At 65.4% G+C, this 115343-nt stretch carries 100 protein-coding genes, 1 pseudogene and 1 riboswitch (2 of these 102 only partly in view); of the genes and pseudogenes, 45 read left to right on the forward strand and 56 right to left on the reverse strand.

The genetic code is table 11. The features are described 5' to 3' along the window. A protein-coding gene (locus EAH75_RS11630) for a hypothetical protein (RefSeq protein ID WP_140649157.1) crosses the window boundary here: on the forward strand, positions 1–178 show its 3' portion. The gene continues 230 nt to the left of window position 1, outside the view; the window shows 178 of its 408 coding nt (coding positions 231–408); its start codon lies off the left edge, out of view; its stop codon occupies positions 176–178. Between the two features lie 71 nt (positions 179–249). Here EAH75_RS11630 and EAH75_RS11635 read toward each other — a convergent pair whose 3' ends face one another. Continuing rightward, entirely contained in the window at positions 250–468 is a 219-nt protein-coding gene (locus EAH75_RS11635; protein WP_140649155.1) for a hypothetical protein, read from the reverse strand. A gap of 56 nt (positions 469–524) precedes the next feature. On the opposite strand from EAH75_RS11635, the gene EAH75_RS11640 reads away from it, so the two are divergent. Both EAH75_RS11640 and EAH75_RS11645 read left to right on the forward strand, forming a co-directional pair. Beyond that, entirely contained in the window at positions 525–1874 is a 1350-nt protein-coding gene (locus tag EAH75_RS11640) for a DNA polymerase Y family protein (protein WP_140649153.1), read from the forward strand. A gap of 192 nt (positions 1875–2066) precedes the next feature. Continuing rightward, the gene (locus EAH75_RS11645; protein ID WP_161596185.1) at positions 2067–3047 is read left to right on the forward strand and encodes a DUF4238 domain-containing protein; all 981 of its coding nucleotides are present in this window, start codon (positions 2067–2069) and stop codon (positions 3045–3047) included. Between the two features lie 68 nt (positions 3048–3115). Here EAH75_RS11645 and EAH75_RS11650 read toward each other — a convergent pair whose 3' ends face one another. Beyond that, positions 3116–5254, reverse strand: a complete 2139-nt coding sequence (locus EAH75_RS11650) for a beta-agarase (protein ID WP_140649149.1) — start codon at positions 5252–5254, stop codon at positions 3116–3118. 274 nt (positions 5255–5528) lie between these two features. Beyond that, a complete protein-coding gene (locus EAH75_RS11655) occupies positions 5529–6857 on the reverse strand; it encodes an APC family permease (RefSeq protein ID WP_140649146.1) in 1329 nt (442 codons plus the stop codon). Between the two features lie 183 nt (positions 6858–7040). Next, positions 7041–7116, forward strand: a riboswitch (S-adenosyl-L-homocysteine riboswitch). Positions 7117–7133: 17 nt separating this feature from the next. Between EAH75_RS11655 and EAH75_RS11660 the strand changes: the two genes are divergently transcribed. Continuing rightward, entirely contained in the window at positions 7134–8057 is a 924-nt protein-coding gene (locus EAH75_RS11660) for an ATP-grasp domain-containing protein (RefSeq protein ID WP_140649144.1), read from the forward strand. A 1-nt stretch (position 8058) separates the two neighbouring features. Further along, the gene (locus EAH75_RS11665) at positions 8059–9042 is read left to right on the forward strand and encodes a UPF0104 family protein (protein WP_140649142.1); all 984 of its coding nucleotides are present in this window, start codon (positions 8059–8061) and stop codon (positions 9040–9042) included. Here EAH75_RS11665 and EAH75_RS11670 read toward each other — a convergent pair. The 3 genes from EAH75_RS11670 to gntA are packed head-to-tail and all read right to left on the reverse strand — an operon-like array spanning position 9024 to position 11411. Then, a complete protein-coding gene (locus tag EAH75_RS11670; protein WP_140649140.1) occupies positions 9024–10118 on the reverse strand; it encodes a hypothetical protein in 1095 nt (364 codons plus the stop codon). The genes EAH75_RS11665 and EAH75_RS11670 overlap by 19 nt on opposite strands. Then, positions 10111–10701 (reverse strand): DUF1989 domain-containing protein, encoded by a 591-nt coding sequence (locus EAH75_RS11675; protein WP_140649138.1) that lies wholly within the window; start codon positions 10699–10701, stop codon positions 10111–10113. The genes EAH75_RS11670 and EAH75_RS11675 overlap by 8 nt, the downstream gene beginning before the upstream one ends. Continuing rightward, the gene (gene gntA, locus EAH75_RS11680) at positions 10698–11411 is read right to left on the reverse strand and encodes a guanitoxin biosynthesis heme-dependent pre-guanitoxin N-hydroxylase GntA (protein WP_205043155.1); all 714 of its coding nucleotides are present in this window, start codon (positions 11409–11411) and stop codon (positions 10698–10700) included. The genes EAH75_RS11675 and gntA overlap by 4 nt, the downstream gene beginning before the upstream one ends. A gap of 162 nt (positions 11412–11573) precedes the next feature. Here gntA and dinB point away from each other — a divergent pair, with 162 nt between their 5' ends. Continuing rightward, positions 11574–12665: a DNA polymerase IV gene (gene dinB, locus EAH75_RS11685; protein ID WP_140649136.1), complete on the forward strand. Its 1092-nt coding sequence runs from the start codon at positions 11574–11576 to the stop codon at positions 12663–12665. Positions 12666–12677: 12 nt separating this feature from the next. Here dinB and EAH75_RS11690 read toward each other — a convergent pair whose 3' ends face one another. The 3 genes from EAH75_RS11690 to EAH75_RS11700 form a co-directional block, all read right to left on the reverse strand. Continuing rightward, a complete protein-coding gene (locus EAH75_RS11690) occupies positions 12678–13082 on the reverse strand; it encodes a DUF3224 domain-containing protein (protein ID WP_140649133.1) in 405 nt (134 codons plus the stop codon). Between the two features lie 68 nt (positions 13083–13150). Then, on the reverse strand, positions 13151–13777 hold the full coding sequence (locus EAH75_RS11695) for a trimeric intracellular cation channel family protein (RefSeq protein ID WP_140805529.1): 627 nt from the start codon (positions 13775–13777) through the stop codon (positions 13151–13153). Between the two features lie 59 nt (positions 13778–13836). Next, positions 13837–14163: a hypothetical protein gene (locus EAH75_RS11700; protein ID WP_140649129.1), complete on the reverse strand. Its 327-nt coding sequence runs from the start codon at positions 14161–14163 to the stop codon at positions 13837–13839. 122 nt (positions 14164–14285) lie between these two features. On the opposite strand from EAH75_RS11700, the gene EAH75_RS11705 reads away from it, so the two are divergent. Then, the gene (locus EAH75_RS11705; protein ID WP_140649127.1) at positions 14286–14867 is read left to right on the forward strand and encodes an RNA polymerase sigma factor; all 582 of its coding nucleotides are present in this window, start codon (positions 14286–14288) and stop codon (positions 14865–14867) included. Next, entirely contained in the window at positions 14864–15322 is a 459-nt protein-coding gene (locus tag EAH75_RS11710; protein ID WP_140805531.1) for a hypothetical protein, read from the forward strand. The genes EAH75_RS11705 and EAH75_RS11710 overlap by 4 nt, the downstream gene beginning before the upstream one ends. 16 nt (positions 15323–15338) lie before the next feature. On the opposite strand, the gene dapB is transcribed toward EAH75_RS11710, so the two are convergent. Continuing rightward, complete coding sequence (dapB, locus tag EAH75_RS11715; protein ID WP_140805533.1) at positions 15339–16139, reverse strand: 4-hydroxy-tetrahydrodipicolinate reductase; 801 nt, start codon at positions 16137–16139, stop codon at positions 15339–15341. A 110-nt stretch (positions 16140–16249) separates the two neighbouring features. After that, positions 16250–16591: a glycine zipper 2TM domain-containing protein gene (locus EAH75_RS11720; RefSeq protein WP_140649121.1), complete on the reverse strand. Its 342-nt coding sequence runs from the start codon at positions 16589–16591 to the stop codon at positions 16250–16252. A gap of 133 nt (positions 16592–16724) precedes the next feature. On the opposite strand from EAH75_RS11720, the gene EAH75_RS11725 reads away from it, so the two are divergent. Continuing rightward, a complete protein-coding gene (locus EAH75_RS11725; RefSeq protein WP_140649119.1) occupies positions 16725–17405 on the forward strand; it encodes a hypothetical protein in 681 nt (226 codons plus the stop codon). A 92-nt stretch (positions 17406–17497) separates the two neighbouring features. On the opposite strand, the gene lpdA is transcribed toward EAH75_RS11725, so the two are convergent. Further along, positions 17498–19279, reverse strand: a complete 1782-nt coding sequence (gene lpdA / locus EAH75_RS11730; RefSeq protein WP_140805535.1) for a dihydrolipoyl dehydrogenase — start codon at positions 19277–19279, stop codon at positions 17498–17500. A 15-nt stretch (positions 19280–19294) separates the two neighbouring features. Continuing rightward, positions 19295–20647, reverse strand: a complete 1353-nt coding sequence (gene aceF / locus EAH75_RS11735; RefSeq protein ID WP_140805537.1) for a dihydrolipoyllysine-residue acetyltransferase — start codon at positions 20645–20647, stop codon at positions 19295–19297. Positions 20648–20878: 231 nt separating this feature from the next. Between aceF and EAH75_RS11740 the strand changes: the two genes are divergently transcribed. Beyond that, entirely contained in the window at positions 20879–21763 is an 885-nt protein-coding gene (locus tag EAH75_RS11740) for an ABC transporter ATP-binding protein (RefSeq protein WP_140649112.1), read from the forward strand. Between the two features lie 11 nt (positions 21764–21774). Next, positions 21775–25377 carry an ABC transporter permease/M1 family aminopeptidase gene (locus EAH75_RS11745; protein WP_140805540.1) on the forward strand — a complete coding sequence of 1201 codons (3603 nt, stop codon included), beginning with the start codon at positions 21775–21777 and terminating at the stop codon, positions 25375–25377. Between the two features lie 33 nt (positions 25378–25410). On the opposite strand, the gene EAH75_RS11750 is transcribed toward EAH75_RS11745, so the two are convergent. The 12 genes from EAH75_RS11750 to EAH75_RS11805 all read right to left on the reverse strand — a co-directional run bounded on the left by EAH75_RS11750 (position 25411) and on the right by EAH75_RS11805 (position 34124). Continuing rightward, a complete protein-coding gene (locus EAH75_RS11750; RefSeq protein ID WP_140649108.1) occupies positions 25411–26286 on the reverse strand; it encodes a mechanosensitive ion channel family protein in 876 nt (291 codons plus the stop codon). A 102-nt stretch (positions 26287–26388) separates the two neighbouring features. Continuing rightward, a complete protein-coding gene (locus tag EAH75_RS11755) occupies positions 26389–27207 on the reverse strand; it encodes a DUF2884 family protein (RefSeq protein ID WP_161596300.1) in 819 nt (272 codons plus the stop codon). 123 nt (positions 27208–27330) lie between these two features. Continuing rightward, positions 27331–27639, reverse strand: a complete 309-nt coding sequence (locus EAH75_RS11760) for a DUF2845 domain-containing protein (RefSeq protein WP_140649103.1) — start codon at positions 27637–27639, stop codon at positions 27331–27333. 56 nt (positions 27640–27695) lie between these two features. Next, entirely contained in the window at positions 27696–27980 is a 285-nt protein-coding gene (locus tag EAH75_RS11765) for a DUF2845 domain-containing protein (protein WP_140649101.1), read from the reverse strand. Between the two features lie 18 nt (positions 27981–27998). Beyond that, on the reverse strand, positions 27999–28574 hold the full coding sequence (locus tag EAH75_RS11770; protein ID WP_140649099.1) for a DUF924 family protein: 576 nt from the start codon (positions 28572–28574) through the stop codon (positions 27999–28001). Between the two features lie 9 nt (positions 28575–28583). Beyond that, entirely contained in the window at positions 28584–29024 is a 441-nt protein-coding gene (locus EAH75_RS11775; protein ID WP_140649096.1) for a DUF2383 domain-containing protein, read from the reverse strand. Positions 29025–29159: 135 nt separating this feature from the next. Next, positions 29160–29912, reverse strand: a complete 753-nt coding sequence (locus EAH75_RS11780) for a DUF2884 family protein (protein WP_140649093.1) — start codon at positions 29910–29912, stop codon at positions 29160–29162. A 69-nt stretch (positions 29913–29981) separates the two neighbouring features. Continuing rightward, positions 29982–30455: a hypothetical protein gene (locus EAH75_RS11785; protein ID WP_140649091.1), complete on the reverse strand. Its 474-nt coding sequence runs from the start codon at positions 30453–30455 to the stop codon at positions 29982–29984. Beyond that, positions 30455–30985: a peroxiredoxin gene (locus EAH75_RS11790; RefSeq protein ID WP_140649088.1), complete on the reverse strand. Its 531-nt coding sequence runs from the start codon at positions 30983–30985 to the stop codon at positions 30455–30457. The genes EAH75_RS11785 and EAH75_RS11790 overlap by 1 nt, the downstream gene beginning before the upstream one ends. 391 nt (positions 30986–31376) lie before the next feature. Then, complete coding sequence (locus tag EAH75_RS11795; RefSeq protein ID WP_205043163.1) at positions 31377–32201, reverse strand: alpha/beta fold hydrolase; 825 nt, start codon at positions 32199–32201, stop codon at positions 31377–31379. A gap of 275 nt (positions 32202–32476) precedes the next feature. Continuing rightward, the gene (locus tag EAH75_RS11800; RefSeq protein ID WP_140805544.1) at positions 32477–33769 is read right to left on the reverse strand and encodes a cytochrome b; all 1293 of its coding nucleotides are present in this window, start codon (positions 33767–33769) and stop codon (positions 32477–32479) included. Positions 33770–33812: 43 nt separating this feature from the next. Then, positions 33813–34124: an antitoxin Xre/MbcA/ParS toxin-binding domain-containing protein gene (locus EAH75_RS11805; RefSeq protein ID WP_140805546.1), complete on the reverse strand. Its 312-nt coding sequence runs from the start codon at positions 34122–34124 to the stop codon at positions 33813–33815. Between the two features lie 626 nt (positions 34125–34750). Between EAH75_RS11805 and EAH75_RS11810 the strand changes: the two genes are divergently transcribed. After that, positions 34751–35515, forward strand: coding sequence for an SDR family oxidoreductase (locus tag EAH75_RS11810; RefSeq protein ID WP_140649080.1), 765 nt, complete (start codon positions 34751–34753; stop codon positions 35513–35515). Positions 35516–35655: 140 nt separating this feature from the next. On the opposite strand, the gene EAH75_RS11815 is transcribed toward EAH75_RS11810, so the two are convergent. After that, positions 35656–36114 carry a hypothetical protein gene (locus EAH75_RS11815; RefSeq protein WP_140649078.1) on the reverse strand — a complete coding sequence of 153 codons (459 nt, stop codon included), beginning with the start codon at positions 36112–36114 and terminating at the stop codon, positions 35656–35658. Positions 36115–36429: 315 nt separating this feature from the next. Between EAH75_RS11815 and EAH75_RS11820 the strand changes: the two genes are divergently transcribed. Further along, on the forward strand, positions 36430–36846 hold the full coding sequence (locus EAH75_RS11820; RefSeq protein WP_140649076.1) for a universal stress protein: 417 nt from the start codon (positions 36430–36432) through the stop codon (positions 36844–36846). Positions 36847–36998: 152 nt separating this feature from the next. Beyond that, a complete protein-coding gene (locus EAH75_RS11825) occupies positions 36999–37820 on the forward strand; it encodes a ferritin-like domain-containing protein (protein WP_140649074.1) in 822 nt (273 codons plus the stop codon). 33 nt (positions 37821–37853) lie between these two features. Here EAH75_RS11825 and EAH75_RS11830 read toward each other — a convergent pair whose 3' ends face one another. The 3 genes from EAH75_RS11830 to EAH75_RS11840 all read right to left on the reverse strand — a co-directional run bounded on the left by EAH75_RS11830 (position 37854) and on the right by EAH75_RS11840 (position 40050). Next, positions 37854–38309, reverse strand: a complete 456-nt coding sequence (locus tag EAH75_RS11830) for a DUF6491 family protein (RefSeq protein ID WP_140649072.1) — start codon at positions 38307–38309, stop codon at positions 37854–37856. A gap of 63 nt (positions 38310–38372) precedes the next feature. Next, entirely contained in the window at positions 38373–39113 is a 741-nt protein-coding gene (locus EAH75_RS11835; RefSeq protein ID WP_428993509.1) for a hypothetical protein, read from the reverse strand. Between the two features lie 70 nt (positions 39114–39183). Then, the gene (locus EAH75_RS11840; RefSeq protein ID WP_140805548.1) at positions 39184–40050 is read right to left on the reverse strand and encodes a LytTR family DNA-binding domain-containing protein; all 867 of its coding nucleotides are present in this window, start codon (positions 40048–40050) and stop codon (positions 39184–39186) included. 180 nt (positions 40051–40230) lie between these two features. Between EAH75_RS11840 and EAH75_RS11845 the strand changes: the two genes are divergently transcribed. The 5 genes from EAH75_RS11845 (at position 40231) to EAH75_RS11865 (ending at position 45486) form a co-directional block, all read left to right on the forward strand. Continuing rightward, positions 40231–42054, forward strand: coding sequence for an FAD-dependent oxidoreductase (locus EAH75_RS11845; protein WP_140805550.1), 1824 nt, complete (start codon positions 40231–40233; stop codon positions 42052–42054). 76 nt (positions 42055–42130) lie between these two features. Then, positions 42131–43384, forward strand: coding sequence for an MFS transporter (locus EAH75_RS11850; protein ID WP_193557769.1), 1254 nt, complete (start codon positions 42131–42133; stop codon positions 43382–43384). Between the two features lie 49 nt (positions 43385–43433). After that, on the forward strand, positions 43434–44351 hold the full coding sequence (locus EAH75_RS11855) for an arginine deiminase-related protein (protein WP_140649066.1): 918 nt from the start codon (positions 43434–43436) through the stop codon (positions 44349–44351). 46 nt (positions 44352–44397) lie between these two features. Beyond that, on the forward strand, positions 44398–45066 hold the full coding sequence (locus EAH75_RS11860) for a glutathione S-transferase family protein (protein ID WP_140649064.1): 669 nt from the start codon (positions 44398–44400) through the stop codon (positions 45064–45066). Positions 45067–45153: 87 nt separating this feature from the next. After that, positions 45154–45486, forward strand: a complete 333-nt coding sequence (locus EAH75_RS11865; RefSeq protein WP_140649062.1) for a hypothetical protein — start codon at positions 45154–45156, stop codon at positions 45484–45486. A 99-nt stretch (positions 45487–45585) separates the two neighbouring features. Here EAH75_RS11865 and EAH75_RS11870 read toward each other — a convergent pair whose 3' ends face one another. From EAH75_RS11870 to rsgA, 6 genes are all read right to left on the reverse strand, one after another. Then, positions 45586–46434, reverse strand: coding sequence for an OmpA family protein (locus EAH75_RS11870; RefSeq protein ID WP_140649059.1), 849 nt, complete (start codon positions 46432–46434; stop codon positions 45586–45588). 207 nt (positions 46435–46641) lie between these two features. Next, positions 46642–49335: a pyruvate dehydrogenase (acetyl-transferring), homodimeric type gene (gene aceE / locus EAH75_RS11875; protein ID WP_140649057.1), complete on the reverse strand. Its 2694-nt coding sequence runs from the start codon at positions 49333–49335 to the stop codon at positions 46642–46644. A gap of 166 nt (positions 49336–49501) precedes the next feature. Beyond that, positions 49502–51793, reverse strand: a complete 2292-nt coding sequence (locus EAH75_RS11880) for an NADP-dependent malic enzyme (RefSeq protein WP_140649055.1) — start codon at positions 51791–51793, stop codon at positions 49502–49504. Between the two features lie 124 nt (positions 51794–51917). Further along, positions 51918–53210, reverse strand: a complete 1293-nt coding sequence (locus EAH75_RS11885) for a flavohemoglobin expression-modulating QEGLA motif protein (RefSeq protein ID WP_140649052.1) — start codon at positions 53208–53210, stop codon at positions 51918–51920. Further along, the gene (locus tag EAH75_RS11890; protein WP_140805552.1) at positions 53207–53695 is read right to left on the reverse strand and encodes a hypothetical protein; all 489 of its coding nucleotides are present in this window, start codon (positions 53693–53695) and stop codon (positions 53207–53209) included. Before EAH75_RS11890 ends, EAH75_RS11885 begins: the two co-directional genes overlap by 4 nt. A 79-nt stretch (positions 53696–53774) precedes the next feature. Beyond that, positions 53775–54830, reverse strand: coding sequence for a ribosome small subunit-dependent GTPase A (rsgA, locus tag EAH75_RS11895; protein WP_140649047.1), 1056 nt, complete (start codon positions 54828–54830; stop codon positions 53775–53777). 157 nt (positions 54831–54987) lie between these two features. Between rsgA and EAH75_RS11900 the strand changes: the two genes are divergently transcribed. From EAH75_RS11900 to EAH75_RS11920, 5 genes are all read left to right on the forward strand, one after another. Then, positions 54988–56244, forward strand: coding sequence for an aminotransferase class I/II-fold pyridoxal phosphate-dependent enzyme (locus EAH75_RS11900; protein WP_240046134.1), 1257 nt, complete (start codon positions 54988–54990; stop codon positions 56242–56244). Between the two features lie 11 nt (positions 56245–56255). Further along, complete coding sequence (locus EAH75_RS11905) at positions 56256–56867, forward strand: SGNH/GDSL hydrolase family protein (RefSeq protein WP_140649042.1); 612 nt, start codon at positions 56256–56258, stop codon at positions 56865–56867. A 102-nt stretch (positions 56868–56969) separates the two neighbouring features. Beyond that, positions 56970–57827, forward strand: a complete 858-nt coding sequence (locus EAH75_RS11910) for a UDP-2,3-diacylglucosamine diphosphatase (RefSeq protein ID WP_140649040.1) — start codon at positions 56970–56972, stop codon at positions 57825–57827. Between the two features lie 77 nt (positions 57828–57904). After that, complete coding sequence (gene grxD, locus EAH75_RS11915) at positions 57905–58828, forward strand: Grx4 family monothiol glutaredoxin (RefSeq protein ID WP_140649036.1); 924 nt, start codon at positions 57905–57907, stop codon at positions 58826–58828. Between the two features lie 539 nt (positions 58829–59367). Then, positions 59368–62490 carry a TonB-dependent receptor gene (locus EAH75_RS11920; protein WP_140649034.1) on the forward strand — a complete coding sequence of 1041 codons (3123 nt, stop codon included), beginning with the start codon at positions 59368–59370 and terminating at the stop codon, positions 62488–62490. A 163-nt stretch (positions 62491–62653) separates the two neighbouring features. Here EAH75_RS11920 and EAH75_RS11925 read toward each other — a convergent pair whose 3' ends face one another. Further along, positions 62654–63445, reverse strand: a complete 792-nt coding sequence (locus EAH75_RS11925; protein ID WP_140805554.1) for an AMP nucleosidase — start codon at positions 63443–63445, stop codon at positions 62654–62656. A gap of 198 nt (positions 63446–63643) precedes the next feature. On the opposite strand from EAH75_RS11925, the gene EAH75_RS11930 reads away from it, so the two are divergent. Continuing rightward, positions 63644–64588 (forward strand): DegV family protein, encoded by a 945-nt coding sequence (locus EAH75_RS11930; protein ID WP_193557768.1) that lies wholly within the window; start codon positions 63644–63646, stop codon positions 64586–64588. 15 nt (positions 64589–64603) lie between these two features. Next, positions 64604–65248 (forward strand): DUF4124 domain-containing protein, encoded by a 645-nt coding sequence (locus EAH75_RS11935; RefSeq protein WP_140649029.1) that lies wholly within the window; start codon positions 64604–64606, stop codon positions 65246–65248. 6 nt (positions 65249–65254) lie between these two features. Here EAH75_RS11935 and EAH75_RS11940 read toward each other — a convergent pair whose 3' ends face one another. Then, complete coding sequence (locus EAH75_RS11940; protein ID WP_140649027.1) at positions 65255–66037, reverse strand: SDR family oxidoreductase; 783 nt, start codon at positions 66035–66037, stop codon at positions 65255–65257. 123 nt (positions 66038–66160) lie between these two features. Between EAH75_RS11940 and EAH75_RS11945 the strand changes: the two genes are divergently transcribed. Further along, complete coding sequence (locus EAH75_RS11945) at positions 66161–66364, forward strand: hypothetical protein (protein ID WP_140649025.1); 204 nt, start codon at positions 66161–66163, stop codon at positions 66362–66364. 56 nt (positions 66365–66420) lie between these two features. On the opposite strand, the gene sppA is transcribed toward EAH75_RS11945, so the two are convergent. Both sppA and EAH75_RS11955 read right to left on the reverse strand, forming a co-directional pair. Then, complete coding sequence (gene sppA / locus EAH75_RS11950) at positions 66421–68295, reverse strand: signal peptide peptidase SppA (RefSeq protein ID WP_140649023.1); 1875 nt, start codon at positions 68293–68295, stop codon at positions 66421–66423. A gap of 39 nt (positions 68296–68334) precedes the next feature. Beyond that, a complete protein-coding gene (locus EAH75_RS11955; protein ID WP_140649021.1) occupies positions 68335–69717 on the reverse strand; it encodes an MATE family efflux transporter in 1383 nt (460 codons plus the stop codon). Positions 69718–69823: 106 nt separating this feature from the next. Between EAH75_RS11955 and EAH75_RS11960 the strand changes: the two genes are divergently transcribed. Then, on the forward strand, positions 69824–71029 hold the full coding sequence (locus EAH75_RS11960; RefSeq protein ID WP_140649019.1) for a DUF3667 domain-containing protein: 1206 nt from the start codon (positions 69824–69826) through the stop codon (positions 71027–71029). 398 nt (positions 71030–71427) lie between these two features. Beyond that, positions 71428–73602 (forward strand): primosomal protein N', encoded by a 2175-nt coding sequence (locus tag EAH75_RS11965; protein WP_140649017.1) that lies wholly within the window; start codon positions 71428–71430, stop codon positions 73600–73602. 37 nt (positions 73603–73639) lie between these two features. On the opposite strand, the gene tatC is transcribed toward EAH75_RS11965, so the two are convergent. From tatC to EAH75_RS11985, 4 genes and pseudogenes are all read right to left on the reverse strand, one after another. Next, entirely contained in the window at positions 73640–74422 is a 783-nt protein-coding gene (gene tatC, locus EAH75_RS11970; protein WP_140649015.1) for a twin-arginine translocase subunit TatC, read from the reverse strand. After that, the gene (gene tatB, locus EAH75_RS11975; RefSeq protein ID WP_140649013.1) at positions 74409–74852 is read right to left on the reverse strand and encodes a Sec-independent protein translocase protein TatB; all 444 of its coding nucleotides are present in this window, start codon (positions 74850–74852) and stop codon (positions 74409–74411) included. Before tatB ends, tatC begins: the two co-directional genes overlap by 14 nt. Before the next feature lie 24 nt (positions 74853–74876). Continuing rightward, a complete protein-coding gene (locus tag EAH75_RS11980) occupies positions 74877–75137 on the reverse strand; it encodes a Sec-independent protein translocase subunit TatA (protein WP_140649011.1) in 261 nt (86 codons plus the stop codon). Between the two features lie 69 nt (positions 75138–75206). Continuing rightward, positions 75207–75833, reverse strand: a pseudogene (locus EAH75_RS11985) (lipid-binding SYLF domain-containing protein); the annotation flags it as partial. Positions 75834–75997: 164 nt separating this feature from the next. Between EAH75_RS11985 and hemH the strand changes: the two are divergent. After that, positions 75998–77134, forward strand: coding sequence for a ferrochelatase (gene hemH / locus EAH75_RS11990; RefSeq protein ID WP_140805556.1), 1137 nt, complete (start codon positions 75998–76000; stop codon positions 77132–77134). Beyond that, entirely contained in the window at positions 77118–77963 is an 846-nt protein-coding gene (locus tag EAH75_RS11995) for an alpha/beta fold hydrolase (RefSeq protein ID WP_140805558.1), read from the forward strand. Before hemH ends, EAH75_RS11995 begins: the two co-directional genes overlap by 17 nt. A 9-nt stretch (positions 77964–77972) precedes the next feature. Here EAH75_RS11995 and EAH75_RS12000 read toward each other — a convergent pair whose 3' ends face one another. Further along, a complete protein-coding gene (locus EAH75_RS12000) occupies positions 77973–79706 on the reverse strand; it encodes a dipeptidyl-peptidase 3 family protein (RefSeq protein WP_140805560.1) in 1734 nt (577 codons plus the stop codon). Positions 79707–79844: 138 nt separating this feature from the next. Here EAH75_RS12000 and EAH75_RS12005 point away from each other — a divergent pair, with 138 nt between their 5' ends. From EAH75_RS12005 to EAH75_RS12025, 5 genes are all read left to right on the forward strand, one after another. Beyond that, complete coding sequence (locus tag EAH75_RS12005; RefSeq protein ID WP_140649654.1) at positions 79845–81182, forward strand: TCR/Tet family MFS transporter; 1338 nt, start codon at positions 79845–79847, stop codon at positions 81180–81182. Beyond that, positions 81179–81685 carry a DUF1993 domain-containing protein gene (locus EAH75_RS12010; protein ID WP_140649001.1) on the forward strand — a complete coding sequence of 169 codons (507 nt, stop codon included), beginning with the start codon at positions 81179–81181 and terminating at the stop codon, positions 81683–81685. The genes EAH75_RS12005 and EAH75_RS12010 overlap by 4 nt, the downstream gene beginning before the upstream one ends. A gap of 183 nt (positions 81686–81868) precedes the next feature. After that, the gene (locus EAH75_RS12015; RefSeq protein WP_140648999.1) at positions 81869–82093 is read left to right on the forward strand and encodes a hypothetical protein; all 225 of its coding nucleotides are present in this window, start codon (positions 81869–81871) and stop codon (positions 82091–82093) included. A gap of 178 nt (positions 82094–82271) precedes the next feature. Continuing rightward, a complete protein-coding gene (locus EAH75_RS12020; RefSeq protein WP_140648997.1) occupies positions 82272–83933 on the forward strand; it encodes an NAD(P)/FAD-dependent oxidoreductase in 1662 nt (553 codons plus the stop codon). Positions 83934–84024: 91 nt separating this feature from the next. Then, a complete protein-coding gene (locus EAH75_RS12025) occupies positions 84025–84687 on the forward strand; it encodes a DsbA family oxidoreductase (protein ID WP_140648995.1) in 663 nt (220 codons plus the stop codon). Positions 84688–84693: 6 nt separating this feature from the next. On the opposite strand, the gene EAH75_RS12030 is transcribed toward EAH75_RS12025, so the two are convergent. Then, on the reverse strand, positions 84694–87651 hold the full coding sequence (locus EAH75_RS12030; RefSeq protein WP_140805562.1) for a bifunctional diguanylate cyclase/phosphodiesterase: 2958 nt from the start codon (positions 87649–87651) through the stop codon (positions 84694–84696). 267 nt (positions 87652–87918) lie between these two features. On the opposite strand from EAH75_RS12030, the gene dinG reads away from it, so the two are divergent. The 6 genes from dinG (at position 87919) to EAH75_RS12060 (ending at position 92589) form a co-directional block, all read left to right on the forward strand. Next, entirely contained in the window at positions 87919–90039 is a 2121-nt protein-coding gene (gene dinG / locus EAH75_RS12035; RefSeq protein ID WP_140648990.1) for an ATP-dependent DNA helicase DinG, read from the forward strand. Continuing rightward, positions 90036–90584, forward strand: a complete 549-nt coding sequence (locus EAH75_RS12040; protein WP_140648988.1) for a HutD/Ves family protein — start codon at positions 90036–90038, stop codon at positions 90582–90584. Before dinG ends, EAH75_RS12040 begins: the two co-directional genes overlap by 4 nt. A gap of 70 nt (positions 90585–90654) precedes the next feature. Then, positions 90655–91233 (forward strand): NnrU family protein, encoded by a 579-nt coding sequence (locus EAH75_RS12045; protein ID WP_140648985.1) that lies wholly within the window; start codon positions 90655–90657, stop codon positions 91231–91233. Positions 91234–91311: 78 nt separating this feature from the next. Beyond that, positions 91312–91509 carry a hypothetical protein gene (locus EAH75_RS12050; protein WP_140805564.1) on the forward strand — a complete coding sequence of 66 codons (198 nt, stop codon included), beginning with the start codon at positions 91312–91314 and terminating at the stop codon, positions 91507–91509. A 25-nt stretch (positions 91510–91534) separates the two neighbouring features. Further along, positions 91535–92131 (forward strand): DUF938 domain-containing protein, encoded by a 597-nt coding sequence (locus EAH75_RS12055; RefSeq protein ID WP_140648980.1) that lies wholly within the window; start codon positions 91535–91537, stop codon positions 92129–92131. Positions 92132–92187: 56 nt separating this feature from the next. Beyond that, positions 92188–92589, forward strand: coding sequence for a YchJ family protein (locus EAH75_RS12060; RefSeq protein WP_140648978.1), 402 nt, complete (start codon positions 92188–92190; stop codon positions 92587–92589). A 184-nt stretch (positions 92590–92773) separates the two neighbouring features. Here the strand turns inward: EAH75_RS12060 and ligB are convergent, their stop codons facing one another. From ligB to EAH75_RS12090, 6 genes are all read right to left on the reverse strand, one after another. Further along, positions 92774–94465, reverse strand: coding sequence for an NAD-dependent DNA ligase LigB (ligB, locus tag EAH75_RS12065; protein WP_140648977.1), 1692 nt, complete (start codon positions 94463–94465; stop codon positions 92774–92776). A 106-nt stretch (positions 94466–94571) separates the two neighbouring features. Then, a complete protein-coding gene (locus EAH75_RS12070; RefSeq protein ID WP_140805566.1) occupies positions 94572–95345 on the reverse strand; it encodes an NRDE family protein in 774 nt (257 codons plus the stop codon). A 136-nt stretch (positions 95346–95481) separates the two neighbouring features. Continuing rightward, positions 95482–97593, reverse strand: coding sequence for a TonB-dependent receptor family protein (locus EAH75_RS12075; RefSeq protein WP_240046133.1), 2112 nt, complete (start codon positions 97591–97593; stop codon positions 95482–95484). An 83-nt stretch (positions 97594–97676) separates the two neighbouring features. Then, the gene (locus EAH75_RS12080) at positions 97677–99122 is read right to left on the reverse strand and encodes an FAD-dependent oxidoreductase (protein ID WP_140648975.1); all 1446 of its coding nucleotides are present in this window, start codon (positions 99120–99122) and stop codon (positions 97677–97679) included. Then, on the reverse strand, positions 99119–103573 hold the full coding sequence (gltB, locus tag EAH75_RS12085) for a glutamate synthase large subunit (protein WP_140805569.1): 4455 nt from the start codon (positions 103571–103573) through the stop codon (positions 99119–99121). The genes EAH75_RS12080 and gltB overlap by 4 nt, the downstream gene beginning before the upstream one ends. Positions 103574–103826: 253 nt before the next feature. Continuing rightward, positions 103827–106637, reverse strand: a complete 2811-nt coding sequence (locus tag EAH75_RS12090) for a TonB-dependent receptor plug domain-containing protein (RefSeq protein WP_140648971.1) — start codon at positions 106635–106637, stop codon at positions 103827–103829. Between the two features lie 408 nt (positions 106638–107045). Between EAH75_RS12090 and EAH75_RS12095 the strand changes: the two genes are divergently transcribed. From EAH75_RS12095 to EAH75_RS12105, 3 genes are all read left to right on the forward strand, one after another. Next, entirely contained in the window at positions 107046–108278 is a 1233-nt protein-coding gene (locus tag EAH75_RS12095; protein WP_140648969.1) for a murein hydrolase activator EnvC family protein, read from the forward strand. Between the two features lie 127 nt (positions 108279–108405). After that, positions 108406–109812 (forward strand): S41 family peptidase, encoded by a 1407-nt coding sequence (locus tag EAH75_RS12100; protein WP_140648967.1) that lies wholly within the window; start codon positions 108406–108408, stop codon positions 109810–109812. A 45-nt stretch (positions 109813–109857) separates the two neighbouring features. Further along, positions 109858–111159: an NAD(P)/FAD-dependent oxidoreductase gene (locus tag EAH75_RS12105; RefSeq protein ID WP_140805571.1), complete on the forward strand. Its 1302-nt coding sequence runs from the start codon at positions 109858–109860 to the stop codon at positions 111157–111159. 100 nt (positions 111160–111259) lie between these two features. On the opposite strand, the gene rpoH is transcribed toward EAH75_RS12105, so the two are convergent. The 5 genes from rpoH to ftsE all read right to left on the reverse strand — a co-directional run. Beyond that, positions 111260–112123, reverse strand: coding sequence for an RNA polymerase sigma factor RpoH (rpoH, locus tag EAH75_RS12110; RefSeq protein WP_140648962.1), 864 nt, complete (start codon positions 112121–112123; stop codon positions 111260–111262). Between the two features lie 173 nt (positions 112124–112296). Further along, complete coding sequence (gene ung / locus EAH75_RS12115) at positions 112297–113031, reverse strand: uracil-DNA glycosylase (RefSeq protein ID WP_140805573.1); 735 nt, start codon at positions 113029–113031, stop codon at positions 112297–112299. After that, the gene (locus EAH75_RS12120; protein ID WP_140805575.1) at positions 113028–113870 is read right to left on the reverse strand and encodes a response regulator; all 843 of its coding nucleotides are present in this window, start codon (positions 113868–113870) and stop codon (positions 113028–113030) included. The genes ung and EAH75_RS12120 overlap by 4 nt, the downstream gene beginning before the upstream one ends. Positions 113871–114009: 139 nt before the next feature. Next, positions 114010–114999, reverse strand: a complete 990-nt coding sequence (ftsX, locus tag EAH75_RS12125; RefSeq protein ID WP_428993510.1) for a permease-like cell division protein FtsX — start codon at positions 114997–114999, stop codon at positions 114010–114012. Continuing rightward, positions 114996–115343, reverse strand: the 3' portion of a protein-coding gene (gene ftsE, locus EAH75_RS12130; protein WP_140648955.1) for a cell division ATP-binding protein FtsE. Its footprint extends 330 nt past the window's final position; 348 of the gene's 678 nt are visible here — the last part of the coding sequence; its start codon lies beyond the right edge, outside the window; the stop codon is at positions 114996–114998. Before ftsE ends, ftsX begins: the two co-directional genes overlap by 4 nt.

Consider the following 115343-nt stretch of genomic DNA (forward strand, 5'->3'; position numbering starts at 1 on the left):
GCTGCTGAGTTCCGGCCTGCTGCGCTGCGTGCTGGTGCTGGACATGCTGATCGGCACCGTCTTGCTGTGGCGGCTCACGCCGCGCATCGACGCGCATCGCATCCGCCCCGGCAGCGCCTGCATGGCGGTGGCCGTGATCATGGCGATCAGCTTCGGGATCGCCACCAGCCTGGCGTGATCCGGTCGCGACTGCACACAGAAAAGGGCGGAGTTCATCCGCCCTTTTCTGTGTCTGAACCAGCACAGGTGTCAGTGCATACCGAGCATCGCGATGCCGAATACCATCGCAAGAATCACGCCGATGATCAGTACCAGTACAAAGAAAATCACCATGTAAACCAGCTGCACCAGGCAGGCCTTGCCGAAACCGATGATGTCGAAGAAAACCGTCGCCCGGCACTCCCCATGCCAGCCCTCCCCACGGTGGCGCCAGCCTAGCCGATTCCAGCGCCAGATGGGTGGCGGCACTGTCTCCCGCCGCGAGACGGAGGCAAGCTATACAACCCGCTCGCTTGAGAGATCCCATGAGCCTGCGCAGCCTGTTCGTCGACTTCAACAGTTACTTTGCCTCGGTCGAACAGCACGAGGATCCGACCCTGCGCGGGCGGCCGGTCGGCGTGGTGCCGGTCGCCGCCGAAACCACCAGCCTGATCGCCGCCAGCTATGAGGCGAAGGCGTTCGGCGTCAGCACCGGCACGATGGTGCGCGAGGCGCGACGGCTATGCCCCGGTATCGAAATCCGCGTGGCTCGACCAGAGCGTTATGTGTACTGGCACCATCGCCTGATCGAGGCGATCGACCACGCGATCCCGATCGCCCGCGTCGGCTCGATCGACGAAGTCGCCTGCGAACTGGTCGGCCGCCAGCGCCGGCGCGACGTCGCCGAAGCCATCGCGCAGCAGGTAAAAGACGAAGTGGCGCTGGCCGCACCCGGCGGCGCGATCCGCTGCTCGATCGGCATCGCGCCGAACGACTTCCTCGCCAAGACCGCCTCGGACATGCGCAAGCCCGACGGCCTCACCGTGATCGAGCAGGTCGACCTGCCGCGCGCCTTGCACAGTCTGGAATTGCGTGACCTGTGCGGCATCGGCCGTTCGATGGAAATGCGCCTGCACGAAGCCGGCATCACCACCGTGGCCCAGCTCACCACCGCCGACAAGCACCGGCTGCGGCATGCCTGGGGTGGCATCGAAGGCGAGCGCATGTGGGGCCTGCTGCGCGGCGCGTGGCTGCCGACCGCACCCACCGAACGCGGCTCGATCGGCCACTCGCACGTACTGGGCCCGGAACTGCGCAGCGCCATCGGTGCGCGCGCCGTGCTGAAGAAACTGCTGGTGAAGGCGGCGATGCGCATGCGCCGCGAAGAGATGCTCAGCGGCGCCATGGCCGTGCGCATCCGCTTCATCGGCCACGACCAGCGCTGGGAACGCGACCTCGCCTTCGACCCCACCGACGACAGCCGCGAACTGCTGCGCCTGTTGAACGGCATGCTGGACAGCGGTAACCGCCGCCGCCCATTGCCCGGGCCGGTGAATGCCACGCCGCTATCGGTCAGCGTGACCCTCATGCGACTGGTGCCACGCACGCAAAGCACCGGCTCGCTGTTCGCGCCGACGCACGATAGCGGCCGTGTCGACGCATTGGTCGACCGCATCAACGCGAAGTTCGGCTACAACAAGCTCTACTTCGGCAGCATGCAACTCGCGCTTGAACACGACGCCGCACCGATGCGCATCCCGTTCAGCCGCGTTCCCGATACCGACAGCGAGAACGAAGCCAGCCACGATCCCCTGTGGCTGCAGACGATGAATCGCTTCAAGGCGATCGCTGAGGGCGAGCATCGGCGGCGGGAGGGGAAGGATAGGAAGGAGTGAGTTTGCAATGGCAACCATACTGCGCGAGTCCATCTGCGTGACCGTCTGTTGGCTCTCGCGGCAACAACCGCGAAATCGTTGCTGCAACTCAGGCAAACGCCGCTGGACGTTGATCGCATAAAGCACCGAGGATCGGTGCATATGCCAACTTGGGGTCTAATAAGCGTTAGGCCTAATCCCAGAGTCGACCGCATGACCGAAGCAAAGATCCAACACTATGTTCCCAAGTTCCACCTGCGGAACTTTGGTCTCGGAAAGAAGGATCAACTTTGGGTGTACGACAAGCAAACTGCGCGTTCCTTTCAGACAAATGCGAAAAATGTAGCGAGCGAAAACCGGTTCTACGACTTCGAGATTGAAGGAGAAACCTATTCGCTTGAGTCGAGCCTTTCTCAGATTGAATCGAAAACAAAGCCCGTAATTGAACGGATACTCCACGAAGACTCAGTTTCTGGCCTAGGAGCACAGGAGCGCGCCACACTCGGCTCATTCTTGGCGAGTCAATTCGTCCGAACAAAAGCGTTCCGGATGCAATGGGCAGACTTGCCTCGAATACTTCGGGATAAGGTTGCATCAATGGGATCCAGTGTCTCTCCTGGCTCGCAAGCCGAAGCGTTGATTCAAGACCCATCAGAGAACCAGATAAAAGTCGACACAACTCGCATGCTATTGGATGCGCCTTTAAACTTCGGGCCGCGCTTCTTAGACAAGATATGGTTCGTAGCAAAAACCACAAACAGTAACCCGTTCATCTTGGGCGACAATCCCGTCAGTTTGCAAAACCAAGTTGACATGACACTGTATGGAAATCTGGGGCTAGCGGTCAGAGGCATTGAAATTTATCTTCCCCTCTCCTCCACCCGCGCTCTTGCTATGTGGTGTCCTTCGCTAGCGCATCAGGTTGGAGAGGCCGCGAAAACTATCAACCGCCTTCCGCCGGCCATCGTATCCGGGCAATTGAAGAATCCTGACGGGATCATTGGTCTCGACTCGGCCCCTAGAAATGGATCTTCGTTTTCCTACGAACCTACGCACGTAATGAACTTCAACTCATTGCAAGTTGCACGCAGCGAGCGATATCTCTTCTCATCCAAGAACGATTTTTCCTTGGCGCAGAAGATGATCGATGACCATCCAGACATCAGGTCTGGGCAGCGGCTTAATGCCGGCTAGCCAAGGCTAGTCAATTCATTCGAGCCGAAGATATCGCTCCGACACATATTGCAGGCCAAGCGCCACATTCAATGCGACCCAACATCGTCCACACGCTGATTCGCCGCGCGCACCGCTTCAACAAAACCGCCAAACGGAATATCCGTAATCCCCACCAGCCCGATATGGCTGTTCTCGCCATCGAGCAACCGACCAGTCACCGGCTGATCGGTGTACTGGAACCAGTGCGCGCCGACGATATCCGGGTCGGCCGCGGCGGCGGTGACGAACTTCGCGTAGGCCTCGCCGCGTTGCTGCTCGTTCCATACCGACACCACGCCCTTGCCGAACGGGCCGCGGTCGTCGGAGCCGAAATGGAATTCGCCGATCAGCACTGGCCTGTCGAGCGCGTGCATCGCGGCGGTGTCGAAGCCGTGCTGCGGCAGGTCGGTGTAGACGTTGAAGCTGACCACATCGCAGTACTGCGCGCAGGCAGCGACGGCTTCGGGCGTGTTCACCGCAAAGCGGCCGCCGAGGAACAAATGGTGCGGATCGTGACGGCGGATGGCCTCGGCCACGGTGCGGAAATAGGTGTCGGCGTAGCGGCGCAGCCACGCGCTGTAATCGGCAGCGATCGCCGGGTGCGCCTCGTTCGGTGGGGGCGCGACGAAGCCGGTGACGTTCAGTGCATCCCATGAACCCAGCGCGATGCCCCACGCGGCAGACAGTGTTTCCGGTGCCACGTACTTCTTGCGCAGCATCGCGATGAACGCCTGCTTGGCCAGACTCTTCGCATCGCCGGCCAGCGTGCCGATGGCCAGACCCCAGCGGCCTTGCGGGCCGCTGCCGGCCCAGGCCAGCTCGTTGTCGGCGAAATAGCCGAGCAGGTACGGATCGTCGCGCACGTCGGCGTTCGCCTTCACCACCGCCCGCTCGGTGGCCTGTACGAAGCGCGGATCGAACGGATCGGGCATGCGACCCCAGTAGTCGTAGCCGCTGGAGACATTGGCGTAGTTGCCGTCGATATTGATCGAGCGCGTATACGGCAACCGATGCGCGCGACCCAGTGCATCGTCGCTCCAGTTGCCGATGGTGTTGAAGCCCCAGGCCTGCAGGCGATCCAGCGTGCGCGTGCGCCACGCATCCAGCCAATTCCTGTCGTCGATGCGATACAGGTTCGCCGCGTAGAAATCGAACCAGCGGCCATGGTTGTAGCCGATGCCCTGGCTGGCACCCTGATCCTTGTTGCGGTTGTCGCTGCTGCCGTAGAACGCCGCCCACTCACCTCTGGCTGGCGGCAAGTCGCGGAACATGAACTCACGGCCCTCGACATAGCTGCGGCCACCGTCGGTAATCACCGCGTTGACGCCGAGCGAGAAGAACGCGTGGCCATCGGGCGTCACCAGTCGCCAGCGGCCGGCGGCTTTCTGCGTGTGGAACCAGCCGGTCCTGTTCAAGCCATGGACGTCCGGACGTCCACCGTAGGCATCCAGCCCGCTGGCCGGCGCTCCGGTTACGGGCGCCTTCCCGGCTGTACGCAAGGCAGCATCGGAATCGATCTTCTCCGGCCACCGACCACGCGCGAATTGTCCGTAGCGGTCGACGACGCCGGCATAGGCATCGTGCAGCGTGGCGTCGCCCGGCGCGGTGTCGAGGCGACCGAACAGCAGCGTCTGCACGGCCTGCGGCGCGGGCACGCCGAGGCGGATGGCGCTGATCTTGTGCAGATCCAGCGCGCCCTGCACAGAAGTTGCCAGCAGGGTCGGCCGGCCGTGATCGTCGAACGGCATCGGCGGCCCCACCTGCATGCCCTCGCCACGCGGCGACGTGGCGTGCAGCGGAATCACCAGCGTCTGCGCCGGCCCGGCCGGCACGCCCACGGTCGCCTGCAGATGCTGGCCGGCGGCATCGTCGATATCGACGGTCAGCGTCACCGCCCAGGCCATCGCGTTCTGCAGGCGCAGATGAAGTTCACTCTGCTTCGACCAGTCCCACGCCCCATGGGCAGGGGTCAGCACGATTTGTGGATGTGTCGCGGACTGGAACGCGTAACGCTGCTGCGCCACGCCGTCGGCGGCGTGTTCGACGGTACCCGTGCGCTGCACCTGATCGAGCGTTACTTGCGCGATGGCATCGGGGCTGGCGAGATCTGCGACGGCGGGGATGCTCGCCGCATGACAGGCGCTCAGGCAGCACAAGTACAGCCAGATCGATAGTCGACGATTCATGCGCAACAGACCTCGCGATGAGATGCCCGGGCATTATGCGGCGGCTGCGTGAAGTGCAACGTGCAACGTGCAGAGATTGGCGTCTGCGTTGGACTGGAAGGGCGCGAAGTGCGATTACCAGCTTCGCTGTTGTGAAGCTACTCCGGCCTGCGCCGGAATGACGAGATGGCATTGCAGGAGCGGCCTCAGCCGCGATGCCTTTGTAGAATCATCGAGTCAGAGCATCGCGGCTGAAGCCGCTCCCACGACCGAAGGAAGTCCCCTGTGGACAGAATCAGGAACGCCGGCGCGACCACCACTGCCAGCCGTAATACACCGGCACACCCAGCGCGATGATCAGCAGGCTCATGCCGGCGTCGCCCGGCGCGTGGATCGCGCTGGCCACGATCACGCCGAACACGGTGATCACGAAGATCAGCGGCAGCAGCGGATAGAACGGCACCCGGTACGGCGCCGGATCGTCGATGAAATGCTTGCGGTACCAGAACAGCGTGCCGATGCCGAACACATGGCCCAGCCATTCGCCCACCGTGGTGTAGTTGAGCAGCTGATTGAAGCTGCCCGACACGGTCAGCACGATCGCCCACAAGCCGAGCACCGCCAGCGCGATCTGCGGCGCGCGTGTGCGTGGATCGACGCGCCCGGTGGCGCGGAAGAACACGCCGTCCGCGCCCATCGTCTGCAGCACGCGGGCACCGCCGGCGATCGCGATGCTGCAGTAGCCGAAGGTGGAACAGGCAATGCCGACCTCGATCACGGTGGCGCCGTGCGCGCCGAACAGCTTCTGCATCAGGTCCGCCGCCGGCGCAATGCTGGTCGCCAGACCGGCATGGCCGAGCCCGGCCAGGTACGCGAAGTTGACCAGCACGTAGCAGACCACCACGCCGACCATGCCCATGCCCAGCGCACGCGGCAGGGTGCGCTGCGGGTTGCGCACTTCGCCGGCCAGATCGTTGAGGTAGTGGAAGCCGCCATAGGCGAACAGCACCGGCAGCAAGGCGCCGGCAAAGGCCCACGACGACACCGGCCGCGTGGTGTCCACCGCCAGCACCAGCCCCAAGTGCCCATGCGCCAGCATCATGCCGGCGATCACCAGCAAGGCGATCGCCATCACCTTCAGCACCGTGAAGATGTTCTGCATCCATGCACCGGCACGGATGCCGAACAGGTTGATGCCCACGATGAACACGATCGCGCCGACCGCGACCGGCAGTTCGTAGAGCCGGCTCACGCCCAGCGCCCTGCAGAAATAGACGGCGAATTTGGTCACCACCGCGGCCACGCTGCCGGGGTAGTTGATCAGCGCCATGGTCCAGCCGAACAGGAACGCCGGCAGCAGGCCGAACGCCTCGCGCAGGTACACGTAGATGCCGCCCGCCTGCGGTCGCCGTGCGCCCAGCTCGGCGTAACACAGCACGCCGGCCAGGGTCAGCAGGCCGCCGATCGCCCACAGGATGAGCACCTGCAGGCCGGACGACGTGTTCTGCGCCACCGTGGCCGGCGTGATGAAGATGCCTGCACCGATCACGCCGCCGATGACGATCATCGCGGCGTCCCAGGTGTTCAGGCGACGGGCATAGGCATTGGCGGGTTCGGTCAGCATGGCGGCTACCTTGCCATTGTCCGTACCGGTTCGGCCAGTCCCGTGTGGCACAGCAGGTTGCGCTGGTAGCATGCCCGCCCCCATCCGACAAATTGACAAGCGCCGGCGGCCTCGGAACACTGTCGCCGGCATCGCGACACGCGTTGCCGGTTCATGGCGCCGCGGAAACGCCGCGACGTCATCGCCACCGAGGGGTGCTGCAGCGGATCGATGTCCGCCACGCTCGGCCGGCGAATCCGTTCAAGGGCGCCCTTTCCGGTTACTGGAGATGTCGCCATGTCTGTCCACACCGCCGCTCGCCGGCTCGCCCTCGCCACCTCCTTGGATCACCCGTCGATCCAGCCGGACGATGCGTATCTGGCCACCTCGCTGGAGCGCCTCGGCATCCAGCCCATCGTTTGCGTGTGGAACGACCCCGCAGTTGACTGGTCGACGTTCGATGCGGTGTTAATCCGTACCATCTGGGATTACTTCAAGCACCACGCGGCGTTCCTTGACTGGCTGGACCGGCTCGACCGGCTGGGCGTGCCCACCATCAACGACAGCGCCCTGCTGCGCTGGAACAGCGACAAGAGCTACCTGCTCGAACTGGCCCGGCACGATGTCGCGATCATCCCGACGCGGCTGGCCCGCGCGGCCGAACTGCCCGACGTGCTGGCGACGATGCCGGGGCAACAGGTGGTGATCAAGCCGACCATCAGCGGCGGCGCCTGGCATACGTTGCGCGGCAGCGTCGGTGACGCGACGTTTGCCCAGGCAGTGACGCAACTGCCACGCGACTACGATTATCTGGTGCAGCCGTTCGTGCCGGAGATCCTCAGCGCCGGCGAATGGTCGCTGCTGTATTTCGCCGGCGAGTTCAGTCACGCCGTGATCAAGCGGCCGGCCGCCGGCGACTATCGCGTGCAGGGCGAACATGGCGGCAGCGCCGAACCGGCCCGGCCCGACGACGCGACCCTGGCCGCCGCCGAACGCGCGCTGGCTGCCGTGGCCGCCATCGGCCATGGCGACCACGCCTACGTGCGCGTCGACGGCGTGATCAGCAAGGGCCGCTTCCTGATCATGGAGCTGGAGCTGATCGAGCCGTTCCTGCATCTGGCCGATCACCCGGCAGCGGCCGAGCGGCTGGCGCAGGATGTGCTCGGGCGCCTCGCCCGCGCCCACCGCGAGTCTCCGGCGGCACTGGCGAGTGCGCCCTGAGATGTCGCCCGTTCCGGGCCAGCTCGCCTCCGCTTCGACGGTTGCCGCAACGTCGTCGCGCTGGCCGCGCCTGCTGTCGTGGGGCGCGTCGCTGGCCGTGTTCGGTGCCGCGGCGTGGATTCTGCATCGCTACCTGGGCCACATCGCCTGGCGCGACGTGGCGGCTGCCTGGTCGCGCATGCCGGCCCAGCGCATCGCGTATTCCATCGCGGCCGCCGCGGTGAGTCTTGCGATGCTGGCGATGTTCGACGTGCTCGCGGCGCGCGTGGTGGTGCGCGAGCGCGTATCCGCGGGGCTGGCCGCGTTCGCCGGCGCGGTTACTCAGGGCATCTCGAACACGCTCGGCTTCCACGCAATCACCGGCACCGCGTTGCGCTATCGCATCTACGCGTCGGCCGGCCTCGGCGCCGGCGACATCGCGTGTATCGTGGGCGTGGCCGGGCTCGGCGTGGGGCTGGGCTTTGCGGTGGTGATCACCGGCGCGCTGTGCTGGCAACCGGCGATCACGCACGGCTGGGGGCGCCTGCCAGGCATCGTGCTGGTCGTGTTGCTGGCTGCGTTGCTGATCTGGCTCGCGCGTCGGCCGCGCACGCTCACGCTGACGCGCTGGACGCTGGCGTTTCCCAGCGCGGGCATCGCGGCCATGCAGATGCTGATCGGTGGCGTCGAAATGGTGGCCGCGATCAGCGCGCTGTACGTGCTGCTGCCGGCCAACGTGGCGCCACCGTTCGTGGATTTCCTGCCGATCTACGTCGGCGCCGTGCTGGCCGGCATCGTCAGCCATTCACCGGGCGGGCTGGGTGTGTTCGAGACGATCATGCTGGCGGCGTTTCCGGCTGAGGCGCGAGCCGAGCTGCTGGTGGCGATGGTGTGCTACCGGCTGACCTACAGCCTGCTGCCGTTCGTGCTGGCCAGCACCGCGCTGGCGGTATTCGAGATCCGCTTGCGCCGGCGCAACCGCCGCGCTCAGTTCGACGGCGGGTAGCGACGGATCAACCGCTGCTGGTGCAGGTGATGCCGTGCCAGCGCCAGCATGCCGATCGGCCGATGCCCGCGCGCACGGTTGGCAGCCCCCATCGCGAACAGCAGACGCTGCTTGGCGAACACCATGCGGTAGACCTGCCATACCGAATATTTCGGATCCCACGCATGCACCGCCTCGGAGCCGGCACCGTTCACCTCCATGATGGTGAAGCGGCCGCAGCGCAGATCCTGCAAGGTGCGGTAACGCACGTCGAAACGCCCAGCGTGGAATTGCGGCATGTCGCGCGCGATCGCCTCGATGGCGGCCAGCAGCGCCTCGCTGGCGAGCGCGGAGCCGTCCTCGTAACGGCCGCCGACCCGGGTCGAACCGATCAGCGACAGCCGCACGGTGTCGCCCGGCGCTGGCACCTCGTCGGGGTCGTATTGGCATTCGTGTTCGCGCTGGTTGCGCATGGCGCGTTGCAGGCGCGCGTCCGCCCGGATCAACTGCGCCACGTTGCGCACGCCATCGCCGACCACCTGCGGGTAATGGCGCAGCAGGATGCCCAGCAGCCAGCCGCGCGGCTGGTCCGGGTGGCGCACGTAGAAGATGCCCGCCTCGCCCGGCTCGTCGAGGTAGCGTTGCAGCATCAGCGATTCGCCAGCGGGATATTGCCGCAGGTAGTCGGCCAGCTCCGGCGCATCATCGAGCCGACGCACGCCGAAACCGCACCAGCCAAGATCCGGCTTGGCCACCACCGGAAACGCCAGGCCGGCCTCATTCATGGCAGACAGTGCGGCCGCCAGCATGTCGCCGCCCTCAACCCCCAACATCACGTAAGGCGCCACCCTGGAGCGCGCATGCGCACCCATGCCGGCGAAATATTCCGACTTGGTATCGCCCACCAGACCGCCGGCGGTGATCTGCGGATTGACCGCCGAGGGCAGCGTGAGGCTGCCATGGCGCAGCCCCAGCCAGCACCATTGCAGCACCATCGGCACCAGGTTGAGCCACTTGGGAATCCGCTCGATCGTACCCGGCCGCGGCGCAGCCCGTGATGGACGGACGCCCAGCGTGGTGGTCAGCGGCTCAGTCATGCCCGTTCACCTCGTAGTGGATCGGCTTGTACGTGAAATTGTTCGACTGTCCGGCCGAACACGCCGTGAGCCCGATCAGCAGATCGATCTGCGCCTCGAACACGATGTAGTCGCCAGCCCGGCTCAGCGGCGGCTCCACGCGGATGGCGCCGGTCGCCGCATCCACCGGCACGTTCATGAACACGTTGAACGCAGTGGGGATCGCGTCCGGCGCGATGCCGTACGGCGCCAGCGCCGCCGCAAGATTGCCGAAGCAGCCTTGATGCGGCACGGCGTCGCCGTAGATGATGCGGAACATCTCCGCCGAGCACGGCGACACCAGAAAATCATGGCGGCCGACGGTGTCCTCGACGATGCGCAGCAGCACGCTGCTGCGGTTCGAGTAGATCGGGTCGCCGGTAGTCAGATAGATCTTGCTGGCGTAGTCGATGCTGCGCCCGGAGGAGATCGCCTCGCTGGTGTCGCGCCGGTTGAACGCGACCAGATCGGCCACCTGTTCGCCTTGCGGATCGATCACCCTCAGGCATTCGCCGCGCTTCAACTCGAACGCCACGCCACTGCGCGGGGCAATGATCCGGATCATCGGCACTCGCTCCCGTCCATCGCGCGGAACGGGCACACCCAATCCGCGCCCACCTGACGCCCGCTGTACTGGCGTGCCTCGGGAGCCTTGCCGTGCACCGCGAGCATCGGGTTGGCCGAGCCGGCATAGGCGATGTCACGCTGGACGATCGCCTGGCGCAGCTTCTCGTAACGTCCGTCGGCGCGCAGCCGCTCGAACTGGCTATGCAGGTTGAACACCAGCACCGGGCAGCGGAAGCGGCGCGCGCGTCGGCTGGCAGCGGGATGCAGGCCCACCACATAGAACGCCTTGCCACCGACGCTCATGCTGAAGTTCGCCGAGGCCGGATCGTCGCTGACGCTGTCGTCCCAGCCGTGACAGGTGCGATCGATCGCGTGGATCGAGCGCAGGCGTTGCCACAGTGCCGCCTCGAAATCGCACTCGGACAGGCGTGCCGAGCAGGGAAACAGCACGGCGAGACTGACGAACAGGCTGTGCTCACCCTGTTGGGTGGCAAAATCCTGCAGGCACATGGTGATGCGGCGGTCATCGCGCGCGCTGGCGATGTCGTGCACGCAAAGGTATTGCAGGGTGCGCTGCGCCTGCGACGCCTTTGCACCCAGGCAGGGAAAGTCCTGCGCGCCGACGAACGCCTCGAACGCGCGCTCGGTCGCCGCGGCCATCGTCGACCACGCCGAAACCTCGTCCTCACGAACTTCACTTGCCAACATCTGCCTCACCGTCCTGTCGCGCCGCCGACGCCAGGCCGACCGGGCCCGATCCGTTTCAATGGACGTTACGAGCCGCGCCGGTTAGCGCGCGTGAAGGCGGCTTTCGGCACAGCGCCTTTCGATCGCTAGAATGGCCGGGCTCCCCTCTGCACGGCATCGCGCTTGTCCTCCACCCCACGCAAGATTCTCCACGTCGACATGGACGCGTTCTACGCGTCGGTGGAGCAGCGCGACGACCCGTCGCTGCGTGGCAGGCCGGTGGCGGTGGCGTGGCGCGGTGCACGCTCGGTGGTGTGCGCGGCCAGCTACGAGGCCCGCGTGTTCGGCGTGCGCTCGGCGATGCCGGCCATCCGCGCCGAGCGGCTGTGCCCGCAGCTGGTTTTCGTGCCGCCGGATTTCGTGCGCTACAAGGCGGTGTCGCGGCAGATCCGCGAGATCTTCGCGCGGCATACCGAACTGATCGAGCCGCTGTCGCTGGACGAGGCCTATCTCGATGTCACCAGCACGCTGAGCGGGTTGCCCTCGGCCACCGCCACCGCCGAAGCGATCCGCGCCGCGATCCGCGAAGAGACGCAGCTGACCGCATCGGCCGGTGTGGCACCCAACAAGTTCCTGGCCAAGATCGCCTCGGACTGGAACAAGCCCGACGGCCAGTATGTGATCCGTCCGCATCAGGTCGAGGCATTCCTCACCCCGCTGCCGGTCGGCCGCCTGCCCGGCGTCGGCAAGGTGATGGAGGCGAAGCTGGCCGTGCTCGGCATCGCCACCGTGGGCGAGCTGCGCACGTTCGCGCTGACGGAACTGGAGCAGCGCTTCGGCCGCTGGGGCCGGCGTCTGTACGAGCTGGCCCGCGGCATCGACGACCATGCGGTGCAGCCCGAACGGCCGACCCTGCAGATTTCCGCCGAGGACACCTTCGAGCACGACCTGTTGCTGGACGAGCTCGAACCGCATATCCGCCGGCTCGCCGAAAAGGCCTGGACCGGCTACCAGCGCGAACTCGACGCAAAAGATCGCAGCCGCGTGGCGCGCACCATCGTGCTGAAGCTGAAGACCTCGGACTTCCACACGCTGACGCGCAGCCTCACGCCGGCACAGCGACCGCTGTCGGCGAACGAACTGGCCGACATCGCCTGTGCGCTGCGCGAGCGCGTCGAGCGTCCCGCCGACAGCCGCTACCGCCTGGTCGGCGTGGGCCTGGCCGGCTTCGTCGAGCAGGACAGCTATCAGGCACAAACCGACCTGTTCGCGTAACCGTGCGAGTGATCAGGACGCGTCGGGCAACGTGTACTCGAAGTCGTACGAGTGCTTGCCATCAGCGATCGTGATCGCCAGCTTTCCCGCCAGCCCCAGCAGTTCACCGGTAGCGGAATCGGGCACCACGGTGATGCTCAGTTGCGGCGCGCCGCGCGTCATCGTGCCGCTGTGCTGCAAGGCGAACGTGCCGCGGCGACCATGCAGGGTGCCGCTGACCCGCTCCAGCGCCACATAGCCGGCCGAGCCCGGCACGTCGGTACCGGCGGCCAGCATCTGGCCCTTGCCGGTCGCGTCGAGATCGCCGTGGAACTGCTTGTCCAGCGCCATCCGCCCGATACCGGGATCACCGATGCCGTCCTGAACCGGCTGCGGGGCCATCTTCACTTCGAACGTGCCGCTGGCGTGCATGGTCATGGCGTTGCCTTCGATGGCGATTCGCGCAGCCTAGCTGATGACTGCTTGGTTGATGACTGCTGGGTCGATCACGACTCCTGCTTGCGACCGAAGCGCGGCAGGTTCCAGTGATAGTGCAGCGACAGGAAACGCAGCCCGAAGCAGAACAGGATCGGCAGCCAGGTCGCCCACACCGCCGGCCAGCGGTAATACTCGCCGATCACTGCCAGCGCGGCACCGGCAAACGCCGCCAGCGCGTAGATCTCCTTCTGCAGCACGATCGACACGCGCGCCAGCAGCACATCGCGCGCCATGCCGCCGCCGACCGCGGTAATCATGCCGAGCAGGATCGCCACCTCCGCGTTGTGGCCGAACAGTAGCGCCTTGTGCGCGCCGTACACCGCGAACAGGCCCAGCCCCATCGCATCGAACAGACGCACCGGATAGGTCAGTCGCTCCACCCACGGATACGCGACGATAGTGAGCAGCGCAGCCACGATCGCGGTGAACAGGTAGCGCCAGTCGGACAGTCCCGCCGGCGGGATCGCGCCGATGCACAGGTCGCGCGCGATGCCGCCACCGCACGCCGTGATGAAGGCGATCGCCAGAATGCCGAACAGGTCGAGGTTGCAGCGCCGCGCGGCCGTCGCGCCGCTGATCGCGAACGCGAACGTGCCGGTCAGATCCACCAGGTTGAACAGCAGTTGCTCATTCATGCGGCCGGTTGCTTCGCGGGCATGCCGACGACGCGGCGATACCCGCTATTGAACCAGCTTTAGCTGATCCGCCGCGAGATCGCGAAGAACACCAGGTTGCCCAGGCCAGTCGCACCAGCCAGCACGGCGATCAGGCCGGGCGTGACTTCCTGCCAGCCGAACCCCTGGATCAGGCCGAAGCCGAGCGCCACCGACAGCAGCACGATGCCCCAGCGCAAGGAAGAGTGACGCCGGCGCAGGTCTTCATCGCGCAGGACCGAGTTCACCAGTTCTTCCGAACCGCCGGCGTTGACCATGTGCCGGCGCACCATGGCGTCGACGCACACCTTGATCGAGTAGGCAATACAGATAAACAGGCTGATCGGAATGAGGTCGCCGAAATTCATGGGGCTCTCCTTGGGAGTAGTTGCGGGATGACTGACTGTCGGGACCAGAGATACAGCCAACCGCACGGCGGTTGCAGCAACCCGCTTGCAACCATTGTCACGATGCGCGTATCCCTTGCAGCATGGATGACATCCGCAGCAACCCGGACCGCGAACTGGTCGACGCCGTGCTGGCCAACCGGCCGGGGGCGTTCGAGCGCCTGATCCGCGAGTACCAGGGGCTGTGCTGGCACATCATCCAGCGCATGGTGCGCAACCCCGAGGACGCGCGCGAGTTGTGCCAGGACACCTTCCTGCGCGTGCACCAGTGCCTGCATCAGTACCGTTACGAGAGCGCGCTGAAATCGTGGATCGGGCGCGTGGCCTACACCATCGCGCTGCGCCACCTGCAGCACAAACGCATCCCGCTGGTCGAGCACGGCGACGACAGCGACGGCTACGCGCTGGTGGAGAACATCGGCGACGGCTTCGATCTGGAAGCGGCCTGCGCGGATGAGGAAACCGCGCAGCACCTGCACGCGGCGATCGAGACGCTGCCGCCGTTGCAACGCACCCTGCTGACGCTGTATTACCTCGAAGAAACCTCGATCCCGGAAATCGCCCGCATCACCGGGCTGGCCAGCGGTACCATCAAGAGTCACTTGTTCCGCTCACGACTGCGCCTGCGCGGCGAACTCGAAACGCGGACAGGAGTTGCAGCATGAACCAGCACATCGACGACGACATCCCTCCCTTCGACGACGCAGCCAGCGAACGCGAATGGCTGGCGCAGGAGAGCGCGATGCGGTGCGAACGCCTGCATCTCGATTCCGCCGGCGACGATGCGCGCAGCCGGCGCTATCGCCTGCTTGCGCGCGCCTTGTGCGAGCCATTGCGGGACGGCTTGCCGGCCGATTTCGCCACACGCGTGGCCGCGCGCGTCGTGGCCGCGCGCGTGACCACCCTGAGTTTCGAATTCGTGTTGATGACTGTGCTCGCCATCGCGCTGGTGATCGCCGCAGCTGCCGTCACTGCCATGTACGGCAGCGAATGGCTGCCGTCCTTCAGCGCGATTCTGCCCGCGCCACAGGCGCCGGCAAGTCGCTGGCTGCTGGCGCTTGCCGGCTGCCTCGGCGCGTCATGGCTGCTGGGACAATGGCAACGGCATGGACACGGTTGACCGCCGATCGGGCGACCTATAGCTCGAGCACGGCATCCAGTCCGCGATGCAGGCCGACCAGACCGGACACCTTGCGGATCGCCAGCAGCGCGCCGTCCACATACGGCTTCGCGCTGCTGCCTGCATTATGGCGCAGGGTCAGCGTCTGGTCCGGCATGCCGAAGATCGTTTCGACACCGATCACGAAACCCGGCAAGCGCACCGCATGCACCTGGCTGCCGGCCAACGTGCCGCCGCGCGTCTCGCGCAGACCGACAGTCTGCTCCAGCGGTACCTCCAACCGTGGCTGGCGCACCTTGCCCAGTCGCCCGGCCAGTTCTCGCACCGTGCCGCTGGGCGCATCCGGCTTGCCGGCGGAGGCGTAGTCGATGATCTCCCACTGCGGGATGAGCTTCGCCGCCATCTCGGCAAACTTGATCAGCAGCACCGCGGTCAGCGCGAAGTTGCCGCAGGCCAGAACGCCGAGCTGGCGTTCGTGCGCGACGGCGTCGATCTGCACATAGTCCGCGTCGGTGAGGCCCGACGTGCCGACCACCACATGCGCGCCATGCTCCAGCGCAGCGAGGATGTTCGCCTTCGCACTGTCCGGCTTGGTGTACTCCATGAAGACATCGCAAGGCTGCGCCAGGGCTTCGGCGGCGCTGGCAAAGATCGGCGCATCGAGCCTGCTCTCGCCCAGCACATCGCCGAGTTTCTGCCCGGTGCGCCGCCGCGCCACCGCGGCGACCAGGTTGAGATCACCGGCAGCGGCGATGCCGCGGGCCAGTTCGGAGCCGGCCCAGCCGGTGGCACCGGCGAGGCATATCTTCAAGGTCATCGGATGAGCCTGGATTCATCGACAGAGGAATGGTGCAGCGTACGGCGAACTGGCTGCATCATCCACACATCGAAAACCTGCGATCGACCAAGTCGATCAGGCTTGGTCGATCAATCGTAGGCGTCGTGGCAGCGACGCTCGGTCGTGTAGTAGGTTTTCTTGTTCTGTGCGTTTTTCTGCACCCGATTGCCGACATAGCCACCGGCCACCGCACCGCCTACCGTGGCCAGGGTCTTGCCCTTGCCGCCACCAACCTGATGGCCCAGCAGCCCGCCCGCCACGGCGCCGATGCCGGTGCCGATGATGCGGTGATTATCCTTCGAGCCGTTGTGCTTGACCCGCACGTTCTCGCAAACCACGCGATGATGACGCCCCTGCGCCTGCGCCGGCATCGTGGTGAGCGCAGGCACGGCCAAGGCAAGTGAGGCCATCAGAATCAATGATTTGTTCATGGGCTTTCTCCGTCTCGATGATGAACATGCATAGCCGGATGGACGTGACGACCCGGTCAAGCCGTCCGCGACCTCACATGAATCGGGATCGGGTAAGCTCCGCGTTCGCGAATCCACTGCCCGGAGCGATTCCATGCATTTCGAAGTGCCGAAGCTGCCCACCCGCGGTTTCAAGGATTTCGCCAAGCACTACCTGATGATCGTGCTCAGCATCCTCACCGCGCTGGGGCTGGAGGCGTGGATCGAGCATGCCCACCACGCACACGCCGCCGAGCTGGCCAGCCATCAGATCAAGGCGGAGCTGCGGGCAAACCTGGACGGCGTGCGCAACTCCTATCAGAGCAATCAGCAGCGCCTTGTCTCGCTGCAGCAGCTCGATGACGCCATCGCGAAGGACATCCGCGACGGCAAGCCCGATGCCGCGATCAACCAGCACATCCAGGCGCTCAAGAACGAGTTCAACCTCAGCCTCGACTGGCCGATCTTCGCCAACCAGGCATGGGACGTCGCCGTGGCGAACCAGTCCGCCACCTGGATGGACCGCGCCGCGCTGAGCGAATATTCCGCCGTCTACAGCAAGCAGCGCGATGCGGCGAGCTGGATGACCCAGGACAGCACGCTGTTCCTCGACGCGCCGAAGATGGCGACGCTGCGCACCCGGATCGATCTGGGGCGCGAGGTCGATCCCATCGAATTCCTGTCCGTGCTGCGCCAGATGATCATCACCTCGAGCGAAACCCAGTCGCAGCTGAAGCAGGTAGAGTCGCAGCTGAAACAGGTCCCAACGGACGAATCGGGCCGCAACAAGAGCTGAGCACCAGGCGTTTTCGCCCACGCCACCCGGAAAGCGGGATAAAAAAAGCCCGGACCATGTCCGGGCTTTTTGTTTGGTCCTTCCAGCGCCGCTTATTTTTTCTTCGGCATGTACAGGTCGGTGATCGTGCCTTCGTACACTTCGGCTGCCATGCCGATCGACTCGCTGAGCGTGGGATGGGGGTGAATGGTGAGGCCGATGTCGGCGGCCTCGCTGCCCATCTCGATCGCCAGCGCGAGTTCGGAGATCAGCTCGCCCGCGTGCACGCCCACGATGCCGCCGCCGACGATGCGATGGGTTTCCTCGTCGAAGATCAGCTTGGTGAAGCCCTCGGTACGGTCGATGCCGATCGCACGGCCACTGGCGGCCCACGGAAACTTGCCTACTCCGACCTTCAGGCCCTTCTCCTTCGCCTCGCGCTCGGTCACGCCGACCCAGGCGATTTCCGGATCGGTATAGGCAACCGAGGGGATCACCCGCGCATCGAAGTGGCTCTTCTTTCCGGCAACGACTTCCGCAGCGACCTTCGCCTCATGCGAGGCCTTGTGCGCCAGCATCGGCTGGCCGACCAGGTCGCCGATCGCGAAGATGTGCGGCACGTTGGTGCGCATCTGCGAGTCGACGTTGATGAAACCGCGCTCGGTGACGGCAACGCCAGCCTTGTCCGCGCCGATCTTGCCGCCGTTCGGTGAGCGTCCGACCGACACCAGCACGCGGTCGAACAACGTGGTCGCGGGAATGCTGTCGCCTTCGTAGCTGACCTCGATGCCCTTCGCCGTCGCCTTGGCCTCGACTACCTTGGTCTTCAGGTGCACGCCCTTGAGCTTGCCGGCGATGCGCTTGGCCAGCGGCTTGATCAGGTCGGCATCGGCGCCGGGAATGAGCTGGTCCATGAACTCGACCACGGTCACTTCGCTGCCGAGCGCGGAATACACGGTGGCCATTTCCAGGCCGATGATGCCGCCGCCCACGACCAGCAGCTTCTTCGGTATGTCCTTCAGTTCGAGTGCGCCGGTGGAGTCGACGATGCGCTCGTCGTCCCACGGGAACGAGGGCAGCTTCACCGATTGCGAACCGGCGGCGATGATCGCGTGCTCGAAGCGGATCAGCTTCACGCCGTCCTTCGTCTGGACTTCCATTTCATTCGGCGACACGAACGCACCGTTGCCTTCGACCGTGCGCACCTTGCGCTGCTTCGCCATGCTGGCGAGACCGCCGGTGAGCTGGGCGACCACCTTGCCCTTGAAGCTGCGCAGCTTGTCGATGTCGATCGCAGGCTTGCCGAAGGTGACACCGTGCGCCGAAATGGCCTCGGCCTCGTCGATCACCGCGGCCGCATGCAGCAGCGCCTTGGAAGGAATGCAACCCACGTTGAGGCAGACGCCGCCGAGCGTGGCATAGCGTTCCACCAGCACGGTGTCGACACCGAGGTCGGCGGCGCGGAACGCGGCGGTGTAGCCGCCGGGGCCGGAGCCGAGCACGACCAGCTTGCATTCGATGTCGGCCTTGCGACCCGAAGCGCTCACCGCTTGCGGAGCTGGAGCAGCGGCCGGTGCACTCGCAGCAGGTGCCGGCGCAGCCGGCTTGGCTGCCTCGGCTTGCGGTGCTTCGGCCTTGGCTGCGGCAGCATCGCCAGCGACTTCGAGCACGGCGATCACCGCGCCCTCGGAAACCTCATCGCCGACCTTGAGCCTCAGCTCCTTGATCACGCCGGCGGCACTGGAGGGAATCTCCATCGTCGCCTTGTCCGATTCCAGTGTGATCAGGCTTTGTTCCTTCGCCACGGTGTCGCCGGCTTTCACCAGCACTTCGATCACCGGCACGCCGCCATGGCCACCGATGTCGGGAACCTTGATTTCGATCGTGTTCGCCATCGTCGTCTCCTTCCGTCAGAGCAGCAGCCGGCGGATGTCGCCGAGCTGGGTGGCGAGGAAACTGGCGAAGCGCGCGGCAAGCGCGCCGTCGATGACGCGATGGTCGTAGGACAACGACAGGGGCAGGATCAGCCGCGGTGCGAATTCCTTGCCGTTCCATACCGGCTTCATCACCGACTTGGAGACCCCGAGGATCGCCACTTCCGGGGCGTTGACGATCGGCGTGAAATAGGTGCCGCCGATGCCGCCCAGCGAACTGATCGAGAAGCAGCCGCCGCTCATTTCCGCCGGGCCGAGTTTCTTGTCGCGCGCCTTCTTCGAGATCTCGCCCAGCTCGCGCGCCAGGTCGAGCAGGCCTTTTTTGTCGCAGTCGCGCAGTACCGGCACCACCAGGCCGTCGGGCGTATCCACCGCGATGCCGATGTGGAAATACTTTTTCAGGATCAGCTTCTCGCCCGACTCGTCGAGCGAGGCGTTGAACTGCGGGAACGCCTTCAGCGCGGCGACCACGGCCTTGATCTGGAATACCAGCGGGCTGACTTTCAGGTCCTTGTTCTCTTCGCCGAGTTTCTTGCGGAAGGCCTCCTGCTCGGTGATGTCGGCGTCCTCGTGCTGGGTGACATGCGGAATCATCGCCCAGTTGCGCGCGAGGTTGGCGCCGGAAATCTTCTGGATCCGCGTGAGCGGTTTCTCCTCGATCTCGCCGAACTTGGCGAAGTCGACCTTCGGCCACGGCAGCAGGCCGAGCCCGCCCACCGAGGCGGACGCGCCGCCGGTGGGGCGCGCGCCGGAAGCGAGTGCGTGTTTCACGTAGGCACTGACGTCGTCACGCTGGATGCGGCCACTGCGGCCGCTGCCCTTCACTTGCTGGATGTCCACACCCAGCTCGCGCGCGAACGCGCGGATCGCCGGACTGGCGTAAGGCGCGTCGCCGGTCATCACGATACTGGCATCCAGCGGCGGGCGCGCGGTCGGCGGCGCATCGCCTTCCGGTGCGTTGCCTGGCTGCACGCCCTGGCCGACGATCGGCGCGGGCTTTTCCTCGACCGGTGCGGGTGCGGGCGCAGGTGCGGGGGCCGGCGCGGGAGCAGCGGCCGGCTTCGCGGCGGCGGGTGCAGCGGCCGCCTCGCCATCGACCTCGATGATGGCGATCATCGCGCCCTCGGACACCTCATCGCCCACCTTCAGCTTCATTTCCTTCACCGTGCCGGCAAACGGCGCGGGCACTTCCATGGTGGCCTTGTCCGATTCCAGCGTGATCAGGCTCTGTTCCTTCTCCACCCGATCGCCGGCCTTGACCAGCACTTCGATGACGGGGACGCCAGCGTGGCCGATATCGGGAACGCGGGCTTCTTTGAGATCGGCCATGGATGACTCCTGCAGATGGCGATGGCGTACCGCTCGGGGATGGCGGTCGCGGACAAGGCCTCAATGATAGCGAAGGCACGCCCGATCCGTATGCCCGGAACGGGCAGCTACCTGATTCGACGCCAACCATGCGCGTGCGTATGCATGACCTTGAGCGCACGCGCGGCCCCGACCCATGCCGTAACCTGATTCGCGACACCTTGCCGCGCGGGCGATCCAGGAACGCACCCCATGCTGACGATTCGTGACCTGTCGAAAACCTACGCCAACGGGGTAAAGGCGCTGCGCGGCGTGTCGCTGGACATTCCCAACGGCATGTTCGGGCTGCTCGGGCCCAACGGCGCGGGCAAGTCATCGCTGATGCGCACGATCGCCACGCTGCAGGATCCGGACACGGGAACGATCAAGCTCGACGAGATGGATCTGCTCGCCGACAAGCAGGCCACCCGCCGCCTGCTCGGCTACCTGCCGCAGGAGTTCGGCGTGTATCCGAAGGTGTCGGCCGAGGCGATGCTGGAGCATTTCGCCGTGCTCAAGGGCGTCACCGTGAAGGCCGAGCGGCGCGAGCTGGTCGAATCGCTGCTGCGCCAGGTGAACCTGTGGGACGTGCGCAGGCGCAAGCTCGGCACCTATTCCGGCGGCATGCGCCAGCGCTTCGGCATCGCGCAGGCGCTGATCGGCGACCCGCGGCTGGTGATCGTGGACGAGCCGACCGCAGGGCTCGACCCGGAGGAGCGCAACCGTTTCCTCAACCTGCTGGCCGAGATCGGCGAGCGGGTGGTGGTGATCCTGTCCACGCACATCGTGGAAGACGTCACCGACCTGTGCTCGCACATGGCGATCATCGGCCAGGGCCAGGTGCTGCTGAGCGGCGAGCCGGTCGAGGCGATCCGTTCGCTGGAAGGCCGCGTGTGGCGGCGTACGATCGACAAGGCCGAGCTGGACGGCTATCGCGCCCGCATGAACATCCTGTCCACCCGCCTCGCCGGCGGCCGCACCCTGCTGCATGTGCTGGCCGATTCGCTGCCCGAGGCCGGCTTCGAACCCGTCGTGCCAGATCTGGAAGACGTCTACTTCGGCCGCCTGCGTGCGCAGGCCATCGCCAAGGCCGCCTGACGGGACTGCCGATGTTTTTCGCGCCCACGTTTTTCGAGATCTGCCGCTTCGAACTGCGCCAGCAGCTGAAGGCCCCGCTGTTCTGGATTGTTGCCGCGGTGTTCGGTGCGATCGCATTTGCGCTGGCCAGCACCGATGCCGTGATCGTCGGCGGTGCCAGCGGCAACGTGCTGCGCAACGCGCCGCTGGTGATCGTGCGGCTGCTCAGCGTGCTCACCGTTCTCAGCATCTTTCTGGTGACGATCTTCGTCGCCGGTGCGGCGCTGCGCGATTTCGACCAGCGCACGTCGGAACTGCTGTTCACCACACCGATGAGCCGTGGCGCCTATCTCGGCGGCCGCTTTGTCGCCGGTTACCTGGCGGCGCTGGCGATCATGCTGACCTGCGCGCTGGGCCTGGCGATCGGCGGCATGATGCCGTGGATCGATGCGACCCGGCTGGGCCCGGCCAGCTGGCATGGTTACGCCTGGGCGTTCGGCGTGATGGTGGTGCCGGACATGCTGTTCATGGCCGCGCTGCTGTTTCTGATCGCGTCCACCACACGCTCGCTGCTGGCCACCTACATCGGCCTGATCGTCTACGTCGTGTTGAACTTCATCGTCGGCCTGCTGACCCGGGACGTCAACAATCACTTCGTCGCCGCCATGCTCGATCCGTTCGGCGGCCGCACCGTGGGCCTGGTCACGCGCTACTGGTCGGCCGATCAAGCCAATCACGAGCTGCCGACGCTGTCCGGCGTGCTGCTGTTCAACCGGCTGCTGTGGAGCGCCGTCAGCGTGGTCATGCTCGGGGTGACGGTCGCACTGTTCCGGCCGAATCGCGAAGGCCTGCAACTGCCGCGACGCAAGCCGCGGACGGAACCACCGATACTGCGCCCGCAGGCCAGCGCCGCCACGCTGACCCTGCCCCGGGTGCTGCTGGCCAGCAACCTGCGCGCCCACCTGCTGCAGCTGCGCACGCAGTTCGCGTTCGACACGCTCGGCGTGCTGCGCGGCGTACCGTTCCTGATCATGCTGGCGCTGGGCCTGCTGAATCTGTTTTTCACGCTGGCGCTGTCCAGCCAGATCTACGGCACCGCCACCTGGCCAGTGACACACCAGGTGCTGGAAGGTGTGAGTGGCAGCTTCCAGTGGCTGCTGTACATCATCATCACGTTCTACGCCGGCGAGCTGATATGGCGCGAACGCAGTCTTGGCTCAGCCGAAGTCACTGACGCGTTTCCGGTACCAGACTGGGTGCCGCTGATCGCCAAGCTGGGTGCGCTGCTGGCGGTGATCGCAACGTTCCTGCTGATTGGCGCGATCGTGGGCATCGGCTGGCAGTTGAGCCACGGCTATACCCATCTGGAGCCGGGCCTGTATCTGGCGACGCTGGCACTGGATGCGATTCCGTTCGTGCTGCTGGCGGTGCTGGCGCTGTTTCTGCAGGTGCTGTCGAACAACAAGTTCCTCGGCTACCTGCTGACCATCGTGTGGCTGGTGCTGAGCACGATCGGTTTCGGCCTGCTGCACTGGGAACAGAATCTGTACAACTACGGCAGTGCGCCGGAGGTGCCGTACTCCGACATGAATGGTTTCGGGCATTTCCTGAAAGGCGCGCTGTGGTTCGACTTCTACTGGGCCAGCTGCGCCGTGGTGCTGCTGGTGCTGGCCGCGCTGTTCTGGGTTCGCGGCACTGGCCACACCTGGCATGACCGGCTGCGCGAGGCGCACGCGCGCCTGCACGCACCGGCGAAGATCGCGCTGGCGCTCGGCCTGCTGGCCTTCATCGGCAGCGGCATCTGGATCTACTACAACACCAACGTGCTCAACCACTACCAGAGCAGCGCCACGCAGACGAAACAGCGTGCCGACTACGAGAAGAAATACGCGAAGTACAAGGATCTTCCGCAGCCGCGCATCACCGCCGTGCAAGCGGACGTCGACATCCACCCGTACCAGCGCAGGCTGGATATCCGCGGCCACTACACTCTGGTCAACAAGCACGACACGCCGATCAGCGAGCTGCATGTGAACTTCACCGACGGCTTCACGCTGAAGTCGCTGGTGTTCGCGCCACACGACACGGTCAGCACGGACAAGGATCTCGGCTACACCATCTACCGCCTGAAGGCGCCACTGGCACCGGGTGCGTCGATGAATTTCGCGTTCACGCTGGAATACGCGCCGAAGGGTTTCACCAACAGCCCGGACGGCAGCTTCCTTGCCGACAACGGCACCTTCTTCAACAACACCGTGATGCCGCAGTTCGGCTACCAGACGCAGACGCAGATCACCGACCGCAACGACCGCCGCAAGTACGGTCTCAGTGCCGAGGTACCGCGGATGCCCAGGCTCGGCGACGAGCAGGCGCGTGCGAACACTTACATCAGCAACGATGCAGACTGGATCAGCTTCGACACCACCGTCTCCACCGCCGCCGACCAGATCGCGGTGGCTCCGGGCTATCTGCAGAAGGAATGGACGGCGAACGGTCGGCACTATTTCCATTACACGATGGACCAGCCGATGCTGCCGTTCTTCTCTTACCTGTCGGCGCGTTATGCCGTCAAGCACGTGCCGTGGAAAGGCGTGGACATCTCGGTGTACTACAACCCGGCGCACGCGTGGAACGTGGATCGGATGATCCAGGGCACCAAGGACGCGCTGGACTACTACGATGCCAATTACACGCCGTACCAGTTCCACCAGCTGCACATCCTGGAGTTCCCGAACTACACGAGCGCCGCGCAGTCGTTCGCCAACACCATCCCGTTCTCCGAGTCGATCGGCTTCATCGCCGACCTGCGCGACAAGACAAAGATCGACTATCCCTACTACGTCACTGCCCACGAAGTGGCGCATCAATGGTGGGCGCACCGGGTGATCGGCGCCAACATGCAGGGCTCGACCATGCTCAGCGAATCGCTGTCGCAGTATTCCGCACTGATGGTGATGAAGCAGAAGTACGGCGCCGATCAGATGCATAAATTCCTGAAGTACGAGCTGGACGGCTATCTGGCCGGACGCGCCACCGAGAAGCTGGCCGAGGAGCCGCTGGCGAAGGTGGAGAACCAGCAGTACATCCATTACAAGAAAGGTTCGCTGGTGTTCTATGCGCTGCAGGATTACCTCGGCGAGAACAGGCTGAACGCGATGCTGAAGCAGTTCCTGCTCGACAAGGGCTTCCAGCAGCCGCCGTACACCACATCGCAGGAATTCATGGACGCGCTGGCGAAAGCCGTCGATCCGAAATGGAAGGGACTGCTCGACGACTTCTTCTGGAAGATCACCCTGTTCGACAACCGCATCACCGATGCCACCGCGAAGAAGCTGCCGAACGGCAAGTACGAAGTCACCATGAAAGTGCACGCCAGCAAGGTCTACGTCGACGGCACCGGCAAGGAAACCGCAGCGAAGCCGGACATCCCGATCGACATCGGCGTGTTCGCCGCCTCAGCCGACGCCGGCAAGGACGGCAAGCCGCTGTATCTGGAAAAGCGCCTGCTGCCGGACGGCGACAGCACGATCAGCGTAACCGTCGACAGCCTGCCGGCGCTGGCCGGCATCGACCCCTACAACGAGCTGATCGACAAGGTATCCAGCGACAACCGCCGTGCGGTGACGGTGCAGTAGGCGCGCCCCCGGCGGCCTGCACGCCAGATCGGCTCAGCCCTGACCGGGTGCCGCTGCGGGCAAGCCGCCATGGATCACCGTCAGCTCGCGCTGCGGGATCGGGATGCTGATGCCGGCCGCGTCGAAATGCTCCTTGATCGCACGCAGCAGATCGGTTTGCGCGCCCCACGTGTCGGCGGTGCGTGTCCACGCGCGTATCACCAGATTGACCGAGCTGTCGCCGAGTCCGGACGTCCATACGCCCGGTGCCGGATTCTGCAGGATGCGCGCATCGGCCTCGAACAGTTGCCTGATCCCGGCCATCGCGGCGCCGATGTCGTCCTTGTAGCCGATGCCCATCGTGAGCTCGAATCGACGCGTGCCACGGCGGTTGTGATTGGTGATGGCGTCACTGCCGATCTTGCCGTTCGGCACGATGGCCTCGCGGCCGTCCGGCATCACCAGCAGGGTATGCATCAGGTTGAGGCTCTCCACCGTGCCCTCGACGCCGCCGGCGGTGACATAGTCGCCGACCCGGAATGGCCGGAACACCGCCAGCAGCACGCCCCAGGCCAGATTGCTGAGCGAACCCTGCAGGGCGAGCCCGATCGCCAGTCCGGCGGTGCCGAGCGCGGCTACCAGCGGTGCCGAGGGCACGCCCAGCACACCCAGCGCAGTGACCACGAGCAAGGCGATCAGCAGGCCATAGATCAGGTTGCGCAGGAAGCCGCTGAGCGTGGAATCGAAGCTGGCGCGACCCAGCGCGCCATGCACGAAGTTGGCAAGCCGACGCGCGGCCCACAGGCCGACCAGCAGCACCAGCAATGCGGCGACCAGATGCAGCCCGATCTGCACAGCCTGGTCGGTGTAGGCGGAAACGTCGTGAGTCGTCGCAGTGGCTGCCGCGGGCTTGACGGACAGTTCGAGCATGGTTTCGCCTCGTGGAAAATCGGAGGCCAGCCTAGCAGGACGGATACGAAAACCTTGCCATCGCCATCGATGCCGCACGTACGACGTGATCGCCGTTGAAACTCAGCGGCCGGCGACCTTGTCCGTGGCCAGCCCGGCCTTGTCATCGTGCTCGCTCTCGCGGCTCAGCAGCTGCAGACGCGAACCATCGCCGAGCCGGAACTGGAACTGCTGCTGCAGCCGCTCCAGTTCGGTCAGCTTTGGACATAGCGCCTGCGCGCGCTCGCCGAGCCGGTCCGCCCGCGCATCGACTTCGCGGTCGATGGTCTTGTCCAGCGAATCGGCGCGCGCCTCCAGTGCTGCCACCTTGGCCTCGTCGCCACTGAGCGCGGCCTTCACCGCGTTGGCGGTGACCGTGCCGGCCATTTCGGACACAGCGCTCTGCACGCCATCCTCGATCACCCCGGTCACGTCGTGCTGTTTCCACACGCCGCTACCGATGCCCTGATCGACCTGCCTCAGTGCCGCTGCATGCTTGCGGTTGAGCCGATCGAGCAGTTGCTCGCGCTCTTCGCCGTTCTCGGCGAAGGTGGTGGCCACCGTGGTCATGGCGGAAAAGCCGATGTCCAGCCCCTCGCGCACGATCCCGGCCACTTCCGGCAGCAATGCACGCACCTGGTTCTCGTACTGACGCAGACGATCGGCATCGGCGCCGGACAGGGCGAGCTGCCTGCCGTCCACGCGCAGGTGGCCGTTGTGCATGAAGACGCTGGCCGGCTGGTCGCCCTCGTGATCGAACGCAATGCCATCGGCGTTCACCCGTACGTCGTAACGGGTGGTGAAGCCGCACTGGTCGTTGTCGAAGTGCAGGCCGCGGGCCTGCGCTTGCACAGCAAAGGCCATGCCGACGGCCAGCGTGAGCAGCGAAAGTGTCTTGCGCATGAGCGTATCCCCGTGGCGACGGCCGCTACCCGATGCTCGGCCTACGCTGTCACGATGCGCCCGACGCCAGCGCCACGGCATGGGCCAGCCGTCATGCCCTGCCATCAGTCACGGGGCCACCGATCAGAGCCGATGATCCTCGATGTCACTGACCCGGCCGTCGACCAGGGTCACCACGGTGACATGGTCGCCGCGACGGTAACGCCATTGTTCACCGCCTTGATCGTTGCTCACTACGCGCACGCCGCCGCGACGCCCCTTAGGACTGTGCGAACCGTGCTTGTGCGATTTTGACGACGGCTTGCCCAGCAATTTGGTGACCCGCTCACGGCTGTCGCCCGCGGTGAGCACCTGATTGCCGACGCGCAAAGTGCTGGTCGCCTGCACGGCGGCGCTGAACGCGAACAAGATAACGATGAAACGAATACGCATGACCTGCTCCTTGTCAGATGAAAACCGGAAATCCTTTCCGCTGCGTCGGCGTCGACTCAGCCGTGATGCTCCTCGATGTGATCCTCGATCGCCGCAACCTTGCCGGCGATGATCGTCACCACCACGACATGGCCCTTGTCGCGCCTGAATTGCCAGCGCTCGCCCAGATACGCACCAAATTTGTTCTGCACCGGCTCCTTGTAGGCGGGCGTGCCGAGCAGGTCGATCGCGTGCACCGCGGTATCACCCACCGACAGCACCTGCTGGCCGATGCGCAAGGTGTTGCCGGCGAAGGCATTCAGGCTGAGGCTAAGCAATGCCAGAACAAGCAGACGGCGCATGTCGTTCTCCTGGTGGTGTCAGAAACCGGCACCCGGCTGGGCCAGATAGATCATTTCCTGCGACGTGCTGGTTCGACCGAGCACAGCATTGCGATGCGGGAAGCGACCGAAGCGTGCAATGACATCGCGATGACGTCGAGCATAGTCCAGAAATTCCTCGAACTGCTCGTGCTGTTCCGGCGGTACTTCCGCGCATAGCGCCTCGAACATGGCCACGGAACGATGCTGCAACGCGTTGTCTTCGGCGTGCTCCAGCGGCAGGTAAGCGAACACGCGCTGCAGCGCGGGCAATTGCCGGTCGTCCGCACGGGCAATGCCTGACAATGCGACGCGTTGCGCCTTAACATCCTGTGCCCATGCACGCGAATCGCCCCGATGGAGATTGCGCGGGAACTGATCCAGCACAATCAGCAAGGCCAGCCAGCCGGATGGCGTGCCCGTCCAGTTGTTCAGCATTCCCGCAGCAGCGGCTTGCGCGGTCTCGCCGAAGCGTTCGCGGATCTGCGCATCGAAGTCGGCATTGTCGGCAAACCAGTAGGCGACATGTGCCGGCGCAAACCAGAAATCCAGAATGTCCTGCGCAGCTGCGGTCATCAACACACCTCAGTTATGCGCGATACCGGTCAGGCTGTGCATGTCGAGGTGGATCCCGCGCAGACGCGGCAATTGCCGTTGCAAGGTCAGCGCCGAGGCCGGCGGTGCGGCGGCAATCGCCTGCTCGAACGCATGCAACAAGGCGCTTTCGTGATGGGCCAGTGCACGGATCCAGACGCTGTCGCGACGCGCGCCGGCGTGTGCCAGCCAGCCCGCCAGATGACGACGGGCAGCACCGCGCAAGCTGCCATGCTTGCTCGGCGTGCCGCCACCGGCCCGCCACTGCGCCTGCAGGTCGGCGATCAGCAGATCCAGCGTCTGAGCGTTTTCGCTCAGCACCACGCGCAAACCCGGCTCGCAGGCCGCGGCGGCATGCCGATAGAGCCGGCGCAAGTCGATGCTGCGCCGGATCAGTGCATTGCAGGTGGAGGATGGAACGTGGAGCGGCATGGGCCGCCTCCTGCCAGATCGGCGAATGGAACCTGGGTCATCGTCACCCCCGTCCACTTAGCGGAACATAAACCCGCCTGGCTTCGACGACAGGCAGTCAGCTGGCGGTGGGGATCACGATGCAGCCGGCCACGTTCACTGACCCACCTGCACCAGGTTCAGCGGCTTGCCGTCGCTGCCGCGCACACCTTGCTGCAGCTCGGCCAGACGCTGGATCGACGGGCACAACGCCTGGACCTGCGGACGCAGTGCCTGCATGCGCTGCTGCAGCCTGGGTTGCAGTTCGGTGGCGAGGTCAGCGGCACGGTCGCGCAGGCTGGCCGCGGCCTGCAAATCGCCGCCCAGGGCAGCATTGATCGCCTGCTGGCCTAGGTCGGCCGCCAGCAGCGGCAGCAGATCGGCGGCAATCTGGTTCATGTACTGGTTGGCGGCGTCGCCCTGCCAGTCGTGGCTGCTGCGGCTGGCCGCAATGCGCCGCTTCAGTTCGCTGGCGTGCTCACCCAGTCGACGGTCGAACTCGGTGCGGCTGCCGGAATCCAGACCCATGCCGTCGGCTTCGACGCGCATTGCCTGCGCCGCCATGTCCACTCCGTTCTGCGCCACCGAACGCACTCGCGGCGCCAGCGCGCGCAGTTCGCGTTCGAACAGCGCCAGCCGGTCCTGATCTTCCGCATTCAGACGCGCCGCCGCGCCATCGGTACGCAACGCACCCTGTTGCAGTTCGACATGAAACGGCGCCGGCGCCGCCCGATCGAACAGCACGCTGTCGGTTTTCAGGGTGACGTCATAGCTGCTGCTGGCATGGCAGGTCGCTGCCAGATCCTGCGCATGCAGTGCAGGGCCGACAAACGATAAGGTGAGCAAAACCAGCAGTCGCTGCAGGCGCATGGCGGTTCCTTTGAGAATGGTCGCCCAGCGATAGCCGACTGCGCCGCAACCGCGGCTGAACTGCTTCGCTCAGCGGCGACGCGAGCGAAACTGCGCTCGCACTGCCGGCCGTCCCAATTGCCAGGCCAGCCACAACAGCAGTGGCATCGCGAGGGCCTTCAACGCCAGCGCGACCTGCCAGGTGCGTTGCGCGCGCGCGATCATCCACAACGCGACCTCGCCGAGCTGGGGTTGTGCCATCGCATGCTGCCGGGCGATGGAGAAATCACCCCACTGTCGCAACATGAGCGCGCCGGTAAGCAGCACCCACAGCGCGAGCACCACGGCAAGCACCTGCATGGCGGGCCGGGCCCAGGCCTGTCGCAGGATGCAGCCGCCGCATACCACGATGACCAGCAACGCGGCTGTCAGATAAGCGTATTCGCCGTGCTGCAGATACTGCACCGAGCCCATTGCGGCAAACAGCAGCAGGATCCACAAGCCGATCGCCCATGCCGAAAAACGCCGTGTCGACGGCGTGCCGGCACGGACTACCCATGGCATCAGGGCGCCGCCTTCAACGCGGCCAGATCACTCATTACCTGGGCCGAGTTCTTCTCCGGGTCGACATCCACATAGACCTTGGCGATCTTGCCCTGCGGGTCGATCAGAAAGGTGGTGCGCCTGGCGTAGTGCATGCCCTTGTGCTCGGTGAGTACGCCGTAGCTGGTGGCCACCGTGCGGTCGGCGTCGGCCAGCAGCGGGAATGGCACGTGATATTTCGCGGCGAATTCAGCGTGCGACTTCACGTCGTCGAGGCTCACGCCCACTACTTCAGCACCGGCCTTGCGCAGCTTGGCGATGTCATCGCGGAACGTGCAGACCTCGGTGGTGCAGCCGGGCGTGAAATCCTTCGGGTAGAAATACATCACCAGCCACTGGCCATGAAAATCGGCCGGGGTGCGCCAGTGACCGTTCTGGTCCTGCAGGCGGAACGCCGGGGCAGCTTCTCCCACCTGCGGGCTGGCAGCAAACACCGGGGCAACCAGCGCGCACAACAGGGTCAACATGAGCAAACAGAAAAGACGGCGCATGACGAGATCTCCAACCGGGAAAAGGCGACTACCACATCCCAGTTTACGCCCGCACACGCCGTGAAGGGCTGGTGCCGAAAGACTTCAGCAGGGCCATGACGATTTACACATCACAGTTTTTGATGGGTGGGGGCGCTCGCCAGCGACCGGGACTTCCCACGCTGAGTGGCAGAACCCCATCCTACCCAAGCCCGGACGGACATAATTCCGCTGATTTGCGCCATGGCATTGCGCGCGCCATGCAGCAGACGGCGTCCGGCTGACGCCGGCTGTCTCGAAAGACCTTCGGCGACACGTCATCCCGGCTGTTGCCTGGATGACGTGTTTACAGGATGGGGCGATGACTGCCGCAGCCGTACAGAGCGGACGTCATTTGCCGACGCGGGCATGCTCAGCTGCGGAAGAACGCCAGCATGTCCCGATTGATGACATCGGCATTGACGGTCAGCATGCCATGCGGATAGCCCTTGTAGATCTTGAGCGTGGCATGCTTCAGCAGCTTGGCCGAAAGCGGCGCCGAGTCGGCGATCGGCACGATCTGGTCGTCGTCGCCGTGCATCACCAGCGTCGGCACGTCGATGGCCTTGAGATCGTCCGTGAAGTCGGTCTCCGAGAACGCCTTGATGCCGTCGTAATGCGCGTTGGCGGCGCCCATCATGCCCTGGCGCCACCAGTTGTCGACGACACTCGGCACGGCCTTGGCATCGGGTCGGTTGAAGCCGTAGAACGGCCCCGACGACAGGTCGCGATAAAATTTGGCGCGGTTGGCAGCCAGTGCGTCGCGCAGGCCGTCGAACACCTCGATCGGCAGCCCGCCGGGATTGCCCGGCGTTTTCACCATTAACGGCGGTACCGCGCTCATCAGCACCAACTTGGCGACACGGCCCACCCCGTGACGTGCGACATAACGCGTCGCTTCGCCGCCGCCGGTGGAGTGGCCAACGTGGATGGCGTCGCGCAGATCCAGATGCGCGGCCAACGCCGCGACATCGGCGGCATAGTGGTCCATGTCGTGGCCGCCGCTGACCTGAGAAGACCGGCCATGACCACGGCGATCGTGAGCGATGACGCGGTATCCATGATGGAGGAAGAACAGCATCTGCGCGTCCCAGTCGTCGCCGGAAAGCGGCCAGCCGTGGTGGAACACGATGGGCTGACCCGAGCCCCAGTCCTTGTAGAAGATTTCGGTGCCGTCTTTCGTGATGATCGAATTCATGTCTTGGTTTCTCTGCTTGGGGGAGGAAGGGAAGCGCCCGGCAGCTGCCCGAGCGGGCAGCGACAGTGGCAAGGCAACTGCGACCGCGGTGGTCAGGCCCATGGCGAGGAGCTGTCGGCGGCGTGGATCGGTTGGAGCTACATCGCTTGAGTGTCGCATCGTCATGCTCGTCTCCATTGGATACAGTGAAGGACGCGTTATCCATCCGTCATCGTCGCTATCGCGTCGGTGGCTGCGGGCTGCGTCTGGCTGAACACCAACGGCGCGAGGCAGCCTCACGCATGGGCTTTCACGCGCTCCGGGACCGGCCTTGGCCGCTCGAGGCCAAGGCGTGTGTATAGCCATAGGAAGATGAAGAACCCGAAGTACCCCGTCACCATCGAGCGGCCGAAGACGTTCTCCAAGGTCGTGACGTCCGCACCGGGAAACCAGGCTGGAATCACTTCCGCCGTGACGCCGGCACCCACCAGTCCCAGGCCGAGGAACGAGCAGACCAGGACGCCCAGCGCAACGCGGAAGCCGACACCGCGATAGCGCACCGAGCGGACCTCGCCCCGGTCGATCCACGGCAGCAGGGCCAGCAGCAGGATCGCGCCGAACATGGCCAGCACGCCCCAGATCGTGGTGCCCAGGAAGGACGGGAACGTGCGCAAGATGGCGTAGAACGGCGTGAAGTACCACACCGGCTTGATATGCAAAGGCGTGACGAGGTTGTTCGCCGGGATGAAGTTGTCGTGCTCCAGGAACCAGCCGCCAAAAGTCGGCGCGAAGAACACGATGAACGCCGCAACCGTCAGGAAGAACGCCGCAGCGAAGATATCGTGGACGGTGTAATACGGGTGAAACGGGATGCCGTCGGCGGGCTTCAGCGCGTCCCAGCGGTTGCCCTTGGGACCCTTCTTGATCTCCACGCCGTCCGGGTTGTTCGAGCCCACCTCGTGCAACGCGAGGATGTGCAGCACAACCAGCAGCAACAGCGCCAGCGGCATCGCGATCACGTGCAACGCGAAGAAGCGGTTCAGCGTGGCGTTGGCGGGAAGATAGTCACCCATGATCCATTCCACCAGGGCATGGCCAATCACCGGAATCGTGCCGAACAGCGAGATGATCACCTTGGCGCCCCAGAATGACATCTGGCCCCGTGGCAGCACGTAGCCCATGAAGGCCTCGGCCATCAGCACCACGAAAATCAACACGCCGAGGATCCACACCAGCTCGCGCGGACGCTTGAACGAGCCATACATGATGCCGCGGAACATGTGCAGGAACACCGTTACGAAAAACAGCGACGCGCCGGTCGAATGCATGTAGCGGATCAGCCAGCCCCATTCCACGTCGCGCATGATGTATTCGACCGAATCGAACGCGCCCGCCGCGGTCGGGCTGTAGTTCATGGCGAGGAAGATGCCGGTGACGATCTGGTTGGCCAGCACCAGCAGGTTGCACGTGCCGAAGTAATACCAGAGGTTGAAGTTCTTCGGCGCGTAGTACTCGGTCAGGTGCTTCCGCGCCATGCCGTTCAGCCCAGGCGCACGCTCGAGTATCCAGTTGTAAAAACGTGTGAGCATGGTTGCCTCGAATCACTCCGTGCAGGATGGCGGCGTAGACGCTTCAGCAGGCCAGTTGGAGGTCGGAAGGGCGGCGCGGCACGTCCGCTTCGCCAAATCCCTCCCACAGGTCCCACACACGGTCTTCGTCACCTTCGGCCAATTGATCACAAGGGGATTTTCCGCCGCAGGCACGACTGGGGGCGCATAGCCAGTGAGCGGCGCGTCTCTTGCTCCCGGCATCTTCGAGCAGAGCCCGGGCAAGCGATGGCCAGCGACTCTCGACCGCATCGAAGGCAGTCAATGCAAGCGCTTCGCGGCGGGCCGCGATGGTTGCGATTTCCCTGGCTATGTTGCCGAACTTGTTTTTTCGCATGACGAGCCACTTGGTGAATGGAAGCGGAGGCATGAGTCATCGGCGTGTGACATCCATGGCTCACGCCGTCACGGATGGGGCGCAGAAACGCAATGACTACCTCTGTGCGACCCAGCGTCACCCGCTGTTCTGCGGGAAAGATTTCCGGCTCACTGATCAGTTCGTTGGCGCTCCGTGATGGCGACCGGCGGACTCCTGGAGTTCGGTGGAATCGGCTTTTCCGGCGTGGAAAGCAGCGTAGGTCCCGATGCCCGGGCGCGGTAGATCGGCGCAGGTGCTCGCCGTGTTGTCTCGCGCGCACCAATCGGCGCCGGCCGTGTTGGCAGGCGCCGATTGCCATGCGGGGTGAGCACGGCGCCTTGCTGCCGCCACGCACTCGCCTGCCGAATCCCGGGGCTCGATACAGCCGTCATTGAGAATCGGGACGGAAAGCACGGTGTGCACCACCGGAACTCGAACCTGCCCGCCAGCCGGCTTTGTGCGTTCGGCATTGATGCATTTGAGGAAGCGCTGTCGTTCCCGTTCCGGATCTACCCGGCCGCGACAGAGCCTCCTAGCATCGGCAGCGCAAGCCGGGGATGTGGATACTCCGACGCGCCAGCCGGATCATGAATCACGAGGCAGACATGAACATCGTCGTCATCGGCGGAAGAGGCCTGGTAGGACGGAATGTCGTCGAGAGACTTCGTTCGCAAGGCTACCGGGTGTCGGCTGCGTCCCGGTCGACCGGCGTCGATCTGATCTCCGGACGTGGGTTGGCGGAAAGTCTGGTCGGGGCCGACGTCGTTGTCGATGTCAGCAATTCGCCGACCTTCGACGACATGGCCGCCTTCGAATTCTTCAAGACCGCCACCTTCAATCTCCTCGATGCCGAGAAGCACGCCGGCGTGAAGCATCACGTGTCGCTTTCGGTGGTCGGAACCGGCCGTCTCGAGGCAAGCCCCTACCTCCATGGAAAGGCGCTGCAGGAACGCCTGATCGCCTCGTCCGGCATCCCGTTCACCATCGTGCACGCGACGCAGTTCTACGAATTTCTTCTCGACATCATCACCTACGCCGTCGGTGGCCAGACCATCCATCTGTCGCCTGCCTATATCGAGCCCGTTGCTTCGGATGACGTTGCCGCGACGATCGCACGGGTTGCCGCCAAGGCACCTCTCAATGGCTCGATCGAGATTGCCGGCCCGGAGCGGGGACGAATGTCCGAGCTCATCCAGCGATTCGTCAGGGATATGGAAGCGCCGTACGAGGTGCGAACCGATGTTCGCGCGCCCTATTTTGGTGCCATGCTCGACGAGTTCGTACTGCTTCCGCGCAAAGACGCCGAGCGCGGCGAACTGGGGTTTCAGGCCTGGTTCGAACAGTCGGAATATGCGCGCGCCGACTGGTGACTCATCACCGCCGCTCATGCCACCGCCAGCTGTCGTGCATCCAGCCGTTACCTTCGCGTCAAAAGGCACCTGCTCGCTCATGGCGCACACAAACGAAGGGCGCCATGCGGCGCCCTTCGTTTGTGCTATTTCAGCGGGTATCAGCGTTTGCTGATGGTGAACTTGCCCACCGAGACACCCAGGTTGACGCCTTCGCCGGTACCGGCCAGTGCCAGCGAGGTGGTGCCCTTGGTCAGCACCTGCGCAGTGGAACTCTTGACCACGCCAGCCTCGGCGCCGGCCTGGGCGTAACTGCCGTACACGTCATCGATGCTGTGCACGTTGCTGATCTCGCCCTTGCCGTGGTCGATGTGGTACTTGCCGGCGGTGAGGCCACCGCCCACCACCACGATCTTCACGTTCGAACGCTGGCCGTTGTCACAGGTAATCGTGCCATTGCCTTCGGCGTGCTTGTAGATGAGCGACCAGCCGGACAGGTTGAACGCGAGATCACATTTCACGCTGGCTTCGGCAGCCTGGGCGTTGCCTGTCGGCAAAGCGGTCATCGCACCTGCGCAGGCCAGCACCAGGGCAGCCATTCCAAAAGTACGCTTGATCATCAGTCATCTCCTTGGGTTAGTGCGGATCGGATTCGGGCGGATCTAATTCATTAGCCGCCGCAAGGTCGGGCTGCCCCTCGAAAGGTCGGCAGACCGCTGCGTGGTGGTCGAATCGTGTGCATGCCAGCGTGATAGCCGCGTGCAGGAACGTGACTACCTGTTCAGGCTGCGGCCTTGATGGTTCGGTAACAAACTGCCGCGCAGACTGCAATCGCACGCGCGCCGCTCACCTCGCAATGAAACCGGGGTTGTGACATCGCTGGCACCGTGCATAGACTCGACCCGGCCTGGAGCCGATCGCCACAAGGGAGAACCATGGTCAAGTATTCACTGGTGGGTTACGACGGCTCCGATGCCTCGCGCCGCGCGTTCCAGTTCGCCATCGAGCTGGCCCGCTGCGCGCATGGCCGGGTGCGCGTGGTGTCGGTGCTGCAGGTCACCGAGGGTGGCGCCGATGCCTGCGCGCTGATGATGGCCGACTCCGGCACCCGGCGCGCGCAGGAACTGCTGGAGGAACTCCAGGCGATGGTGCCGGACGCCGCCAGTCTGGTAGATGTGGAACTGATCCATGGCAGCCCCGGCGATGTCCTGCTCAGTCAGATCGAACAGCACGGCATTGACCACATCGTGATCGGCCACACCGAGCGCGGCGCCCTGGCGCGCTGGCTGCTCGGCTCGGTATCCGGCAACGTGCTGGCACGCGCCCACGTACCGGTGACGGTGGTGCGCTGAGACAGCGGTGGCGACGGGTGTTGCTGAACGGCAAGTCGGGTCGCGTTAATCCAGTACGGTGGGCAGGCCGTATGCTGCGTCATCCCTTTGTCATGTGAGGACGGGCCACGTCGACCCCGCCGCCATGCCGAGCTGACACACAGGAAATCCGCTTGAGTTATTCCTCCGCCCTGCCCTGGACCCTGGAAAGTCTCAATCTCGACTGCATCGAGGTCGCCCGCGTGCGCCACGACGAGGATCTGTTCTTTCTGCTGTGCAGTTCGTCGTTCGTCGAGAGCGGCTCGGACCTGTACACGCAGAACCTGATCAACCATTTCGCCGGCGATCAGGAATTACAAACCTGGCTCAGCCAGCATTGGGAACACGAGGAACTGCAACACGGCCGCGCGCTGGCTGCCTATGTGAAAAAGGTCTGGCCCGAGTTCGACTGGGACAAGGGCTTTCAGGCGTTCTGGCACGAGTACGGCGCCGTGTGCACGGCCGAGCAGCTCGAACCCGTCCGCGGCCTGGAGCTGGCTGCGCGCTGCGTGGTGGAAACCGGCACCGCCAGCCTTTACCGCGCGCTCAATGAAATCACCGACGAGCCCGTGCTGAAGCAACTGACCAGCCACATCAAGAGCGACGAAGTGCGCCACTACAAGCACTTCTACCAGCACTACCGGCTGTATCGGGAACGCGAGGGCTTCGGCCGCTACAAGGTGTTTCGCGCGATCCTGCGCCGGGTCAACGAGATCAAGAGCGAGGACAGCGACATCGCGCTGCGCCACGTGTTCAACCAGTGCTATCCGCAGCACCTGGGCAACGAAGCCGAGTTCCGCCGTATCAGCGATCGGGCACAGGGCCTGTTGCGCCGGCATATCCCGGCCGCGATGACGGTGAAGATGCTGCTCAAGCCACTGGACTTGCCGGCACGGCTGCAGAGCGCGCTGGAAAGACCGCTGGCGCGGATCACCGAGAAGCTGTTCCTGCACTGAGCGCATCCGCGGCTATGCCGCGAATGCTTTTGATCATTGTGCTGCCGCGGGCTTGTCCGCGCTGCGCGGCTCGCTCCTGATCTGCCGCTGCCGCAGCTGGGCTGCCTTGAGGCTTTTCACGTCGACCGGGCGGATCTGCGAGATCGTGCAGGGAAAATTGTTCCGGCCGGTGAGCACCTTGTCGAACCCCACCATGACCTGGTTGAGGTTGGAGGTGAGGCCAATGGTGTTGACGAATGAAATCTCCGGGCAGCCGCCGCCGAGATCCAGCAGCCAGGCTTCATTGCCCCGGGTATAGATCACCACCTGGCGGTCGCTCAATGGCTCCCACGAATACAGGGTGAAGAAACGGAAGTTGCGCACCGGTGCGCCGGCCGCCGCCGCATACGCCGCCTGACGTTCGCTGGTGCGCTGTGCATACGGCGCGCTGGCGCAGGCGCAGAGCAGGGCCAGCAGCGTCGTGGCGAGCAGGATACGGATCGTTGACATGGCATCAAATTCCATCGACGGGATATATCAGAACGCTCGAATGGTCCGGGCGGTATACCCGAGCTATTTCTTTTTCGGCTTGCCGACGCTGACCCATTTGGCCGGGTCGAAACCACCAACTTCGTAGACCAGGGTCTGCTTTTTCTCGCCATCGGCCAGGGTCACGTCCATGGTGATCTTCTTCGCCTTCTGCAGCATCGTGAGGAACGCCTTGTCATCGCGGATCATCAGCGCCGGCTCGCCAGTGGATGGTGCGAACGCCATGATGCGAACCGATTTGCCGTCGACCGTGCTGGCGATGACGCAGTTGCCGCGGCACACAAAGCCGGGCTTGCTGCCATACAGGAACACGCTCTGGCCCCAGCTGTTGTGCCGGCGCAAGACCAGCTGCACCCGATCATTGCCGGACGGCTGGCTGCTCTGGATGGTGGCGGTGGACTGCGTGCCACCGGCCATCGGCGACAGCTGGTACAGCCACAGGCTGGCCAAACGATACTTCTCGCTCGCTTCGGCATAACGCTGCTCGATCCCGGGAAGGGTTTTCTGCACTTCCTTCGCGGCATCGCTGTCGGGGAATCGCGTGACGATGTCCTTGCCCATCGATACCGCCATCTCGTCGTTATGGATGCGCAGCAATTGACGGTAGGTGTCGAGGTTGCGTGCCGCATCGGCGTTGCGACGTTGCGCCTGCTGCTGCGCCGCGTCCGGCGCGGGCGCCCCGCCCTGCGGCGAGCAGGCGGCGAGCATCAGGGCAGCGCCCAGCAGGGCGACGGCGGATGGAAGGCGAACAGACGGGTTCATCATGGGCGGCGCATCGCTCGGGGAACAGGTAGCTAGCTTGAGACGATCCGCCGTTGCCGCGCAACCGGCATGGTCAATCCTGCTGGCCGAAACGCTCGCGCAGCGCGGCCCGGTAGCGCCGGCTGCAGGGGATCTTTGCGCCGTCATGCATCTGCAGGCGGGCATCGCCGGTCTCCAGCGGCTCGATCTCGGCGAGGTAGTCGAGGTTGATGAAATGGCTGCGATGCACGCGCACGAAGCGCGCCGGGTCCAGCCGCCCCTCGATCCCGGCCATGGTGGCGCGCAACGGATAGTCGCGACCGCGCACATGCAGGTTCACGTAATTGCCCGAGGCCTGCAGCCACTCGATCTCGCTGGCATTGATCAGGAACTCCCGACCCAGCTTGCGCACCAGGAAGCGCTCTGGCCGATCCACGGGCTCGACCGGCGGACCTTCCTCCGGCGCGACCAGCAACCTTGCCTCGCCCTGCCAGCGCATCAGCCACAAGCGCGACAGGCAGGTCAGTGCAATGATGATGAAATAGGTGCGGATGTCCTTGAGATACTCGTAGCCGAAATTGGGCCACCATGCGCCGAAGCGGTAATGCCCGCCGGTCAGGTCATAAGCCAGCTTGCGCAACCCGACCATGCCGCCGACATGCAGCAGGCTGAATGGCACGGTGGCCAGCAAGTGCCATGGCAGGCTGCGGCGCCAGGTGTCGAAGCGGAACGGCCAGCGCCGCTCGACCGCCAGCACCGCCGGGATCAGGGCGAGGATCAGGATCGCACTGCTCCACTCCCATACCCACGGCTCCCAGGCCGCCGTCCGGGCATGGTCGATCTGCGCGACCAGGCTGTTGAACACGGTATTGAAAATGGTCAGCAGGACCCAGAAGGCGACTTCGGCCGGGTGTCGCCAGCGCTGGAAGTCGCGATATTCGAAATCCGTCGGTTCGGTCATGCCGGTCATTCTACGTGGCGGCCGGAACCCCCACACGCTTCGTCCCGCGGGGCCACCGCTCGTCCCCGTTCAACTACGAACCATCACTGGCGGATCGACAACCGATGCCAGCGGGGCATCATGGGTGGGCCGCCGCGGCCTGTCGGGGTGACGCCTCACGAGCCGATCTGGAGCAGCCGGATGAAAAGACGCGAATTGTTGAGAGCCATGGCTACGCTGCCGCTGTTGCCGCTGCTGATGCGCAACGGCGCGGCTTCGGCCCGGGACGCCGCCAACGTCATGATGGCGAAATTCCATTCGCGGGTACGGCCAGGCGCCCCCGGCTGGCCGCTGGCAGCGCAGTGGGAACAGCTCAAGCGCGACGTCGGCGGCCGGCTGCTGAAGCTCGAATCCCCCTTCGCACATTGCGCCACGTCGCCCTCCGACAGCGCTTGCGCCGAGGCGCTGAAACATCTCGACAACCCTTTCGCACTGGGCGACAACCCCGCGCTGACCCAGACCAGCGGCTGGGCCGATGCGTGGACGTCGCAGCCCAGCGCCTACGCGGTAGCGGCGGAGAACACCACCGACGTGGTGGCTGCGGTGAACTTCGCGCGACAGCACCATCTGCGGCTGGTGGTGAAGGGCGGCGGCCACAGTTATCAGGGCACTTCGGACGCGCCGGATTCACTATTGATATGGCCGCGGCACATGAACAAGGTGACCTTGCACGATGATTTTGTCGCACAGGGTTGCGTCGAGGCACCGCAGCACGCGGTGACGATCGAAGCCGGCGCGATGTGGAGCGATGCCTACGACGCGGTCACCACCCGGGGCGGCCGCTACGTGCAGGGCGGCGGCTGCACCACGGTGGGCGTCGCCGGCCTGGTGCAGAGCGGTGGCTTCGGCAGTTTCTCGAAGCACTGGGGCACGGCGGCAGCCAACCTGCTGCAGGCGGAAATCGTCACCGCCGACGGCAAGGTGCGCATCGCCAACGCCAGCACCCATCCCGACCTGTTCTGGGGCATCAAGGGCGGCGGTGGCGGCAGTCTGGGCGTGATCACCCGCCTCACCCTGCGCACGTTCGAGTTGCCGACCATGTTCGGCGGGGTGTCCGGCGCCATCAAGGCGTCGTCCGACGGCGCATTTCGCGCGCTGATCGCCAAGGCGATGGAGTTCTATCGCAGCGCGTTGTTCAACCCGCACTGGGGTGAACAGATGTCGTTCCGCAGCAACAACACGTTGAACCTGTCGATGGTGTTCCAGGGTCTGACCCAGCCGCAGGCCGAACAGGTGTGGGCACCGTTCCTCGACTGGGTCCGCGCCGACAGCGCCTACCGGTTCGCCAAGCCGGTGCAAGTGCTGGCCCTGCCGGCCCGGCATCTCTGGGACGCGGAATTTTTCCGCGCCCATGCGCCGCAGCTCGTGGTGGCGGACGACCGGACCGGCGCGCCGACCCACCATGTCCTCTGGGCCGGCGACCAGGATCAGGTTGGCTGGTTCATCCACAGCTATCAGTCGGCATGGCTGCCGGCAGCCTTGCTGCAGCCGGGGCAGCAGTCACGCCTGGTGGATGCCCTGTTCGCCGCGTCGCGGCAGTGGGGTTTTGCGCTGCACTTCAACAAGGGACTGGCGGGCGGTTCCGCCGATGCGATCGAGCGCGCCCGCGACACCGCGACCCACCCGCAGGTGCTGGACGCGTTTGCGCTGGCCATCTGCGCCAGCAGCGGCGACCCCGCCTTCCCCGGCATGCCGAACGCCCGCCCCGAACTGGCCAGGGCGCGCCGCGAGGCGGCGGCCATCGACAAGGCGATGGATACGCTGCGCGCCGTGGCGCCCGGTGCTGGTTCGTACCTCTCGGAAAGCGACTACTTCCTGCACGACTGGCAGCAGGGGTTCTGGGGGCCCCACTACCCGAAGCTCGCGGCGGTAAAGCACAAGTACGATCCGGACGGCCTGTTTTTTGTCCATCACGGCGTGGGCAGCGAAGCATGGAGCGCCGACGGCTTCACTCGCCTCGCATGAATTGACAGACTTCTGGCGCATCGAGTCAGCGCGCAACTGGCCGGCTAGACTATCGGTTTTCCAGCTGCGCCGATTCATGTCCGCACGCGCCGATTCCCTGCTCCGCCACCCGGCCTTCGTCGCGTTCTGGTTCGCCCGGATCGCGTCGGGCTTCGGCTTCCAGATGCTGTCGGTGGCAGTCGGCTGGCAAATCTACGCTATCACCGGCCGCGCGTTCGACCTGGGCCTGATCGGCCTGGTGCAGTTCGTGCCATCGGTGCTGCTGGCATTGCCGGCCGGGCATGTCGCCGACCAGTTCGAGCGCCGCCGCATCGTGCTGCTCGGGCAGATCGTGGAATGGATTGCGATCGCCGTGCTGGCCGGCCTGAGTCTGGCGCATGGCATCCACGAGGTCGGCATCCTGCTGTTGGTGTTCGTGATCGGCATTGCCAAGGCGTTCGAGTTTCCGGCACTGCAGTCGATGCTGCCGGCGCTGGTGCCGGCGGAGGTCCTGCCGCGCGCGATGGCCGTGAACGCGTCGGCTGGCCAGGCGGCGATGATCATGGGTCCGGCGCTGGGCGGCTTCCTGTACGTCGCCGGGCCGGGTGTGGTGTATACGGTGTGCGGCGCGCTGTATGTGGTCTCGGTGATCCTGATGGGTCGGCTGCGCTACGAGCAGGCACCGCCGAGGCGCGAGCCGGCCACGCTGAAGACGCTGTTCGCCGGCGTGCATTTCATCCGCGCGCGCAAGGACGTACTCGGCGTGATCTCGCTGGATCTGTTTGCCGTATTGCTGGGCGGTGCCACCGCGCTGCTGCCGATCTTCGCGAAAGACATCCTGCACACCGGCCCGTGGGGACTGGGTCTGCTGCGGGCGGCACCGGCGGTGGGTGCGCTGCTGATGTCGGTATGGCTGGCGCGGCACAACCTGCAGCGCCGGGTCGGCGCGATCATGTTCGCGTCGGTAGCCGGCTTCGGCGTGGCCACCCTGATATTTGCGTTGTCGACCACGCTGTGGCTGTCGCTGCTCGCGCTGTTTGCGCTGGGCGCGTTCGACATGGTCAGCATGGTGATCCGCGGCGCCCTGGTGCAGCTGGATACGCCGGACGACATGCGCGGCCGGGTCAGTGCGGTGAACGCGATTTTCATCAATACCTCCAACCAGCTGGGCGAGTTCGAGTCGGGCATGCTCGCCGCCTGGATGGGCGCGGTGAACGCCACGGTGCTGGGCGGCGTCGGCACCTTGCTGGTGGTCGGGCTGTGGCTGGCGATGTTTCCGACCCTGCGCCGGCGCCAGCGGCTGCACGTCGAGGCCGCCGCATCGGACGGGCCGGTTGCGGATATTCTGTAGCACTGTGGGCGCACGCCAATCGGATGACCCGTCCACCCGGAGCCGCACCATGATCGTCACGTCGCCGAACGAATTCCTGCAGGCCTATGCCGCGCTGGCACCGTTGCCGCACGCCGCGGCCACCGCGCGGGCGGCGTACCTGATCGCGCCGGCGGATTTCATGCTGGCGGCGGAATCAGCGCGCGACAACCGCTACATGGACATGAGCCTCACGGTCGATCCGCTCAAGGCACTGGCCCAGCACAGCGCGCTGGCACAGGCACTGCGCGCGGATTGTCCGGTGATCACGTTCCCCGGCGACCCCGCCACGCCCGACGCGGTTTTCCCGAACAACGTATTCGCCACCGCACCCGGTCGGCTCATCGTGGGCCGCATGCGTCACTCCGTGCGTCAGCGCGAGGCCGCGCGCACCGACATCCGCGAGTTCTTCGGCGATGTGTTGGGTTACGACGAGATCGACCTGTCCGGCTGCAACGACCTGGTCGCCGAGCTGACCGGTTCGCTGATCATCGACCGCGCGCGCGGGGTCGGCTACTGCGGCCTCAGCGAACGCTGCGACATGGCCGGCGCGCAGGCGATGTACAAGGCGTTCGAACTGCGCCTGATGTTCTGCTTCGAGCTGGCCGAATCCGAATACCACACCAACGTGGTGCTGACCCTGCTGGCCAGCCGCGCCGCGATCATCGCCGCCGACGGTTTTCGCGATCCGGCCGTGCCGCAGGCGATCGCCCAGGCATGCGGCAACCGCGCGATCTGGCTGACCCCGACCCAGAAACAGGCGTTTGCCGGCAATGCAATCACCCTGTCCGACGAGCGCGTATGGATGAGCGCGCGCGCTGCCGCTTCACTGACTGACGACCAGGTCGAGGCGCTGGGCGGCTTCGGTTTTGCGGTCGGCGCGGTGGACCTGAGCGAGATCGAAAAAGCCGGTGGCAGCCTGCGCTGCTGTGTGGGCGAGATCTACTGAACGCGTCACCGCCGCGCCACCCTGCCCAATACATCCGGAGCGCTGCATGATCACCGTTCACCACCTCAACAACTCGCGCTCGCAGCGCATCCTGTGGCTGCTGGAAGAACTCGGCGTGCCCTACGGGATCAAGCGCTACCAGCGCGATCCGAAGACCATGCTGGCGCCGCCGGAGCTGCGCGCGGTGCATCCGCTGGGCAAGTCGCCGGTGATCACCGATGGCGAGCTCACCCTGGCCGAATCCGGCTCGATCATCGAATACCTCGCCGACCGCTACGGCGCCGACAAGCTGATCCCCGCGCATGGCACGCCGGAGCGGCTGCACTGCAATTACTGGCTGCATTACGCCGAGGGCTCGGCGATGCCACCGCTGCTGCTGAAGCTGGTGTTCCGTCGGGTCGAGACCGCGCCGGCGCCGTTCTTCGTGAAACCGATTGCCAGGGGCATCGCGCACAAGGTGCAGCGCGATTTTGTCGATCCGCAACTGAAGCTGCATCTGGATTATCTGGAAGGCGAGCTGGGCAAAAGCGAATGGTTTGCTGGCGACGCGTTCAGCGCGGCCGACATCCAGCTGAGCTTTCCGCTGGAAGCCTTCGCGGCACGCGGCGGGCTGGACGCCGGCTACCCGCGCCTGTCGGCATTCCTGCAACGCATCCATGCACGACCGGCGTATCAGCGTGCCTTGCAGCAGGGCGGCGAATACCGGCTTGGCTGAACCGGATCGACACCGCAGGCAGTGTTGTTTACGCATCGCTCACGACGCCACTGGCAGCCTGTGACATCTGAGCCAATGGAGAACGCCATGCGTAACCGTGATATCGAACGCCAGATCCGCGACACCGCCGAGCGCGCCGGCGAGCGTGCGCATCACTACGCTGACGGCGCCGCCAGCACCGCGCAGAGCCTGCTCGAGCGTGGCCGTCGCCGCATCAACGAGCGCTTCGGCAAGGGCAGCAGGCAATACGGCCAGCAGTTGACCCAGGCCGCCGAGGATTTTGCCGACGAGGCGAATTACCACTATCGCCGGCTGCGTCGCCAGGTCAACCGTCACCCCGCAGCCACGGTGGCGATCGTCGCCGGCACCATCGGTGCATTCCTGCTGTTGCGCCGCGCGTTCCGCAGCGACGACGAGTAGACGCCATGCACCACGCAGAAGGGCCGGACGATCGCTCGTCCGGCCCTTCTGTTTTCGACAGCGAAACGGCGCGGTTGATCGCCGAGGGCACGCGAGAGCTCAGTGACCGAGGTGCAGCTTCTGGCTTACCACATGGTCGAGCACCCAGACCACGAACGGGCCGTTGGCGTTGGAGAACACGTAGCGGGAGGCTGGATCCTTGGACCGGTCCTCCAGTTTTACATCCGAGCGGTACGCCTTGACGACCAGCTCGTAGTCGTAACCTTCGACATAATCGAAGTCCTGGATACGACCATGCCAGTTCTGCCACGGGCCGTTCTCGCTCTCGCGCACGCGGTAGCAGCGACCCGAATTGTCGGCGTCGCAGGGCGCCGTGTGCGGACCGATCCACACCGTGCGGGTCACGCTGCGTTTGCCCTGCACGATCGCGGCAGGCGTTTCGCTGCCGGCATCGCTCACGGTGGTGTTGATGACGACGCGGCGGTTCGGCGCCAGGCAGGCGATCAGCTTCCTGCCCTTCTGGTCCGGGCAGTCGGCCACCGGATCGGCCGCCCCGCGACCTTCGGTCTGGATCACTCCGGCCGGCACGCCATGCGCCGCCAGGTAGTCGCGTACTGCCTCGGCGCGCTGCGCGGAAAGCTTCTGGTTGGCCTGCTCGCTGCCGATCCGGTCGGTGTAGCCCAGCACCTGTACCGAGTCGATCTGCGATGCGGCCTTCAGCTTGTCGACCAGCGCGTCCAGCTCGGCATTGTCGGTGGATTTCAGCTGCGCCTTGCCGAAGGCGAACAGTGCATCAGCCGACAGGCTCTGCTGTGCCGGAATGGCGGGTGCCGCCTGCGGCTCTGGTGCGGGTAGCGGGGTCGGCTGGATGGCCTCCCGGTGGCAACCGGCCAGCACCAGTGTGACGGCGCCGCCGAGGAGATAAACGTACGGACGTATGGTTTGCATGGCCCATTCCCATGTGTCGAGTGACTGTCGGACAGCGCCCCGCGGCGGGTATCACCGAAGCAGTCGCCGCCCATCACCGGTTTCCCCGTACCCCGCAGGATATAGTGGCTGGGCACTTCGCCGGGTGCAGCGGAGGTGAAGAAGACCGTTCGCGCGCATAAAAAAACCCCGCCGAAGCGGGGTTCTCGTTGCATTTGACCGACCTGCTCACTGACCCAGCGGGTTGGGTCGATCCGGATCGAGCTTGTATTCCTTGATCGCGCGGCTGACGTCCTTCGCATTCATCTTGCCGTCCTTCGCCAGTGCCGCCAGCGCCGCATGCGCGATCCAGTAGCGATCCACCTCGAAGAAGTCACGCAGATGCGCACGCGTGTCCGAACGGCCAAAACCGTCAGTGCCGAGCACGGTGTAGCGCATGCCGTCGGGCATGAACGCGCGGACCTGGTCGGCGTATTCGCGCACGTAGTCGGTCGCAGCGATCGCCGGACCCTGGCGACCGTCGAGCAGACCAGTGACGTACGGCACGCGCTGCTCCGCTTCCGGATGCAGGCGATTCCAGCGCTCGGCATCGAAACCGTCGCGACGCAGCTCGATGAAGCTGGGGCAGGACCAGATATCGGACTTCACGCCGAAGTCCTTCTCCAGCAGCTCGGCCGCCGCAATCACCTCGCGCAGGATCGTGCCCGAGCCCAGCAGCTGCACCCGCGGCTCGCCCTTCTTCGGCTTGCCGCCATCCTTGAACAGGTACATGCCCTTGATGATGCCTTCCTCGCTGCCCACGGGCAGATCGGGATGGCTGTAGTTCTCGTTCATCACGGTGATGTAGTAGTAGATGTCCTCCTGCTCCTGCATCATCCGGCGCACGCCGTCCTGCAGGACCACCGCCACTTCGTACGAGAAGGTGGGGTCGTACGACTTCACGTTCGGGATCGCGCCGGCCATCAGATGCGAATGGCCGTCCTCGTGCTGCAGGCCTTCGCCGTTGAGCGTGGTGCGCCCCGCCGTGCCGCCGACCAGGAAGCCGCGCGAGCGCATGTCGCCAGCGGCCCAACACAGGTCGCCGATGCGCTGGAAGCCGAACATCGAGTAGTAGATGAAGAACGGCAGCATCGCCTGGTTGCTGACCGAGTAGCTGGTTGCCGCCGCCATCCACGAGGCCATGCCGCCGGCCTCGCTGATGCCCTGCTGCAGCACCTGGCCCTTCTGGTCTTCGCGGTAGTACAGCAGCTGGTCGGAATCCTGCGGCTTGTACTTCTGGCCGAACGGCGCGTAGATGCCGATCTGGCGGAACATGCCTTCCATGCCGAACGTACGTGCCTCGTCGGCGACGATCGGCACCACGCGCTCGCCCAGCTGCTTGTCGCGCAGCAGCAGGTTGATGCCGCGCACCAGCGCCATCGTGGTGGAGATCTCGCGCTCGCCGGTGCCCTTGGTGATCTGCTCGAACGCAGCCAGCTCCGGTGTCTTCAGCTTCGCCTCGGCCTTGCGCCGGCGCTGCGGCAGGAAGCCGCCCAGCGCCTTGCGTCGCTCCAGCATGTACTGCACTTCCGGCGAGTCCACGCCCGGGTGGTAGTACGGCACGTCCTTGAGCTTGTCGTCGGCGATCGGGATCTGGAAACGGTCGCGAAAATGCCGCACCGCCTCCTCGTCCAGCTTCTTCTGCTGATGGGTCGGGTTCTGCGATTCACCGGCCGCACCCATGCCGTAACCCTTGACCGTCTTGGCCAGGATCACCGTGGGCATGCCCTTGGTGTTGGACGCCGCGTGATACGCCGCGTAGACCTTGTGCGGATCGTGGCCGCCGCGGTTCAACCGCCAGATGTCGTCGTCGGACAGGTTGGCGACCATCTCGCGCGTCTCCGGATACTTGCCGAAGAAATGCTCGCGCGTATACGCGCCGCCGAACGCCTTGCAGGCCTGGTACTCGCCATCCAGCGTTTCCATCATCAGCTTGCGCAGCACGCCCTTGCTGTCGCGCGCCAGCAACGGATCCCAGTAGCTGCCCCAGACCAGCTTGATCGCGTTCCAGCCCGAACCGCGGAAGCTGCCTTCCAGCTCCTGGATGATCTTGCCGTTGCCGCGTACCGGACCGTCCAGCCGCTGCAGGTTGCAGTTGATCACGAAGATCAGGTTGTCGAGTCCTTCACGGCCGGCCAGCGAGATCGCGCCGAGCGACTCCGGCTCGTCGCACTCGCCGTCGCCCATGAAGCACCAGATCTTGCGGTCGCTCTTCGGGATCAGCCCGCGGTGTTCCAGATATTTGAAGAACTGCGCCTGATAGATCGCCTGGATCGGGCCCAGCCCCATCGAGACCGTCGGCACCTGCCAGTAATCCGGCATCAGCCACGGATGCGGATACGACGACAGCGCGCGACCCTTGCCGACCACTTCCATGCGGAACAGGTCGAGCTGGTCCTCGGCCAGGCGGCCTTCAAGGAACGAGCGCGCGTAGATGCCGGGGCTGGAGTGGCCCTGATGCAGGATCAGGTCGCCCGGGTGGTCGGCACTGGGAGCGCGCCAGAAATGATTGAAGCCGACGTCGTACAGCGTGGCGCTGGAAGCGAAGCTGGCGATGTGCCCGCCCAGCTCGCCCGGCTTGCGGTTCGCGCGCACCACCATCGCCATCGCGTTCCAGCGGATCAGCGAACGGATCCGCCATTCCATCGCGGCGTCGCCGGGCATCTTCGCCTCGTTCGCCGGCGCGATGGTGTTGACGTAGGCGGTGGTCGGATCGAACGGCAGGTAGCCACCCGAGCGGCGGGTCGAATCGACCATGCGCTCCAGCAGGAAATGCGCGCGTTCGGTGCCGTCGTGATGGATCACCGCGTCGAGCGAGTCCATCCACTCCCTGGTTTCGGTGGGGTCGATGTCCTGATTGAGGATATCGTCGAGCTGATCCATGAAGATTCTCCGCGGCGCCGTTGCAGCGCCAAGCTTGAGGGGGAATACCCGCCGCCGGGGATTGCGGCGGGATCAACGTCCAAGTCTAGCCGTTGGGCCGGATGCCCGCCAATTCAGCCATCCATGCGGCGGCGCATGGCGAGCGGCCGGTCGGCCGCCGCCTCGCTCAGCCCTGCTGGCGGTTGGCCGCGCGGATCTGCGCCTCGACGCAGGCCACCGCGCTCATGTTCACCACGCGGCGCACGGTCGACTGCGGCATCAGGATGTGTGCCGGCTTGGCCACGCCCATCAGGATCGGCCCGATCACCACGCCGTCGCTGAGCATGCGGGTCATGTTGTAGGCGATGTTGGCCGCGTCCAGGTTCGGGAACACGAATACGTTCGCCTTGCCTTCCAGCCGCGAGTTCGGGAACAGCTTCTCGCGCAGCGCTGGCGTCAGCGCCACGTCGGCCTGCATCTCGCCCTCCACTTCCAGCCGCGGCGCGCGGGCACGGATCAGCTCCAGTGCTTTGCGCATCTTCTTCGCGCCACAAGTGTCACGGCTACCGAAGTTGCCGCCGGACAGCAGCGCGATCTTCGGCACGATGCCGAACAGCTTCAGCCGGATCGCCGCCTGCAGGGTCGCCTCGGCGATCTGCTCGGGGCACGGATCGTCCTGCACATGGGTGTCGAGGTAAAAGAACGTGCCCTTGTCGGTCGACACCGCGGCCATCGCCGACGGCTCGACCACGCCTTCGTCCAGTCCGATGATGTCGCGGATGTAGCGCAGCTTGCCCTGGTACTGGCCAACCAGGCCGCAGATCAGCGCGTCCGCTTCGCCGCGTTCGACCATCAGCGAGGCGATCGCGGTGGGACGCGAGCGGATCACCGCCTTGGCCATCGACGGGGTCACGCCGCGACGCTCCATCAAGCGGTGATAGTGCTGCCAGTAATCGTCGAAGCGCGGGTCGCAGTTGATGTTGCAGATCTCGATATCCACGCCCGGCTTGATGCGCAGGCCGGCGCGCTTGATGCGCTTCTCGATCACTTCCGGACGGCCGATCAGAATGGGCTTCGCCAGGCCTTCGTCGACCACCGCCTGCACCGCGCGCAGCACGGTTTCCTCTTCACCCTCGGCGTACACCAGCCGGCACGGCGCGGACTTGGCGCGCTCGAACACCGGCTTCATCAGCAGGCCGGTGCGGAACACGAAGCTGGTCAGCTGATCGTTGTAGGCGGCGAAATCCGCCATCGGCCGCGTCGCCACGCCCGAGTCCATCGCCGCCTGTGCCACCGCCGGCGGCAGCTGCAGCAGCAGGCGCGGATCGAACGGCTGCGGGATCAGGTATTCCGGGCCGAAGCTCGGCGGCTTGCCGCCGTAGGCTCGCGCGCTGACGTCGGACGATTCGCGCCGCGCCAGCGCCGCGATCGCCTTGACGCAGGCGATCTTCATCGGCTCATTGATCACCGTGGCGCCCACGTCCAACGCGCCGCGGAACAGGTACGGGAAGCACAGCGCGTTGTTGACCTGGTTCGGGTAATCCGAGCGGCCGGTGGCCATGATGCAGTCCGGCCGCACTGCCTTCGCCTCTTCCGGGGTGATCTCCGGGTTCGGGTTGGCCAGCGCAAAGATGACCGGCCGCGCGGCCATCGTGGCGACCATCTCCGGCTTCAGGATGCCGCCGGCGGACAGGCCGAGGAACACGTCTGCGCCCTCGACGATCTCGGCCAGCGTGCGTGCCTTGGTGTCGCGCGCGTAGCGCTGCTTGTCGGGGTCTAGGTCGGTACGCTCGCTGTGCAGCACGCCGTGGCGATCGAACGCCAGGATGTGCTCCGGCTTCACGCCCAGCGCCACCAGCATGTCGAGGCAGGCGATGCCCGCGGCGCCGGCGCCGGTGGTGGCCACGCGGATGTCCTCGATCTTCTTGCCGACCACCACCAGCGCGTTGACCAGCGCCGCGCCGACGATGATCGAGGTGCCGTGCTGGTCGTCATGGAACACCGGGATCTTCATCCGCTCGCGCAGCTTGCGCTCGACGATGAAGCACTCCGGCGCCTTGATGTCTTCCAGGTTGATGCCGCCGAAGGTGGGCTCCAGGCTGGCGATGATGTCGACCAGCTTGTCCGGGTCGTTCTCGTCGATCTCGATGTCGAACACGTCGATGCCGGCGAACTTCTGGAACAGCACGCCCTTGCCCTCCATCACCGGCTTGGCCGCCAGCGGCCCGATGTTGCCCAAGCCGAGCACCGCGGTGCCATTGGTGATCACCGCGACCAGGTTGGAGCGCGCGGTGTACTCGGCGGCCGAGGTCGGGTCTTCCACGATCGCATCGCAGGCCGCGGCAACGCCGGGCGAATAGGCCAGCGACAGGTCGCGCTGGGTCAGCAGCGAGGTGGTCGGGGTGACCTTGATCTTGCCGGGGCGCGGCAGGCGGTGATATTCGAGTGCGGCGAGACGCAGTTCTTCGGGAAGGCTCATCGGATGTGTTTTTTTCGGTAGGGGAGCGCCAGCCGCGACGGCGGCCGACTGCCTGTGATGTTAGCACCGGCGCGCTCGGGACCGGCCCGTTCCTGCGGCGCCACGACGCGGCTGCGGGGATGCGCTAGACGCTCGACAACAGCTCGTCGCCCTGCACCCGGTTCATGTGGATGCCGTTGATGAACACCGAGAACGCCAGCTTGCCGGCCAGCCCATGCACATGCTGCATCCATGGCGGTAACCAGCGCGGCGGCAGGATCGCGCCGGACGCGAAATGCGGCTGCAGCGCGATCACGTCATGCAGGGTCAGCTTGCCGGCAAACAGGTGGCGCAGCAGATCCATCCGCTGCTGCTTGAACGCCCAGCGGAAGAACGTGTGCACGGTGAGCAGGCCGGACAGATACACATTGTCCTTGGCGAACGCGGCGCCGCCGCTCAACGGCACACCGCGGAACACCCGTTGGGCCGAATGGAAGCTGTCCGCCGCGCTCTGCCCGCAGGCGCTGAAATAGCGGTAGACCTCGACGAAGTCGGCGCCACTCAGCGCCATGTCGATCGCCAGGATGCGCAGGCTGATGCGCTTGAGCCGGGCGATGTCGATCGCGCCGGACATCAGCTCGGCGAACACAGCCAGCCCTTCCTGGGTCGCGGTGACTCGCGGCGAAGTGCGCGCCAGCGAGGCCAGCAAGGGCTGCTGGCGGCCGTTCAGTGCGGTCAGCGAGTGCACGAACGCCTCGTGCGCCAGCAGCTGATGACGATCGTATTCGCTGAAGCAGGTGTCGCCGCGCAGGCGGATGCGGGTAGCACCGGCCGCTGCCTTCGCGGTCAGCTCGGCATCCACTTCCACCTTGATCATGCCGGCACCGAAGAAATCGTCCAGCGTCTTCGCCAGCTCGTCGCGCAGCTCGGCGGCCGGCATGTCCACGCTGCTGTCGTCGGCCAGCAGATCCGCACCCAGCTCGTCGGACAGCTCGACGAAGTAGTGCGCCGCGTCCAGGTTGCTGCGCTGGCTGCCGGGGATCAGATCGCCCGGCTTGCCATACAGCGCAATCGACGGTGCGGTGAAGCCGGCCGTACCGACCGATTCCAGCATCTCGGCGGCAATCCGCCAGGACTCGGCGGTGCGCCGCAGGTAATCGCCAAGCGGGTCGATGTCGTGCGGATCGTTGCCACCGGCGGCGGCTTCGATCGCCGCCAGCTCGGCACGTGCCACGGCCAGATCCGGTCGCGTGTAAGTCACCTCGGGCAACGCAAATTGACCCTTGCCGTAGGCCTCGATCATGCGGCTTTCCAGCGATGCCGGCCACGCCACCGTCGGCAGGATATGGATGCCGCGCACCGCCGCCAGCAGGCGCTGGTCGAGCGCCGCGTAGCGCTGCAGCGCGGGTGCGATGGTGGTATCGGGCATACCGTTCATCGGGCGACTCCACGCAGCGCATCGACGCGCTCGATCAACTCATTGGCGATCGGGTCGGGGTTGAACCCGCTCAGAAACCTGCGTGGACTGGCCGGCATGAAAGTGAGATTGCGGCCAAAGCGCGAATCCGTTCGCAGCATCACGGTGACACGACGCGGATTGGTCATGGTGGTGGCGTTGACGTTCATCACATCGCGCAACGCCACACGGATCTTCTCGCCGCGGTTCTTCACCACCAGCCAGTCGCCGTCCAGCCAGACCTCGTCCAGCAGGTCCTGCAGCAGCTTGCGGTAGAGCAGAAACATGACACCGACCACGAACAGCGGCATCAGCACCAGCGGGAAAAGTGACCCCGATCGTGCGTCCGCACGAGCGTGTTGCACCGCCCAGAACTGCACGCCGGAGATGATCAGCACAAAGCCGACCCACAGCAGCGGAAAGACCCGCTTGTAGAAGAACGTGGTGGACGACGACAACCGACGCATGCCTGCGCTCCGCTGCAACGATGCCGCGATACTAGATGTTTTGCGCCGCGCGGTGCAGCAGGAGCACTGCGCACGGAGTTCAGTCGCGCTCGCGCTGCCCGCGATGCCCGTGCGGCCGCTCGATCGGGCGGCCGCCGCGCTGACGACGCAGGCGTGCCTCCAGCGTCGCAGCCTGCTCCTCGCGCTCGTCGTGCAACTTGAGATAATTGCGCCAGCGCCCCGCTGTCAGCTCACCGCTGTCCAGCGCCACCTGCACGGCGCAACCCGGCTCGCTGCCATGGCCGCAATCGGCGAAACGGCATTGCTCGGCGAGCACCTCGATATCGGCGAACAGGTCGAGGTTTTCCTCGCCGGTAAGCTTGAGCTCGCGCATGCCCGGCGTGTCGATCAGGCAGCCGCCGCTGGGCAACTGCAACAGCGCGCGATGGGTGGTGGTATGGCGGCCGCGGCTGTCGTGGCTGCGCACTTCGGCAGTGGCCATTGTCGCCGTACCGAGCAAGGTGTTCGTAAGCGTGGATTTGCCGGCGCCGGAAGAACCCACCAGCACGGCACTGTCGCCCGGCTGCAGGTATTGCGCCAGCAGCGCCACACTGGCCGGGTCCTTGCAGTTCAGCGCGTGGATCGGCGTGCTGTCGGGCAGCCGCTCACGCAATGCCGCGATCTGTGCGGCCGCGTCTTCACGCGTGTCCAGCTTGCTCAGCAATACCACCGGCTGGGCGCCGGAATCCTCGGTCAGCGACAGATAGCGTTCGATGCGCGCCGGGTTGAAATCGCCGTCCAGTCCGGTCAGCACCAGCACGTAGTCGATATTGGTGGCGATCAATTGACGTTCGTAACGCTCACCGGCGGCCGCCCGTGACATCACCGTGCGCCGCGGCGCCACTGTGACGATGTGCGGCGGCGTGCCACTGGCCACCTCGACGAAATCACCGACTACCGGCCGTTCGCCGGGATCGATGCCGCGCTTGAGGAAGTGCCCGTCCGGCTGCGCGCCAAACAGGGTCTCGCCATCGTGCAGCTCGTAACCGGCGCGGTGCTGGGCAACCACTCGCGCGAGACGCAAGCCGGTTGCAGGCAATACGTCGCCGCGCCAGCCGATATGCCGCAGTCGCTCGATCGTTTCGGCGTCACTCATGGCGAAAGTCTGTCTGCACGGTCTGGCGATTATGCCTTGCCCGGAGATTGCCCGCCGATGAACCGGAATCCGGCTCGGCCGGCTCTCGCGCTGCACTGCATCACGCTGCTAGCATCGCCCTGTCGGCGGTGGCGCCGGCTCTTGGACAACATTAAGGATGCCGGCGTTGGCTTCGATCACACCCAGTGCGCACCTGGCGGGCGTGCGCTACGAAATTCGCGGCGCGCTGACCCGGCGCGCCCGCGAGCTGGAGGCCGCCGGCCTCGACATCATCAAGCTCAACATCGGCAACCCGGGCCGCTACGGCTTCGAAGCACCCGCGCATCTGCGCGAGGCGATCGCCAGCCACCTGCACGACAGCGAGGCCTATGGTCACGAACAAGGCCTGGATCCCGCTCGCGAAGCGATCGCGGCGCAGCAACGCGCGCGCGGCGCACAGGCGGTTGAGCCGGAGCGCATCTTCATCGGTAACGGCGTCAGCGAGCTGATCGATCTCAGCCTGCGCGCGCTGCTGCATCCGGGCGAGGAAGTGTTGCTGCCCAGTCCGGACTACCCGTTGTGGAGTGCGGCGACGATCCTCAACGGCGGTCAGCCCCGCTATTACCGCTGTCTTGCCAGCAACAACCATCTGCCCGATCCGGACGAGATCGAGGCCCTGATCACGCCACGCACCCGCGCGCTGGTACTGATCAATCCAAACAACCCGACCGGCGCCGTGTATCCACGCGCGTTGCTGCAACAGCTGGTGGCAATCGCGGCGCGGCACCGGCTGCTGCTGCTCGCCGACGAGATCTACGACGAGATCCTGTACGACGGTGCCACCTTCCAGCCGCTGGCCGAAGTGGCCGGCGAGCTGCCCTGCCTCAGCTTCGGCGGCCTGTCAAAGGTGCATCGTGCCTGTGGTTACCGGGTCGGCTGGATGAGCCTGTCCGGCGATCCCGCGCGCACGGCGGCCTATCGGGATGCGCTGCAACTGCTTGCCGCGTTGCGCTTGTGCGCCAACGTGACCGCGCAATGGGCCGTGCCGCCGGCATTGCAGAGCGCGCCCACGATCGGCGCACTAACCGTGCCCGGCGGCCGCCTGCATGAGGCGCGACGCATTGTGCTGGAAGCGGTAGCAGCCAGCGAATACCTGCAACTGGTTGCGCCGGATGGTGCGCTTTACGCGTTTCCACAGGTGCGTGCCGACCGCATCGCCGGTTTCGACGACGAGGCGTTTGCCCTGCGCCTGCTGGAAGAGGAATCGGTGCTGGTGGTGCCCGGCAGCAGTTTCAACGTGCCGCTCAGCCACCACTTCCGGCTGACCCTGCTGCCGCCGCCGGCACAGCTGCATGAGGTCTTCGTGCGGATCGAGCGGGTGCTGGCACGGATGGCACGCGAACAAACCCAAGCCCCCGCTGCCGCCCTGGCCTGAGCCATTCAACGATGCCTGCCGCGCCCGCGCTGCACTATCTCGCCCTCGGCGACTCCTACACCATCGGTGAGGCGGTAGCCGCGCACCAATGCTGGCCGGCCGAACTGGTGCGGCGACTGCGCAAGGTCGGCGTGGTGATCGACGATCCGCGCATCATCGCCACCACCGGCTGGACCACCGACGAGCTGGCGCAGGGCATGGACACGGTGTCACTGGCAGCGGTGTACGACCTGGTCACCCTGCAGATTGGCGTCAACAACCAGTACCGCGGCCGCACGGCCGACGACTACCGCGGTCAGTTTGCGAGCCTGCTGGCTCGCGCAACCATGCTGGCCGGTGGCCATGCGGCACACGTGGTGGTGGTGTCGATCCCCGACTGGGGCGTCACCCGCTTCGCACTTGAACAGGGCCGCGATCCCGCCACCATCGCCGCCGAACTCGACGCCTACAACATGATTGCCCGTGACGAGACTCATCGCGCGGGCGCCCGCTATGTCGATATCACCGGTATCTCGCGCGCGCAACCGGAACTCGTTGCCGACGATGGCCTGCATCCTTCGGCGGCGCAATACGCATTGTGGGTGGAAGCGATCGAGCCGATGGTTCGCGCAGTACTCCACTGACACGGGCAATTCGGCGGCAACGCGGCTGCAACCTGTTCGCCATGGCACGGTGACGTAGCGATCGCAAACTGGCGCCCCGGGCAACTACCGGGGATCCGCGCCATGACTACCTTCTATTGCCGCAGCGCATTCATCTCCGACGTGCACCTGGGCACGCCCGACTGCAAGGCCGCTTATCTGCTCGATTTCCTGCGCCAGCTGCGCTGCGAAAAGCTCTATCTGGTCGGCGACATCATCGATATGGAGGCGCTGGCGAAACGGCGCTGGTGGCATGCCGGACATAGCGCCGTGATCGACGAGATTTTCGCGCTTGCACGATGCGGGGTCGAGGTAGTCTATATCCCCGGCAATCACGATGCTCCCATGCGCGGCCTGCATGGCCAGAACTTCGGCGGCGTGCGGATCGCACTGGATGCCGTGCATGTCGGCGCCGATGGCCGTCGCTATCGGGTCAGCCACGGCGACGAATTCGATCCCGAGCACGTCGGCCGACGCTGGATGCTGCAGTTCGGCGAAGCGATGCATCGCTTCATCTGCTGGAGCAATCGCCGCCTGCATGCGATGCGGCAACGACTGGAACTGCCCTATTTGCCGCTGTCGATCATCGTCAAATCGCATATAGGCAAGGCGCTGGCGTACATCCGTGCCTATGAAGCGCGCGTAGCCGCCGATGCGCGCGAGTGCGGTTTCGATGGCCATATCTGCGGACATATCCACTTCGGTCATGTGCGCGAACTGGACGGCGTGCTCTATCTCAACGACGGCGACTGGGTGGAGCACTGCACGGCGCTGATCGAGGATCACACCGGCGCGATGGAACTGATTCACTGGAGCGAGCAGCTCACTGCGCTGGGTCGCGCCAGCCGCGAACTGGTATGGCCGTCATCCGCCGCCGCCCTGGCCCTGGCGCCGCTTGGAGCCTGCGCGAGAGGCCTGGGCGAGCTGCACCGCGCCGCCTGAGCCCGCGGCCTTGAAGGCCGGGCGAGATCACCGCATATCGGGGCGGCGTATCATTGTCTTCTTTGCCGGAGTCTCCCATGTCCCTCGACACCACCACCCGCGAACGTATCGAAACCCTGCTCAAGGACCACCGCGTGGTGCTGTTCATGAAAGGCAATCGCCAGCAGCCCATGTGCGGCTTCTCCGCCGCAGCCACCAACACGCTCAACGAGCTGCTGCCCGAATACCACACGGTCAACGTGCTGGACGACCCGGAGATCCGCGAAGGCATCAAGGCCTACGGCGAATGGCCGACGATCCCGCAGCTGTACGTTGAAGGCGAGCTTGTCGGTGGCGCCGACATCATCCGCCAGATGTATGGCAGCGGCGAACTGCACACGCTGTTCGGCGCGACCGCACCGGACCGCACGCCGCCGCAAATCACCATCACCGACGCGGCCGCCGAGGCGATCCGCCAGGGCACCGCGAATGCGCAAGGGGTGGCCCTGCACCTGGAGATCGGCCCCGATCACAGCGCCGGCTTTCAGCTGGCCCCGGCTGGCGAGCACGACATCGTGGCGCACGCCAATGGCCTGGACGTCCATTTCGATCCAGCCAGTGCCCAGCGCGCCAAGGGCATCGTGATCGACTGGGTCTCCACCGTGCAGGGCGAAGGACTGAGCCTGAAGTTTCCCGGCGCGCAGGAGATCAGATCGCTCAGCGTGCAGGAGCTGCAAGCGCGGCTTGCCGCGAACGACATCACCCTGATCGACGTGCGCCCCGCCCATGGTCGCGCCCAGGCCGCGCCGCTGGCGCAGGCGCGCGTGCTGGAAGATGAGGGTTACGAAAGCCTCGCCGGCCTGCCAAAAGACACCCCGCTCGCGTTCATCTGCCATCACGGCGTATCCAGCCGCGCCATGGCCGAACGCTTCGCCGCCCACGGCTTCAGCAACCTGCACAACGTGGAAGGCGGCATGGACGCTTGGGCGCGCGAAATGGACCCTGGCGTACCGCGCTATTGATCGGCCCTTCGCCACAACATTCAAGACGCCCGCTTTACGGGCGTTTTTTTATGGTCGCCGCGCGCGCGGCGTTCACGGAACATTAATAATAAAATAGCGATGTCGATTTTTCTTACGTAATCACGTAATTTTTTTCGGCATACGCTGGTGAAAATTCTCATGTACAGCAAATTCTTTCGCCAAATCTCGCAGACGCCGACCGTGAAATGCGTAATTCACAATTTATTGCGTTAAAGCAAAAGTTACGCCACCCAGCTCATAAGCGTTTTATTGCTGATTTCATAACTATTGCGTAACGTTTTTGAGCGTCGTAACTTGTCCGGACGAAGATTGACGATCCCCTTCGTGCGTTGCCGTGCTAACGGGCAGACCAAAACGTTGGCCCGAGGTGCGGGCGCGGAGCTGAAATATCCACGTCCACGGATAAACAGACGTCTTCGGAAACAAGCGAATAAATCAGTTTGCAGCCTTTTCATTTGCTGCGTATTTGGGGAGGTGCCGTGCACGCGGCACCCAACCACTCAACGGAGGGTGAGTTAATGAAGTCCACTTTACAAAAACCTGTCTCCAGCAAGGCACTGGGGCGTCGTACGACGATGGCATTTGCCATTGCCATTGGATTCGGCATGACCGGAGCGGTCTACGCTCAGGCCACTACTGGCAGCATCTTCGGACAGGCAAAGGCCGGTGATTCCGTGCTGGTCAAGAGCACCTCCGGCGTCAGCCGTCAGGTCGAGGTGGATTCGACCGGTCACTACACAGTGAACTCGCTCCCCCTAGGCGACTACACCGTGACTCTGCAGCAGGGCGGTCAGACCGTCGATTCGCGCTCGAACGTCACCCTGCGTGTGGGTTCTGGTACCGAGGTTTCCTTCGGTGCCCAGAACGCCCAGAACTTGTCCGCGGTGACGGTGCAGGCTAATGCTCTACCGACCATCGACGTCAGTGCGGTCGATTCCCGTACGGTTATCACGTCTGAACAGCTGGCGAAGCTGCCGATTGCCCGCAGTGCGGAAGCGATTGCATTGCTGGCACCGGGTGTGGTTTCGGGCTCGGGCCTGTTCACCAATGCCAAGGGTCAGGCAGTGATTTCGTTTGGCGGCTCCTCAGTAACGGAGAATGCCTATTACCTCAATGGGTTCAACACCACCGATCCGATCAGCGGGTTCGGCGGTCTGACACTGCCCTACGGCGCCATTGACCAGCAGGAAATTCTGACCGGCGGTTACGATGCAGCCTACGGTCGTTCCGATGGCGGTGTGATCAGTCAAATCGGTAAGCGCGGTACCAACGAATGGCATTTCGGTGCCGCTATTCAGTGGACCCCGACCGACCTGCAGAGTGACCCGCGCAACTTCTACTACGTGAACTCACGTGCCGACTTGAATCCGGACAAGGCAGGTTCCCAGGGCAAGCTCCGTCAGTACCGTAAGGACAACAAGTCGTGGACGACCACGGTCGATGCTTACGTCGGCGGCCCGTTGATCAAAGACAAGCTGTTCCTTTTCGCTGCGGTTGAGGCGGAACGCGTGGAAGGCCATGGCGGCTTCAATTCCCCACTTGGCGGTGTGGCTACCACGAACAAGGACACCCATGCGCGCTATGACAACCCGAAGTGGTACGGCAAGCTGGACTGGAACATCACCGACAGCAATATCCTCGAGCTGACCGGCGCCTCCGATAAATCGTCATTTCAGGGCAAGATCAACTCATGGAGTCCGGTCACACACCAGGACACCGGTTTCAACAGCTATGCCACCTCGACCAAGGTCGCTCAAGACCTGTTTTCGGGTAAGTTCACGAGCTACATCACTGATGACCTGACCCTGACGGCCATGTACGGCAAGATGACGGGTACGTTGTACAGCAACACGCCGGGTTACGATCCGACCAATCCGTACCTATTCACGCCCGAAAATCAAGATCCGGCGATCGTTGGCGGGACGCCCATCCGGAACAATCAGACCGTCATCCAGATCGCCGATCCGAAACACCAGACGCACACGACTAACCTGCGAATCGATCTGAGCTACAAGCTGGGCGATCACACCATCACCGGTGGTATTGACAACCAGAATGTGGCGGATACGGACGACGGCGTGGTAATGGGCGGTCCGGGCTACGCTTGGGAATATGACAAGGGTTCAGCCAATACCTACATCATCGGTGGCCCGTCCACTGGTGCCGATTGGCAGTTGAGTCCTTGGGTGCAGGCGCCGGGCCCCGCCTCGAACGGCCGTTACGTGGCACGCTATATCCAGAGTGCCAGCGCGTCGGTGCGCGTCAATCAGCACGCGCAGTACATCCAGGACACGTGGCAGATCAACGATCGCTGGGTGGTCAAGGCCGGCCTGCGCAACGACCAATTCACCAACTACAATGGCGTCGGTGTGCCTTACCTGCGTCTGACCAGTCCGCAGTGGGCACCACGCGTCGGCTTTAGCTGGGATGTCAATGGCGACTCCAGCTTCAAGGTCTACGGCAATGCCGGTCGCTACTATCTGGCAATGCCCGCTAGCGTAGCCCAGCGTTCGGCGGGTGCTTCGCTATATACCCGCGAGTATTTCACCTACACCGGCGTCGATGCTAATGGCGCCCCGACCGGCCTGACACCGATCCAGACCAGTACGGGTGGCCCGATTTCGGCCAACCTGGAATACGGCATCCCGCGCGACCCGAAGACGGCGGCGGTGACCAATCTGAAATCTGAGTACCAAGACGAATATATCCTCGGTTTCGACAAGAAACTGGGCGATTCGTGGGTATACGGTGCCAAGGCCACCTACCGCAACTTGCGTAACGCAATCGATGACATCGGCGACTCCCCGTCCATCGCCGCCAAAATGGCGGCCATGGGCATCGACCCTGCCACCATCGGGACGATCCAGGGCAGTTACCTGATCAACCCGGGTGCCACCAACATCTTCGAGATTCCGAAGATCGGTGGGGGTTATTACAGCGTGGCCATGGATTGGAAGAATGACTTCCATTTCAATACCACGCTGAAGCGCAAGTACTATGGTCTGGACTTGTACTTGGAGCATCCGTTCGACGGCAAGTGGTTCGGCAAGATCGACTATTTGTACTCGAAGAGCTACGGTAACAGCGAAGGTCAGGTGCGTTCGGACATCGGCCAGACCGACGTGTCGGCTACGGTGGATTGGGATTACGCTGCGGTGATGGATTATGCCAATGGCGATCTGAGCAATGATCGCCGGCATCAGCTCAAGGCCTTCGGTTCGTATCAGCTGACTCCGGAATGGATGGTGTCAGGCAATCTGGCAGTATTGTCCGGTTCGCCACGCACCTGTCTGGGTGCTTACGGCGCCGATCAGACCTATCCGGGCCTGGGCTATGGTGACTATCACCACTTCTGCAATGGTTCGCCATGGTCGCCGGGTAAGACGCACAATCCTTGGACCTACACGCTCAGCCTGGGTGGCGAATACCGTCCGGAATGGGCCGATAAAAAGTTGGCCTTCAATGTGTTCGTCTATAACGTGCTCAATCAGCAGAAGACCACGCAGACCTACGCCATTTACGGCAACTCCTCGGTGAATCCGGACACGGGCGTCGTCGACGGCCTGAACGTCAGCTACCTGCGTCCGTACACCGCACAGTCGCCGCGTTATGTGCGTTTCGGCGTTACGTACGACTTTTGAGGCCAACCTGGATCAGGCTTGCCTGATTCGTGAGTTGCAAGGATGAAGAATAGCCCCCGCATTGCGGGGGCTATTTTTTTGTCACTTTTAGCCACATGCACCGCGCGCGTGCCATGACGCTGGCTCGGCATCCCCTCCTAGATTGCTCTGTTCTCGTGCAAGGTCAATCCGTCTCGATCTCGCCCTCAAACCGCAGGTGCTTCACGCTGCGGCCATTGCGCCGCACCAGCTTCAGCGCTTCGATGCCGATCTTGATATGTGCCTCGACAAACTGCGACGTGATATTGCGGTCGCTGAGCTCGGTCTTCACGCCTTCCGGAATCATCGGCTGATCGGACACCAGCAGCAGTGCGCCGCAGGGGATCCGGTTGGCGAAACCGGCGGCGAAGATGGTGGCGGTTTCCATGTCCACCGCCATGCAGCGGGTACGTCGTAAATAGTCCTTGAACGTATCGTCGTGTTCCCACACGCGACGATTGGTGGTGTACACGGTGCCGGTCCAGTAATCGTGGCCGAGGTCGCGAATCATGGTGGAGACAGCGCGCTGCAACTGGAATGCCGGCAGCGCCGGCACTTCCGGCGGCAGGTAATCGTTGCTGGTACCTTCACCGCGGATCGCCGCGATCGGCAGCACCAGATCGCCGAGCTGGTTTTTCTTCTTGACACCACCACACTTGCCCAGAAACAACGCGGCCTTTGGTTCGATCGCACCGAGCAGGTCCATGACGGTGGCTGCATTGGGGCTGCCCATGCCGAAATTGATCAGGGTGATGCCGTCGGCGGTGGCGTTCGGCATCGGGCGGTCGCGGCCCTGAACCTCTACCCCGTGCCACTGCGCGAACAGCTCCACGTAATGACCGAAGTTGGTCAGCAGAATGTGTTCGCCGAACTGCTCCAGCGGCGTGCCGGTGTACCGCGGCAGCCAGTTGGAGACGATTTCCTGTTTGCTTTTCATCAGAGTCTTGCCCGAATTGCGTTACCGGCGACGCCACGCCGGCGAAATGCCAGATAAGTCATGTCATCTTAGGTGGCAGACACGGCGGCCCGCCAGCGCCGCGCTTGATAGCGGTCTCCACAGCTGCCCCTCCAGCGAGCGCCGCCATCGCCATCCGCATGCTATGTTTCGCCTGCCATTCATGACGGGGATCACGTGATGCGGATGGGCCTGGCAATCGATGCAGCTTGCGATCTTCCGCAGGCATTCCTGCAGCAACACGCCATCGCGGTAATGCCGATCACCGTGCGAGTCGACGGCGAAGTGTTCATGGACGATCGCAAGCCGGCGGAGATCCAGCGCTTCATCGATCGCCGACTCGGCAGCCGCAGTCACTCGGCGGAAACCGAACCGTGCCCGGTGGAAGAGATACAGAAGCTGTTCCTGGAAAAGCTGGTACTGGAACAGGATTGCGTGTTCTGCCTGACCATCACCGCCACCCGCAGCCCGATCAACGAACACGTCAACCGTGCCAGCTTCGCGATCCTCAAGAACTATCGCCAGGTGCGCGAGCAGGCCGGTATCCCTGGCCCGTTCATGATGCGGGTCGTCGATACCCGCAACATCTTTGCCGGCGCGGCGCCCGCCATCTACGAGGCAGCCCGCCTGATTGCGGCGGACGAGACGCCGGCGGCGATCCGTGAGCGTCTCACGCATATCGCCAACAACTCCTACGGCTACATGTTGCCGCGCGACCTGTATTACCTGCGTGCCCGCGCCAAGAAGAAGAACGATCGCAGCGTCAGCCTGTTCAGCGCCATGCTGGGTTCGGCGCTGGACATCAAGCCGTTGCTGCGCTGTTACCGCGGGGAAACCGGGCCGGTCGGCAAGGTGCGCGGCTTCGAGCAAGGCGCCGAATCCCTGTTCGGCTATGCCACGCAGCGGGTGCGCGCCGGCCTGCTGGTGCCGATGGTTTGCGTCAGTTACGGCGGCGATCTGGCCGTTCTGACGCACCTGCCTGGCTATGCCGAGTTGCGGGCGGCATGTGGGGAATGCGGCGTGGAGCTGATGGAAGCGCCGATGAGCATTACCGGCATGGTCAACGTGGGCGAGGGCGCAGTGACGCTTGGCTTCGCCGCCGAGGAACACGTCGCCGAATTCTGAAGGCGCCACCGTCGCATGCATCGCCTGCTCGCCCTGCTGCTTTTGCTTGTCGTCATCAGCGGGCCCGTCGCCGCCGGCACGGTCTACAAATGCCGCGGTGCGGATGGCCAGTTGAGCTATCAAGACGCGCCCTGCGCAAAGACGCAGCAGCAGCAAGCCCTGCAGTTGCCGGATGACCAGGCCGCTCCGTCGCCACCGGCCAACGCACCATCCGAACCGGCCGATACTCTTCCCGTGACCGGAGAAGCGCCCGTCTCGTCGCCAACGCCCGTCGTGCCGCTAACCCAGCTATACCGTTGCATGCACGCCGTCGACGGCAGCGCCTATGTCAGCAGCAACGGTCATCCGCAACCCTTTCTGGCACCGCTCGGCATGCTTGGTGCACTCCCCACATCGCTGTCGCAGGCATACGGGCAACCCGGGGGCGCCGGCATCTCGGCGCCGGAGGCAAACCGGGGGCGCGTCACGTCGGGCCTGGTCGCCAGCAACTATGTCTGGGTGCAGGATCTATGCCGGCCGCTGAGCGTGCCGGAGATCTGCCACGCGTTGCGCGACGAACTGGAGCAGAACACCCGCAAGCTGCAGCGCGCATTCAAGAGCGATCGCCCACCACTGCAGCGTCGCGACGACGAATTGCGGGCGCAACTGGCGAATTGCTGAGATCGCTCAGAAACCGTAATTGAGAAAGCCGCCGTCCACCGCCAGCACCTGGCCGGTGATGTAGCTGGCCGCCGGCAGGCACAGAAACGCGATCGCCGCGGCCACTTCCTCGGGCTCGCCGATACGCTTGAGCGGGGTACGCTCGAGCACTTCGTCCAGGTAGTCGGCGTCCGCCAGCGCCGGCTCCGAGCGCTGGGTGCGGATGTACCACGGCGCCACCGCATTGACGCGAATGCCGTCCACCGCCCACTCCGCCGCGAGGTTGCGGGTTAGCTGGTGCAGTGCTGCCTTGCTCATGCCGTACGGCGAGCCGGTGCGCACATGCGTGATGGCCGATACCGAGCCCACATTGACGATCGCCGCGTTCGCATGCTGCACCAGTTGAGGGTGCGCCAGCCGGCACATCTCGAACGCGGAAAACAGATTCTGCTCGAAGATCGCGCGGACCTCGTTGGTGTTGTAGTCCAGCGTGGCCATGGGCTGGTTGCCACCTGCGTTGTTGATCAGCAGCGACACCGGCGCACCCAGATCGGCGATCCAGTCGAACACGGCCAGGCGCTCCTCCGCCTCGGCCAGATCCGCGCCGAATGCCAGCACCTCGACATCGGAGAACTCATCGGCCAAGTCCACCCGTACCTGTTCGAGGTGGTCCTCATCGCGTGCCACCAGCAACAGGTCGGCACCCAGGCCGGCCAGTTCGCGCGCAGTAGCGTAGCCAATGCCCTTGCTGGCACCGGTGATCAGGGCGGTATGGCCTTGCAGCTGCCAGGCATCAATGCGGCTGTTCATGGGCGCAGCTTAAAGCGTCGTTCCAGCCACGCCTAGTTCGCCGCACAAAATGCCGATGGGTTGCTTGCCTGCAGGCGTGCATGGCAGGACACTCGGCGTTTCACACTCCGCGCGGGAACCGCCATGAAGTCACTGTCGCTGCTGCTCTGCGCACTTGCCCTCGGCGCCTGCTCCGGCAAGCCGCCAGAGCCGAAGGCCAAACCCGCTGATGTGGCCACTCCGTTCGATGCCCTGAAGGCGAACGAACAACGCGCCAAGGACGTGCAGAAAGTCGTCGACAAGCAGGCCGACGATCAACGCAAGCAGATCGAGGCGCAAGAGCAGTAACCGAGGCTCCGTCATGCGCTTGGGTCAGAGCCTCGAAACGCCGCTTCAGTCTTTGCCTAACGCGGGCTGCACAGGCAATCGGCATAGATGTTAGGCGTACCGGCCTTCGCGTTGCGCAGCAGCTGCAATTCGGGCGCCAGCGCGGGCAGCCGGGCGACCCAGTTCGGCAGACGAATGCCCCAGGACTGCAGCACGTGCACGCTGGCGCTCTGGCTGAGGCCGCTCAGGAAGCGTTCGAAGCCGCCCTGCGGGGTCTCCACATAACGCACCGGATAACCCTTGCCCAGTTTGGCCAGGCTTGCCGCATCGGCCACGGCAACGTCGAGGCCACCAAGCTGATCGACAAGGCCGCGTTCGAGCGCCTGCTGCCCCGTCCACACGCGGCCCTGCGCAATCGCGTCGATCGACTCGTAACTCTTGCCACGCGCCTTGGCCACGTTACCGACGAAGTCGTGATAGCCCTTGTTGATGATCGCCTGGATCACCGCGCCGACCTTCGGATCCAGCGGACGGGTGATGTCGAACGCCCCGGCCATCGGCCCCGTGCCGACGCCATCGCTCTGGATGCCGAGCTTGGCCAGCGTGCTGGGCACCGTGTAGTACATGCCGAAGATGCCGATCGAGCCGGTGATGGTGTTCGGCTCGGCAAAGATCCGGTTCGCGTTCATCGAGATCCAGTAGCCGCCGCTGGCCGCCACGTTGCCCATCGACACCACCACCGGAATGCCGGCGGTACGGGTCAGCTCGATCTCGCGGCGGATCTGCTCGGCCGCATACACTTCGCCACCGGGCGAGTTGACCCGCAGCACCAGCGCCTTGGTCTTGCGATCCTCGCGCGCCTCGCGGATCAACGCCGCGGTGGATTCACCGCCGATCGAACCGGGCGACTGCTTGCCGCCACTGATCTCGCCCTCGGCCACCACCACCGCCACGCCGGGCGCGAACAGGTCGCCATCACCCGACATGCTGGCGGCATACCGGCCCAGATCGACCTGGCGGAAACTGTGGCCCTTGCGGTCGGCCGGCACCCCTTCCTTGCGCATCATCGTGATCAGCTCGTCGCGGGTGGCCAGGCCGTCGACGAGGTGCTGGTTCAATGCCAGTTGCGCCAGGTCACCGCCGGTGCTGGCGATATGCGCGGGCAGATTGTCGATGTCGTCGCGCAGCACGGCCGGATCGAGCTTGCGCAGTGCAGCCACTTCGGCGAGATAGCCGTCCCACAGGCCACCCATCCAGTAGCTGTCGGCTTCCTTCGATTCGGCTGATGCATGATCGAGAATGTACGGCTCGGCCGCGCTCTTGAACTCGCCGACGCGGAACAGGTGCACATCGACGCCGAGCTTGTCGAGCAAGTCCTTGTAGAACAGCCGGTAGTTGGCCAGCCCGGTAATCATCACCCCGCCCTGCGGATCCACCAGCAGGTGGTCGGCGTGCGCGGCGAGATAGTACTGGCCCTGATCCAGATTCACCGCCCATACGATCACCGGCTTGCCCACCGCACGGAAACGATCCAGTGCCGCACCGACCTCATGCAACGCGGCAAACCCGCCACCCTGCAATTCGTCAGGCAGCAGCAGGATGCGGGTGATGCGCTTGTCTTTCGCAGCCGCGTCGATCGCACCGACCAGGTCACGCAATTGCACCTGCCTGGGCGTCTCGCCGGATAACCCGGCCAGCGCCCGCTGCAGCGGCTCGATGCTGTATTGCTCGACCAGCTGGCCCTGCGGCTTGATCACCAGCACGCTGTCGTTCTGCAGCGTGCGCTGCATCCGGCTGCCGGCCACGCCGGCGGTCAGCAGCAGCAACAGCACGAACAGCACGCCGAAAAACACCAGGTTGATGATCAGCAACCTGACCACGTTGATGCCACGCCCGAGCGTGCACAGAAAAGCCCAGAAGCCGTTGCGGCGGGGCGGGAGTGGTGGCGTCATGCGTGTGATTCCGGAATCTCTTGGGTCAAGCCTAGCCGGTCAGGCTGGCGCGGTCATGGAAACGGGGCGCCAGCGCTGTTTCCATGCGCTGCGCCAGAAACGGATGAACAGCATCACCGCGGCCACCGACAGGCCGGCGATCAGGCCGATCCACATGCCGCGCGCACCCATGCCGTGGTGAAACGCCAGCCACCAGCCGACCGGCATGCCGATGACCCAGTACGCGAACAGGGTGATCGCCATCGGCACACGGGTGTCCTTGAGGCCGCGCAGCGCGCCGTTGGCGGCGACCTGGATGCCGTCGGAAAACTGGAACAGGCCGGCCAGCATGATCAGCTGCGCGGCCAGTGCGATCACCTTCGGATCGTGCGTGTACACCGCTGCGATGGCATGCGGCAGACCCAGCATCAAGCCGGCCGAGAACACCTGGGTTACCAGGGTCAGCCCGATTCCACAGAGGCCGGCATAGCGCACGCCGCGCTCGTCGCCGCGGCCCACCGCGTTGCCGACGCGCACGGTGATCGCCATCGCCAGACCGAGCGGGATCATGAAGAACAGCGATGCGATGTTGATCGCCACCTGATGGCTCGCGATCACGTCTTCGCCCAGCGTGGCGATGATCAGCGCGGTGGCCACGAACAAGCCGGCCTCGGCCAGCAAGGTCACCGCCATCGGCAGCCCGATGTGCATGAGTGCGCCGATCCGGCGCAGATCGGGCCATTCGAAGTGATCGAACAGGCCCAGCCCGCGATAGTTGCGCCGGCAGACCACATACACGGCGAAGGCCAGCATCTCCAGCCACAGCACGATCGCGGTCGCCACGCCGCAGCCGTGCGCACCCTGCGGCGGAATGCCCAGCTTGCCGAACATCAGCACGTAGCCCAGCGGCACCAGCAGCACCAGCCCGCCGAGGCTGAAGTACATCGACGGCCGGGTCAGCGACAGGCCTTCGGATAAACCACGCAACGCGAAATAGCAGGTCAGTGCCGGCGCACCCCAGCTGATCGCCAGCAGGAAACGCTGCACGTCGTAGCGCAGGCTCGGCGTGACCCCGATCAGGTCGATCAGCGGCGCCGCATGGCGCACCGCAAACCACAACACCACTCCCATGCCCAGCGCCAGCCACAATGCCTGGCGAAACACCGCGCCAACCTCCAGCCGCCGACCGGCTCCATCGAGCTGCGCGACAGACGGCGGGACCGCCATCATCATGCCGATGCCGCTGACGATCGCCAGCGACCAGATGCTGGCGCCCACCGCCACCGCACCCAGCACGTGCGCGCTGACGTGGCCGGCCAGCACTGCATCGATCACATTGCTGCCGACCGCGGCCAGTTGCGCGCAAATCAGCGGCAACGCAAGGCGCACGGTGGCGCGCATCTCGTGCAGCAGATGTGCGCGCTCGGGACGGAAAGGCTTCATCGACACAGCAGACTCCAGGGCCGGCCATTCTACCTGAGCCATTCGTCACGCTCCGCTGCATGGAGCTCTGTGCGAAGATCGCCCGCTGCACCGGACGGGAACCGCGATGAAGCAGCTGACCAGCTACGAGGGATTGCACTGCGCCAATTGCGGCGCGTCGATGCAGGGCGAGTTCTGCCACGAGTGCGGCCAGTCGATCCACAGCGTGCTGCAGCCGATGCACCACATGCTCGAGGAAACCGTCGAAACGGTGCTGCACATCGATGGCCGCATCGTGCACACGCTGCCGCCGCTGCTGCTCAAGCCCGGCTTCCTCACCATGGAATATTTCAGCGGCCGGCGGGTGCGCTACATCGCGCCGTTCCGGCTGATGTTCGTGTTGTGCCTGCTGTCGTTCTTCGTGTTCCATCTGGCGGTCGACCACCAACTTACCGCCAAGGCCAGCGCGAGCAATCATCCGCTGGTGCACGTGAATAGCGGCGCGGTCGAAGATGCCGCCACCCCTGCCGACGTGCGCAAGGCGTTGCAGGACGAACTGAATGGCCTGCAAAGCGCCCGCGACACCGGCGTCCTGCCACAGGTCGCGCTGGACCAGACCCACATCGCCGCACGGGAATTGCGCCAGAAGGCCAACGAGCGTCTGATCGCGCTCGGTGCGGCGCCCATGCCGGCCGCCTCTCTCGCCGCACCACCGGCAGCCGCGACGGTAAACGTCACCGGCGACGCGAAGCCGCGAGGTGCTTTGCGCAAGGCGACCGAGGGTGAGTCGAAGCCCGTCCAAATCGCCTGGCTGCCGGACGTGGTCAATGCGCGCCTGACCGCGTTGGGCCAGCAGATGCACCGGAATTGGCGAGCCGTCAAGCACGGCGACCCAGTGGCCAGCGCCGAAGCGAAGCAGCGGATGATCAACGGGGTTTTCGGCGTTCTGCCGCCGATCATGTTCGTGATGATCCCGATGTTTGCGGTTCTGCTGAAGCTGTTCTATGTGTTTCGTCGGCGGCTGTACATGGAGCACCTGATCGTGGCCCTGCATAGCCATGCGTTCCTATTCCTCTGGCTGCTGCTGTGTACGTTGCTGGCCGCGTTTGCCAACTGGCTGGAGCCGCGCGCGTTGTGGACTACCTATCCGCTGAACTGGCTGGAACGGATTCTGGTGCTGTGGGCGCCGATCTATTTGCTGCTGATGCAGAAGCGTGTCTACCGGCAGGGCTGGCCGATGACCTTGCTGAAATTCTGGTTTGTCGGCTGGTGCTATTTCTGGTTGCTGGCAATCGCGCTCATGGTCGCGGCAGCCTTGGGCATGGCTCACTGACATCGGGTTTTGGCGGCTTCGGCGACGGGTTTTGCACAGCGTCATGAAGCTGTCAAGGCAATTGGCACCTGCTTGGCAATTATGTGAACTGCAACAGAGTGCAATTTGCAAGTTATTGTAGATAAATAGTTTTTTTCCGTGACCAAAACGTCGTCAAGCTGTCGTGAAGGGCGTCACAACGCGCTTTGAGGGACTCCTTCCCCGCTGCATCCACAGACTTATCCACAGCTCTTGTGGATAAGCGCAAAAACCTCCCGGGGATAGCCACTTACCCCCGATTTCTCGATAGTCGGGCAGCAAGTTCGCGCAACTCGTGACCCGGCGCCCTGCCCGACATCGCCGCTGCCGATGTGTGAGCCATTGCGGCGCAGTTACACTGGCCGGCCATGAGGTAATCCATGCCCGCCGTACTCCGTGTCGCCCTGCCGGTACCCCTGCCGACCCTGTTCGACTACCTGCCGCCCGCGGCCGGTGAGGCGTGCGTGGGCAGCCGGGTGCTGGTCCCGTTCGGCCGTGGCCGAATGGTCGGCGTGGTGGTGGCGATCGACGCCGAGGCAGCAGTCGGCAGCAGTCGGTTGAAACAGGTACTGCGGCTGCTCGACGACGTGGCGTTGCTCGATGCCGAACTGATGCACACCCTGGCCTGGGCCGCCGACTACTGGCTTGGCGGTCCGGGTGAGGCGTACGCCAATGCACTGCCGCTCACCCTACGCGAGGCGAAGCCGCTGCCTCCCATCGGCGACGAATACTGGTCGCTCACCCAAGCCGGCCACAGCGCCCACGATGCCGGCACCCGGCGCGGCGGCAGCAAGGTGCTGCTGGCGCTGCTCGTCGACCGCGCCTTGAGCGCACAGGAGCTGACCGAGCGTCTACCCGGCTGGCGCGAAGCGGGTCGTCGACTGGCCAGCGCCGGCCTGATCGAACGCAGCGAACGGCCGCCTCTCGATCGTCCGTTGCCCGCGTCGCTGGCGCCCCGGCTGAGCGACGAGCAACAGCAAGCCGTCGCCGCGGTCGGCGCCAGTCTCGGCCAGTACCAGCCGTTCCTGCTCGACGGCGTCACCGGCAGCGGCAAGACCGAGGTCTACCTGGCTCTGATCGAGCAGGTGCTGGCACAAGGCAAACAGGCGCTATTGCTGGTGCCGGAGATCGGCCTGGCACCGCAGACCGTGCGCCGCCTGCGCGAGCGGCTCGGAGTGATTGTCGAGGTGCTGCACTCGAACCTGTCTGAAGGCGACCGTGCCCGCGCGTGGCTACGTGCCCGCGCCGGCAGCGCGCGGGTGATCCTGGGCACCCGCTCGGCGGTGTTCACGCCGCTGCCGCAGGCCGGGCTGATCATCGTCGACGAGGAACACGACAGCGCCTACAAGCAGCAGGAAGGCTTCCGCTACCACGCCCGCGACCTGGCCGTGGTGCGTGCGCGCAGGCTCGGTGTGCCGGTGCTGCTGGGTTCGGGCACGCCGTCGCTGGAATCGCTGGCGAACGCCGAGGCCGGCCGCTACCGCACCCTGCACCTGCGTGCGCGCCCGGGTGCGATCCGGCCGCCGCAAGTGCAGATCATCGACATGCGCGCGCAACGGCTGGAGCACGGCATGTCGCCCGCGCTGCTGGCCGCAGTGGCGGACACGGTGGCGCGCGGCGAACAGGCGCTGGTGTTCCGCAATCGCCGCGGTTACGCGCCGGTGCTGCTGTGCCACGCCTGCGGCTGGCACGCCGGCTGCCCGCGCTGTGACCGACCGCTGACCCTGCACGCGGGCCGGCGCCAGCTGATCTGCCATCACTGCGATTATCGTCAGCGCCTGCCGGCCGCCTGTCCCAGTTGCGGCGCCGGCGACCTGAAGCCGCAGGGCCAGGGCACCGAGCGGCTGGAGGAAGCGCTGATCGCACAGTTTCCGCAGGTGCCGGTGCTGCGCGTCGACCGCGAAACCACCCGCCGTCGCGATGCGTTCGAGCAACTGCTGGCCACCCTGCATGACGACCAGCCGGCGATCCTGGTCGGCACCCAGATGCTGGCCAAGGGTCACGACCTGCCCAACCTCACCCTGGTCGCGATCGTCGGCGTGGACGAGGGCCTGCACAGCGTCGATTTCCGCGCCGGCGAACGGCTGGCCCAGCTGGTGGTACAGGTCGCCGGTCGCGCCGGCCGCGCGCGCAAGCCCGGCCGCGTGGTGCTGCAGACCCACCAGCCGGAACACCCGCTGCTGCGCTGCCTGCTGGCCCAGGGTTATGCGGCCGCCGCGCGCGAGCTGCTGGCCGAGCGCCGGCTGATCCAGCTACCGCCGTACAGCCACCAGATACTGCTGCGCGCCGACGCGCCGCAACGCGAGCAGGTCGATGCGTTCCTCGCCGCTGCGAATACCGCGTTGCCTCGCTCCGATCAATTTCAGATCGCCGGTCCGATGCCCGCACCGATGCCGCTGCGCGCCGGTCGTCATCGCGGCCAGCTGCTGCTGGAGGCGACCAGCCGCAGCACGCTGCACGGCATGCTGCGCTCATGGCAACTGGCACTGGCTGCGCTGCCGTCGGCGCGACGGGTGCGCTGGTCGCTGGATGTCGATCCGATCGATCTGTACTGACGCCGGTGGCAATGAACCTGGCCGCATCGAAAAATGATCAGCTCGCGTCGCGCCTCAGCGATCCGGGCTTCACCAGCCAGCGCACCGCCAGCACGCCCAGCTCGTAGAGCAGGCACATCGGGATGCCCAGCATCAGCATCGAGGTGATGTCCGGTGGCGTGATCACCGCGGCGATCGCGAAGGCGCCGACGACGGCGAACCGTCGGCCGCTGCGCAGCTTGTCGAGATCGACGATGCCGATCGCGGCCAGCACCACCACCGCCACCGGCACCTCGAAACACAGCCCGAACGCGAAGAACATCAGCATCACGAAATCGAGGTAGTGGGTGATGTCGGTCATCATCTCCACGCCCTGCGGCGTCACCGCAGTAAGGAAGCGGAACGCGGCCGGCAGTACCAGGAAATAGGCGAACGCGCAGCCGAGATAGAACAACCCCATGGCCGCGATCAGCAACGGACGCGCCAGGCGTTTCTCGTGCTTGTACAGGCCCGGGCTGACAAATGCCCACAGCTGATACAGGATTACCGGCATGCTGATGAACAGAGCCGTATAGAAGGCCAATTTCAACGGCGTGATGAACGGACTGGTGACCTCGGTGGCGATCAGGTGCGCACCTTGCGGCAGGCGTGCCACCAATGGCGCGGCCAGTTCGGAATACAGGCGGTTGGCGAACGGCACCAGCGCCAGCAATACCAGTACCACCGCCGCCACCGACTTGAGCAGGCGCGTGCGCAACTCCAGCAGATGCGAAAACAACCCCTGCTGCAAGGCGTCGCTGACGTCTTCGGATTCGGGCGCGCCGGATTCAGGCGTCGTCATGCGAACGCTTCCTGGTGGACTCGGACAGCGCCGGTGGCTCGCCCAACGGCAACTCCGCCTGCATGGTATCGGCCGGGTCGTCGCAGACCAGGGCCGGATCGGTGGATTCGGCGGCTCGCGCGGATTCCGGATGGGCCATCGTCACCGCCTCGGCAGCGACCCGCTCCAGCGGCTCGCGCACCTGCTGCAGACCTTCCTTCATTTCGTTCTGGGCTGCTTCCGCGCGGGCGGCGGCCTCGCGCGCGGTGCGTTTGATCTGTTCGATCTCCAGCTCGCGCTCGACCTCGGTGCGTACGTTGTCCCAGCCATTGCGTACACGCCGCAACAGCGCACCGGCCGTGCGGGCAGCGCCGGGCAGCTTCTCGGGGCCAAGCACGATCAACGCGATCAGGGCGAGCAGCACCAGTTTGCCGAGACTGATCTCGATCATCGCCGCGCTCCGCCCGCCGTACGCTTACTTGGTTTCGCTGGAGTCGCGCTGACTCTGCGTAGTGGCGCGATCAGCCGGCGGCGGATCGGCCCGCAGCTGCTCGGCCTCCTTGCGCCGGGCTTCCTCTTCCTTCTGCTTGGCCTCGTCGTCGCCGCTGAGGCTTTTCTTGAAGTCGCGGATCGCCGAACCCAGATCCGGCCCGAGGTTGCGGATCTTCTTGGTACCGAACACCAGCAGCACGATGACCAGCAGAATGGCCCAGTGCCAGAAACTGTCAAAACCCATAATCAACCTCTACCCGGATTCCAGCTGAATCAGCATGGCGCGGATCGCGCCGGCACTTCACGATAATTACCGCGAAGTGTACTCCTCAAGCCGGTCGCGAAATTCGACCACGGGCGTCGGCACGTTGCTCACGCCACCTTCAAAGATGCGGCGTGGCGTGATGCCGGCGCCATACACAGCCTCGTTGGCGTCGTAGTCGATGCGCAATGCCGCGCCATCGATCGCCACGCCGGCAAATAAGCCGCGCGTGCGTGAATAGGAGTAAATCTCGGCCTTCAGCTGACCGTCGGTGGCCGCCGAGGCGGTACGACCGACCGGGCCGGCCGCAGCGGACGCATCGGCACCGAGGGTGAACTTGCCGCGCACGATCGAATCCACGCCGCGCTGGGTGCGGAACACCAGCACCACGTCAGTGGACGACACGCCTGCCTGGAAACCCACGCTGCCGCCGGTCATGCTGATGAAGCTGGGGTTGGACCAAGTGCCGTCCGGGCTCTTGATCGAGATCAGGCCTTCGCCGCGACGACCGCCGAAGATGAAGCCGGCCTTGATCATGTCCGGAATCACCGCGATCGCCCTGGCATCACGCAGCAGATCGGTGGGGATCGCCTTGTCCGGCGCCTGCATGATGTCGCCCAGCACGCGCACCGCGTTCTTGGCGCGCACCAGCGGCGGATCCTCGGCGTGCACACTCATGGCCGGCAACAGCAGCGCCACACCGATCAGCAACAGACGACGCAGTGGTGTCTTGAACATGGACAGCTCCACTCAGGTTGGGGGATGCAGGGCCTGGCGACGCACGCGGCGGCGCACAACGCTTGTGGCAGACTTCACCGCTTGAGCTCAACCGCGATGCCGCCATGCCACGCAGTGATCACTATACCGGCCTCGCCGGCTATTCCCACGGACCATCCGTTCAGCCCGTTCAGGCAGCCGTGCTGCTGGTCAATCTGGGTACGCCGACCGCCCCCACGGCGAAGGCGGTGCGCCCGTACCTGGCCGAGTTTCTCGGTGATCGCCGGGTGATCGAATACCCACGCTGGCTGTGGTGGTTGATCCTGCACGGCGTGATCCTGCGCGTGCGTCCGCCACGCTCGGCCCGGGCCTATGCAAAAGTGTGGACCAGCCAGGGTTCGCCATTGCGTTTCGGCAGCGAGGCACTGGCCGAAGGGCTGCAGCGCGAGCTGGCCCGGCAGCGGCCCGGCGGACCGATCCGGGTGGCGCTGGCGATGCGCTATGGAAGCCCGTCGGTGGCAAGCACGATTGCCCAGCTGCAGCGTGACGGCGCGCGCCGGTTGCTGGTGCTGCCGCTGTATCCGCAATATTCGGCCACCTCCACTGGCTCGGTCATCGATGCGGTTGCCGATACGTTGAAGACACTGCGCTGGCCGCCGGAACTGCGCATCGTCAACGACTACCACGACGACCCAATGCACATCGAAGCGCTCGCCAGCAGCATCGAGCACTGGTGGCAGGCGAACGGTCGCGGCGACAAGCTGCTGCTGTCATTCCATGGCATACCCGAGCGCTACCTGCTGGCCGGCGACCCCTATTTTTGCCAGTGCCACGCCACCGCGCGCCTGCTGCGTGAACGGCTGGGGCTGAGCGAGGAGCAGATCGTCATCAGCTTCCAGTCGCGGGTGGGGCGCGAACGCTGGCTGCATCCGTATACCGATGCCACCGTGCGCAAGCTCGCCGCCGAGGGCGTGCAGCGGCTAGATGTCGCCTGCCCCGGTTTCGCGGTGGACTGCCTGGAGACGCTGGAGGAAATCGCGATGCAGAATCGGGCGTTCTTCATCGCCGGCGGTGGCGGCGAGCTGCGCTACATCCCCGCGTTGAACGACAGCGCCGGGCAGGTCGACAGCCTCGCCGCGCTGGTGTTGCGCCATACCCAGGGCTGGCCCGAATTCGCCGCCGATTACGATGCTGACGCCGCGCAACAACGCCAGGTCGACGCCCACCAACGCGCGCAGCAGCTACGTGCACGCGCCGACTGAGCGGCGCATCCAGCTGCCCCATCTGGCGCTGAGCGCGCTGACCTGGGGCGACGAGGACGCGCCAGCGCTGCTGGCGCTGCACGGCTGGCTCGACAACGCGGGCAGCTTCGCCCTGCTCGCGCCGCTGCTGGCCACGCGGTACCGTGTGATCGCGCTGGACCTGCCTGGCCATGGCCACGCCGATCATCTGCCGGCGGGCGCCAGCTACCACTACGTCGACTACGTGCGCGCGGTGCTCGCCGCCATCGATGCCTTGCAACTGGATCGCCTTGCCCTGCTCGGTCATTCGCTGGGCGCCGGCATCGCCGCGTTGACCGCTGCCGCCGCACCCGGACGGATCGCGCAATTGCTGCTGATCGAAGGCCTCGGCCCGCTCGGTGACGATGGCTCGCACACCCTGCAACGTTTTCGCGACGCGCTGGCTCCGCGCGATGGCGGCCGCAAACCACTGCGCGTGTTTCGCGATGTCGCGCAGGCCGTCAGCGCGCGCAGTATCGTCAGCGGGCTGCCGGCCGAATTGGCACGGCCCATCGTCGAGCGCGGGCTCATCGAAACCGAGGGTGGCTGGCGCTGGCGCAGCGATCCGCAATTGACCCGACCCAGCGCCACGCGGCTGGCCGAATCGCAGATCCACGCGTTGCTGCGCGGCATCGATGCGCCCACCGCGTTGCTGCTGGCGCAACCGGCCACCTCGTACCTGCCCAGCGCCCCGATGCAGGCGCGCGCCGCCTGCGTGGCGAATATCCGCGTCAGCCATCTCGACGGTGGCCACCACCTGCACCTGGAACATCCAGCCGCGGTGGCCGGGTGGATCCACCCGACCACCTGACGCGGGCGATCAGGGTTTCTTCAAGCCCAGCACGTCGAGCCCCTGGTCGAAGCGTATGTCGACCGGGATATGCGCCTGATCGAGCCGCTTGAGGTCGCCGGCCAGTTCGGCGTCGACCGCGCCCATCTGATCGGTGAGCTGCTTCGCGGCCTCGTAGTCGCCGTTCCCCTGGATGGTCAGCAACTTGGCCGACAAGGCATTCATCGCCGCGGTCATCTTGTCGAAGTCGACGCGGTAGCGGCCACTTTTTTCATCGCGGGTGAACGCGCCCTGCTGCTTGAAAAAATTGAAACGCACCATGTTCGCCTTGGCGTGCGTGTCGCTGGCGCCGAAGCGCACCGAGCGCAAAATGCCGGCGAGGAAGGTGACGTAGTTGTCGAGCAGCTTCGACTTGTCCAGCTCGCCCTTGTCGGCCAGCTTGGTGACCATGTACAGACCGAGGATGTCGGCCTTGCCTTCCTCGAAACTGGACGCCTGATCCTTCAGCGCCTTGCGCACCGTGTCCTTGCCGCCCAGTGTTTCCTTGATGCCCAGTCCGTGCGCCACTTCGTGGAACATGGTGTTCTGGAAGAACGCGTCGAAGGTGAGGTTCGCCTGCTGGTCCGGCGCGATCAGCTCCTTCGCGATCGGCAACATGATCTGCTCGAACTTCGCCTTCATCACGTTTTCCAGCTGCAGCCGGCGCGTGCCCTGCTTCAACTGCACCTGCTCGTCGTTCGGCAGGTTGATCGCGATGGTTTTGGCGCCGACATTGGCATCGCCGCCGTAGTAGATCGCGAAATAAGCGTCGAGGTCGGCATCGGAGCCGGGTTTTTCCGCCTTGTAGCGCTCGGGCACCGGCAGGCCGCGCTGCAGTTCGGGCAGGTATTGGGCGAAGCGCGCCAGCTTCTTGCTCCAAGCCTGGTCCTTGATCAGCACGTACGATTCGTAGCTGGCCTTGTAGCCGTACAGCTGGTCCTCGTAGGTCTCGATCGGGCCGATCACGATGTCGACCGGGTTCTTCTTCATCGCCATCCAGGCAAAATCGCTGGCCTGGTAGTCGTCGTTGAGCAGCGCATTGGCACGCAGCGTCAGGTATTTTTTGAAACCGGCATCCTGCGACAGTTTGGCGGCATCGCGCAGCAGGCCGGCGGCCTTCTGCAGCTCGGGCTTGTACGCCTCGTGGTACGGCACGCTGATCATCTGGCCCTGCGCGTCACGGCGCAGCAAGGTGTACAGCGAGGTCTTGTCCTTCAGCGCGGACTTCTCGAACTCGGCCTTGCTCATGTCGGCCGGATAGAACTGGGCGCCGGCCGGGCGCGCGCCAATGCCATCGACGAACGGCCGGTCGTTGTCCAGCCGGTCCCACGGGCCGTAGTTGAGCTCGGCGAATTCGCGCGCGGCCGGGTCGCCGATCTTCTGCAGCAGCGCGTCCTTGTCGCCCCACGCCTGCTGCCAGTAGATCGCGTTCATGCTGTCGGCCGCCTCGACCAGCAGCGCAATCATCTTCTTCTGCTTCGTGTCGAAGGCGGACAGGTCTGCCGCGAGTTTCACCGTGGCGTAGTCGGCCACGTGCTGCTTCACCGCGGCACTGGTGTTGCCGTCGACCGGCGCCGCCACGCTGGCTGCCGTGGCGGGCGCCGTGCCGGTCGGTGCCGGCGCCAGCTCTTCCTTCGATACGGGCGCCATCGGTGCGGCGTCATGGCTGGAGGAGCAACCGGCCAGCGCCAGCAGCAGGCACAAGGGAAGCAGACGTCGGTACATGGCAGTTCCTTGACGAAGGGATCGCCCATGGTATCGCGCCGCGCGTCACACCGGTTTCCCGTGACGCCGGCACTTACCGCACATGTCGTGCCTGCGCTGTTCGGCTATCGTGCAGCTCCCAACGCCTCGCCTCGCCCCATGGATCAGTCGCCCGCCCTCGCCGCTCCGCGTCACCGCGCCGCCATCACCTTCATCTTCGTCACCGTGATGCTGGACATGCTGGCATTCGGCATCATCATCCCGGTGCTGCCGCACCTGATCGTGCAGCTGATCGGCGGCAGCATCGCCAAGGCCGCGGTGTGGTCGGGTGGGTTCGGCGCGCTGTTCATGCTGATGCAGTTCGTGTTCTCGCCGGTGCAGGGTGCGCTGTCGGATCGTTTCGGACGGCGCACGGTGATCCTGATCTCCAGCTTCGGCCTCGGCATCGACTTCATCGTGATGGCGCTGGCGCCGGTACTGTGGTTGCTGTTTCTCGGCCGGGCGGTGTCCGGTATCTGCGCGGCAAGTTTTTCCACCGCCAATGCGTACATCGCCGACATCGTGCCGAGGGAAAAACGCGCGGCCGCGTTTGGCACGCTCGGTGCCGCGTTCGGCATCGGTTTCATCATCGGTCCGGCGCTGGGCGGCTTTCTCGGCCATCTGCATATCCGACTGCCATTCTGGATCGCGGCCGGGTTGTCGCTGGTCAATTTCTGCTACGGCTACTTCGTGCTGCCCGAATCGCTACCGAAGGAAAAGCGCAGCGCGCGCTTCGACTGGCGCCATGCCAATCCGTTCGGCGCGGTGGTGCTGCTGCGCCGCTATCCGCAGGTATTCGGCCTGGCCGCGGTGTTCTTCCTGATCAACCTGGCGCAGTTCTCGCTGAACTCCACCTACGTGCTGTACACCGATTACCGCTATGGCTGGGGACCGCAGGCAGTCGGCTACACGCTGGGGCTGGTCGGCCTGTGCAGCGGCTTGGTGCAGGCGGTACTGGTGCGCCGGCTGATGCCGAAGCTGGGCGAGCGACGGATGATCCTGGCTGGACTCACGCTGTGCATCGTCGGCTATGTGTTCTTCGGCTTCGCCTCGCTACCTTGGCTGTTCCTGCTCGGCATTCCGTTCCTCAGTCTCGGTGGACTGGCCGGCCCGCCGGCGCAGGCGATGATGACGCACCAGGTCGATCCGCACGAACAGGGCCGCCTGCAGGGCGCGCTGACCAGCCTGGCCAGTCTCGCCGGCATCTTCGGACCGGCGCTGTTCGCCAATATCTTCGCGCTGTTCATCAGCGATCACGCCCCGGTGCAGCATCTGCCTGGCGCGGCGTTCGTGCTTGCGGCGGCGCTGCTGTCTGCCGCCGCGCTGATTGCCGTACGCGTGATGCGCCATGTACCAGCCGAGGTGCCATTGGCATCCGCCGACATCGTCCCCACGATGCCGTTCAACGAATTTTCGTCCGAACCGATTCCCCACGTCCCACCGGAGCAATCCCCATGACACTGTCCATGTATCAGGCTGCCGTTCCCGTCTTCGTCCGCGCGCTCGGCAATCTTGCGCACGTGCTGAAGAAGGGTGAGGAACACGCCAAGGCGAAGAGTGTCACCGACGAAGTGCTGCTGCAGACGCGGCTGATCCCCGACATGCTGCCGCTGGTCAGGCAGGTACAGATCGCCTGCGACATGGCTGCCCGCGGCGCGGCTCGCCTGGCCGGCGTCGAGCCGATGTCGTTTGAGGACAACGAGACTACGCTGGCGCAGGTGCACTCACGCATCGAGCGCGCAATCGAGTACATCCAGTCGTTCAAGCCCGAGCAGATCGACGGCAGCGAGACCCGCTCGATCGTGCTCAAGACGCGCACTGGCGAGATGACGTTCGAGGGCCAGGCCTACCTGCTGCATTTCGCCATTCCGAACGTGTTCTTCCACTGCACCACCGCGTACGACATCCTGCGCGGGGCTGGTACCGAGATCGGCAAGACCGACTTCATCGGCGGCGCCTGAGCCAGTTGCGCCGGCGGCTGCGAAACTCGCGGCCGCTAGCCGCTCGATATCCGCGAATGCGGCGCCGCCGCCGGCGCATCTCCAAAACTGTGATGCACAACACTTTTGGCCAATTTTGTTGGCCCGCGCCCTGCTTGATGACACTCGAACCCCACGGTTCCCCCAACCTTCGAGCGAATTCCCATGGCACCCATCTTTGAATGCATCATCGCCGGCGGCCCCCAGCATGGCCTGGTCTGCCGCCGTCGCTGGGACAGCCGGCGCAGCGCGCCGCTGGCAATGACCAGCGCGGACGGCCAACTTTGCCTCGCCGCCGCACGCAGGCACACCGACGCTACCCACACGCAATTCATCCTGCTGCACCCGCACGCCACCGGCGAGCAGTTTCTGACCCTGCTGGCGGCCTGAACTGCCCCGCCACGTCAGCTGTCAAAACGCTGACGCATGCTGGAAGTCTGCCGCCGGGCGTGGCAGCACCACGCGGACCGCCTTGTCGCGCTACGTGATCGCATCGACAATGAACGGCCGGGCCCCGTGGCAATGCGCCGCGATGGCCTCCCCACGTCGACGGATTCCCGGACCCCGCATGCTGCGATTGACCGACCTCAAGCTGCCGCTTGACCATTCCGAGGCCGCACTTGCCGACGCGGCCCTCGAACGACTGGGCATCGACGCTGCCGCACTCACCGGCTACACCGTCGCCAAGCGCAGTCACGACGCGCGCAAGCGTGGCGCGATCGCACTGATCTACGCACTGGATATCGACACCCCGCGTGAAGTCGAACTGCTGCAGCGCTTCGCCGACGACCCGCATGTGCAGCCCACACCCGACACCAGCTATCGCTTCGTCGCGCGCGCGCCCGGGCAGATGGAACACCGCCCGCTGGTGATCGGCTTCGGCCCGTGCGGCCTGTTCGCCGGACTGATCCTGGCGCAGATGGGCTTCCGCCCGATCATTCTCGATCGCGGCAAGGAAGTGCGTGAGCGCACGAAAGATACCTGGGACCTGTGGCGCAAGCGCAACCTGCATCCGGAATCGAACGTGCAGTTCGGCGAGGGCGGCGCCGGCACGTTCTCCGACGGCAAGCTGTACAGCCAGATCCGCGATCCGCAGCACCACGGCCGCAAGGTACTCACCGAGTTCGTCAAAGCCGGCGCGCCGGAGGAAATCCTCTACGTCAGCAAGCCGCACATCGGCACGTTCCGGCTGGTGTCCATGGTGGAGAACATGCGCGCCACGATCGAATCGCTGGGCGGCGAGATCCGCTTCAGCAGCCGCGTCGACGATCTCCTGCTTGGACCGCCAACGGACGGCCATCAGCAGTTGCGTGGCGTGACCCTGGCCAGCGGCGAGCAGATCCGCGCCGATCATGTGGTGCTGGCGGTGGGCCACAGCGCACGCGATACCTTCGAGATGCTGCACAGAAGCGGTGTGTATCTGGAAGCCAAGCCCTTCTCGATCGGTTTCCGCATCGAGCATCCGCAATCGGTGATCGACCGTGCCCGCTTCGGCCCGCAGGCCGGCCACCCGATCCTCGGTGCCGCCGACTACAAGCTGGTGCATCACTGCAAGGGTTCGCACGCCGGCCAGGGTCGCTCGGTCTACAGCTTCTGCATGTGCCCCGGCGGCACCGTGGTGGCCGCCGCCTCCGAACCCGGGCGCGTGGTCACCAACGGCATGAGCCAGTATTCGCGCAACGAACGCAATGCGAATGCCGCCGTGGTGGTCGGCATCGACCCGGCCGATTTCGCACCGTTCGATGACCGGCTCGAGAACGGCCCGCCCAGCCCGCTTGCCGGCATCGCCTTGCAGCGCGCGCTGGAAAGTCACGCCTTCACCCTGGGCGGCGAAAACTACAGCGCGCCAGCGCAGCTGGTGGGTGATTTCCTCGCCGGTCGCGCCTCGCATGAATTCGGCGATGTGCAGCCGTCATACAAGCCGGGCGTGACCCTGGGCAACCTCGACAGCGCCCTGCCCGGCTACGCGATCGCGGCGATCCGCGAGGCGTTGCCCGCGTTCGAACGGCAGATCCGCGGCTATGCGATGCATGACGCCATCCTCACCGGCGTCGAGACACGCACCTCTTCGCCAGTGCGAATCAAGCGCGACGACAGCCTGCAGAGCCTTAACACCCGCGGCCTCTACCCCGCCGGCGAGGGCGCCGGCTATGCCGGCGGCATCCTGTCCGCCGCGGTCGATGGAATCCGGATCGCCGAAGCCGTGGCGCTGAGCATCACTGGAAACTGAAAGCCCGATCGCCGATTGATTGCAGCAGCCGGTGACCTTATCTAAGTCTGATCTGCAGTCCCGAGCTGCGCATTCCCGTGAAGGTTCACCGATGTCCACGCCAGCCCCGCCCGTTCCGGTCCGTATCGACTTTGTCTCCGATGTCTCCTGCCCGTGGTGTGCCATCGGGCTCGCCTCGTTGCAGCAGGCGCTGGCGAAGCTGGAAGGACAAGTAACGGCGGACATCCACTTTCAGCCGTTCGAGCTGAATCCGCAGATGACGGCGGAAGGCGAGGATTCCACCGAACACCTGGTACTCAAGTACGGCAGCTCGGCCGAGCAGATCGACGCGAACCGCGCAGCGATCCGCGACCGCGGTGCAGCACTGGGTTTCACGTTCAACATGGATCGGCGCAGTCGCGTCTACAACACCTTCGACGCACACCGGCTGCTGCACTGGGCCGAGCTGGAAGGCCGCCACATCGCGCTGAAGCAGGCACTGCTGCGCGCCTATTTCACCGATGGCGAGGACGTGAGCGCGCATGACGCGCTGGTGCGGCTGGCCGTCGAGGCAGGCCTGGACGCAGAGCGCGCACGACAGATGCTTGCCGACGACGAGTACGCGGACGAAGTGCGCGCGCAGGAGCAGTTCTTCATGTCGCGCGGCATCCATTCGGTGCCGGCCACCATCATCAACGGCCAGCACCTGATCTCCGGTGGGCAGCCGCCTGAGGCGTTCGAAGAGGCGTTGCGGCAGATCGCCACCGCCGCGTAGGCGCGCTCACGCGTCGACGACGCGCGGTTCCTGCCAGTGCGCAATCGGCGCCGGATGACCGAGCAGATAACCTTGGCCCATCTCGCAGCCCATCGCCATCAGCGCGCCATGCTGGATCTCGGTTTCGATGCCTTCGGCAATTACCTGGATGTTCAGTGCGCGCGCCAGCGCCAGGATCGCCGCCACCACCGTGGTGCTGTTGGTGTTGGCGCCCTTGTCCAGCTCCTGCACGAAGGCGCGGTCGATCTTCAGTATGCGCAGCGGCAGCGAATGCAGATAGCTGAGCGATGAATAGCCCGTGCCGAAATCGTCCAGCGCCGCGCCCACGCCGATCAGGCGCAGCCGGTCGAGCGTGGCACGCACGCGCTCGGGGTTGTCCAGCAGCGCGCCTTCGGTAACCTCGACCACTAGCCGTGACGGCGCCAGGCCGGTGTGTTCGAGCAGGCGAATCAGGCGTTCGTCGAAATCGGGGTGGCGCAGGTGCAGGGCCGAGACATTCACGGTCATGAAGGCTTCGTCGCGGCCATGCTGCAGCAGCAGGTTGCAGCTGAGTTCGAACATGCGCCAGTCGATCGCCTCGATCAGCCCGCTGTCCTCGGCGATCTTGAGGAAGTCACCCGGTCGCAGCACGCCACGTTGCGGATGGTTCCAGCGGATCAGCGCCTCGTAGCCCACCACCTGGCCACCGTCGAGCTGGCAGATCGGCTGGAAGTACGGCTCGAACTGATCGTGCTGCAGCGCCTGGCGCAGCTCGCCCTCCAGCGCCAGCACGTCGATCACGTTCTTTGCCAGCGTCTCGTCGAAAAGCTCGAAGCGCTTGCGCCCCAGCTCCTTGGCCCGGTACAGCGCAATGTCGGCGTCGCGCAGTACCTCGTCGGCTACCCCGTAATGATCATCGCCGACCGCGATGCCGACGCTGGCAGTCACCTGCAGATCCTTGCCGGCAATCAGCATGGGTGCGCCGAGGGCGTCCATCACGCGCTGCGCCACGATGGTGGCGTCCGGCATCAGATCCACATCTTCCAGCAGGATCGCGAACTCGTCGCCGGACAATCGCGCCACCAGGTCGGGATGACGCACACAGCCGGCCAGCCTCGTCGCCACCTCCTTCAGCACATCATCGCCGGCGAGATGGCCGAGACTGTCGTTGATGATCTTGAAACGGTCGACATCCAGATACAGCAGCGCGCAATGCCGTTGCGGATCGCGCCGGATCGCGCCGAGCACGCGATCGATGCGGTCGCGCAGGTAGCTGCGGTTGGGCAGGCCGGTCAGGGAATCGTGCATGACCTGATGACGTAGCTGATCCTGCATGCGCTCGCGCTCGATGATCTCCTTGCGCAACGCCAGCGTGCGCTCCTCCACGCGATGCTCGAGCTCTTCGTAGGCACGCTTCAACGACTCGACGGAGCGACGCCGGGTCAGGCTGTTGGCGATCTGCGAGGCGACGAAAGTGAGCAGCTCCTGGTCGGCCGGGCCGTACATCACCGTGGCACGGTAGCTCTGCACGGTCACCAGCCCGATCACCTCGTCACCCACGATCAACGGCACGCCCAGCCAGCACATCGCCGGCGAGCCCATGCGTCCCGGTGCGATCTCGCCCTGTCGATCGAGCTCCTCGATGTCGGCGTTGTCCGCGCGCAGCGCGGTGCCACGACGCAACACGTACTCGCTGAGGCCACGCCCCAGCGGGCGCTCGGCCGGCGGCGCCAGCACGGCGTCCACCGAGTAGGGAAAGGTCAGGTGCTGGCGATCGTCGGAGAGCAGCGCGATAAAGAAGTTCTCCGCATTCAGCAGCTCGCCGACCGCCGCGTGCACGCGCCGGTAGAACGCATCCTGGTCGATATCCGCGGTGGCCAGCTCGGCGATCTGGAACAGTACCGCCTGCAGGTGTTCGGCGCGCTGGCGCTCCAGGATTTCCATCTGCAGGCCACGATTGGCCTCGGCCAGTTCCAGCGTGCGCAACTGCACGCGTTGCTCCAGATCCTCCTTGCCCTGCTTGCGTTCCAGTGCGGTGAGGATGTGGCTGCCGACGAATTCCAGCAAGGCCAGGTCCTCGTCGGTGAAGCCGATGTTCTGCTGATAGCTCTGCACCACCAGTGCGCCGCCGGGCTGACCGTCGCGCAACATCGGCACACCGAGCCAGTCGTAGCTGTCCGGGCCGATCAGGGTCACCGGGCCCGGCACCTGGCTGCGCAACTCCTCAGCGTTGCCCATGCGCGCCTTGCCGTCACACATCACGTACCAGGTCAGCGTGTACTCGATCGCGCTCAACGGCATGTCCTGGCCGTTTCCCGGCGGGGTCGAGTCCTTGACGTCGACGAAATACAGGAACCGGATCGTGTCCTGCTCGGCGTTGTGCAGCACGATGAAGAAATTTTCCGCGTACATCAGCGTGCCGACGATGGCGTGGATGCCGCGCAGCATGTCCGGCATGTCGCGCTCGGAACCGGCCAGGTCGGAGATCGCGAACAGCGCGCGCTGCAGGGTCTCGGAACGCGCCAGCTGCTGATGCGCGCGCTGCAGTTCGATCCATTCCAGCGTCCGCTGCAGATGCTGACCGGCGAGCCGCAACGGTGCCGCCAATTTTCCCGGAAAGCCGATGCCGTCGCGCTCCTCCTGCAGGGTCAACAACAGCAGCGCAGGCCGAGGCTGCCGGCACAAGCACAGCGCGATGCGGCGTTGATCCGCTGGATGTCGGCAGGACTGATCCGATTGGATGGCGTTGCGCAGCCACGGCCCATCGGCAGGATCCATCCGGGTCGGCGGCACGCTTCGATGATTGGCCGGCTGCTGCAGATCCCACAGCACGCAGGCAGCCTCGCAGCCCAGCTCGGCCTGCGCCAGATCCGCAATCACTTCGGCCACCTCGTCAGGCGTATGGGCCGTCGCGAGGCTGGCCAGCCATGCCAATTGCAATGAGTCGTCGGACGACGTCGCTCCCACAGCATCCGCGTGCTTCATCAACAGAGCTCCCCACAGCCCGAGCGCACCAGCACCCGCGACCAGCATACGCTTTCCCGGCGCGCAACCCGTTTGACCCCGGAGCCAGCAAGAACCCACCTCTGGGCGGGTGGGCGCGCAATACCGATAAACTGTCTCATTGCATCCACCCTCTTCGACACAGCGCGTACGTCGACCCCGGCCGCCGAACCTCTTCGGCGCGATGGTTTGCCGACATCGCCGCCCATGTTCCCTGTACAACCCGCGCCACAGGTTCCCCCATCCATCATGCTTGCCGACACTACCAAAGACGCCATCCGCGCCGCCTATGCACGCCTGAAGGACGGGCTGCCGGGCTTCCGCGCGCGCGCCTCGCAGGGCAGGATGATCGCCGAGGTGGCCAAGGCATTCGGCCAGCGCGGTGGCGTGGCGGTGATCGAGGCACCCACCGGCACCGGCAAGTCGATGGCGTACCTGATCGCCGGTGTGGAAGTGGCGCGCTTCCAGAAGAAGAAGCTGCTGATCGCCACCGCCACCGTGGCCTTGCAGGAGCAGCTGGTGCAGCGCGATATCCCGCTGTACCTCAAGCTCAACGGCATCGAGGCGAAAGTGGCGCTGGCCAAGGGCCGTGGCCGCTACCTGTGCCCGCGCAACATGGCGATGGCAGCGAACAGCATCAACGACACCGCGCAGATGGGCCTGGCCGGTTTCGATGCCGACCTGGTGCTGTGGACCAAGCCGCCGCAGGCGCGCGACAAGCAGGCGCTGGCGAAACTGCGCAGCGCGTTCGACCGCAACGAGTGGAACGGCGACATGGATACCGCGCCGGAGCCGGTCAGCGACCTGCTGCGACCGATGATCACCACCAGCGCCGGCGGCTGCACCGGGCGCAAGTGCGGCCAGTTCATGATCTGCCCGTTCTTCGCCGCGCGCCGCGCGGTGGACGACGCCGAGATCATCGTGGCGAACCAGGACCTGGTGCTGGCCGACCTCACCATGCCGGGCGAGGATGAGGGCGGCGGTGTTCAGGCATGGGGCGGGGTGATCCTGCCGCGGCCGGACGAGACACTGTACATCTTCGACGAAGGCCATCACGTGCCGGGCAAGGCGATCGACCGCGGCGCGGCCGAAGTATTCATGAGCGTCACCGTGCGGCAGCTGAGCCGGCTCGGCCGGCAGGTACATGCGGCGTATTCGCTGACCGACAAGCAGACGCTGGGCAAGCTGTCGCTGGATGCCGGCGACGCGAAACTGCAGGAGCTGAGCAATACGCTGGAGGAGCTGGAGAAGGAAATCCGCCTCGGCTGGCTGCCGGATCCGGCCGAGACCGAGCCGATGTACCGCGGCTCGCTCGGCCAGCTGCCCGAATCGTGGGTGGAGCTTGCCCGCGCGCTCAGCCTGTACACCGGCGAAGTGCAGCGCTGGCTCACCGCGGTGCGCCGCGCGGTGGTCGAGATGACCGACGGCGGCCCTACCCAGGAGGCGCTGTCGCGCGAACTCGGCATCGCGCTGGAACGCATCGGCAAGCAGGCCAGCTGCTGGCGCGCGTGGTCCAGCGAAGATCCGGATGGCTTGCCGCCACTGGCACGCTGGGTCACGCTCGGCGGTGACCAGCAACTGGTCTGCCACGCTTCGGCGGTGTCCGCCGGCGGCTTGCTGCGCAATGTGTTGTGGGGCAATGCCAGCGGTGTGGTGATGACCTCGGCCACCTTGAGCGCCGGCGGCAACTTTCGCGGTTTCGCCGATGCGGTGGGTTTGCCCGATGATGCGCTGACCTTGAGCCTGCCCTCGCCATTCGACCTCGCCGCGCAAGCGCGGCTGGAAGTGCCGGCGATGCGCACCCTGCCCGACGCGCGCGAGGCGCACGCCGAGGAAATCAGCGAATGGCTGGCGGAAAACCTCGACTGGGACGCCGGCAACCTGGTGCTGTTCACCTCGCGCCAGAAGCTCGATCGCGTACTGCAGAAGCTGCCGATCGCGCGGGTGCGCAAGGTGCGCGCGCAGGGCTCGCTAGGCAAGTCGCAGCTGGTCGCCGAGCACTGCGCCGACATCGAGGCGGGCAAGGGCAGCACCCTGTTCGGGCTGGCCTCGTTCGGCGAAGGCCTGGACCTGCCCGGCAAGCTGTGCGAGACGGTGGTGATCACCCAGCTGCCGTTCGCGGTACCCACCGATCCGGTCGGTGCCACGTATGCCGAGTGGCTGGAGTCGCGCGGACGCAATCCCTTCATCGAGGTCAGCATTCCCGAGGCCACGCGCCTGCTCACGCAATATTGCGGCCGCCTGATCCGCAACGAGACCGACCGCGGCCGCATCGTGCTGCTGGATCGCCGCGTGGTCACCAAGCGCTACGGCAGCGGCATGCTGAAGGCCTTGCCGCCGTTCCAGCGCATCATCGAGCGCACCGCATGATCATCCGCCTGTCCGATTGCCCGCTGCAGCCGTGGAAGAACGGTCTCGGCAGCACACGCGAAATAGCCGTCCATCCGGCCTGCGCGGGTATCGACGATTTCATGTGGCGGGTGAGCATTGCCGAGGTCGATAGCGCCGCGCCGTTCTCCAGCTTCCCCGGCATCGACCGGCAGATCGCCTTGCTCGACGGCAACGGCTTCACGATGACGCTGGACGACGATCGCGCTCATTCGCTGACCACGCCGTTCACACCGTTCGCGTTTGCCGGCGAGGCGAAGGTGGCGGTGACCCTGGTCGATGGCCCGACCCGCGATTTCAACCTGATGGTGCGCCGCGCCCGGGCGCAAGGCGAGCTGCAGTGCCGGGACACACCCGGGAGTCACCGCCTCGCGCCGGACATCGTGCTGGTTCATTGCGCACGTGGCACGGTCGATACTTCCGAAGGCCAGCTGCATGCCGGCGATGCGTGGCTGCCGGGCGGCACATCGATCACGCTGGCCGTTGGCGCCGTGGTGCTGGTGGTACGTATCACGGCACTGTCCTGACGATTGTCACCTGTGGCAGGCGGACTCCGCTGTCTATACTCGTGCAGCCTGTCGCCCCGGAGATCGCATCATGACCACCCTGATTCTCGGCTTGCTGATCTTTCTCGGCATCCACTCGCTGCGCATATTCGCCAACGACTGGCGCAACCGGCAGCAGGCCCGACTGGGCGAGCTGCCATGGAAGGGTCTGTACTCGCTGGCCTCGATCATCGGCTTCGTGCTGATCGTATGGGGTTTCGGCCTGGCGCGGCAGCATCCCGTGCTGCTGTACGTGCCGCCGCTGGCGCTGCGCCACCTCAATGCGCTGTTCACCCTGGCCGCGTTCGTGCTGGTGGCTGCCGCCTATGTCCCGCGCAACCATCTCAAGGCGAAATTCGGCCATCCGATGCTGCTGGGCGTGAAGGTGTGGGCGTTCGGCCACCTGCTCGCCACCGGCATGCTGCGTGACGTGGTGCTGTTCGGTGCCTTCCTGCTGTGGGCGGTGGTGCTGTTCATCGTGTCGCGTCGACGCGACCGCGGCACCGGTACGGTCTATCCGGCCGGCACGCTGACGGGTGACGTGCTCGCCGTGGTCATCGGCGTCGCCGCCTGGGCGGCGTTCGCGTTCTGGCTGCATCTGTGGCTGATCGGCGTGAGCCCGATGGCGTGAGGGGTGACGAGAGTCATCTACGCACATGCTGCGACCTGCGCTAGAGTTTGCCGCATCCCCCACCACGAGGAACGACGCATGGCTGGTTTCCTGCTTTGGCTGTTGCTGCTGGTGTTTTGCTGGCCACTCGCGCTGTTGGCGCTGGTGCTATATCCGATCGTCTGGCTGCTGATGCTGCCGTTCCGGCTGGTCGGCATCACCGTCGGCGCGGTATTCGCCTTTCTCGGCGCCCTGCTGATGCTGCCGGCACGTGTGCTGCGCGGCCATCCGGTCTGAGCGGCAACACCTGATCCAGCCGCACGTGGAGAAGCCGCACTCGCCCGCGTGCGAGCGCAATCGCGAGCCGATCCTGGCCGTGCTGCGCGAGCATTTCGCCGACCGTCGGCACGTGCTGGAGATCGGCAGCGGCAGCGGCCAGCACGCGGTGCATTTTGCCGCGGCGCTACCGCAGCTGATCTGGCAGAGTTCGGACCGCGCGGAGAACCTGCCAGGCATCCGCGCCTGGCTCGACGAAGCGGCGCTGCCGAATACCCCGGCACCATTGACGCTTGATGTCGCCGGCGCCTGGCCAGCCGGGCCGTTCGACGCGGTGTTCAGCGCCAATACCTTGCACATCATGGCGTGGCACGAGGTCGAACAACTGTTCGCGCGGTTGCCCATGATCACCACCGATGACGCGCGCGTGATCATCTACGGCCCGTTCAACCATGAAGGCCGCTACAGCAGCGACAGCAATGCCGCGTTCGACCAGTGGCTGAAGGCGCGCGGCGCCCACATGGCGATCCGCGATGCCGAGGCGGTCGATGCACTCGCCGGTGCCGCCGGCTTCGTCCTGCTCGACGACATCGCGATGCCGGCCAACAACCGCTGCCGCGTGTGGCGCCGCGTCCGCGACTGAACGTCGGCCTGCACAGCGTGCCTGCATAACCGCGCCGAACCGGGTACAAAGGCAGCATGAAATCGATCGACACGTTGACGCCCTGCCCCTGCGGCAATCCGGCCGGCTACAGCCAATGCTGCGGTCTCCTGCACGACGGCCTGGCCGCGACGACGGCGGCGCAACTGATGCGTTCGCGCTACAGCGCCTATGTCCTGAAGCGCGAGGATTACCTGCTGGCGAGCTGGCATGCCGACACACGGCCGGCGTCATTGCGGCTGGCCGCGCAACAGCCGGCACCGACCTGGCTGGGGCTGGAAATCCGCCAGCAGCGGCAGGTCGACGACGATCACGCCATCGTCGAGTTCGTCGCCCGCTACCGACTCGGCGGCGGTCGCGCACAACGTCAGCACGAGACCAGCCGCTTCGTGCGCGAGGATGGCCGCTGGTATTACCTCGACGGCGAACTCAAGAGCTGACGCTCATAGCTTGTGAAATAGTCGACCGCCGTAGCGGGAGCGTCGCCGGGCGTTCGTGACAAGGTGCGGTGTGGGCAAATTCGGGGAGTTTGGTGAACCAAATGACTCGAATTTGACCGCAGCGCGCCGCCGGCACGGGCGTCCGACGGCGGTCGCAGTAGGTGGGCGATTTTTTCCCAAGCTCTCAGAATCCCTGCACGCCGGCGGCATGCAGGCGCACGGCCAGGGCGCGTACGTCGGGGTGGCTGAAGAACGCGACCAGCTGGTTGGCGCGGCCGGCCGCGATGCCGTCGAGCGCCTGCCAGTCGGCCGCGCCACGGTTGCTCAACGCCGCCCAGCCGGATAGCCCGTCGGCATCGCCGGGCGGCATGCCGAGCGCGCCCAGCCAGCGCGCGAACGGACGATCGCGGGCGCTGGCAAACGCCTTCGCCAGCGCCGTGCCACGCCTTGCGCCGAGGCCCGGCACCGCGGAAAGCTGTGCTGGCGTCAGGTCCATCCAGTCGAGCATGCGGTGGATCAGGCCGGCGTCGATCAGCGCCTGCCAGGTATCCGCACCGAGGCCGTCCAGTTGCAAGCCCTGCTTGCCGCCCAGCCACAGCAGGCGCGCGCGGAACTGCTGCTCGCAACCGGGCACCGCCTGCCAGCAGCTCAAGCGGTCGTGCATCAGCGGATCCGGCGGCGCCACCGTCGCGCGTTGCCGGGTTCGCCACGCCACCGACTGCAGGCGCGGGATGGTCAGGCCGGCGAGCACCACTTCGACCTGATCACCGGGGCGGATGTCCAGCTGCTTCCAGCGTGCCAGCGAGCCGACGCTGACCCGCTGCACGCGATGGTCGTCCAGCTGCACCGGCACCAGTTCCAGCACCGGCGTGATGCGCCCGCTGCGGCCTACGGTGAACACCACCGCACGCACCTCGGCCAGCGCCGATGCTGCCGGGTATTTCCATGCCACCGCCCACGCCGGCGGCGCCGCCCGCCACGTGGTGGCCGCCGGTCGATGTCCCTGCCGCACCACGGTGCCATCGGCGGCGAACGGCATGGCGTGGCGATACCACTGTTCGCGCCAATGCCGCACGTCGTCCAGCGTGCGCACCGGGTGGATGTAGGTGGCGCTGTCGGTCAGGCCCATCGCCGCCAGCCCGGCCACACGCGCCGGCATGTCGGCCGGGCCGCTGGGCCAGTCCCACGCAAACAGGCCGATGTGTGCGGCGGTATCGGCGTCCAGCGCATCGCGCGCCAGCGCGCCGGCCACCGCCGAACGCGCGTTGGCACCGCCGTCCTGCGCCTGGACGTGGCCGGGCAGGCGCCAGTACAACTCACCTTGCAGGACCACGCGCGCCGGCGCATGCGGCAGACGCTTCGGAATGGCGTCGATGCGCTGTGCCAGCGCCGTCCAGTCCGAACCATGCAGGCCATCGCCGCGACTGGTCGCCTGGCGCAATTGGCCGTCCAGATACAACAGGGTGACCGCCACGCCGTCGGCTTTGGGTTGCACCCACAGGTCGCTGTTGCCGCGTTCGCGCATCCATGCAGCCAGTGCCGCTGCATCGGGCAGCTTGGCCAGGCCGGTTTGCGCGACCGGCGAGACCACGCTGCCGCTGGCATCGGCCAGATGCGCGAGTGCCGCCGGCGCCTGCGCCGGAAAGCAGAGCCGCCACAGCTTGAATCGCTGCAGCGCCTGATCGTAGACGGCGTCGTCCACGGGCGACTGACCACTGACCCGATACGCGTGATTCCAGCCGTCGAGCCGGTCGTGCAGCGCATGCAACTCCTCCTTCGCCTGCGCGGCTGGCCAGTCGGGGCAATCGGCTGCGTCGGCGTTGCCGGCGGCAAGCACCATGATGCCGGCGAGAGGCAACAACCATTCCATGCGCATGTCTGGCTCCTTCCGTGGACGTCGCGACAGGCTAGCCAGCCAGCGCCAACGCAGGCAGCCGACGATGCCGATGACACGCGTAGGCGCGCACCGTTCGGCCGGCGCGCTAGGTCACGGAAGACTCGCCGAACTGCAACGTCGTCTCGCCATCGAAGCGGCCGTTGGGTCCGAAGCGCCGCTCGATGATCAGCCCGCGGCCGTCGTGGCCGATGGCGACCACGGTGCTGGCCCGCGTGCCGTAGTGCTCGCCACAGATGAATGCGGCGGAGAGCAGACGCTCGCGCTCCAGCCCGACGCCGGTGTCGGGCAATTGTGCATCGGGCGCAATGGTTTCATCGGCGAGCGCGTCGAACAGTGCAGTGAAATCGTCGGTACCCGTGTGATCGAGCCAGTCCTGCAGGCGTTGCATCAGCACACGCGTCTTCGGCCATGGCGTGTTGAAGTCGGCATTCGACAGGCCGTGCACGCCAGGCGTCACTGCCTGCGCACCGGGCCCGGGACGGTTGCCCAGATAGAACGCCGCGTGCGCATCGAAGGTGAGCAGGTTGAACGGACGGTACTGCGCTGCCGAACGCAGCAGCTGCTGCGCATGGGTGGTGGCGCTCGCCGCGCCGTCAAGGTAGTCGGTGGCCAGCAGACCGCGCGACACGCCGAGTTGTGGATCGCGCGGATCGCGCACATTGGTCACCACGCAGCAGCGTCCGTGGTCGGTAACGCCGAGCCAGGTGCCGCCGGCTTGCAGGTCGCGGCCGCCGATGATCGGCGCGTCGGCCCAACGCGCCAGCGCCATGCTGGGCCGCGCATGGAACTCGTCGCGGTTGCCGGCCAGCACCAGTCGCCAGCGGGAGTGCGCGTTCCAGGCAAAGGCGATCAGGCACATGCAAGGGCTCCGTCAAGATGGCAGTCAGCGGCAGGAAACCGTGTCAGCGACACGCACGGCTGAAGTGTATGCGTCAGCCGGGGCGGATGCTGCCGGCGCAAGCGCGCATCGTGCAGTGAAGTTCAGACCCGCAGCATCACAGCTCGAGTCGCACGCCCAGCATCCAGCAGCGTCCCGGCGCCGGCTCGTAGTAACGGCCATTGCTGTCGTTGACGATCACCGACCCGACGATGCGTCGATTGAACAAGTTGTCGATGCGCAGGCTCAGATGCAGTCGCGCATCGCCCATCTGCACACCGTAACCCGCATCGACGCCGGTGCGCAGGTAGCCCGGGGCAAAGGCGCTGTTGCGATCGTCCACCGCCACCGCACCTGCGCCGTCGAGCTCCACGCCGCCGTGCCAGCCCAGCGCATCGCCATGCTCCAGCCGCAGCGCGCCATAATTGCGCGGCACACCGGGTATGCGCGAACTGCTGCACGACAGCGCGCCGCAGCCGTCCGCACCGTCGCGGAAATCCGCCTGCAGATGGGTGATGCCGAGCTGCAGGCGCCAGCCGTTGGCGAGTTCGTCGCGCAGCGACGCCTCGATGCCCTGCCGCCGACTGCGCCCGATGTTGCGATAGGTGGAGCGGCCGCCGCTGCTGCCCGCCACCGCCAGCTCATTGCGGGTGTCCGCGCGGAACAGCGCCAGGTCCAGCTCCATCGCCTCGCGCGGTTGCCACTTCGCGCCCAGTTCGCGATTGCGGCTGCGTGCGGGACGCAGGTTGAATGCCAGTCCGCCACGGCCATCGGCGCGGTAGCCAAGCTCCGCAAAGGTGGGCGTCTCGAAGCCCTCGCCGACGCTGGCATAGATTCGCCAGTGTTCGTCGGGACGGTATTGCAGGCCGGCGACCGGCGTCGTGGCGGTATAGCGCACGCGGCCGCTGTCATCCGGATTGTCGGCGGAGATGTAGCGATCGACCGTGCGAAATTGCACCGTGCTGTGACGAACACCTGCCAGCAGCGCCCAGCGCGTGACGAAGCGCCAGTACAGCTGCGCATACTGGTCGACATCGCGGACACGGTCATCCTCGTCGCGTCGCAATCGTCCACTGACACCCAGCACGTCGCCGACGAAATTCTCGTAACCCCGGCGCCGCTGATCCTGCACGTCGTAACTGGCGCCTGCCACGAATTCCAGCGGTCGGCCCCACCATGCGCCGCGATGTGTCCAGCGCGCATCGGCGCCGCCGTAGCCGCCGGTCAGGTCGACCACGCCGCCGGCGCTGAGCGGGCTGCGCTGCGCAGCCGGCGGAATCGACAGCACCTGATCGACGGCGCGTTCGCCGGCATAGGTCATCACGCGCAGTTCGTCACGGTCGCCCAGCAGCTGCTGATAGGTTGCGCCCAACTGCTGCTGCCGCACGCGCTTGCGCGTGTCGTACACCGTCGCCACAGCCGGTGCCTGCCGCGGATCGGCCTGGTATTGCGCGCGGGTCAGGCCCAGCGGATCCTGCGCGTGCGGCTGCAGCAGCGTGTTCGCCACCAGGGTGAGCTGCCGCCTGGCACCGAGATCGAAGCGGAGTTTCGCGTTGCCGGCATCGCGCTGCGCGCGGCTGTGCTCGCGGTAACCCCCGGTCTGGAAACGCGACAGCGCGAGGTTGTAGTTCATCGGTCCGGCGATGCCGCGCGTGTCGATGCCCAGCTTCACGCTGGCATCGCTGCCGACAGACAGACCCAGCGTGGTGACCGGCGTGGCCTCGCCGTCGGCGCTCCACAACTGCACCACGCCGCCGGACGAATTGCCGTAGAGCGCCGAGAACGGCCCGCGCAGCACCTCGACGCGATCGGCTGCATCAAGGCTGAAATGCGATAGCTGGCCCTGACCGTCGGGCATCGTGGCCGGGATGCCATCGGCGTACAGCCGCACCCCACGCACGCCGAAGGTGGCGCGTGCACCAAAGCCGCGGATCGACAACTGCTCGTCCTGGGCGTAATTCTGGCGATCGCGCGCCAGCACGCCCGGCATGCCGAGCAGTGCTTCAGACAGATTCACACCCGGCTTGCCGCTGGCACCCGGTGCCACGCCCGCCGCGCTGAACGAAGCGGGCAGATCGAACGGAGCGATGTCCAGCCGTATCGCCTCCACGCGTACCGGCGGCAACTCGGTCGGCACGGTGCCGATGTCGGTGTCGGCGGCCATGGCCGTTCCCGACCATGCCAGCCACAGCATCGCCGCGATGACCGCACCCAGATCCATCCTGCTCATTCGCGCACGCTTGTCGTGATCAAGGCTTGCAGATTAATCCCTGCGTGGCGCCACGGTGGCACGCCGGCGCATGCGGCGGCAGCTCAGACACACGCCGCCTGCAGAGGCTGGAGTTGCATTGCCTGGCTGAGCATCTGCACGATCGATTTCGCCGCTTCGCGTCCGTCGTGCACGGCGCGCACCACGAGATCGGCGCCGCGCATGTTGTCACCACCAGCGAACACCTGCGGGTGACCGGTCTGGAATGGCAGGCGGCCTTCAGCGCCGGCGAGGATGCGGCCGCCGGCATCCAGCGCGATGCCGTATTCAGCGCACCAGGCCGGCGGACTGGGGCGGAAGCCGAAGGCCTGGATCACCACGTCGGCGCGCAGTTCGGTTTCGCTGCCCTCGACATGTTGCAGTCGCGCACGACCATCGCCATCGACACCCAGCTCGGTGCTCACCACGCGCACGCCGCGCACCTTGCCCTGCTCGCCCAGCAAGGCCAGTGGCTGACGATGAAACAGGAAGTCGACGCCTTCCTCGCGGGTATAGCCGACTTCGCGACGGGAGCCCGGCATGCTCGCCTCGTCTCGCCGGTAGACGCAGGTGACCGAAGCCGCGCCGAGGCGGATCGAGGTACGGTTGCAGTCCATGCCGGTATCGCCGCCGCCGAGCACGACGACGTGCTTGCCGTTGAGATCGAGCGCGGCCGGCACCGGCAGGTCGTCCAGCAGGCGGTTGGCATTTGCGATCAGGAACGGCAGCGCGTCATGCACGCCATCGAATTCGCGCCCGGGCAGCTCACCATCCACGAAGGTGTACGCGCCGGTACCCATGAACACCGCGTCGTAATCGGCCAGCAACTGGTCGAACGCGATGTCGCGGCCGATCTCCACATCGAGGTGGAACTTCACGCCCATGCCCTCGAGCACGTCGCGGCGGGTATACACCACGGTCTTGTCCAGCTTGAACGGCGGGATGCCGAACGTGAGCAGGCCGCCGATCTCGCGCTGGCGGTCGAAAACGTCCACCGCGATGCCGGCACGACGCAGACGATCCGCGCACGACAGACCCGCCGGGCCCGCGCCGACCACCGCCACGCGCCGGCCGGTTTCCACCACGCCGGAAAGATCCGGCCGCCAGCCCTGGCGAAATGCCTCGTCGGTGATCGAACGCTCGATGCTGCCGATCGTCACCGCGCCGAAGTCGCCCTGCTGCAGGGTGCAGGCGCCTTCGCACAAACGATCGTGCGGGCACACACGGCCGCAGATTTCCGGCAGCGGATTGGTCTCGTGCATCAGCGTGGCCGCCTCAAACAGCCGTCCATCCTGCACCAGCTTGAGCCAGTCCGGGATGTAGTTGTGCACCGGGCACTGCCACTCGCAATACGGGTTGCCGCAGTCGAGACAACGCTCGGCCTGGCCCACCGCCGCAGCCGGCGCAAAATCGCCGCTGATCTCGCCGTAGCCGAGCACGCGGATCGCCACCGGCACCGCTTTCGGTGGCTGTCGCGGCAGGTTGAGGAACTGGAACAGTTTGTCGCTCATGCCGCTCTCCGCAATTCGTCGGCCAGCGCGGCCAGGCTCGCCGCCTTCGGTTTGACCAGCCAGAACCGTTGCAGCAGCCCGCGGAAATCGCTCAGCAGATGCCGTGCCCAGGCACTGCCGGTGAGTTCGGCATGCCGTGCGATCAGGCCGCGCAGGTGTTGCATGTAGTGCTCCATGCCTTCCGGCGAGATGCGCACGATGTCGACCAGCTCGTGGTTGTAGCAATCGACGAAGCTGCGCTCGAGATCCAGCACGTAGGCGAAGCCGCCGGTCATGCCGGCACCGAAGTTCAGCCCGCAGGCACCGAGCACGGCGACCACGCCGCCGGTCATGTATTCGCAGCAGTGGTCGCCGGCACCCTCGATCACCGCCAGCGCGCCGGAGTTGCGCACGCCGAAACGCTCGCCGGCACGCCCCGCGGCGAACAACTCGCCACCGGTAGCGCCGTACAGGCAGGTGTTGCCGAGGATCGACGCATCCTGGCTGGCGAACGGCGATTCCGGCGACGGTCGTACGAGGATGCGCCCGCCGGTCATGCCCTTGCCGACGCCGTCGTTCGCCTCGCCGGTGAGTTCGATCTGCACCCCGCCGGCGTTCCACGCGCCGAGACTTTGCCCGGCACTGCCTTCCAGCTGCAGGGTGATCGGCTCGGGCATGCCGTGATCACCCCAGCGTCGCGCCACGTCGCCGGACAGCCGCGCGCCGATCGCGCGATCGGTGTTGGCGATCGCGTAGCGGAACGTGCCGCCGCTACCCAGCTCGACCAGCGGCGCGGCATCGCGGGCGATCCGCGTGGCCAGCGCCGCTTCATCGCGCATCGGGTTGCGCGGCAGCGTGCAGGCACTGTCCACGTCGACACCCAGGCCGTCGCTGGCGATCAGCCGCGACAGGTCGAGCTGCTTTTGCACCGGCGTGCTGCCTTCGGTCTGGCTCAGCAGGTCGCTGCGGCCGACCAACTCGCCGAGGCTGCGCACGCCAAGCTTGGCCAGATGTTCGCGCACGTCCTCGGCGACGAAGCGGAAGTAGTTCATCACCATCTCGGGCAGGCCGATGAAGTGATCCTTGCGCAGCGTCTCGTTCTGCGTGGCGATGCCGGTGGCGCAGTTGTTGAGGTGGCAGATGCGCAGGTACTTGCAGCCCAGCGCCACCATCGGGCCGGTGCCGAAACCAAAACTCTCGGCACCGAGCATCGCGGCCTTGATCACGTCGAGGCCGGTCTTCAGGCCGCCGTCGGTCTGCAGCCGCACGCGGCCGCGCAGGCCGTTGCGACGCAGCGTCTGCTGCGCCTCGGCAACGCCCAGTTCCCACGGCGTGCCGGCGTACTTGATCGAGGTGAGCGGACTGGCGCCGGTGCCGCCGTCGTGGCCGGAAATGGTGATCAGGTCCGCGCCGGCCTTGACCACGCCGGCAGCGACGGTGCCCACGCCGGCGTGCGAGACCAGCTTCACCGAGATCAGCGCGCTCGGGTTCACTTCCTTGAGGTCATGGATCAGCTGCGCCAAATCCTCGATCGAATAGATGTCGTGGTGTGGCGGCGGTGAGATCAGGCCAATGCCGGGCTTGGCGTAACGCAGCCGCGCGATCGTCGCGTCCACCTTGTGACCGGGCAGCTGGCCGCCCTCGCCGGGCTTGGCGCCCTGCGCGATCTTGATCTGCAGCACCTCGGCGTTGATCAGGTACGCCGCGGTGACGCCGAAGCGGCCGGAGGAGACCTGCTTGATCTTCGAGGTTTTCTCGGTGCCATAGCGCGCCGGGTCTTCGCCGCCTTCGCCCGAGTTGCTGCGCGCTCCGAGCCGGTTCATCGCGATCGCCAACGCCTCATGCGCTTCCGGCGATAGTGCGCCGAGAGACATACCGGCCGAATCGAAGCGCTTGAGGATCGTCTCGACCGGTTCCACTTCGTCGAGCGGAATCGCGGCACCAGCCGCATGCGGCAACAGCAGATCGCGCAGTGCGGACGGCGGACGCGCATCGACGTGCTGCGCATAGATGCGGTAATCGGCCATCGCGCCGGTGCGCACTGCCACCTGCAGCGTGTCGACCACGTCCGGGTTGTACATGTGGTACTCGCCGCCGTGCACGAACTTGTAGAGGCCGCCGGCACGCAGCGGCTGCGCTTCGTTCCACGCTTCGGCCGCCAGCAGGCGCTGGTCGTGTTCGAGTTCGGCGAAACCTGCACCGCCGATGCGCGACGGCGTGCCGGCAAAGCACAACGCCACCACTTCCGGTGCGAGGCCGACGATCTCGAACAACTGTGCGCCGCGATAGCCGGCGACGGTGGAGATGCCCATCTTCGACAGGATCTTCAGCAGGCCCTTGCGGATGCCGCGGCGATAACTGCGACCGATCTCGCGCGGAGTGCCGTCGCCGCGCTTGATGTGACCGTCGCGACCCAGCTCGAACAGGCTCTGGTAGGCCAGCCACGGATAGATCGCGGTGGCGCCGAAACCGATCAGGCAGGCGAACTGGTGCGCGTCGCGCGCGGTAGCGGTTTCCACCAGCAGGTTGCACTGGCAGCGCAGGCCGGTCTCGATCAGGTGCGCGTGGATCGCGCCGACCGCGAGCAGCGCATGCGCGGGCAACGTGTCCTTGTTCGGGTAGCGGTCGGTGATGAAGACCATGCCGGCGCCATTGCGCACAGCCTGCTCCGCCTCGCGGCAGAAACGGCGAAGCGCCACTTCCAGCCCTTCCTGGGGCGGATAGCACAGGTCGATCTGCACGGTAGCATTGACGAACTGCGGCAGCGCCAGCAGCTGGCGCAACTTGCGCTGCGAGCAGATCGGCGAGTTGAGCAGGATCTGCTTCGCGTTGTCCGCCGACAGCTCGAACAGGTTGCCCTCGCGACCGAACTGGGTGACCAGCGACATCACCAGGCGCTCGCGCAGAGGATCGATCGGCGGGTTGGTGACCTGGGCGAAACCTTCGCGGAAGCGGTCGAACAGCGGCCGCACCTGGCGCGACATCGCCGCCATCGGGGTGTCATCGCCCATCGCACCGGTGGCTTCGGCCTCGGTCTCGGCGAGTACCTTGAGCACGCTCTCGCGCTCCTCGCGGCTGAGACCGTAGAGCTTCTGGCAACGGCGCAGCTCGTTCGCCGGCAACGGCTCGGCGGCAAGGCTGGGGTCGATCAGATCCGATTCGAGATAGCTGACGCCGGCACGCAGCCAGTCGCGGAACGGCGCGCGACTCTTGTTGATCGCGTCGATGTCGCCATCGTGCAGCAGGCGACGATTGGCGAAGTCCACCGCCAGCATCTGGCCGGGCCCGAGCCGGCCCTTCGCCACCACGTGCGACGGCGGCACATCCCACAGGCCCGCTTCGGAGGCGACGATCAGGTGGTTGTCGTCGGACAGCGCCCAGCGCGCCGGACGCAGGCCGTTGCGGTCCAGCGTGCACACTGCGTAGCGACCATCGCACATCACCAGCCCGGCCGGGCCGTCCCACGGTTCGCTGTGCAGCGCGTAGTACTCGTAGAAACCGGTGAGGTCCTCGTCCAAGTCCTCGCGCGCCGCATACGCCGGCGGTACCAGCACGCGCATCGCGGTGAGCATGTCGAGGCCGCCGGCCAGCAGTACTTCCAGCGCGTTGTCCAGGCTTTCCGAATCGGAACCGGTCTGGCGCACCAGCGGGCCGATGTCGGTGAGGTCGACCAGCGGCGAACGCAGCACCGTCTCGCGCGCCTGCATCCAGCGACGGTTGCCGCGGATGGTGTTGATCTCACCATTGTGCGCAAGCAGGCGGAACGGCTGGGCCAGCCGCCACTGCGGCGTAGTGTTGGTGGAGAAGCGCTGGTGGAATACCACCGCATCGCTGGTAAGGGCGGGATGCCGCAGGTCGGCGAACACGTCGCGCAGCCGGCCCGGTGCGGCCATCGCCTTGTAGCCGATCACATGCGCGGAAAGGCTCACCACGTAGAACTGCGGATCGTCGGCCAGCGCGGTCTCGGCACGCCGACGCGCACGAAACAGTGCGCGCTCGAATGCGTCGTCGTCCATGTCGGCCGCGGCGTTCACGAACACCTGGCGCACACGCGGACAGGTGGCGCTGGCCAGTGGGCCACAGGCGTCCGTATTGATCGCCACCTCGCGCCAGCCGGCCAACGCCAGCCCGGCCTCATCCAGATGCCGCTCGAACTCGATCGCGGCCACCTCGCCACCGGCCGGGTCGAGGAACACCAGCCCCGCCGCGAAGCGTTCACCCGGCACGAAGCCGTCCGCTGCCGCCAGTGCGCGCAACCAGTCCGCCGGGCGATGGATCAGCACGCCGCAGCCGTCGCCACTGATGCCGTCGGCATTCACGCCACCACGATGGGAAAGTTTCGCCAGCGCGGCAAACGCGGTGTCGACCAGCGCGGTGCTGGCGCGGCCATCGATCTGCGCAACCAGGCCGAAGCCGCAGCTGTCGTGCTCAAAAGCCGGGTCGTACAACGTCGCCAAGCCGCTTGCCGCCATCTCACCCCTCCGGGCTGCGCAGGCTACCGCGATGCCGGGGGCACCGATCGTTCTGCGCAGGAGCGACTCTGACTAAAACACAATTGTTGCGCCGCGTCAAAGATGAATATGGAGGATGGATATGGACGTCTAGACTTCCCAACGAGATCTTCCGCCGCCGGACCGCGCCACGCGGCCATTGCGCGAGGTACGCGCGCCGGTTGTCCGACGCGTGTACCTCGCCGGCCAAAGCCTCCGCATCGGCCTGCTGGATCTACATCTTGTACTTCACGCCCAGCGTGTAGAACCGGCCGACCATGCCGGCCTGCGCCCAGGTCGGGTTGTAGTTGTTGCCTGCGTAGTTGCTCGGGTCGAACGGCGCCTCGCGGTTGAAGGCATTCAGGATCGAGGCGGTCAACGAGAAGTGGTCGTTGAAGTCGTAGCTTCCGGTCAGGTCGAACGTGGTGAACGAAGCCACATGGCAGCTCGGTGGGAACGCATCGCCATTGTCGTCCACCGAGATGCAGCCCTCGCCATTGTCCGGCGCGGTCATCGTGATGGCGCTGGTGTAGTACAGCGTGCCGGTGATCGTCGCATGACCGAAGCTGAGGCTGTTCGACCAGGAGGCGCGGTCACGCGGCGTGCCCGCGCCCGAGGACAGTGCGTACGGCCCGTGCGTACCGACGAAGCGCTGCACCGTGCCGTCCTGCAGGGTCAGGTTCCACTCGAAGATGCGCGTGGCGTTGAACTCGCTGCGCAGTTTCGTACCTCCGCCGAAATCGAAATTGCCGATCAGGTCAAGGTCGACGCCTTTGGTCTGCAGCGAGTTCTGGTTGACGTACGGCGCCATCACCACCACGGGTTTCGGCAGCAGGGTGGGATTCTCCGGATCGGGCACGTCGGCGATGATGGCCGAATTCGGCGGCAGCGGCTGGCCCGCGAAGTAGGCGTCGAGGACCGCCTGCGTATCCTGCTGGCCGATCACACCGGTCTTCTTGATGTCGTAGTAGTCCAGCGAGGCGCTCAGCTGTTCGATCGGCTGATAGACCAGGCCGAAGGTCCAGCTCTTGGAACGTTCAGGCTTGATGTTCGGATTGCCGATGGTGTCGTAGGCGAGGCCATAGGGCCGCACATAGGCGTTGTTGCCGTGCGCCGCGGCATAGTCGTCGGGCACCGTGTAGGTGGCGAAGCCCTCCGATTCGCTGGAGCCGTTCTCGGCGAAGCTCGGTGCACGGAAGCCTTTGGACCAGGTGCCGCGAACCGCCAGCGATTCGATCGGCTTCCACTTGAAACCGATCTTCGGCGAGAAGTTGTTGCCGAAGTCGGAGTAGTGGTCGAAGCGGCCGGAGGCATCGACTTCCAGCGATTGCAGAAGCAGGGCATCCAGCTCGACATAGGCGCCGGACACGGTGCGCTTGCCGAAGGTGTGCGCTACGCCGAGGCCCTGGGCCTGCAGGCCCGGGTTGAGATCGGGATCTTTCTGCTCCTCATGGCGCACGTCGACGCCGGTGGCAACGCCCAGCGAACCGCCCGGCAGATCCATGAGCGCGCGCGAAACATGGAAATCGATCGACTGCAGGTCGGTGGTCGATTTCTTGTGCAGCACGGGCGCCAATTCGGCGAGCAGTTGTGGCGAGTTCTGCGACGGATCAAGGAAGTTGTAGCTACCGTCGTTGACGACCTGGACCAGCTTGTTGTAGTTGAGGAAACCGTAGTTGTCGACGGTCAGCTCGTTGTGGTTGAACACCAGCGCACTGTCGTAGTTCCACTCACCCATGGTGCCATGGATGCCGCCGACGAGACGCGTGTTGTTGTTGTCCTGCTTCGCGCCGCCACGGATGCCGCCGAATGCATAAGTGATCAGTGCCGGCGGAGCGAAGGGGTTGTTCGGATTGTCCGAGCCGTCCGGCAGGGTCGCCGGCAGCACGATCGAACGCGTATTGACCGGCGTGCCCGCGCGGATCTGCGGCGGACCGCCGGCGACCTCGGTCTTGTTGCTGTACACGCTGGCCCCCAGATAGGCCTCGCTGGTCTCGCCCACCTTGATGGTCAGGCGGCCGTAGGCGCCGAGGCGTTTCTCTTTCGGCTGCAGGTCGGTGTACTGACTGGTGAAGTTCTGCTCGCAACCACTGCCGAGGTCGTTGGTCACCGGTGTCGTGTCCGGGCCGCAGGGGCGCAGCGGTTGCCACAGCGATCCGTCGACCGCGGTGCCGGTCAGCATGCCGCCCGGTCCGTTCGGGCCGAGCACGGCCGGCCGGACCATGCCGTAGATCGAGCCGGCGTTGAAACCGGGCTGACCGTTCGTGGCGTCGCTGCCGCCGATCCGGCTGAGGTCGGTGGAGTTGTACGGGTAGCCGCGGTCGCGTGCCCAGATGCGATCGTCGTTCTGCGCCTCGATGCTGCCATAGGCATTCCAGCCGTCCTTCGCGAGATCGCCACCACCGAACAGCAGGGTGGCGCGGCGGGTGGTGCCGCCGCCCTTCTGCGAGGTGCCGACGTCGGCCGTGGCCTGCAGCCCCTTGAAGTCGTGCTTGAGAATGATGTTGACGACGCCGGCGATCGCGTCGGCGCCGTAGAGCGAGGAGGCTCCGTCTTTCAGTACGTCGATGCGCTCGATCGCATTCACCGGGATCGTGTTGAGATCGACGAAGGTGCGCTGGCCATCATCCGCCAATGGGTAATTGGCCGAGCGACGGCCATCGATCAGCACCAGGGTCGAGTTCACGGTGAGGCCGCGCAGCGCGACACCGGCGGAGCCCGCGGCAAATCCGGCGGTGAAGGCCGTAGGAATCGAACCGCTGTTGTCGGCGGAAATAGCGCGCACCACGTCGTTGACGGTCTTCAGGCCGCTGCGCTCGATCTGCGCGGCGGTGATCACGGTGACCGGCGAGGGCGTCTCCAGATCAACGCGCGGCAGCGCCGAACCGGTGACGGTAATCGCCTGCAATTCCTGGGCTTTTTTCTGATCGGGGGGCTGCTGGCCGCTGGTATCGGGAGCGGGGGGCGGGGTGGTCTGTGCGACGGCAGTGACAACAGGTGTCAACAGCAAACCAGCCAACGCCAAAGCGAGCTTGTTAGGCTTCATCGACTTGTCCTCATTGTGGGTGCAACGCGCTCGATGGAGAAGCGGCGAAGTCCGCCAGACCAGGGAAGCGAGGGGAGTTGCGAGCGCAGTTTTTCACCATTTCGTTACTACTTCAAGCGCTTGGCTGCGCAGGTAGCTTTGCGACACACTCCAGCGAAAGTGGCACGCCATATGCCTGATTTGTCGACAAATTGTGAATAAACCCACATTTTGATGACCCATGCATATGGACGTCCATACGTCCATAGCAAATCAACGATCGAAGCGCGCCGTCGGCATTGCCTCATGTTCTACTGGCGATTGATGCGAGTGTGCCCGCAGCGAGTGACTGGCGTTTCGTCCAACCGGCCTGCGTGCGCCGCCACGCGCGTCTCGCACCGGCCGGTCGGCTAGGGGATAATCGACCGCATGCCCAAGCCCATCCGTTTCGCCGCACGTCCCGCCCGCGGCCTGATCCTCGCCACGCTGCTGAGCTGCACGGCCATCATGTCGGCGCAGGCGCGCCAGGACGGCAAGAGCCGGACCGAGCAGGCCGAGGCGAAACAGAAGCTGGCCGACTTGCGCGGCAAGATGGAGGCGTTGGCGAAACAGCAGGCCGATACGTCCGCACGCCGCGACAGCGTCAACGCGGAGCTGGCCAGGCAGGCAAATGCACTGGCCGGTGCGGCGCGGGCAGTGCGCCAGACCGATACCGAGCTGGCGGCGAAGCAGCAGCAGCTGGACCAGCTGCAACAGCAGCGCAACACCCTGAGGCAGACTCTGGACAACCAGCGTGCGGCGATTGCCGACCTGCTGCGCGCCACCTATGCGCTCGGCCAGGGTTCGGATCTGCGCCTGCTGCTGGGTGACGAGGATGTGGCGCGGATCGCTCGCTCACTGGTGTATTCGAAATACTTCCAGCGCGATCGGGTGCAACGGGTGCAGCAGCTGATGGCCGACCTGGCGAAGCTGCAGGAGCTGGAGAACGCGATCACGACCGAGCAGCAGGCGCTGCAGGCAACCCGGACGCAACGCGAGCAGCAGGCCCGGACGCTTGCCCAGCAGCGCACCGCACAACAGAGGCTGGCGGCCGAAGCCGACGCGCAGTACAAGGATCAGGCACAACGGCTGGCGGCGCTGAAGCAGAACGCCCAATCGCTCAACAACCTGGTCGACAAGCTGCAGAAAGTGATCGACGAAGCAGCACGTGAAGCCGCAGCCCGCGCCGCAGCGAACCATGCGGCAGCCACCAGGCAGCATCCCGGCCACAAACCGCCACCGGTCGAGGTCGGCAGTGCCAACGCCAATATCCGCGGCAACCTGCCATGGCCCGCCAGCGGCGTGGTCAACAGCTATGGCAGCGGCGTGCTGATCAAGGCCGGCGGCGGCAGCGAGATCCATGCAGTGGCGCGCGGCCGGGTGATCTACGCCGGGTTCCTGCGCGGCTACGGCATGCTGATCATCGTCAACCACGGCAGCGGCTGGATGAGCATGTACGGCAACAACGAGACCCTGTTGCATGGTGTCGGCGACCAGGTCGACGCGGGCGAGACGATCGGCACCGCCAGCGCACCCACCGGAGTCAACACCGGCGTGTATTTCGAACTGCGCAAGGGCGGCCAGCCGGTCGATCCACGCAACTGGCTGAGTCAGCGCCGTTGACGTGATCGCCCCGCCATCGCAGGCTGGATGCGAGCGAGGAATTACGCCGGCATTCCGTTGTCCCATCTGAAGGTTCATCATTCTGTCGCGTTATCGCGCGACGTTGTCGCTGTACGGAGTTACCCGCATGCGCCTTTCCACCCGTGGCCCGTCCATCGGCCTGACCTCCCTGCTGCTGGCCGTGCCACTGCTGCTGGCGATGCCACGCGCCGACGCGCAGCGCGCGCCTGCCCCAGCGTCCAGTGCGGCCGCACCGCCGGTCGATTTGCCGGCCACCGACAGCCGTGCCGACGCGCCAGCCAGCGCAGGCTCCGCTGGCGACCAGGTGAGCCTGGACGACATCCGCAATTTCAGCCGTGTCTACGAAGTGGTGCGTCAGGCCTATGTAGAGAAGGTCGACAACAAGACCCTGATGAAGGCGGCGATCACCGGCATGCTCAGCGGCCTGGATCCGCACAGCGAATATCTCGACAAGGACGGCCTGGCCCAGCTCAACGAAGACACCACCGGCGAATACAGCGGCCTCGGCATCGAGGTGCTGCAGGTCGACGGCGGCCTGCGCATCGTCTCGCCGATCGACGATACCCCGGCCGCACGTGCCGGCATCAAGCCCGGCGACAACATCGTCAAGATCAACGGCACGCTGATCGATCCGCAGAATGTCAGCGACATGTTCAAGCAGCTGCGCGGCAAGCCCGGCAGCAAGATCGCGCTGACCATCGCGCACCTGAACAGCGACAAGCTGATCGACCTGCAGCTGGTGCGCGAGAACATCTCGATCAGCAGCGTCAAGGTGCGTGAGCTGGAGCCTGGCTACGCCTATCTGCGGATCAGTCAGTTCCAGGACGACACCGCTGGCGACCTGGATCGCAAGCTCGGCGAGCTCATCAAGAAGAGCGGTCCGCAGAAAGGCGCGGTGCTGGATCTGCGCAACAACCCGGGCGGCCTGCTCACGGCTGCCGTGGGTGTCAGCGACAACTTCCTCGACTCCGGCATCATCGTCACCACCCGCGGCCGGCTACAGGACGCCAACATGAGCTTCAACGCGCATCCCGGTGACCAGCTCGACGGTGCGCCGATGATCGTGCTGACCAACAATGGCACCGCCTCGGCTGCCGAGATCGTCTCCGGCGCACTCAAGGACAACCACCGCGCGCTGATCATGGGCCAGCGCACGTTCGGCAAGGGCGTGGTGCAGACCGTGCTGCCGCTGGACGCCGACCACGCGGTGAAGATCACCACCGCCCGCTACTACACGCCCAGTGGCACCTCGATCCAGGCCGAGGGGATCAAGCCCGATATCGCGCTGGCCGACCTCACCGTGAACAAGGCCGACAGCGCGCCTGCGCTGATCAGCTCGGAGGCCGACCTGCCGAACCATCTGGCCAACGAGCACGCCAAGACCGGCACCGATATCAACGACGATGGCAGTGTCGCCGACGGCAAGCTGGCCACCAGTGACTACGCACTGTCGCAGGCACTGAACGTACTCAAGGGCATGGCGCTGCGCCAGCCCGCCAGCGTCAGACGCTGAGCCGTTGCATCGCGCCGCCTGCCCACGCGCCGTGCCGTACTGCCCATGAGCGATGAGGTCGCCGATGCCGCCGGTTCGCCGCGGGTCGTGATTCTCGGCGGCGGCTTTGGCGGCATGGCTGTAGCGCGGCGACTGGCCGGCGCGTCGGTGCGGGTCACCCTGGTGGACCGGCGCAACCATCATCTGTTCCAGCCGCTGCTGTATCAGGTCGCCACCGCGAGCCTGGCGGCGCCGTCGATCGCCGCGCCGCTGCGGCAGATCCTGCGTGGCCAGCGCAACCTCAGCGTACTGCTGGACGAAGTGACCGGCATCGATCTGGCGGCGCGTCAGGTGCAATGCGCCCATGGTTTACTGGATTACGATGTCCTGGTGGTTGCCACCGGCGCCACCCACGCTTATTTCGGGCACGACGAATGGGAGCGCTTCGCGCCGGGCCTGAAAACGCTGGACGATGCGTTTCTGATCCGTCGCCGCGTGTTGCTGGCGTTCGAGCATGCCGAGCGCGAAACCGACCCGGCACGTCGTCAGGCATGGCTCAATTTCGTAGTGGTCGGCGGCGGCTCCACCGGCGTCGAGCTTGCCGGCACGCTGATCGAACTGGCCCGGCACACCTTGTCGCGCGACTTCCGCCACAGCGATCCGCGACGCGCCTCGGTGCGCCTGATTGAAGCGGGGCCGCGGTTGCTGCCCGCGTTCGATCCAGCCCTTTCGGACAAGGCGCGCCAGCAACTCGAACACCTTGGCGTGGAGGTGCACACCGGTGTCGCCGTTACCGGCATCGACGCGAACGGCGTGAAGCTGGGCGAGCGCCGGCTGTCTGCGCGCACCGTGCTGTGGGCTGCCGGCGTGGCGGCCTCGCCGGTGGGGCGCCTGCTCGGCACAGCGCTCGATCGTGCCGGCCGCGTGCAGGTGCTGCCCGATTTGAGTCTGCCCGGGCATCCCGAGGTCTTCGTCATCGGCGACCTCGCCGGCCTCGAGCAGCTCAATGGCAAACCCGTGCCCGGCGTGGCGCCGGCCGCCAAGCAGATGGGTCAGCATGTCGGCACCATGATCCGCGCGCGCCTGCAGGGCAGCGATGAACGGCGGCCGTTCTCCTATCGCGACGACGGCTCGCTCGCCACCATCGGCCGGATGGCTGCGGTGGCGCAATTCGGCAAGCTGAAACTGTCCGGTTTCCCGGCTTGGTCGGTATGGTTACTGGCGCACATCTACTTTCTGATCGGCTTCCGCAACCGGCTGGTGGTGATGCTGGACTGGGCCTGGGCGTACTGCACCCACCAGCGGCACGCGCGCATCGTCAGCGGCGATGACATACCGGATGACAATAATACGCCGGGGCAAGAGTGAGCCTGCCTGCCTGAGACGCAAACGGCCCCTCGCGGGGCCGTCGATGCTCGTTCCGAAAAGTCCCCACCAAAGATGTGCGGGCTCTTGTGCCGGGCTCACGTCATGCCGTGGCGAACAAACCGCGCATCTTCTTCATCGCGTTCGCTTCCACCTGACGGATGCGCTCGGCGGACACGCCGTACTCATCAGCCAGATCCTGCAGTGTGGCCTTGTTGTCGTCATCCAGCCAGCGGCGCTGGATGATGTCGCGCGAGCGCTTGTCCAGATGGCTCAACGCATCGGTCAGCGTCTGCATCTGGTTGTCGGCGTAGTCTTCGTCGGACACGTTCTCGTACGGGTCGGCGCCGTCGTCGATCAAAAACGCCGCCGGTGCCGGCTTGGCATCGTCGTCGGCATCCGCAGGAGCTTCGAAGCCGATGTCACGACCTGACAGGCGCGATTCCATCTCGCGCACCGTCGCCTCGGGTACGCCCAAGTCCAGCGCGACCTTGCTCACCTCGGCCGCGTTCATCCAGCCCAGGCGTTTCTTGCTCTTGCGCAGGTTGAAGAACAGCTTGCGCTGCGCCTTGGTGGTGGCGACCTTCACGATGCGCCAGTTCTTGAGGATGAATTCGTGCATCTCGGCGCGAATCCAGTGCACCGCAAAGCTGACCAGGCGCACGCCCTGATCGGGGTCGAAACGCTTCACAGCCTTCATCAGGCCGATGTTGCCTTCCTGGATCAGGTCAGCCAGCTGCAGGCCGTAGCCGCTGTAGCCGCGCGCTACATGCACCACGAAACGCAGGTGCGACATCACCAGTTTCTTTGCAGCGGTGAGGTTGGCCTCTTCGAGATAGTCACGCGACAGCGCCTGCTCCTCTTCCGAGCTCAGCACCGGAATCCGGTGTACCGCAGAAATATAGGCATCCAGACTGCCCACTACGCTCGGTAGCGGAAAGTTGGCGGTCACCAAAGCTTGAGACATGGGTGGAACCTCCTGAATGACGTCAAAGTTTAGCACTCGAATAGTTGGAGTGCTAAAGCCTCGATTGGTTCAGCCCGGATGGGTTCCGAGCTTTAATGAACCGTATAGTATAGATATTTATTGCCCTTGTCCAGCGCTGCAAGAGCATCGACATGAGGGTCACCCCTCGGCATTCAAGCGGACGTGAAACCGGCCTGCAGCATGGCGCGCGGCGGCAACGACCAGTCGATCGGCGCCCGGCCCCGGGCTTCCAGATAGCGGTTGGCCGCGGAGAAATGCCCGCAGCCGATAAAACCGCGGTGGGCCGATAGTGGCGACGGGTGCACCGAGGTCAGCACGCAATGGCGGCTGGCATCGATCAGCTGGCCTTTACGCTGGGCGTACGAACCCCACAGGAGGAATACCAGGCCTTCGCGCTCGCGATTGAGCGCGTCGATCGCCGCATCGGTGAAGCCTTCCCAACCTTTGCCCTGATGCGAACCGGCGCGCCCCTCTTCCACCGTCAGCACGCTGTTGAGCAGCAGCACGCCGCGATCGGCCCACGGCGTGAGGCAGCCATGGTCGGGGCGCGGGATGCCGAGATCGCGCTGGACTTCCTTGAAGATGTTTTCCAGCGACGGCGGCACGCGCACACCGGGGCGTACTGAGAAACACAGGCCATGCGCCTGACCGGGCCCGTGGTATGGATCCTGGCCGAGAATCACCACGCGCACGGCATCGAACGGGGTGTGATCGAACGCGGCGAAAATTTCCGGACCGGGCGGATAGATGTGCTTGCCGGCTTGTTTCTCCGCACGCAGGAACGTCGACAACGCCTGCATCTCGGGGCGTTGCAGGTAACCGCCGATGCGCGCCTTCCACGACGACTCCAGCCGGATCCTTTCCAGCATGATCCGCTCGTCGCTCATGCCTCGCTCGCGCGCTCGCGCAGATGACGCGCCACGCGCAACTGGAACAGCAGCTTGGTCACCAGCAGCTTTTCCTCGACTGGCTTTTCGACCAGGTCGTTGGCGCCAGCCTTGATCAATGCGGCCTGATTGGCCGGGTTCTCGTCACCCGTCATTACCAGCACCGGCAAGCGGCCCTTGCCATAACCGAACTCACCACGAATGTGCTTGAGCAGGTCGCCGCCGGTCAGCTCGCCCTTCAGGCTGACGTCGGTCAGCACCACGTCGGCGCCGACCCAGCCCAGCGCACGATCCGTCTCCAGCAGCGCCAGTGCATCCTCCACACTGACCACATGGCGCACCGTGAGACCGATCTTCTCCAGCATGCGCCGGGTCGCCAGGGCCACCACGCGACTGTCCTCGACGTAAAGCACGGTGCCCTCCGCGGTCGCCGGCGCACTCACGTAGCCACGAATGAACTCGGCCAGCGCCTGGAAACCCAGTGCCTTGTCGAAATAGTCGGTGACGTGCTCACCCAGCGAACGCCGGTGCAGGCGATCTTCGACATCGCCGGATACCACCACGATCGGCACATAGATCTGTGGCGCCGACTCGCGCACGAAGCGCGCCAGTTCCAGCCCGTCCATGTCGGGCAGACGCAGCGCGATGGTGATGAAATCGAACACGCCCACGCCGAGCACCTGCTGCGCATCGGCGCCACTGCCACAGCCGACCACTTCAACACCGGGCAACTCGGCCTGCAGCACACGGGTGATCAACTGCCGTACCACGCGCGAACCGTCGACCACCAGCACCCGCGGCGCCTCGGTCAGCAGACGGCTGCTGATATTTGTACTCATTCCTTAGCTCACCCACCCGACCCGGGGCGATCCCTGCCCATGAACCCGCGGACGCACCCCCTGCATCCGCTTCAGTTGGAGATAGTGCACCGACTGCGACATCGACGGCTGCGATTCACGTCACTCCATCGAAAAACCACTACACCGCCCTGCGCAATTGCCATGCGCTGACCAACCGCGCACCCAGCCAGCCCAGTGCGGCAGCCGCCAACGGAACCGCCAGCAACAGCCACAGCGGCAAGCCGCCAATCTGCAGTTTGCCATCATAGGCATGGCTCAGCTGCGCCACCGGCGCGGCGAGTGCGAACTCGACCAACACCGCCAGCACCGCAGCAAGGATGCCGCTGAACAAGCCATACCAGATGCCTGCATACAGATACGGCCGCCGCACGAACGCGCCGCTGGCGCCGACCAGCAGGAGCACACCGATTTCCTCGCTGCGGCTGGCAATATCCACCCGCACCGTGTTGCCGACCACCAGCAATGCCGCCAGCGCCAGCAGCGAAGCCAGCACCAGCACGGCGCGGTTGCCGACACCGAGCAGCGCATCCAGTCGCTGCCGCCAGCTGCCGGCGTCCTGCACCAGGTCGACGCCATGCAGCGCGCGCGCATCGGTCACCAGTTGCTCTAGAGCGGCCGCACTTGCCTGCGCGCGCGGCTGCAGCTGCAGCTGCAGCACGTAAGGCAGCGGGTTATCGTCCAGCGTCTGCAGGGCACCGGTGAATCCTTGCATCTTCGCCAGTTCATCCATGCCCTGCTGCGGAGTCTTCACGGTCACCGCGGCGACTTCGGGACGATCACCGAGCTGCTGGGCGAGCATCCGCGCCTGCTGCGCCGTCTGGCCAGGCTGCAGGAACACACTGATCGTCTCATTCTGGCCCAACGCATCGCCAAGCTTCTGCACATTGCCCAGCAGCAGGTAGAACGCCAGCGGCAAGGCCAGCGCCAGACCCATTACCGCGATGGTGAGCAGACTACCGAGCGGACGCGAGGCAAGCCGACGCAAGCTCGCCGCGGCGCTCCAGCCGTGATGTTCCTGCCAGCTGCCGAAACGGCGGCCGTGCGTGTGCTCGTTGCGCGGCGGCGCATTCGGGGTGGCCGCGTGGGTGGTTTCCGGCGACATGTTCACAGCACCTCCTGCGCGCTCAGGTCGGCCACCAGCCGCCCGTGGTCGAGCACGATCACGCGTTTCTTCATGCGCTTGATCAACGGCAGGTCGTGACTGGCGACCAGCACGGTGGTGCCGACCTGCTGGAACTCGGCGAACAGGCCCATGATCTCCATCGCCAGTTGCGGATCGAGATTGCCGGTGGGTTCGTCGGCGATCAGCAGGGTCGGTCGCGCCACGATCGCCCGGGCAATGCCGACACGCTGCTGTTCGCCGGCGGACAAGGTGGCCGGCAATTGCCTCTCGTAGGCGAGCAGACCGACTTTCTCCAGCGCCGCACGCACCCGACGCGCGCGCTCGGGCTT

The organism is Rhodanobacter glycinis (assembly GCF_006438785.1).
Classification (GTDB): domain Bacteria; phylum Pseudomonadota; class Gammaproteobacteria; order Xanthomonadales; family Rhodanobacteraceae; genus Rhodanobacter; species Rhodanobacter glycinis_A.

What these genes read in the sequence shown, in the direction of transcription:
- EAH75_RS12005 (WP_140649654.1), top strand. Translation starts at nt 79,845, where the DNA reads ATGGATCAGTCGCCCGCCCTCGCCGCTCCGCGTCACCGCGCCGCCATC.
- EAH75_RS12000 (WP_140805560.1), bottom strand. Translation starts at nt 79,706, where the DNA reads ATGTACCGACGTCTGCTTCCCTTGTGCCTGCTGCTGGCGCTGGCCGGT.
- EAH75_RS11705 (WP_140649127.1), top strand. Translation starts at nt 14,286, where the DNA reads ATGGATGACATCCGCAGCAACCCGGACCGCGAACTGGTCGACGCCGTG.
- EAH75_RS12100 (WP_140648967.1), top strand. Translation starts at nt 108,406, where the DNA reads ATGCGCCTTTCCACCCGTGGCCCGTCCATCGGCCTGACCTCCCTGCTG.
- EAH75_RS11900 (WP_240046134.1), top strand. Translation starts at nt 54,988, where the DNA reads ATGCCGGCGTTGGCTTCGATCACACCCAGTGCGCACCTGGCGGGCGTG.
- tatC (WP_140649015.1), bottom strand. Translation starts at nt 74,422, where the DNA reads ATGACGACGCCTGAATCCGGCGCGCCCGAATCCGAAGACGTCAGCGAC.
- dinG (WP_140648990.1), top strand. Translation starts at nt 87,919, where the DNA reads ATGCTTGCCGACACTACCAAAGACGCCATCCGCGCCGCCTATGCACGC.
- EAH75_RS11845 (WP_140805550.1), top strand. Translation starts at nt 40,231, where the DNA reads ATGAAAAGACGCGAATTGTTGAGAGCCATGGCTACGCTGCCGCTGTTG.
- EAH75_RS11785 (WP_140649091.1), bottom strand. Translation starts at nt 30,455, where the DNA reads ATGCCATGGGTAGTCCGTGCCGGCACGCCGTCGACACGGCGTTTTTCG.
- EAH75_RS11850 (WP_193557769.1), top strand. Translation starts at nt 42,131, where the DNA reads ATGTCCGCACGCGCCGATTCCCTGCTCCGCCACCCGGCCTTCGTCGCG.
- dapB (WP_140805533.1), bottom strand. Translation starts at nt 16,139, where the DNA reads ATGACCTTGAAGATATGCCTCGCCGGTGCCACCGGCTGGGCCGGCTCC.
- EAH75_RS11955 (WP_140649021.1), bottom strand. Translation starts at nt 69,717, where the DNA reads ATGAAGCCTTTCCGTCCCGAGCGCGCACATCTGCTGCACGAGATGCGC.
- EAH75_RS11745 (WP_140805540.1), top strand. Translation starts at nt 21,775, where the DNA reads ATGTTTTTCGCGCCCACGTTTTTCGAGATCTGCCGCTTCGAACTGCGC.
- rpoH (WP_140648962.1), bottom strand. Translation starts at nt 112,123, where the DNA reads ATGTCTCAAGCTTTGGTGACCGCCAACTTTCCGCTACCGAGCGTAGTG.
- EAH75_RS11810 (WP_140649080.1), top strand. Translation starts at nt 34,751, where the DNA reads ATGAACATCGTCGTCATCGGCGGAAGAGGCCTGGTAGGACGGAATGTC.
- EAH75_RS11945 (WP_140649025.1), top strand. Translation starts at nt 66,161, where the DNA reads ATGAAGTCACTGTCGCTGCTGCTCTGCGCACTTGCCCTCGGCGCCTGC.
- EAH75_RS11780 (WP_140649093.1), bottom strand. Translation starts at nt 29,912, where the DNA reads ATGCGCCTGCAGCGACTGCTGGTTTTGCTCACCTTATCGTTTGTCGGC.
- EAH75_RS11890 (WP_140805552.1), bottom strand. Translation starts at nt 53,695, where the DNA reads ATGCGTCGGTTGTCGTCGTCCACCACGTTCTTCTACAAGCGGGTCTTT.
- EAH75_RS11740 (WP_140649112.1), top strand. Translation starts at nt 20,879, where the DNA reads ATGCTGACGATTCGTGACCTGTCGAAAACCTACGCCAACGGGGTAAAG.
- EAH75_RS11765 (WP_140649101.1), bottom strand. Translation starts at nt 27,980, where the DNA reads ATGCGCCGTCTGCTTGTTCTGGCATTGCTTAGCCTCAGCCTGAATGCC.
- lpdA (WP_140805535.1), bottom strand. Translation starts at nt 19,279, where the DNA reads ATGGCGAACACGATCGAAATCAAGGTTCCCGACATCGGTGGCCATGGC.
- EAH75_RS11835 (WP_428993509.1), bottom strand. Translation starts at nt 39,113, where the DNA reads ATGATGAACCCGTCTGTTCGCCTTCCATCCGCCGTCGCCCTGCTGGGC.
- rsgA (WP_140649047.1), bottom strand. Translation starts at nt 54,830, where the DNA reads ATGAGTGACGCCGAAACGATCGAGCGACTGCGGCATATCGGCTGGCGC.
- ligB (WP_140648977.1), bottom strand. Translation starts at nt 94,465, where the DNA reads ATGCGCATGGAATGGTTGTTGCCTCTCGCCGGCATCATGGTGCTTGCC.
- EAH75_RS11925 (WP_140805554.1), bottom strand. Translation starts at nt 63,445, where the DNA reads ATGAAAAGCAAACAGGAAATCGTCTCCAACTGGCTGCCGCGGTACACC.
- EAH75_RS11725 (WP_140649119.1), top strand. Translation starts at nt 16,725, where the DNA reads ATGCATTTCGAAGTGCCGAAGCTGCCCACCCGCGGTTTCAAGGATTTC.
- EAH75_RS11670 (WP_140649140.1), bottom strand. Translation starts at nt 10,118, where the DNA reads ATGACTGAGCCGCTGACCACCACGCTGGGCGTCCGTCCATCACGGGCT.
- EAH75_RS11795 (WP_205043163.1), bottom strand. Translation starts at nt 32,201, where the DNA reads ATGAATTCGATCATCACGAAAGACGGCACCGAAATCTTCTACAAGGAC.
- EAH75_RS11870 (WP_140649059.1), bottom strand. Translation starts at nt 46,434, where the DNA reads ATGCAAACCATACGTCCGTACGTTTATCTCCTCGGCGGCGCCGTCACA.
- tatB (WP_140649013.1), bottom strand. Translation starts at nt 74,852, where the DNA reads ATGATCGAGATCAGTCTCGGCAAACTGGTGCTGCTCGCCCTGATCGCG.
- EAH75_RS11650 (WP_140649149.1), bottom strand. Translation starts at nt 5,254, where the DNA reads ATGAATCGTCGACTATCGATCTGGCTGTACTTGTGCTGCCTGAGCGCC.
- EAH75_RS11885 (WP_140649052.1), bottom strand. Translation starts at nt 53,210, where the DNA reads ATGAACGGTATGCCCGATACCACCATCGCACCCGCGCTGCAGCGCTAC.
- EAH75_RS11980 (WP_140649011.1), bottom strand. Translation starts at nt 75,137, where the DNA reads ATGGGTTTTGACAGTTTCTGGCACTGGGCCATTCTGCTGGTCATCGTG.
- ung (WP_140805573.1), bottom strand. Translation starts at nt 113,031, where the DNA reads ATGAGCGACGAGCGGATCATGCTGGAAAGGATCCGGCTGGAGTCGTCG.
- EAH75_RS11720 (WP_140649121.1), bottom strand. Translation starts at nt 16,591, where the DNA reads ATGAACAAATCATTGATTCTGATGGCCTCACTTGCCTTGGCCGTGCCT.
- EAH75_RS12120 (WP_140805575.1), bottom strand. Translation starts at nt 113,870, where the DNA reads ATGAGTACAAATATCAGCAGCCGTCTGCTGACCGAGGCGCCGCGGGTG.
- EAH75_RS11700 (WP_140649129.1), bottom strand. Translation starts at nt 14,163, where the DNA reads ATGAATTTCGGCGACCTCATTCCGATCAGCCTGTTTATCTGTATTGCC.
- EAH75_RS12070 (WP_140805566.1), bottom strand. Translation starts at nt 95,345, where the DNA reads ATGTGCCTGATCGCCTTTGCCTGGAACGCGCACTCCCGCTGGCGACTG.
- EAH75_RS12040 (WP_140648988.1), top strand. Translation starts at nt 90,036, where the DNA reads ATGATCATCCGCCTGTCCGATTGCCCGCTGCAGCCGTGGAAGAACGGT.
- EAH75_RS11755 (WP_161596300.1), bottom strand. Translation starts at nt 27,207, where the DNA reads ATGCGCAAGACACTTTCGCTGCTCACGCTGGCCGTCGGCATGGCCTTT.
- EAH75_RS11800 (WP_140805544.1), bottom strand. Translation starts at nt 33,769, where the DNA reads ATGCTCACACGTTTTTACAACTGGATACTCGAGCGTGCGCCTGGGCTG.
- EAH75_RS11905 (WP_140649042.1), top strand. Translation starts at nt 56,256, where the DNA reads ATGCCTGCCGCGCCCGCGCTGCACTATCTCGCCCTCGGCGACTCCTAC.
- EAH75_RS12025 (WP_140648995.1), top strand. Translation starts at nt 84,025, where the DNA reads ATGTCCACGCCAGCCCCGCCCGTTCCGGTCCGTATCGACTTTGTCTCC.
- EAH75_RS11770 (WP_140649099.1), bottom strand. Translation starts at nt 28,574, where the DNA reads ATGACCGCAGCTGCGCAGGACATTCTGGATTTCTGGTTTGCGCCGGCA.
- EAH75_RS11880 (WP_140649055.1), bottom strand. Translation starts at nt 51,793, where the DNA reads ATGAGCCTTCCCGAAGAACTGCGTCTCGCCGCACTCGAATATCACCGC.
- EAH75_RS11815 (WP_140649078.1), bottom strand. Translation starts at nt 36,114, where the DNA reads ATGATCAAGCGTACTTTTGGAATGGCTGCCCTGGTGCTGGCCTGCGCA.
- EAH75_RS12075 (WP_240046133.1), bottom strand. Translation starts at nt 97,593, where the DNA reads ATGAGCAGGATGGATCTGGGTGCGGTCATCGCGGCGATGCTGTGGCTG.
- EAH75_RS12020 (WP_140648997.1), top strand. Translation starts at nt 82,272, where the DNA reads ATGCTGCGATTGACCGACCTCAAGCTGCCGCTTGACCATTCCGAGGCC.
- aceE (WP_140649057.1), bottom strand. Translation starts at nt 49,335, where the DNA reads ATGGATCAGCTCGACGATATCCTCAATCAGGACATCGACCCCACCGAA.
- EAH75_RS12095 (WP_140648969.1), top strand. Translation starts at nt 107,046, where the DNA reads ATGCCCAAGCCCATCCGTTTCGCCGCACGTCCCGCCCGCGGCCTGATC.
- EAH75_RS11675 (WP_140649138.1), bottom strand. Translation starts at nt 10,701, where the DNA reads ATGATCCGGATCATTGCCCCGCGCAGTGGCGTGGCGTTCGAGTTGAAG.
- EAH75_RS12105 (WP_140805571.1), top strand. Translation starts at nt 109,858, where the DNA reads ATGAGCGATGAGGTCGCCGATGCCGCCGGTTCGCCGCGGGTCGTGATT.
- EAH75_RS11775 (WP_140649096.1), bottom strand. Translation starts at nt 29,024, where the DNA reads ATGCCGCTCCACGTTCCATCCTCCACCTGCAATGCACTGATCCGGCGC.
- EAH75_RS11750 (WP_140649108.1), bottom strand. Translation starts at nt 26,286, where the DNA reads ATGCTCGAACTGTCCGTCAAGCCCGCGGCAGCCACTGCGACGACTCAC.
- EAH75_RS11920 (WP_140649034.1), top strand. Translation starts at nt 59,368, where the DNA reads ATGAAGTCCACTTTACAAAAACCTGTCTCCAGCAAGGCACTGGGGCGT.
- EAH75_RS11710 (WP_140805531.1), top strand. Translation starts at nt 14,864, where the DNA reads ATGAACCAGCACATCGACGACGACATCCCTCCCTTCGACGACGCAGCC.
- EAH75_RS12045 (WP_140648985.1), top strand. Translation starts at nt 90,655, where the DNA reads ATGACCACCCTGATTCTCGGCTTGCTGATCTTTCTCGGCATCCACTCG.
- aceF (WP_140805537.1), bottom strand. Translation starts at nt 20,647, where the DNA reads ATGGCCGATCTCAAAGAAGCCCGCGTTCCCGATATCGGCCACGCTGGC.
- EAH75_RS11960 (WP_140649019.1), top strand. Translation starts at nt 69,824, where the DNA reads ATGAAGCAGCTGACCAGCTACGAGGGATTGCACTGCGCCAATTGCGGC.
- EAH75_RS11860 (WP_140649064.1), top strand. Translation starts at nt 44,398, where the DNA reads ATGATCACCGTTCACCACCTCAACAACTCGCGCTCGCAGCGCATCCTG.
- EAH75_RS11855 (WP_140649066.1), top strand. Translation starts at nt 43,434, where the DNA reads ATGATCGTCACGTCGCCGAACGAATTCCTGCAGGCCTATGCCGCGCTG.
- gltB (WP_140805569.1), bottom strand. Translation starts at nt 103,573, where the DNA reads ATGGCGGCAAGCGGCTTGGCGACGTTGTACGACCCGGCTTTTGAGCAC.
- EAH75_RS11790 (WP_140649088.1), bottom strand. Translation starts at nt 30,985, where the DNA reads ATGCGCCGTCTTTTCTGTTTGCTCATGTTGACCCTGTTGTGCGCGCTG.
- EAH75_RS11660 (WP_140649144.1), top strand. Translation starts at nt 7,134, where the DNA reads ATGTCTGTCCACACCGCCGCTCGCCGGCTCGCCCTCGCCACCTCCTTG.
- gntA (WP_205043155.1), bottom strand. Translation starts at nt 11,411, where the DNA reads ATGTTGGCAAGTGAAGTTCGTGAGGACGAGGTTTCGGCGTGGTCGACG.
- EAH75_RS11865 (WP_140649062.1), top strand. Translation starts at nt 45,154, where the DNA reads ATGCGTAACCGTGATATCGAACGCCAGATCCGCGACACCGCCGAGCGC.
- EAH75_RS12090 (WP_140648971.1), bottom strand. Translation starts at nt 106,637, where the DNA reads ATGAAGCCTAACAAGCTCGCTTTGGCGTTGGCTGGTTTGCTGTTGACA.
- EAH75_RS11645 (WP_161596185.1), top strand. Translation starts at nt 2,067, where the DNA reads ATGACCGAAGCAAAGATCCAACACTATGTTCCCAAGTTCCACCTGCGG.
- EAH75_RS11665 (WP_140649142.1), top strand. Translation starts at nt 8,059, where the DNA reads ATGTCGCCCGTTCCGGGCCAGCTCGCCTCCGCTTCGACGGTTGCCGCA.
- EAH75_RS12050 (WP_140805564.1), top strand. Translation starts at nt 91,312, where the DNA reads ATGGCTGGTTTCCTGCTTTGGCTGTTGCTGCTGGTGTTTTGCTGGCCA.
- EAH75_RS11940 (WP_140649027.1), bottom strand. Translation starts at nt 66,037, where the DNA reads ATGAACAGCCGCATTGATGCCTGGCAGCTGCAAGGCCATACCGCCCTG.
- EAH75_RS11805 (WP_140805546.1), bottom strand. Translation starts at nt 34,124, where the DNA reads ATGCGAAAAAACAAGTTCGGCAACATAGCCAGGGAAATCGCAACCATC.
- EAH75_RS11695 (WP_140805529.1), bottom strand. Translation starts at nt 13,777, where the DNA reads ATGAATGAGCAACTGCTGTTCAACCTGGTGGATCTGACCGGCACGTTC.
- EAH75_RS11930 (WP_193557768.1), top strand. Translation starts at nt 63,644, where the DNA reads ATGCGGATGGGCCTGGCAATCGATGCAGCTTGCGATCTTCCGCAGGCA.
- EAH75_RS11820 (WP_140649076.1), top strand. Translation starts at nt 36,430, where the DNA reads ATGGTCAAGTATTCACTGGTGGGTTACGACGGCTCCGATGCCTCGCGC.
- EAH75_RS11640 (WP_140649153.1), top strand. Translation starts at nt 525, where the DNA reads ATGAGCCTGCGCAGCCTGTTCGTCGACTTCAACAGTTACTTTGCCTCG.
- EAH75_RS12030 (WP_140805562.1), bottom strand. Translation starts at nt 87,651, where the DNA reads ATGAAGCACGCGGATGCTGTGGGAGCGACGTCGTCCGACGACTCATTG.
- EAH75_RS12060 (WP_140648978.1), top strand. Translation starts at nt 92,188, where the DNA reads ATGAAATCGATCGACACGTTGACGCCCTGCCCCTGCGGCAATCCGGCC.
- grxD (WP_140649036.1), top strand. Translation starts at nt 57,905, where the DNA reads ATGTCCCTCGACACCACCACCCGCGAACGTATCGAAACCCTGCTCAAG.
- EAH75_RS11830 (WP_140649072.1), bottom strand. Translation starts at nt 38,309, where the DNA reads ATGTCAACGATCCGTATCCTGCTCGCCACGACGCTGCTGGCCCTGCTC.
- EAH75_RS11655 (WP_140649146.1), bottom strand. Translation starts at nt 6,857, where the DNA reads ATGCTGACCGAACCCGCCAATGCCTATGCCCGTCGCCTGAACACCTGG.
- EAH75_RS12015 (WP_140648999.1), top strand. Translation starts at nt 81,869, where the DNA reads ATGGCACCCATCTTTGAATGCATCATCGCCGGCGGCCCCCAGCATGGC.
- EAH75_RS11690 (WP_140649133.1), bottom strand. Translation starts at nt 13,082, where the DNA reads ATGACCATGCACGCCAGCGGCACGTTCGAAGTGAAGATGGCCCCGCAG.
- EAH75_RS11910 (WP_140649040.1), top strand. Translation starts at nt 56,970, where the DNA reads ATGACTACCTTCTATTGCCGCAGCGCATTCATCTCCGACGTGCACCTG.
- EAH75_RS11965 (WP_140649017.1), top strand. Translation starts at nt 71,428, where the DNA reads ATGCCCGCCGTACTCCGTGTCGCCCTGCCGGTACCCCTGCCGACCCTG.
- EAH75_RS11935 (WP_140649029.1), top strand. Translation starts at nt 64,604, where the DNA reads ATGCATCGCCTGCTCGCCCTGCTGCTTTTGCTTGTCGTCATCAGCGGG.
- EAH75_RS12080 (WP_140648975.1), bottom strand. Translation starts at nt 99,122, where the DNA reads ATGAGCGACAAACTGTTCCAGTTCCTCAACCTGCCGCGACAGCCACCG.
- EAH75_RS12010 (WP_140649001.1), top strand. Translation starts at nt 81,179, where the DNA reads ATGACACTGTCCATGTATCAGGCTGCCGTTCCCGTCTTCGTCCGCGCG.
- EAH75_RS11760 (WP_140649103.1), bottom strand. Translation starts at nt 27,639, where the DNA reads ATGCGTATTCGTTTCATCGTTATCTTGTTCGCGTTCAGCGCCGCCGTG.
- EAH75_RS11840 (WP_140805548.1), bottom strand. Translation starts at nt 40,050, where the DNA reads ATGACCGAACCGACGGATTTCGAATATCGCGACTTCCAGCGCTGGCGA.
- sppA (WP_140649023.1), bottom strand. Translation starts at nt 68,295, where the DNA reads ATGACGCCACCACTCCCGCCCCGCCGCAACGGCTTCTGGGCTTTTCTG.
- hemH (WP_140805556.1), top strand. Translation starts at nt 75,998, where the DNA reads ATGCCACGCAGTGATCACTATACCGGCCTCGCCGGCTATTCCCACGGA.